Below are 115,343 nucleotides of genomic sequence, written 5' to 3' on the forward strand. Positions count from 1 at the left end.
GCAGAATGGCGGTGCTGCGGGAAGTGGTGTGGGTGTTGATCTCACCGTATCGGGTGGTACCTCGGCCGGTAATGACACCTTCGTCTTCGACAATGCGCTTGATAGTGAGGTCTACACCGGAACAGTGGCCAACTCGGATGTCGATTTTGCCGGTACATCAATCGGTGAAGGTGCAGCTACTGACAGCGCCATTCAGGTCTCTGAGATTGACCTAGTGATGGCCGATGGTGTCAACATTCAGTCAGATGGAGCGATTGGGGCTACTAGCGTCTTGAATGCAGCAGCTGATACAGCTGCAGCCCAGTCGACCTACGGTGCAGCAGATACCACCGCGGGTAACAATGTTGAGGCGCAGACCCTGACCATTAGTGGGCAGGCTGAGAGTTCAGTCGAGGTAGGTGCTAACGATAGTGCCAAGACGATTGCTACGTTGGTGAATGCAGTAGCAGACAGCACCGGTGTGTCGGCAACGGCTACGACTACTGCAACACTCTCTGCACTCGATACCGATGGCGTGGTCTCATTCAGTCTGAACGGCAGCAATGTCTCAGCGAATGTAACCACCACTGATCTGACCAACCTCTCTGATGCAATCAATGACAAGTCGGGTGCAACGGGTGTTATCGCCAAGCTGAGCCTCGATAAGGCAAGCATCACACTTGAGCACGATACGGGTGAGGATATGGCCATTAGCACTTTCGACAGCTCTGCAGCGGTTGATGGTGCGAGTGGTACCGAGGTATCGATGACACTCTCTGGCGGTACTGGAACCTCTGATGTAGTACTGCAGAACGGTGGCGTCAACGCCGGAACCCGCGACTCCACCGTGGTCGGTGGTGAGGTTGAGTTCAAGTCGACAGCCGGTTACTTCAGCGTTGAGTCAAATACTGCTGAGGGTTCAGGTGGTGTCTTCCAGGGTACTGCTGGTGATCTGAAGGCGAGTGCCAACGAGACTGTCAGCACCATCGATATCAGCTCGGTTGTTGGATCGAATGATGCGATCGACATTGTTGACGGTGCGCTGGCCAGGGTTGATGCGATCCGCGCTGATCTGGGTGCGGTGCAGAACCGCTTCGAGACCACCATCACCAACCTGCAGACTAGCTCTGAGAACCTCAGCGCTGCACGTAGCCGAATTCAGGATACTGACTTCGCTGCTGAAACCGCAGCCCTGACCCGTTCGCAGATCCTGCAGCAGGCAGGTGTAGCGATGCTGGCCCAGGCCAACTCGGTACCTCAGCTGGTTCTTTCCCTGCTGGGATAAGCTGAACAGACTCAGTTTGAGTCTACTAACGGGCGCCAGAGATGACTCTCATCTCTGGCGCTTTTTTATTGTCTGGAAGAATATAATTTTCTTACTTGATAGCCAGGTTGAGTCGACTATTATGTAATGCAATGAAAAGTAAGCAAAATAATAGGATTCTGGGATGTGAAATAAAGTAAAAAAAATCCTAAAGTTTTCTATAGATTGCCCGATATATACATTAAGGATGGGTACGTATTGGGTTTTTGTATCAGTAGTGGCTAATAGACTCGGTGCTGTATCTGATTATTAATAGTATGAGATGAAAGCAGTGTTTCTCCCTGTTGAATATAAGGTAAAATCAGGGGTGAAAACGGTAGGAACTATGGAGGTTACATCATGGCTGCGATGACAACACAATTGACTTCATTACCCCCATCAGTTCTGGGCGGTAAGATCGATCCGAGTCAGGAGCCCAGGGATTCTAAATCGGCCGATGCGATCGATCCGACGCAGGTGCCAGGTGTTCCATCACCCGAGTCGAGCGATGCAGAGCCGGCATCGATGGAAGAGTTGCAGGATGCGGTAACCCGCATAAACGACCACATGCAGGTGATTCGACGCAATCTGTCGTTCAATCTTGATGATGAGAGTGGCGAGACAGTGATCAAGGTGATCGACTCCGATACGGATGAGGTGATTCGTCAGCTTCCCACGGAAGAGGCGATGAAGCTCTCCAAGCAGCTCGAACAGGCCAGCGGCAGCTTAATATCTGCTGAGGCCTGAATGGGCACAATTCTTGCTCGTGTCTGTCTAATAGATAGACGCGTCAAAAAGCGAGGATAGATAGATGGCTACAATTTCATCACCCGGTATCGGCTCACAGCTCGATGTTAATGACATCGTATCAAAGGTTATGGCCGCCGAGCGGGCACCCGCCGAGAACCGTTTGAATCGCCAGGAGGCGACGCTTCAGGCGCAAATCTCATCTTTTGGCACTATCAAATCAGCACTATCTTCGTTCCAGAGTTCCCTAACCAAGCTGCAAACCTCTTCTACCTTCGAAGGTAAGGTTACTGATACCGGTCAGAGCACTGCATTTAGTGCCTCAGCCAGCTCCATTGCCGATCTCGGATCCTACGATGTTGAGGTATTACAGCTCGCACAGTCACACTCGCTGGTTACCGCGGAGGGCCAGTTTGATGAGCTCGATGACGTGGTGGGTGGTGGAACATTGACGTTTAGCTTCGGTACTACCGATTACGACCCCGCAACCGAGGTCGACCCTGAGAGTTATAACTCCTTTACGACCGAACTGGATAGGGCATCGCAGAGTGTTGAGATCGCTGCGGATAGCACGCTGGAAGAGGTGCGTGATCAGATCAATGAGGCGGAAATCGGAGTTACGGCCTCAATTATCGATGACGGTAATGGCTACCGGCTGAGTCTTAGCTCGGATAGCAGCGGCGAGAACAACAGCTTGCAGATCACTGTTGATGAGGAGACCGGTGACGGTGCCGATAACATCGATACCAGCGGCCTTTCGATGCTAGCTTTCAATCTGAGTGCCACCAATCTTGATCAGACCACTGCCGGTCAGGACGCGATGCTTGAGGTCAACGGACTGACGATCAGTCGTGAATCCAATAGCGTGACCAGTGCAATTCATGGCGTAACGCTCAATCTGCTGCAGACCTCAGAGAGCGGTTCTGAAAAGCTGAACGTTACTCAGAATAGTGAGACACCGGTTGATGCGGTCAAATCATTTGTTGAGTCCTACAACAGTGCACTGAGTTCGCTGAGTTCGTCGAGTGCCTTCGGCGGAAAGGATGGTAGTAGTGGTGTGCTGTTGGGTGACTCGGCGGTACGTAGCGCTGAACGCCAACTGCGTCAGATCCTCGGTGATGTGTTGACCGGGGTTGGCGGTGGTTACAACTCAATGGGTGATGTCGGTATCACGCTACAGCGTGATGGCACGATCGATCTCGATGAAACGGTCCTCAGTAGTGCGATTGAGGATGACGTCGTTAAGGTAGGTGATCTATTTACTACCTATGCGGACAAGATCGACGGTGTACTGGACGGTATGCTTGAAAGCAATGGTGGTTTGATTGAATCTCGGCTGACCGGGCTCAGTACACGTCTTGAAAATCTCAATGATGATCGTGCTTCGTTAACTAAACGTCTCTCAGCGCTTGAAACACGACTCTACCGTCAGTTTGGTGGGCTTGATACCTTGATGGCTCAGCTTCAGACGACCAGTGATTACCTAGCCCAGCAGCTCGAAAATCTTCCCAAGATTGGCGGCAGTAAATAGTAATACTGCCTGATTGGGTGCTGTTTTCAATGTTGTAACCAACTGTAATTGTTGGTTATATCCTGTTCAGAGCGGTGTTCTCTGGACCCCTACGAAAATAGCTGCCATATTCGATGGCAAGAGACTAAAGATCGAGATGATTGAGCCGATATGGTTTATAGATGCAACGAGTGATTGATCTATGACCCGGCATGAGAGGAACAACGATGACCTACTCTAAACCCACCAGCAAAATGCAGCAGTACACCCAGTATGATGTAAAAGCCGAGGTGCTAGAGGCTAGTCCTCACCGGCTGGTACAGATGCTAATTGAGGGTGCTCTGGATAAGGTTGCTGTTGCAAAAGGGCATATGGAACGCAATGACGTTGCAGGTAAGGGACAGTACATCAGCTGGGCGATCTCGATCATTGAAGGTCTTCGCGCAAGCATCGATAAGGAAGCGGGCGGCGAAATCGCCAACAATCTCGATGATCTCTATGACTACCTAGGTCGACGTCTTCTGCAGGCTAATCTGGATAACGATGTATCGATTCTGGATGAAGCCTCCTCGCTACTGCGCGAGATCAAATCTGCCTGGGATGCCATTCCGAGTGAAGTGAAGGGTGAGCGTGCCAAGATCACACCGAACTACGACTCCACGGAACCACCGACATCTACCTCAATCTCTATCGGCGTCTGAAGCTAGAGGTCTATGGACGGTTCAGACAACCCAAATCAGGGCTTCGAACAGCTGATTGCTCAGGTTGTTGATCTCTCAAATAGAATGTTTAAGGCCGCTGAGGCCGAGCAGTGGGATGAGCTCGTCGAACTCGAGGCAGAGCGGCGTCAGTCACTCCCGCAGCTATTCAATAATCCCCCTTCTGAACATACCTCCAAGCTCTCTGAAGCGGTACAGCTGATTATCGATCTCGATAAACGCACCATGGCACTGGGTGAGAAGGGACGTCACCTGATCGGCAATGAGCTACAGGGACTACGACAGGGTCAGCAGGCCACCAATGCCTATAACAAGGTGCAGGGCTAAAGGGAGAGTCGTCCGGCTATGAGTGAAGATAATAGTATCGGCGGCGTGGTTCATGAGCAGGTGATGCCGCTTGAGTGGCAGCAACACGATGCCTTTCCAGAAGATCTCGACATAATCCATCAACATGACGCCAACCTTACACTGCTGCACACCATCAATGTCATCGAGTCGAAACCGGTTGAAAATGATGATAGCGAGATGCAGTCCGATGTCGTTCGACTGGAGAACAAGGTCGATCTGGTGCTCGATCTGCTCTCATCTCTGATACGTCAAACTCGCCCCCTTCCTCCCAATGCCAAGGCTCGACTGGGTGGTGAGGGTATGGAGTGGGCCAGTGGCGAGGAGGCCCCGCTGCCTGCTGCTGGTAGCAAGCTGACGGTCTCTTTTCACCTCAATAAAATGATCCCCTCACCGATCGTCCTCTGGGGCGAAGTGGTTGATGTGGCCCTACACGATAGCGCACGCTGGGCAACTCTCCGATTTGGTCCGATGAGTCAGCAGTTTGAACAGGCCTGGGTAAAACTCATCTTCCGTCACCACCGCCGGGCGATCGCCATGGCTCGTGCAAATCGTTAATAGTTTTAACAAGTTACACTCAAATCTTTACATCCATCTACTAATTCACTGTTTTTCCTGAGTGATAGAAGTGTCCGTTTCTTGTCGCAAATGGCCGCGGCAAAAAAAGAGACGTAACTTCAATATTAGCGTCGGCTTTTTGACATAAAGGGTGTCGGGTGGTTTACTGCAAAAAACGCGAAAAGAAACGCTCTTCGTGAGGCCGATAACCACTTAAGGGTTTGAAAATGTCCGTAAAAAAGGTCCTTGTCATCGATGGTGATATGGAGCGTGCGACGAGCCTGCTCACGGTCTTGGAGTTTGTCGAATACGATGCCCAGCACACCACCGATTGTAATGAGTGGCAGGGTCTGATTCAGGAGCAGGGACCCTTTAATGCTGTGATTGTCGGTCGCTGCAGCTCGCTGAAGGGGATCGAGAAGGTGATTCGCGGCATTAAAAAGCATGATGAGTTTATGCCGTTGCTGATGATGGTGGCGAAGGGCGAGCCACTTCCGGTCACCGGCAAGCTAGCGCTGGAGATTCTCGGCCGGGTTGAGATGCCGGTTAAGTATGGTCAACTCAATGAGTTGCTTGGAAGCGCCCAGAACTACCGCGATACCCACGAGCGCAAGAGTCGTCGCCGTCCTACCGAGGTCTTCCGTAGTCTGGTGGGGGAGAGCGGTGAGGTGGTCAGCGTTCGTCGTCAAATTGAACAGGTCGCGGGTGCTGAAGCCACGGTACTGATTCTCGGCGAGTCGGGTACCGGTAAGGAGGTGGTGGCGCGAAATATTCACTACCTCTCTGAACGTGCCGATAAACCCTTTGTACCGATCAACTGTGGTGCTATTCCCGCTGAACTCCTCGAGAGTGAGCTGTTTGGCCACGAAAAGGGTGCCTTTACCGGGGCGATTAGTACCCGGCAGGGACGTTTCGAGCTGGCGGAGGGTGGCACTCTGTTCCTCGATGAGATCGGTGATATGAGTCTACCGATGCAGGTCAAGCTGCTGCGTGTGTTGCAGGAGCGTACCTTTGAACGGGTCGGTAGCAATAAGACCATCAGTGCTGATGTACGTATTGTTGCCGCCACCCATCGTCATCTTGAGCAACGTATTAGCGATGGAGATTTCCGCGAGGATCTTTTCTACCGCCTCAACGTCTTCCCCATTGAGATGCCGCCGCTGCGTGATCGTGTCAGCGATATAGGCCTACTGATCGATGAACTGATTGCCCGTGTTGAGCAGGAGAACCGCGGTACGGTTCGTCTGACCCCTCGAGCGATTGAGGCCCTCAAACAGTACGACTGGCCCGGTAATGTGCGTGAGTTGGCCAATCTGGTTGAACGCCTGGTAATTCTCTTCCCATCAGGGGTTGTTGATGCCCCCGATCTGCCCGCCAAGTTCCGTGGCAACATTGAAGATATTGAGATTCCAGCAGGTTTCCCGCTCTCATTTATCAATGATGTGCGTGAGGCGGATGCCGAGCTTCCCAGCGAGGCACACGTTGCTGAGCCAGCGGCTGAACCAGTTATCGTTGCTGAAGAGCCAGCTGAGGCCGAGGTCGAGGAGGTTGCCGAGAGCGCGGATGAGGGGAGTGCGTTGCCAACGGGGGGGCTCGATCTCAAGGAGCACCTCAGCAATATGGAGATTGCGATCATTAAGCAGGCGCTTGAAGAGACCGATAATGTTGTGGCCCACGCCGCCAAGCTGCTCAATATGCGTCGTACCACCCTGGTTGAGAAACTGCGCAAGTACGGTCTGCAACGCCAGGATTGATCGTCAAGAGATTGACGAGTGTTTTTCTTGTTGTCAGTAACATGTTGAATAATCAAAATAAATAAAAAAGGCATGCTTATTGCTTTGTCCTACTTGACGCCATTTGCGTCGAATAGAACAAGCGGTAGGAGAGCACATGCCAGGCCAACATAGCGAGCTGTTACAGAGAAGCCATCCCCCACTGGGTAACCTTGAGGGCGTGGTCACCGAGATCCCTGCGGATCGAGGCTCTCTTGAACGACGTATCGCAAAACTTACCCGAGAACTCGCCTTGGCACGTCGTGGTCATCAGCAGCAGATGGCTGAGAAGACGCATCAGCTCAACCGTCTTGAAGAGATTATTGAAGCGCTACCAGGTGGTGTGGTGGTGCTGGATGGTATTGGCAATATTCGCGCCTACAACCCGATTGTGGCCGAGATGTTTGGTCAGCCGCTACAGGGTATCGCCTGGCAGGAGGTACTGGCACGCAAGCAGCTGCCAGATCAGTCTGAGCAGGAGGGTGTGGCACTTCAGGGCGGTCGCCGTGTGGTCGTCTCAGTGCGACAGCTCACCTCTGAGCCGGGTGTGATTCTACTACTGCACGATGTCACCGAGAGCCATCAACTGGAGCAGACGGCTAACCGTCAGCAGCGACTCGCCGCGATGGGTGAGATGAGTGCCTCGATGGCACACCAGATCCGTACTCCACTTGCCTCGGCACTGCTCTATACCTCCCATCTAAAACGACCCGCACTCAAAGAGGATGGCAGAATTCGTATCGCCGATAAGATCCGTGCACGCATGATTGAGATGGAGCGCATGGTCAACGACATGCTCCGCTTCGCCCGTGGTGGTGACTCAACCGTTATTAATGAGATCGATCTAAACGCACTGCTCGATGCACTGCAGCAGACGCTTGATCCGCAGTTGGAACAGTCCGGTGCACAGCTGCATATAGAAAGGTGCGAACAAGCGGTTACTTTTTCCGGCAACTACGAGGCAATTCTCGGTATGTTGCTGAATCTGGCAACCAATGCGCTTCAGGTCGCCACCTCAACCCCTGTTCTGGATGTCGGGCTCACCGTCAGTGAACGATCAATCCGTTTTAGCGTGGCCGATAACGGTCCCGGTATCGCGGCTGAACAGCAGGCCCGAATCTTCGATCCCTTCTATACCACCCGTGCCGATGGCACCGGTCTCGGCCTTGCCGTGGCCCGTAGTGTGGTTGAGGCGCATCACGGAGAGATCCGTGTCGATTCAAAACCGGGAGAGGGTGCCTGTTTCACCATTACCCTGCCGCGATCGGCGGCACCGCAGATGTTGGCCAGCAGTAGTGATTTAGCGGGCCTAAGAGAGACAGTAGAGCAGGGGGCATTTCCCCCTGGGTTCGATAGTGGTGAGGTGAGGTCATGAGTAACTCGACGATTCTGGTGGTTGAAGACGACCGCTCTCTGCGTGAGGCGCTGGTCGATACGCTCGAGTTCTCGGGTTATCAGGTCGAAGCGGCACACGATGGATGTATGGCGCTGGAGATGATTGATAATGATGAGATCGCGATGGTTGTCAGCGATATCCAGATGCCGGAGATGGATGGCATGTCGCTGCTGCGCAAGGTTAAGGCGAAACGTCCCGATATGCCGGTGATCCTGATGACCGCCTACGGCACCATTGAGGATGCGGTCAGTGCGATGCGTGTCGGTGCGGCTGACTATCTGGTCAAACCATTTGAGGCCGATGCACTGGTAGAGATGGTGGCGCGCTTTGTTTCGATTGCCCATTGCGATGAGAGCAGTGGTGATTACATCGCCGAAGATTCACGTTCGCGTGACATGCTGGAGCTGGCTCGACGCGTGGCAGGTAGCGATGTCTCGGTGATGATCACCGGGAAGAGCGGTACTGGTAAGGAGGTGTTGGCGCGTTTTATCCACCACAACTCAAACAGTGCCAAGGGACCGTTTATAGCGATCAACTGCGCGGCGATACCTGAAAATATGCTTGAGGCGATGCTGTTTGGCTACGAGAAGGGGGCCTTCACCGGTGCCTATCGTGCTACACCCGGGAAGTTTGAAATGGCCCAGGGTGGCACGCTGCTGCTCGATGAGGTCTCCGAAATGCCACTGGCGTTGCAGGCAAAGCTGCTGCGTGTGCTGCAGGAGCGTGAGGTCGAGCGGGTCGGTGGACATCGGATTATTCCGCTGAACGTCAGAGTTCTGGCGACCTCGAATCGAAATCTACGTGAGGAGGTTGCTGCGGGTCGTTTCCGTGAGGATCTCTTCTACCGGCTCAACGTATTCCCTCTGCATCTGCATCCGTTGAGTCGTCGGCCCGACGACATCGTTCCATTAACGGAGCTGTTTGTACGCAAATATAGTCTCGACAGTGGCAATGTTCCGGCGCTGAGTTACGGTGCCAGGGCGCGGCTGACCGCTTACCCCTGGCCTGGCAACGTACGTGAACTGGAGAATGTGGTTCAGCGGGCGCTGATTATGACCATCGGCGGTGAGATTCAGGGTGAGGATCTGCACTTTGAGGTCGATAATGAACTGCCAGGGCAGGGCGAGGCGATTGCACAGATCTCAGGCAGTGAGCCTGAACCGGCCAGTAAGCTCAATGAGGATCTCAAGACCCGTGAGCAGCGGCTGATTGTTGACGCGCTACGCAACGGCAATGGTAATCGAACCCGTGCAGCCGAAGAGCTTGGTATCAGTCCACGTACCCTGCGTTATAAATTGGCTCGGCTACGAGAAGCGGGGGTAGAACTACCCGTGTAATACCCTACATAGTAAGGCGTGCAGGGCACGCCTACGGAGTAACAAGTCGCACAGCCCCTGGCATGCGGCGAGTCTCTCTGCACGTCTGTGTGGAGGCGATTATTCCCTCTCCTAATTTCGTCTTCCCTTCCGCTGGGTAGCGATACTCCTCTTCAATGACTCCATTCCAATAGTTGGTACGGAACCTGCATCTGTGTGATTAAGGTTCACTATGGCGATGAAATTCCGTCGCGGTTGAGATGGAGAGATTCAGATGAGTGATATGCAGGTTAATCAGCTAATGGCGCAGATGCGTGCACTGGCGGCACGCTCAAATATCGAAAATATTGCACCACCGACTACGGTCAATGAGACCAACAAGCCGGAGTTTGGTGATCTTCTCAAGAACTCAATTAACAAGGTTAACGATCTACAGCAGACGTCAGGTGCGCTGTCGACTGCATTCGAGACCGGCACCTCCGATGTCAATCTGGTCGATGTGATGATCGCCAAGGAGAAGGCGGGTATCGCCTTCCAGGCGATGACACAGGTCAGAAACAAGATGGTGTCTGCCTACGAAGAAGTTATGCGCATGGCGATCTAACTAGATCTCTACGGCGTTACTGGTATCTAAATTTAAAGTAAAAATAATTGGTGAGATGAGATATGGACTTAGTAGAGCAGGGTCAAGGTGTAGCAAAGGGGATGGGGCATCTTCCGGCGTGGCGTCAGATCGCAGTGATGATTGGCCTGGCGGCGAGTATCGCGCTCGGTGGTGTGGTGGTGCTCTGGTCGATGGAGCCGAACTATACGTTGCTCTATAGCTCACTGGCTGATAAAGATGCCAAGCAGGTAGTCGATGCACTGCAGGCACAGAACATTCCCTACAAGCTTGATCAATCCAGTGGAGCCCTGCTGGTTCCCTCATCGAAGGTCCATGAAGTGCGAATCAAACTCGCGGCCGATGGCCTGCCAAAGGGCAGCGGTATGGGTTTTGAAATGCTGGAGGAGGAGCAGGGCTTCGGTACCAGTAACTTTATCGAAAAGGCTCGCTTCCAACGGGCCCTCGAGGGTGAATTGGCCCGCTCCATCGCATCGATCAATAACGTGCGTACGGCACGTATCCATCTGGCGATGCCCAAGCAGAGTGTTTTTGTGCGTAAGCGCCAGAAGCCGAGTGCCTCGGTACTGGTCAACCTCTACTCGGGTCGTACCCTTGAAGAGGGTCAGGTCGCTTCTATCGTACATATGGTCGCATCGAGTGTGCCTAACCTGGAGTCGAGCCAGGTCACAGTGGTCGACCAGAACGGCAATCTACTCACCAAGAAGCGCCGTGGTGATGCGCTGGGCATCGACTCAGAGCAGTTCGACTACACCCGCCGCGTTGAAGATAGCTATGTCGGCCGCATTGAGAATCTGCTGGCACCCGTGCTCGGTGTAGGTGGTGTACGTGCCCAGGTGACCGCAGAACTCGATTTCACTGTCACAGAGAAGACCCAGGAGAGCTTTAATCCCGATCTGCCCGCGGTACGTAGTGAGCAGGTGATGGAGGATCGCAGCGCGATGGCAGCCGGTGCATCGGGTATCCCAGGCGCGCTGAGCAACCAGCCTCCGGGCGCAGGAACTACTAATCCTAATGCAGCTGCCGATGGTAGCGGCGGCTCACAGGGCAGCAGTTCACTGCGTACGACTCGCAACTATGAACTGGATAGAACCATTAGCCATACTAAAATGTCAGTAGGGTCTATTCGCAGACTGTCGGTGGCGGTGATTCTCGATAACAAGCGCGGTGTTGATGCAGCGGGAACTGCTTCCAATACGCCCTTCACCGCTGAAGAGGTCGCTCGTATCACCACTCTGGTCAAGGATGCCGTCGGCTTTAATCCACAGCGTGGCGATACCGTGAATGTGGTCAATACCCCCTTCTTGGTCGAGGCGGCGATTGAAGCGCTGCCAGAGGTGCCGATGCTGGAGCAGCCCTGGGTACAGGATCTGATTAAGCAGGGTGTCGGAGCGATTGCAGTACTGCTGCTGATCTTTGTGGTACTGAAACCGATGATGCGTAATTTGGTTGATAAGGGTGCTGAGATTGCCAAGGCACAGGCCGATGCGATGCGCCCAGCGCTGGCGGCGGGAATGGACGGTGATTTGTCGGGCGATCAGCTGAGTTTGACCGGTGGAGCACAGCCGCAGTTGGGTGGACCAAAGCTCAGTTATGACGAAAAGCTAGGCTCGGTGCGTGGTATGGTGACGCAAGACCCGAAACTAGTAGCTCAGGTAGTAAAAACCTGGGTAGGAGATGAAGATTAATGGCTGAAGCTGCGCCAAAACTGACTGGCACCGAGCGTGCTGCAATTCTACTGCTGACCCTGGGTGAGCAGGAGGCTGCCGAGGTACTGCGCCACATGGGCCCTAAAGAGGTTCAAAAGGTGGGTGCAGCGATGGCTGGCATGGCCAATGTGAGCCGTGACTCCGTCAGTACGGTGCTCGATGATTTTGTCGACACCATTGAGAATGAGACCGCACTGGGTGTCGGTTCAGAAGACTATATCCGCAAGGTTATGACCGAAGCGCTCGGTGAAGATAAGGCGGGCGGTCTGATTGACCGTATCTTGATGGGGCGTAACTCCAAGGGACTGGAGGCGCTGAAGTGGATGGATTCGCGTGCGGTGGGTGAGATCATCCGCCTTGAGCATCCGCAGATTATCGCCATTGTGCTCTCCTATCTCGACGCTGATCATGCCGCAGGCGTGCTGGCAACACTCCCCGAACGTGATCGTCCCGCCATCCTGATGCGCATCGCATCACTCGATGGTCTGCAGCCGAATGCGCTCAAGGAGCTTGATGAGATCCTTGAGAAGCAGTTTGCCGGTCAGACCAATGTGAAATCTTCGAGTGTCGGCGGTATCAAATCGGCAGCCGATATCCTCAACTTCCTCGATGGTAATGCCGAGCAGGCACTGCTCGATGAGGTGCGTGAGGTCGATCCCGATCTGAGCCAGCAGATTCAGGACAGCATGTTTGTCTTCGATAACCTGATAGATGTGGATGATCGTGGCATCCAGAGCCTGCTGCGCGAGGTCTCTTCCGAGTCGTTGATCCTGGCCCTGAAGGCGGCCGATGAGACGATGCGTGAGAAGTTCTTCAAGAATATGTCTAAACGTGCAGGCGAGATGCTGCGCGATGATCTGGAAGCGAAGGGCCCGGTCAAGCTGAGCGAGGTCGAACAGTCGCAGAAGGAGATTCTGGCCATTGCACGTCGTATGGCTGATGCCGGCGAACTGTCACTAGGCGGTGGTGGAGACGAGTATGTCTGATCAGGTGCTCAAGAAAGATGGAACGGCAGAGGGCTTTGAGCGCTGGGAACCGCCCGCTATGGCTGGGGCACACAAACCGAAGCCGAAGGTGGCAGTGAGAGCACCGGCACCGAAGAAAGCGGCTGCTGCACCGCCACCGGTGACCGCCGAGCAGATCGAACAGATTCAGAAACAGGCCCATGAGGAGGGTTTCGCGCAGGGGCAGAAGGAGGGACTGGCCGATGCACAGCGCCAGATTCGTGAGAAGACCTCCAAGCTCGACAAGATCATGGCCTCGTTTACTCGCCCCATGGCAGAGCAGGATGATGAGCTGGTAGAAGAGGTGGTAGAACTTGCCATGGTCGTTGCCAAGCAGCTGATTCGTCGTCAGCTCAAGCAGGATCCAGGTGAAGTGGTGGCGGTCGTACGTGAGGCGATGGCGGCACTGCCGGTCAGCACCAGCACGATTCGTCTGCAGCTCAACCCGGAAGACGCGGAGGTTATTCGAAATAACCTGCCGAGTGCCGAGGGTGAACGTGCCTGGAGCATCATTGAAGATGCTGCGCTGAGTCGTGGCGGATGCCGTATTACCACCGAGAACTCCACCATCGATTCGACTATGGAGACACGTATTGCAGCGGTTGTTGCCCAGTTGATGGGTGGTGAGCGTGATGAGGATCAGCGGGCGTAGCGCCAGTTGATTCAGGTGAATAATCGTGAACGATAACGTAACAGCACTCAATCGAAGCAAGAAGTGGCGCGGTAAGATTCGCGAACAGCGCGATCGTCTGCACGGACCGGCACCACTGACTGTCGAGGGCCGTCTGACGCGTATGGTCGGGCTAACTCTTGAGGCGGTCGGGTGTCAGGCACCGATCGGTGCGCGTTGTCTGGTTGAGAGCAGTAGTGGTGAGGATGTTGAGGCCGAGGTGGTCGGCTTTGCGGGCGAAAAACTCTATCTAATGCCCATCGGTGATGTGCGTGGTGTTGTTCCGAGTGCCAAGGTGATACCGACAGCCGATGTTTGCGAAGCGAAGGTGGGTGAGGGGTTGCTGGGGCGTGTTATCGACGGTGCCGGTACCCCACTTGATGGTAAGGGGCCGATCGACCACACCACTCATACCCCACTGACGGGAAAATCGATCAATCCACTCTCCAGACAACCGATTCACGAACCGCTCGATGTCGGTGTGCGTGCAATCAATTCAATGTTGACCGTTGGGCGGGGCCAGCGAATGGGGCTGTTTGCCGGCTCCGGTGTCGGTAAGAGTGTCTTGCTCGGCATGATGACTCGCTATACCAATGCCGATGTAATCGTCGTTGGATTGATCGGTGAGCGTGGCCGAGAGGTAAAGGAGTTTGTACAGAATATTCTCGGTGATGAGGGAATGGCGCGTTCAGTCGTCGTCGCCTCACCGGCCGATAACACCCCGCTGATGCGGCTACACGGTGCAATGTTGGCCACCAGCGTGGCTGAATATTTCCGTGATCAGGGCAAGCAGGTGTTGCTACTGATGGATTCACTGACCCGTTTTGCCCAGGCGCAGCGTGAGATCGCACTGGCGATTGGTGAACCACCGGCGACCAAGGGTTATCCACCCTCGGTCTTTGCCAAGCTGCCCCATCTGGTCGAGCGTGCCGGTAATGGTGAAGAGGGAGGAGGTTCGATCACCGCCTTCTATACGGTGCTGACCGAGGGCGATGATCATAACGATCCCATTGCCGATGCCGCGCGTGCCATTCTCGATGGTCATGTGGTGTTATCGCGTGCAATTGCTGAGACCGGTCACTATCCGGCGATCGATATCGAAGCGTCGATCAGCCGTGTAATGACTGAGATTATCGATCCAGAGCACCTTAATTCAGCGCGACGCTTCAAACAGATTCTCTCTACCTTCCGACAGAATCAGGACCTGATTAGTGTCGGCGCCTATCAGCGCGGTACAAATGAACAGATCGATCAGGCGATCGACTACAACCCGAGGCTACTGGCGTTCCTGCAACAAGATATCCGCCAGAGCCACCCGCTTCCTGAAAGTATTGAGGGGCTCAAATCACTCATGGCGCAATCGATGCAGGAGGTTAACGGCTAATGGTCCGCTCCAAACGCATGCGCCCAGTGGCTGATATTGCCGAAAATCGCGAACGCGAAGCGGCAAAACGGTTTGGTCAGAGCCAGAATGCGGTCAATGAGCAGAAACAAAGACTCGAAGAGCTGCTGCAGTATCGACTCGATTACCAGCAACAGTTTGATCAGCGTGCCGGTAGCGGTATGTCGGTTGCGATGATGCAGGATTTCAGGCGCTTTATTAATCAGCTAAACGATGCCATCAAGCATCAACAGCGTCAGATTGAGCAGTATCAGCGTAACTGTGATCTGAGTCGTTCGGAGTGGTTGTCCAAGCGCACTCACTCACAGGCGATCGACAAGGTAGTGGGGCGTTATCGGAAGCATGAACAGAGGCGGGAGAGTCAGCGAGAGCAGCATGAGAGCGATGAATTTGTTACGCAATCGTTCTCACGGCCAAAGGGTAAGGGGTAGTTCCCATTGCTGGCACGTAAATTGAATATATCCAAGAAAGATAAAACTCCAAGGTGACGACATGACACAGATGCAGACACTCCTATCATCCGATGTAGCCAAGGTGGCTGGTGGTTCAGCGCAACTGGGCGCTGGTGCCGAGGGTGGTAGTGCAGGCGCCGGTTTTGCAGCACTTCTAACCAATCAAATCGGTGAGGGAGTCACCGATCTAGAGGCGGTACTGACTATGGCGGAGGAGCTGCTGGTGGCCGAAGAGGTGACTCCGTTGGTGCTCCAGGAGGTAACGGCTTTGCCGCTTGAGGGGCAACCGCTGGATGAAGACGGCAATCCTTTGCCGCTCTTTCCGGCTATTGCGGCACTTGTTCCTTCCGTCGGTGAGGGTGAAGAGATTGTAATTGATGGTGAAAAGACGCTGCTTGATGCTGATGGGCGTGCAAACCGTGGTGATCGACTCAAAGGATTGTTGACAGAGCGTGCCGGAACGACACTTGTCAACGCTGATGCGGGTGCTGAATCTGGTAGCTCCGGCAAGGGTGAGAAGGAGGGTGCAGGCCCCATGCTCAAACTGGGTGAGCAGTTCATCAAACTCGATGACGGTGCACGACTCGATGAGCAGAGTTTCTCGCGTATGGTCCAGAGCATGACCGAGGCGGGTGCCAAGGGAGATGCTCTGAAGAGTGCCCATCTTGCTAAAGAGTCACTACAGACGCCCTTCAAAGGTGATATCGATGTCCCCTTTGGACGCAAGGGTTGGAGTGAGGGCGTTGGCGATAAGCTGACCTGGCTGGTCAATAACAAACAACAATCTGCTGAACTACGCCTCAATCCACCCCATCTCGGCACAATCGAGGTGAAGATCAATATGAATCAGGATCAGGCGAGCCTCTCCTTTGTGACTCAGCACGGTAATGTGAAAGAGGCGTTAGAGTCCGCACTACCACGTCTGAGAGAGATGTTTGAAGAGAATGGTGTGTCACTGGCCGATGTAGATGTCTCAGACCAGTCTGCTGCAGAACATGAAGAGGCCCTGGCCAGTGGTGAAGAGGGTGAGCATGATGATGCTCAGAATGCACAAGAGGATGGTGAGGCAGGGCTTGAGGGTGCCAATGGCAGCCAGACCGTTTCGATAGACGGAGTCGTCGACACCTATATCTAACTGCAGCCACTATTTAATTCCATACTAAAAACAACAAAAGGCCCGGGATATCGAGAGATATCCCGGGCCTTTTTGCCTATGCCAAATGGTGACAATTATTATTAAAGTTCGCCGAATTATTGCCGAAACTTGTGATAAGCGCACCTTGATGGTGCGTTTTACGAATGTAGAATATGCGTCCGAATTGCGCTATATCTGACACACAGTGTGTATGGTTTTTTTCGTAGAAACAGATAATAATATTATTCATAACTGATTGGAATTATTATGAAAATTAAGAATAAACTTACGCTTGGCGCCTCTCTTCTAGCACTGATTCCGGTGGTTGCGACCGCCCTAATCATTGAGACGATGGCGGTTAATACCGGGCGTGAAGCGTTGGAGCTCCAGGCCAGGAATCAACTGGTCTCGATCCGAGATATTAAAAAGACACAGATTGAGGACTATTTCGGCACCATTCGTAATCAGGTGGTGACCTTCTCCTCTAATCTTATGGTGGCTCATGCGATGGAGGAGTTTAAAGCGGCGTTCCACAGTTACGCCTCTGATGCGACCGATGCTGATAGTGAGCAGATGAAGCAGAAGCTCACTAACTACTACGGCAATGAGTTTGGAGCCGAGTATAAAAACCAGAATCCCGGTAGTTCGATCGATACTGGTGGTTTGATGAACCGGCTCGATGATGCAGGGCTCGCACTGCAATACCGTTACATTGCTGCCAACAGTCAGCCGTTAGGCAACAAAAATGGTTTGACCGATCCTCAGGACGGCACTCCTTATGGTGATGTGCACAAGCACTACCACGACACCTTTAATCAATATCTCGAGACCTTCGGTTATTACGATATCTTCCTGATCGATCCCGACACGGGACATGTGATCTACTCGGTATTCAAAGAGCTCGATTACGCTACATCTCTTAATGACGGTGCCTATGCCAATAGTGGATTGGCTGAGGCGTTCAAGGCGGCCAATCAGGGGAGTACGCCTGACCACGTTTCTCTAATCGATTTTTCCCCCTATACCCCTTCATACGAAGGCGCAGCCTCCTTTATCGCATCACCTATCTATCTCAAGGGTAAAAAGGTGGGCATCCTGGTGTTCCAGATGCCTGTCGATAACATCAACACGGTGATGACCAGCGGTGAAAAGTGGAGTGACATCGGGCTCGGTGCCTCGGGTGAGACCTACCTGGTGGGTGGTGACTACAAGATGCGCAGCATGAGCCGCTTTCTGATTGAGGATAAGAGCGGTTACCTGGATCTGCTCAAAGAGGTAGGTGTATCTCCAGGTCTGGTCGACACCATAGGCGCCAAGGGAACCAGTATCGGTCTGCAACCTATCGAGACCCAGGGTACGCGCGCCGCCATCGGTGGTGAACGTGGCTTTGCGATTTTCGATGACTATAGAAATGTGGCTGTGTTATCGGCCTATACACCTCTCGATATTCCTGGCCTGAGGTGGGCGATCATGAGTGAGATCGATGAGGCGGAGGCGTTTGCATCGGTCGATGAGATGGAGTCGACCATTATCTCGACTGTGATCCTGGTGACGCTGGTCGTTGTCGCTCTGGCGCTGGCAGTTGGTTATATGTTCGCCAATGCGATTACTCGTCCGATTCTCAAATTGAGCGGTACCATCGAAAAGATTGAGCGTGAGTCTGATCTGAGTCAGCGTGTCGATATTAACTCTAAGGATGAGTTGGGTCTGACGGCGGATGCGTTCAATAAGATGGTGAGCAAGTTCCAACACATTATTGAATCGGTGAATGGTTCCACCACTCAGCTCGCCTCGGCTGCTGAGGAGATGAATGCCGTTACCGAAGAGACCGAAACGGCGATTCGCCAGCAGCTCTCCGAGACCGAGCAGGTGGCCACAGCAATGAATGAGATGACCGCTACCGTTCAGGAGGTGGCACGCAATGCGACTTCGGCAGCGAGTTCTACTCAGGCGGCCAATGCTGAGTCGAGCAACGGACGTGCCGTTGTTACCGCCACGATGGATGCGATCGACTCACTGGCAGGTGAGGTAGAGAAGGCGGCCAACGTGATTCACAAGCTGGAGTCTGAGACCGAATCTATCGGTACCGTTCTGGATGTCATCAAGGGTATTGCGGAACAGACCAACCTGCTAGCACTGAACGCAGCCATTGAGGCTGCACGTGCGGGTGAGCAGGGTAGGGGGTTCGCGGTAGTTGCCGATGAGGTGCGAACGCTGGCCCAGCGAACTCAGGAGTCGACCCGTGAGATTGAAGATATGATCGAACGTCTGCAGTCAGGCGCGGGTGATGCGGTAGCTGTGATGGACGAGAGTCGCTCACAGGCAGAGTCGAGTGTGCAGACCGCTGCCAAGGCGGGCGAGTCACTACAGACCATTACTGCTGCTGTCGCTGAGGTGGCCGATATGAATACTCAGATCGCCAGTGCTGCTGAGGAGCAGAGTGCAGTTGCCGAGGAGATCAACAGAAATGTAGTCAATATCAATGAGGTGGCGGAGGCGACTGCCGCCGGGGCTCAGCAGACGGCATCTGCCAGCGGTGAGTTGGCAAGATTGGCTTCCAACCTGCAGAGCCTGGTAGCGCAATTCAAAGTCTGATTCTCAAGTCGTTTCTGCATAGTTTAAAAAAGGGTGCCTCTGGCACCCTTTTTTGTCTGTCGCTACCGCAGGATAGAGTCGAAATATTGACGCTTTACCCGCTTCTTATATCTGTGTTTATATCCCCCATATGATAGACTTTGTAACGCATTGATTAACAGTTGGTTATCACTGTGTTCAAAGTTGGCTTAACTCTTGCATTTAGTGTGAATAATGCAAATAACAACTTGATAATGAGGGCCGCAGCATGGCTGAAGAAGAAGATCTCGATCTCGATGTAGAGAGCACGGAGAAAAAGAGTTCAGGAATGAACATGAAGATGATGATCATCATCATGGCGGTCTTCCTGGTCGTTGTTATCGGTGTCGCGGTGGGGGCGGTGATGTTCCTCTCCGGAGGTGACAGTGGTGAAACACCTACTGAGATGACAGAAGGGGGGGCTGTTGAGCCCGATGCGCTACCTGAGGAGGCGGAGGTGATGCCCACGGGTGATGCCGTCTATGTGGCAATCGATCCGCCTTTCGTTGTCAACTTCGAAGACCAGACTCTGGTTCGCTATCTGCAGATCGGTGTCACTCTATTAACCAAGGATCCGGAGGGTGAGACCAAGATCAGAACCCATATGCCGATGCTCAAGAGTCGCATGCTACTGATGTACAGCGCCAAGACCTACGAAGATGTGCGTACGTTAGAGGGTAAGCAGAATCTTCAGTCTGAATCGCTGAAGATTGCCCAGGAAGTACTGAAACAGCAGACCGGTGGTTCGGTCGTTGAGTCGGTACTCTTCACCAGCTTTGTAATGCAGTAATCGACTATGGCCGGCGATCTTCTATCTCAAGACGAAATCGATGCCCTACTAGGGGGGATCGGTGGCGGTGATATTGAGACCGAAGCTGAGGAGGAGTTAGAAGAGGGCGCGACTAGGCCCTACGATTTCACCAGCCAGGATCGGATCGTGCGCGGGCGTATGCCCACGTTGGAGATGATCAACGAACGTTTTGCACGTCTGTTCCGAATCAGTCTCTTTAACCTGTTACGTCGTACCGCTGAAATCTCAGTCGGTGGTGTACAGATGCTCAAATTCAGCGAGTACGTCCACTCGCTGTTCGTCCCTACCAGTCTCAATCTGGTCAAGATGCAGCCGCTGCGCGGCACGGCGCTGTTTGTCGTCGATCCCAAGTTGGTCTTTATCATCGTCGATAATTTTTTTGGTGGTGATGGTCGCTACCATGCGCGTATCGAGGGTCGGGAATTCACCCCAACCGAGCTGCGTGTGGTGCAGATGATCCTGCAGCAGGCTTTTAAAGATCTGGCAGAGGGTTGGGCGCCAGTGCTGGATGTCAGCTTCGAATATATCAACTCAGAGGTGAATCCCCAGTTTGCCAATATCGTCAGCCCGACCGAAGTTGTCGTGGTCAACACCTTCCACGTCGAGCTGGATGGAGGTGGTGGTGATCTGCATGTGACCATGCCCTACTCAATGCTCGAACCGATGCGTGAGATTCTCGATGCCGGTCTGCAGAGTGATACCAGTGACACCGATGAGCGTTGGCTGATCGCGCTGCGAGAGGAGATGAAGCTGGCTGAGGTCGATGTCAGTGCCACTCTCACCGAGGTCGATCTGTCGCTGAAGGAAGTGATGAATTTTAAAGAGGGTGATGTGATTCCGATTGAGATGCCGGAAGTTATTAACATTAAGGCGGAAGAGGTTCCCGTTTTTAAGGGACATCTTGGTGAGAGTCAGGGCAATCTTGCTATTCAGGTAACAGAGCCGATCAGACGTGGATTGTCGGTTGCACAGGAGCTTCCTACGAAGCAGGAAATAATTAAGGGCGTGAAGTGATGAATGACGAGACTGAAGTGAGTGATGATGAGCTCGCGGCCCAATGGGCAGCTGCATTGGATGAGGGCGAAGAGGGCGCTGCTGAACCAGAACCGCAGGTAGAGCGTGCTGAATTCGATAACCTTAAACCGGCGGGCGGTGGTCTGGGTTCCGAGGATGAGAACCTTGAGGTCATCCTCGATATTCCCGTCACCATTGCGATGGAGATTGGTCGAACCAAGATTCCAATTCGCAATCTGCTACAGCTCAACCAGGGCTCGGTGGTGGAGCTTGATCGACTCGCAGGAGAACCGATGGATGTTCTGGTTAACGGCACCTTGATCGCTCATGGCGAAGTGGTGGTGGTCAACGAGAAGTTCGGTATCCGTCTTACCGATGTGATTAGCCCTGCAGAGCGCGTGAAGAAACTGAAATGATTCTGATTGATGCAGTACGAGGTCTACTTCATCGCATTGTAAGCGTGCCTCTGCTGCTGTTATTTGCCGCACCCCTCTATGCGTCTGAAGCACCCGTTGTATCTAAACCTGTCACTGAAACCGCCCGCACTACCTTAAATAACGATCCGGTCGCAGCCGGTAATCTGCTGCAGATGACCGTCGCACTAATGTTTGTCCTGGCCATGATCGTAGCCGCAGCCTGGATGATGCGACGTTTTGGCGGTTGGCACGCCTCACATGATGGCTCAATGCGAGTGGTTGGCGGCCTCTCGGTTGGTAATCGTGAACGGGTGGTGCTGATCGAAGTGGGAGAAGAGCAGCTCTTGCTTGGGGTAGCGCCGGGACGGGTTGAGATGCTGCACCGACTTGAAAAACCGATCGCTGCCAAAGAACGAGTTTCTGAAAACAGCTTCGCAGAGAAGTTGGGCGCGGCACTGCAGCAGGTGAAAAAGAGATGAAGCGCATCCTTCAATTAATCGCATTAATGAGCCTGTTTACCCCGTTGGCCGCTTTCGCAGAGAGTGGCTTTACTGCATTGACGGTCACCCCAACAGAGGGCGGTGGTCAGACCTACAGTGTGACTATTCAAGTGCTGGCGCTGATGACCGCGCTCACCTTCCTGCCCGCCGCACTGATGATGATGACCTCTTTTACACGCATCATTATTGTTCTGGCGATCCTGCGCCAGGCGCTCGGTACGATGAATACTCCCTCTAATCAGATTTTAATTGGTCTGACGCTCTTTTTGACCGTCTTCATTATGTGGCCGGTCTTTGAGCGTATTCACGACGAGGCACTACAGCCCTATCTGCAGGAGCAGATCACCCTGGAGCAGGGGGTGGAGAAGGCGAGCATTCCGTTGCGTGAATTTATGCTGCGCCAGACCCGCGAAGACGATATCGCACTCTTTACCCGCATCTCAGGCCGAGGTGATATTGAGACTCCGGAGGATGTGCCATTTTCGATTCTGGTTCCCTCATTTGTCACCAGTGAGCTTAAGACGGCTTTCCAGATAGGCTTTTTAATCTTTCTGCCGTTTCTGATTATTGACCTGGTGGTAGCGAGTGTCTTGATGTCGATGGGTATGATGATGCTCTCGCCAATGATCATCTCGATGCCGTTTAAGATCATGCTGTTTGTTCTGATTGATGGTTGGTCACTGATCACCGGTACGCTCGCTTCGAGTTTCTATGTGTAGCCTGGCACTGGAGAGTTGACGCAATGACACCCGATATCGTCGTCAATATTATTCAGGAGACATTGATTGTCACCGCACTGCTGGCTGCACCGCTGTTACTCTCTGCGCTCGCAATCGGTCTGCTGGTCAGTGTTTTTCAGGCTGCAACCTCGATTCAGGAGATGACGCTCAGCTTTATCCCAAAGCTGATTATTCTGGCGCTCGCCTTGATGATGGCCGGACCGTGGATGCTGAGGACCATCATGGGTTTTGCCACGGGTCTGATTCAACGCATCCCCGAGCTGATCGGTTAAGGCCATGAATCTGACCACGGCAGAGATCGGCGGATATATCGGCACCTTTATGTGGCCCTTCGTGCGTATCGGCGCCATGTTCACCATTGCTCCGATTTTCGGCTCGCAGATGTTACCGATGCGAGTCAAGCTACTAATCGCAGTAACGGTTACCCTGGTCCTCATTCCGGTGATCCCTGCGGTACCCAATCTCGATCCGCTCAGTCCGCAGGGGATCTTTACCCTGATGCAGCAGTTTCTGATCGGATTTTCGATGGGATTTGTGCTCCAGTTGGTAATGGGTGCCATCACCATGGGTGGTCACAGCGTCGCCATGGGAATGGGTCTCGGTTTTGCCTCGATGGTCGATCCGCAAAACGGTGTTCAGGTACCGGTACTCAGCCAGTATTTCCTGATTCTGACCACACTGTTATTCCTCTCCCTCAATGGTCACCTGATCATGATCGACGTGCTAGCGCAAAGCTTCCATATACTGCCGGTCGGTACTAGCGGACTACTCGCCGAAGGGGTGTGGGGTCTGGTGCAGTGGGGTGGTCAGATGTTTGCCGGTGCGGTGTTGATCGCAATGCCGGTGATGATCTCACTGATGGTGGTTAATATCGGTTTTGGTGTGATGATGCGCGCCGCACCACAGCTAAATATCTTCGCAGTCGGTTTCCCGATCACCATGCTGATCGGTTTTGTACTGATCATGGTGACCCTACCCACGGTTGCTGATCTTATCCAACGGCTCTTCGATGAGGCATTTAACTTTTTGCGGTTAATGCTGCAGGGAGGTACCTGACATGGCTCAGGATGAAGGTCAGGAACGCACTGAAGAGGCGACGCCCAAACGCCAACGCGAAGCGCGTGAAAAGGGCCAGATTCCTCGCTCCAGAGAGCTTGGTTCGATGACAATGCTGATGGTGGCGGCGACCGGGCTGCTGGTGATGGGCGAGGGGATGCTGAAAGAGCTGGTGGTGATCCTGCAGCAGGGATTTAGCATTGATCGCTCACTCGCCTTTGATAAGGTGGCAGCGGTCCAGTTCATGATCCGTCTGTTCTCAGAAGCGCTCTTTATGATGGCGCCATTCCTGTTACTGCTGACAGTAGCGGCGTTCCTGCCTCCGGTTGTAATGGGAGGCTGGTCGTTTAGCTGGAAGGCGGTGGCACCGAAGTGGAATAAGCTCGACCCAATCAAGGGACTCAAGCGTGTCTTTGGTCCTCGCGGTCTGATGGAGCTGATCAAGGCGGTGGCGAAATTCTCGGTGGTGGCGATGATCTCCGCCACTATCTTGTGGCAGTGGTCGGAGGAGTTCTTTGGACTCGCGGCAGAACCCCTGCAGCAGGGGTTGGCACATTCGGCCGAACTGGTGACCTGGTCATTTCTGGCGATGAGTGCGGCGCTAATACTCATCGCGCTGGTCGATGTTCCGTTCCAGCTCTGGGATCACTCCAAGCAGTTGAAGATGACCCGTCAGGAAGTTAAGGACGAGTATAAAGATACCGAAGGTAAGCCTGAGGTTAAGGCACGCGTACGCCAGATGCAGTATGAGATGTCACAGCGTCGCATGATGGATGAGGTGCCACAGGCGGATGTGGTTGTGACCAACCCGACCCACTTCGCCGTAGCACTTAAGTACGAACAGGATAAGGGTGGGGCCCCGAAGGTGGTGGCCAAGGGCGCCGACCTGATCGCAGCACAGATTAGAAATATTGCCACTGAGCACGATGTGCCAATCTTTGCTGCACCTCCATTGGCACGAGCGATCTTCTACAACACAGAGCTTGATCAGGAGATCCCGGCGGGGCTCTATGTCGCGGTGGCACAGGTACTTGCCTACGTCTATCAGGTGCGCATCATTCTTCGAGAGGGCGGTGTAAAACCTCCACCACCTGATGATCTGCCGGTACCCGATGAGTTTTTAAAGAGAGATCAAGAACAGGCCAATGGGCCTGAGCAGGGGAGAGAGTAGCAGTGGAAGCGAACCGTTCAATCGGTGCCACAATAGGTGAGATGATGCGTAACGGCATGGGTGCGCCGATCCTGCTCGTTATGCTGTTGGCGATGGTGGTTATTCCGCTGCCAACGATTCTGCTCGATATTTTCTTCACCTTTAATATTGCACTCTCCCTGATCGTGATGATGGTGGTGGTCTACGTTGCACGACCACTCGATTTCAGCCTTTTTCCTACGGTGCTATTGATCGCAACCCTGCTGCGTCTGGCTCTGAACGTCGCCTCAACGCGAATCATCCTGCTCGAGGGGCACAACGGTGGCGCTGCCGCGGGTAAGGTCATCGAATCGTTTGGTTCGTTTGTTATCGGTGGTAACTACGCTGTCGGCCTGGTGGTGTTCCTGATCCTGGTTGTTATCAACTTTGTGGTGGTCACCAAGGGTGCGGGACGTGTCTCTGAGGTAAGCGCTCGCTTCACCCTCGATGCGATGCCGGGTAAACAGATGGCGATTGACGCCGATCTCAATGCCGGAATTATTACCCAGGAGGAGGCGCGTGAACGTCGTGAAGATGTCTCCAACGAGGCAGACTTCTACGGCTCGATGGATGGTGCCAGTAAGTTCGTACGCGGTGATGCCATCGCTGGCATTCTGATTCTGGTAATCAACGTTATCGGTGGTCTTGGCATCGGTATCGTGCAGCACGATCTCGCCTTCGGTGTGGCAATGAACTACTACACTTTGCTGACCATCGGTGACGGACTGGTTGCGCAGATCCCCTCTCTGATGCTCTCAACCGCCACCGCTATCATTATCACCCGTGTTACTGCACGTCAGGATATGGGCGAGCAGGTGTTAGCGCAGCTGATGACACCCAAGGCACTGGGTGTCTCAGCCGGAGTAATGGGTGGCATTGGAATTGTGCCAGGTATGCCCAATTTCGCCTTCCTGACACTGGCTGCAGCGCTGGGTGGCGCCGCCTATTATATGTGGCAGCGTGATCAGGAGAAGCCGGCGACCGAGAGTGCTGAAGGCGGAGCGCCGGGTGCACCCGGCGTTCCGGTTCCTCCAGGAGGTGCTGCGCCGGCTGGTGGTGCGGCACCGGCAGAGGAGCAGGCCCCCAGCGAGCTGAGCTGGGATGACGTAGGTCCGGTCGACATGATCGGACTCGAGGTCGGCTATCGATTGATCCCGCTGGTCGATACCAATCAGGGTGGCCAGCTGATGCCACGTATCAAGGGTGTGCGTAAGAAGGTCTCGCAGGATCTCGGCTTTCTGGTCCACTCGGTCCATATCCGCGACAACCTCGATCTTGCCCCTAACTACTATCGCATCAGTCTGATGGGGGTGCCGGTGGGTGAGGCGGAGATCCATCCCGATCGAGAGATGGCAATCAACCCAGGACAGGTATTTGGATCGATTGAAGGGCTGCCGGGCAGAGACCCTGCCTTTGGTCTTGAAGCGGTCTGGGTTGAGCCGGGACTTCGCGATCAGGCGCAGACGATGGGTTACACGGTAGTCGATCCGAGTACCGTTATCGCCACCCACCTGAGTCAGATTTTGCAGGATCATGGGCATGAGCTACTCGGCCATGAAGAGGTACAGCAGCTACTCAATGGCCTCTCTAAAAATGCACCCAAGCTGGTTGAAGACCTCGTGCCCAGATTGTTGCAACTCGGCACTGTGCTGAAGGTTTTACAGAACCTGCTACGAGAGAAGGTGCCGATTCGTGATATCCGCACGATTGCCGAAACTCTGGCGCAATACGCTCCTACTTCGCAGGATGCCGATTTTCTGACGGGTATGGTTCGTGCTTCACTTGGTCGTTTAATTGTCCAACAAATCAATGGGATGGAGGCGGAGTTGCCAGTGATTACTCTGGATCCTGGTTTGGAACAGTTATTGCTACAGAGTCTACAAGCCGGGCCAGAAGGTGCCGGAATCGAACCGGGACTCGCCGAGCGGTTGCATCAATCGCTGATCGACGCAGTCCAGCGCCAGGAGATGGCAGGGCAGCCATCCATCATGCTGGTGGCCGGTACGGTCAGGGGGTGGTTATCACGCTTCCTGAGACCCTCGATTCCGAGTCTGCATGTATTGGCCTACAACGAAGTACCGGAAAATAAACAGATAAAAGTAGTAGCGACGGTTGGACAGGCACTCGAGGGTGGTGCCGGTTAGACCGGCACAACTCATAAGGGTGAGATGAGATGAAAATTAAACGTTTCTTTGCAGCAGACATGAAACAGGCGATTCGCATGGTGCGAGAGGATATCGGTCCCGATGCCGTGATTCTCTCCAATAAGAAGGTCCGTGGCGGAATCGAGATCATCGCATCGCTCGAGTATGAAGAGGTACTGGAGCAGAAAGAAGAGGCCTTTGTAGAGCGTGAAGCGACCATGGCCGCAAGCTCTAAACATGATATCGATGATTCAACCGCACTGGCGATGACCATCGAAGAGCGTGCTGCGATGTATGCAGCTCGGGAGGAGGCGGCTGTCGTTCCAACTGCAGCAGTTGAACCGAAATTGGAAGTCGAAGTGCCGGTGCTTCAGGCAAGAACAGAACGTAAGAGCGCACCGGTTGAGATCGAGTGGTCTCCCGATCCAGCGCTCTCAGGAATGCAGGAGGAGATCCAACGCCTGCGTGGCATGGTTGAGAATCAACTGACCGGGCTCGCATGGGGTGAGATGGGACGCAGCCAGCCGCAGCGTACCGAACTGATTCGTCGTCTCACAGGTATGGGGCTGCAGATCGATCTGGTCAGAGAGCTGGTTGATCATGTTGCCTCGATTTCTGACGTGGATCAGGCGTGGCGTCAACTGCTTCTACTGCTTGCAAAGACGCTACCTGTCTCCAGTGATGACGATTTTCTCGATCATGGTGGTGTGGTGGCGTTGGTCGGTTCGACCGGTGTTGGAAAGACCACCACCATTGCCAAACTGGCTGCACGTTATGCACTGCGACACGGCAGCAAAAACGTGGCGATGGTGACAACTGATAGTTATCGAATCGGTGCCCATGAGCAGCTACGTACCTATGGACAGATTTTGAGTGTACCGGTACATGTGGCCTCCGATGCCGATTCACTGAAAAAGGTATTGAAATCGCTCTCGAGCAAGAAGCTGGTGTTGATCGATACGGCCGGTATGAGTCAGCGTGACATCAGACTCTCCGAGCAGTTTGCCACTCTGCAGGGTGGTTCAGCACTGGTGCAGATCTATCTGGTGCTCTCAGCCACGGCACAGAAGGCGGTGGTACGAGAGACGGTTAAGGCGTATCAAGGGGTCGATCTGGATGGCTGTATCGTGACTAAAATTGATGAATCGGCCTCGCTCGGTGGTGTGATGTCTGCAGCCATTCAAAGCAATATGCCGTTGGCCTATGTCACTGATGGGCAACGTGTTCCAGAAGATATACACCCAGCGCGTGCACACACGTTGGTGAAGCGTGCGGTTGAATTCCAACGCGCACACGACGATATGATTGATGATGAAGAGTTGGCATTGGCATACGGTGGAAAATTGGTTCATGCTCATGCCAGATAGGGGGAGAGATCAAGCAGATGGACTACGTAAAATGAGTAGACCACGTCCAGTAAAGGTAATTGCAGTCACCGGAGGTAAGGGTGGTGTCGGTAAGACCAGTCTATCGGTCAATCTCGGCATCTCACTGGCCGAGAGTGGTCGTGAGGTCCTGCTGCTCGATGCCGACCTCGGTCTGGCCAATGTCGATGTACTGCTTGGGGTGCATGCACCCTATAACCTCTCTCATGTGATTAGTGGTGAGCGTACCCTTGAAGAGGTGATCGTTGAGGGGCCAGGTGGGATGAAAATTATCCCCGCCTCCTCGGGCACACAGAAGATGGCGGAACTGACCCCAGCGGAACATGCCGGTCTGATTCGTGCCTTCAGTGAGTTGAGCTTCAGTCCCGATGTCCTGTTGATCGACACAGCTGCCGGTATTTCGGATAACGTGATTAGCTTTACCCGTGCGGCACAGGAGGTGATGGTGGTGGTTTGTGATGAGCCCGCCTCTATAACTGATGCCTACGCGATCATGAAGGTGTTAAATCGTGACTACGATGTGTCACGCTTCCATGTGATGGCAAACATGACCCACTCGAGTCAGGAGGGGCGTGAGCTATTCGCCAAGATGACCATGGTGGCCGATCGCTTCCTTGATGTAACACTGAATTTTATCGGTGCAGTGCCCTACGATGATCACATTCGTAAAGCGGTGCGCTCTCAACGGCCAGTTGTATTGGCCTACCCTCGCAGCCGAGCTGCTCAGGCATTCAGGACGATAGCCCAAAAGGTGGATGGATGGCCGTCGGCCTCTGGGGCGAGCGGGCATCTGGAGTTTTTCTTCGAGCGTCTGATCCATTCAGGCCCGAGTGATGCGGAGTTGATGCCATGAATGCCCTGGCCTCTTACACAGAGACCCAGAAAGTGGGTCAAGACGATCTGGTGCTGCAACACGCATCACTGGTTAAAAGACTTGCCTATCATATGGCCGGTCGTATGCCGCCCAGTGTTCAGGTCGAGGATTTGATGCAGGCCGGAATGATTGGGCTGTTAGAGGCATCACGAAATTACGACCCGACCCAGGGTGCCAGTTTTGAGACCTACGCCAGTATTCGTGTACGTGGTTCGATGCTCGATGAGATTCGTAAATCGGACTGGACGCCACGTTCAGTTCACCGCAAGGCGCGGATGGTTGCTGATGCAGTGCATGAGGTTGAGAACCGCGAAGGGCGCGATGCCAAGGACTCCGAGGTTGCCGAGTTATTGGAGATCTCACTCGATGACTACTATCAGATCCTTAAAGACTCTAGCAGCGCTCGCATCTTCAGTGTCGAGGATGTACTAGAGACCGCAGAAGAGCAGCAGGGTAAGGGGAATCTGACCACGCCGGCCGGACCGCTCGAAGGTCTTGAGCGAGAGGGTTTCAAGCGTGCCTTGGCCGATACTATTTCAGGTCTGTCCGAACGCGAACGACTGGTTCTGGCACTCTATTACGATGAAGAGCTTAATCTTCGTGAGATCGGTGAGGTGCTGGGTGTTAGCGAGTCACGCGTGTGTCAAATACACAGTCAGGCGATGGCAAGATTGCGCGCCAGAATGACGGACTGGACTGCAGATAGAGATTAACGATTACGACTCCAGTGCATTATACTGCGTGGGAATCTATAGCTTTGAAAATGCTTATAAAAAGAGCAGGAGGTTGTTTTGGATAAGAACATGAAGATCCTGGTTGTGGATGATTTCTCCACAATGCGGCGCATCATTAAGAATCTGCTGCGTGAGCTGGGCTTCGAAAATGTGTCGGAAGCAGACGATGGCGCTACAGGCCTACCCATGCTGCAGTCTGGTGATTTCGACTTTCTGGTTACCGATTGGAATATGCCTGGGATGACAGGTATTGATCTGCTCAGGGCGGTGCGAGCCGATCCGAACCTCTCTTCTATGCCGGTATTGCTGGTAACGGCGGAGTCGAAGAAAGAGCAGATCATTGAGGCTGCGCAGGCTGGTGTAAATGGCTACATCGTTAAGCCGTTTACTGCCGGAACCCTCAAGGAGAAGATCGACAAGATCTTTGAACGCATTGATGCGGGCAGCTAGGGGGTCAAAACATGGAACTGACAGAAAGCGAAAAACAGCTGCGACTGGAAAATGCGCGCGCACTGCTCAAATCTCTTGAAGAGGATAACGAGCCCGAAGCAAATCGTCTGCTCGATGAAATGGTACAGATCCGAGATGTTGGACTCTTCCAGGAGATCGGAAAACTGACACGTGATCTGCACGACTCTCTCAATAGCTTTGGTTCCGATTCACGTATTCCTGAGCTAACCGAAAAAGATATCCCCGATGCCAAAGAGCGTCTCAACTACGTTATTACCAAGACTGAAGAGTCAGCTCACCGCACGCTTGATATGGTTGAGCAGGTGCTGCCTATGTGTGAGAGCCTCAGTAAACAGGCTTCAGACCTAGGTGGTCAGTGGCAGAAATTCCGTGCCAGAGAGATGGAGGCGCAGGAGTTTCGTGACCTCAGTGGTGAGATTGATACCTTTTTTACTCAAGTCCAGCAGAGTACAGCCGACATTCAGAGTAAGTTGACAGAAGTTCTGATGGCACAGGATTTCCAGGATATTACCGGTCAGATCATTCGCCGCGTAATAAGTCTTGTCCAGGAAGTAGAAGAGAATCTGGTTGAGATGGTTCGAATCTCTGGTAAGAAGATGGTGCCAGGCAGTACCTCAAGCGAAAAAACAACAAGTGAGTCTGGAAAGTTGGAAGGGCCTCAAGTACCTGGTCTGGAAACCGCCGATGTGGTGAGTGGCCAGGATGATGTGGATGACCTTCTCTCTAGCCTCGGATTCTGAGGACGTAAAAAAATGGCAATCGATGTTGATGACGATATTCTCCAGGACTTTCTGATCGAGGCGGGTGAAATCCTCGAACAGCTGGGTGAACAGCTCGTAGAGCTGGAGCAGCGTCCAAAAGATAACGATCTTCTCAATGCAGTATTTCGTGGCTTCCATACCGTAAAGGGTGGTGCCAGCTTCTTGAGCCTGGATGCTCTGGTCAATATTTGTCATCGCGCCGAAGATGTCTTCAACCAGCTCCGCAATGGTGAGCGCGATGTAGATGCCACCTTGATGGATATCTTCCTCACGGTTCTAGACAGACTCAATAGTATGTTTGATGAGGTTCGCTCCGGACAGGATCCAACGCCTGCCGAAGATGAGCTGATGGCCTCACTGGAAGCGTATCTGAACGGTACCGTAGATGCTGCCTCCGCTGCTGAGCCACCTGCAGCAGAACCTGAGCCCGAACCGGTTGCAGTTGCAGAAAGCGGTGCGGCGGATGATGGTGATATCACCGATGAAGAGTTTGAGGCACTGCTGGATACGCTACACGATGGTGCGGCACCGGGTGCTCCGGCAGCTTCTGAGGCTGCCCAAACAAGTGCGAGTGGCGGTTCGGAAGATATCAGTGAAGATGATTTTGAGGCGCTGCTTGATGAGTTACACGGTGGTAAGGCACCGGGTGCATCGGGTGCGGTAGAAGCCGAAAAACCGGCTGAACCGACGGCGGCTTCAGGTTCAGACGATATCAGTGAAGATGAGTTTGAGGCACTGCTCGATGAGCTTCACGGCGGCAAGGCCCCGGGCTCTTCGGGTGCTACTGAGCCTGCTAAAGCAGAGAAAAAAGAGACCCTCCCCCCCCAACCTCCCGCCAAGGCAGCGCAGCCAGCAGCACAGGATAAACCTGTACCTGCCGCCAAGGCACCAGCGAAGGCCGCTGCAGGCGGTGGACAACCAACCCAGGAAGCAACGGTTCGTGTCGATACCAAGCGTCTCGATGACATTATGAATCTGGTTGGCGAGCTGGTACTGGTACGTAATCGGCTCTCGACCCTCAAGGCCGCGATGGCCGATGAGGAGGCGAGCAAGGCCGTTGCTAACCTCGACCTGGTTACCGCAGACCTTCAGACAGCGGTGATGAAAACCCGCATGCAACCGATCAAGAAGGTCTTTGGTCGCTTCCCACGTGTTGTACGTGACCTTGCGCGTAGTCTTAAGAAAGAGGTCTCTCTAGAGCTGCGCGGTGAGGAGACCGACCTTGATAAGAATTTAGTTGAGGCGCTGGCCGATCCACTCGTGCATCTGGTGCGTAATGCGGTTGACCACGGTATTGAGGGGCCCGATGTTCGTGAATCAGCGGGTAAACCTCGTGGTGGTACCGTTATTCTCGCGGCAGACCAGGAGGGTGATCATATTCTGATCACTATCACCGATGATGGTGCTGGTATGGATGCCGACCTTCTGCGTCGCAAGGCGGTTGAGAAGGGGATGATGGATGAGGATAGTGCGAATCGTCTGAGTGACAACGAGGCTTATAACCTGATTTTTGCGGCGGGTTTCTCAACCAAGACCGAGATATCCGATGTCTCAGGTCGTGGTGTTGGCATGGATGTGGTCAAGACCCAGATTACCCAGCTCAATGGTAGTGCTGAGATCGATTCGACTCTCGGTAAAGGTTCCAAGATCAGCATCAAGGTACCGCTGACGCTCGCTATTATGCCGACCCTGATGGTCGTTCTGGGTAAACAGCCGTTTAGTCTGCCACTGGCCAGTGTTAACGAGATCTTCAATCTCGATCTTTCCAAGACCAATGTGGTTGATGGTCAACGAGTGGTGATGGTGCGCAATCAGGCACTGCCGCTTTACTACTTACGTGAATGGCTGGTACAGGACGGTTACGTTGATCAGGCACCAGACAATGCACATGTCGTTGTCGTCAATGTGGGTAGTCAGCGTGTCGGTTTCGTGGTGGATCAGCTGATTGGTCAAGAAGAGGTGGTTATCAAGCCACTCGGTCAGACACTGCATGGTGTGGCTGGCATGTCAGGTGCAACCATCACCGGTGATGGGCGTATTGCTCTGATTCTCGATGTACCCAGCTTGATGAAGGCCTACGGCGGAAAATATTGAACCCTGCGCCGTTCGGGGTGACAATCAAACCCCTTATTACGGTTTTAAGGTAGAGAGATAGATGGCAGTACGCGTACTGGTTGTGGACGACTCCGGTTTTTTCCGGCGCCGTGTCACAGAGATTCTCGATTCAGATCCCCAGATTGAGGTGGTCGGTGCTGCTGTGGATGGTAAAGATGCCATCGATAAGACGATGCAGCTCAAGCCCGATGTGATCACCATGGATATCGAGATGCCGGTCATGGATGGCATCACAGCAGTACGGCGTATTATGACAATGCGCCCAACTCCCGTGTTGATGTTCTCTTCACTCACCTACGATGGTGCCAAGGCGACACTCGATGCACTCGATGCCGGTGCGGTCGATTTTTTACCAAAACGCTTCGATGACATTTCTAAAGATCGCGAAGAGGCAAAGCGTAAACTTTGCGCACAGGTTCGCAGTGTCGCCAAGGGAAGTCGCCCAGCACCAACACCACCGCCTGTAAGCAGACCAACGGCAGCCGCGCGTACACCCATTTCAAGACCAGCGTCTGCGCCGCCACCCGCTGCCCCTTCAGCGCCTGTTAGGCGTGGCAGTTTCAAACTACTTGCTATCGGTACCTCCACGGGTGGACCGGTCGCGTTACAGAAGGTACTGACCGCACTGCCGGCTAACTACCCGATGCCGATTTTGCTGGTACAGCACATGCCTGGCACCTTTACTCCGGCTTTCGCGGCGCGTCTTGACCAGCTCTGCAACATCAAGGTGAAAGAGGCCGCAGATGGCGACATGCTGCAGCCTGGTGTCGCTTTATTGGCACCCGGTGGTAAACAGATGGTTATTGAGGGGCGAAGTGGTGCGGCGCGGGTGAAGATCACAGAGAGTGATGCTGGCCAGTTCTACAAACCCTGTGTCGATATCACCTTCAATTCTGTTGCCAAAATCTATCCAAATACGACCCTGGCGGTGATTCTGACCGGGATGGGTGCAGATGGTAGAGAGGGGTGTCGCACCCTTAAACAGGGCGGTTCCACGGTCTGGAGCCAGGATGAGGCGAGCTGCGTTGTCTACGGTATGCCGATGGCAGTAGCAGAGGCTCGCATCACAGATCGTGTCGTAACACTCGATCAGTTTGGCAGTGAACTTGCAGGTGTTGTTTAAGGATTTGATGCGAGTGACAGGTAATGAATGGTCTCAGCACCCAAAATGGGGTATCTATACTCAGTAGAGGCCGTTATTGCATAATTTTCAGGGTCGGTGCGCTTGACTCACTACGTGAGCGCATTCGACAGTGTTGAGGAGGGTAGCTATGAAGGTTTGGGCTATTGCTAACCAGAAGGGCGGTGTTGGCAAGACGACCACCACAGTCTCATTGGCTGGGCACCTCGCTGCGCGTGGTCACGAAACGCTGTTAATCGACCTCGATCCCCACGGTTCTCTGACCAGCTATTTTGGTTTCGATCCCGATAGTGTTGAGAATGGCGCCTATACCCTCTATCAGCGTCACGCTAGTCGTGTTCCTGCTGATCCGACCTCTTTGATCCATCCGACCCGTTTTCCTAAGCTGCAGATAATGCCGGCCAATATGGCGTTGGCAACACTTGATCGTCAATCGGGCAAACTGGGAGGTATGGGCCTGGTCGTGGCCGAGGCCGTGAAGAGTCTTGAAGGGCGCTTTGATTACGTGCTGCTCGACTGCCCGCCGATGTTAGGTGTGCTGATGGTCAACGCACTGGCGGCATGTGAGCGATTGATTATCCCAGTGCAGACAGAGTTCCTGGCGATCAAGGGACTTGAGCGCATGCTCAGTACCCTAAATATGATCAACAACAGCCGTCCACTACCGCTCGATTATACGATTGTTCCGACTCTGTTTGACCGACGTACGCGTGCCTCGATCGAAACCGTACGCCATCTGCAGGAACGCTTTGCCAGTCACCTATGGGATGAGGTGATCCCGGTTGATACCCGTTTCCGTGAGGCGAGCAGAGCGGGTGCTCCGCTGCCTATCATGCAGCCAAACGCGAGAGGCTCAATTGCCTATCACCACCTGCTTAACTATCTCCAGGCCTTCGACTCAATAGAACAGGTAGCTGCTCGATGAACAAAAAGTATTCAGGAAAAAATGAGTCGATTCTCGACGAGAGTTTGGCACTGGGGGACTATCTCGATGGTCTGCTGAGTGACACGCCTTCAACACCTGAACCTGTCGCCCGTTTGCGAGCCGTTGATGCGGAAAGCAAACTGAGCGTGCGACCAATCACAACCGAGACGCCACGTATATTACCGCGTGAAATCCCCGTGGCACCCCCTCCTGAGGTTAAGGAGACGATTGTTGAGGAGCCGGTAGTTGCCGAGCAGCTTGAGGCTGCCGCTGAAGAGAAGGCTGCAGAGCCGGAGTCTGAGGTTCCAGAGTGGGGTGATGAACCCTTCCAGTCGCTACTGTTTAGCGTTGCTGGATTAAAACTGGCGGTACCGCTTGCACGGCTCAACGGTGTGTTGAACTGGAGTGATGAGATCACCCCGATGCCAGGCCACTCTGAGCACTTTATGGGGCTGTTACCGCATCTCGATAAAAACGTGAAGATCGTTGATACGGCCGGTATTGTTGTACCCCCCGAGCGAATGAAAGATGGTGAGCGCCAATATGGCAACATCATTCTGATCGGCGAGGGTGAATGGGGACTTGCCTGTGATGATATCGATGAAGTCATTACACTGGGATCTGATGATGTACGTTGGCGTACCTCCAAGGGTAAACGCGCATGGTTGGCGGGTACCGTTATCGAGCAGATGTGTGCATTGCTCAATACCGATGCGCTTGCTGAGCAGCTGGGTACAGGTGGTTATCAGTAGTACATATTGATTCTTGGCACGGTTGATGCAAATAACGTAATAACAATATGCTTCGCGACAAATATCTGACGCGAGATGCAATAAGCTGAATAAGATAGACCTTAGAGGTTACTGAGATGAATGAAGTAGTGAAGGCAACCGGCAATGACCCCATCCTGCAGTGGGTGACCTTCCAGCTCGAACAAGAGACCTACGGCATTAACGTGATGCAGGTGCAGGAGGTGCTGCGTGTGACTGAAATCGCGCCTGTACCCGGTGCACCGAATTATGTGCTCGGTATTATCAATCTACGCGGAAATGTGGTGACGGTTATCGATACCCGTCGCCGTTTTGGACTGATGCCCGAGGAGATGGACGACTCGACACGTATCGTCATTATTGAATCGGATAAACAGGTGGTCGGTATTCTGGTCGACAGTGTTGCTGAGGTTGTGGAACTGGCGATGTCCGAGATCGAGACGGCGCCCAATGTCGGTAATGATGAGAGTTCAAAATATATCCAGGGTGTAGCCAGCCGTGAAGGCAAACTGCTCATTCTGGTAGACCTTAACAAGCTACTCGATGAGAGTGGTTCCGGCTGGTAGGTCTTCGCGTTATGTAGCGGGGTGTGCGCCATGAGTGAGATAAGAGACGTTATTCCAACATTTCCTCTCAATCCGGTTGATAAGAGCCGTGATCAGAAAGAGCGCAAGAAACGCCCCAAGCAGGAGAAACGACAGAAACCTGCCGATGACCAGCAGGATGATGGACGTCCCCACGTAGATGAGTATGTATAGGTAGCTGCCATGACTATTGCACTTTTCATTGTTTCACTTGCTGCGTTGGCGACAGCTGCCGTTGCTATCTACCAGCTTACCAGGGTGCGTCGGGAGCTCGATGCTTTCCGACAGACCCGAGTCGATCTCAATGCAACTCGTGATGATGTGAGTGCGCTCTGTAGTGGTGCGGTTGGTGTCGGCAATCGACTCAATAAACTGGAGCAACGTCTGCGTAGCCAGAATGAACGCCAGGATCAGCTTGATCTCAGAACTTCAGGTGAACGTCCCTACCTACAGGCTGGCAAACTGGTCCACAGTGGTGCCTCGATTGATGAGCTAATCAATACCTGTGGCCTAACCCGTGGTGAGGCAGAGTTGATCTTCATGATGAACAGTGCGGAAAGTGCTGGTAACGCATAGACCCTTCGTCCGCTCAGAATCGACCGTTGGTTGGTAAATATCCCTACCTGTTCCACTCTCTACCCGTAAGAAGACGCCACGCGTTTCGGTACGCAAACTGGTGCCTCGCCTTCTCTGGCAAGTCGCGAATAATATCCCGGAAGTTATCTACCTTCTCACGTAGGTGTCTCGTCAGTGGTGCGCGTCCACCGCCGTAGTCAGAGGCAAACACAAATCGTCTGTCGAACTCTTTAAAGATGGCGAGATACTCTGTGCGGACGCGTTTTTTTTGATTTCCCTCGCTGCCCATCCAAATTACCGTATCACCCTCAAGTAGACGGTTATTGTCTGGGCCGGCACATTGGTATTGACGGTTTGGATGACCGATGGCGAGATCAAAAAAGAGATTGGGGTAGCTGTTAAGCAGGTGACGCACATACCTTGGCGTAAAACGCCGCTGCTTTTCAGGGTGACGTAGTTGTCCAAAATGGGAAACGATAACCTTCGCCTTGGGGTATTGCCTTAACATCCTCTCTAGTTCAGTGAGTTCGCGATCTTCCGCTTCCAGGTGGATACTGAAGGGGATGCCGCGCTCGGCACTGAGCGCAAACAGGCGATGACCATTTGGGCTGCTTAGAGGTATGGCGTTGTCACGATCATTGCGTCCTCGGGAGCACTGGATGCTCGACATGTAGTGGCGAAAGTCGAGTTCGCCCATAACGCGATAGCGACCACTACGAACTTCGTGCTCTAACTGATCGATATAGTGTCTCTCGTCTTCCCCTTTCTGTTTAAGCCAGTTACTGTTCGTGCCGCCGTTGGTCGTTGGAATAAAATAGTCGGGGTGATCATTGACGAGTTCCAGAATGTAGTTACTCCAGCGATACCCCTTACTGCCATCCTTTGGCCGCTGATAGCCGTCCGCAGCCATTAAAGCGATACCAATCTCATCGAACACATCAAAAGCATCTGGGATGAATTGTTTTATCTGTTCAGATTTGAGACTGGTCTGCAGATCGATAAGCGGTAGTTTGTCTGTCTCAAGTAGCTTCTCGATTCTATCGGCCCAACGCTGTTCAAGTTGATCTTTACTGAAGTTGAGCTCAGTGGCAGCAATGTTAGCGCTGTGTGTGAGAAGTAGTAGTGCGAACAGTGATTTCATAGAACGATGGATAGTGAGGATACCCATTAATTTGTTACTCATCCTGCGAAGTTGTTCCGGTTTCAAGCGGTGGACGTTTGCCCGAAATGATATAGGCGAAAGAGATGACCTCGGCTACCGCGACATAGAGTTCACGTGGAATCTGATCCCCCAGTTCTATCTGAGCCAGTAACTGAACCAGGACCGGATTCTCCTGATAGGGGATTCCGTGTTTTTTCGCCAGTTCGAGAATCTCTCGGGCGAGATCACCTTCACCCTTTGCAGTGACCCGGGGCGCACCGACGCCGTCGTAGCGAAGTGCAATCGAGAGATCGTTGCCGGTTTGCTGCTCCTTCATGCCTTCTCATCCAGTATCGACTCGGCGGCAAGCAGGCCATTTTTAAAGGGGGGAGCACCGCTGTGAGTATCGAGTTTGTTAACAACCAGTCCAGCCTTGGTAAGGCGCTGTTCGAGTTCACCCATGTTGGCCTTAAAGAGTTCAGCGCTGTCGTGCTGTTCGGCCCAGAAGATTGTTGAGATGGAGCCGCCTGCGTAGGTCACCTTGATGTGCAGTGGTCCAATAGTGTCGAGATCGAACGCAAGCTTAACGGACCACTGTTTCTCAGCATTGCCATCACTGTTTTTCCCACGCTCCTCCTCGAATTTCATTTGCACCAGATCGATCCGCTCACCGTTGCGAAGTGGTAGCTCGATCAGCCATGCGGGGCGTGTTTCCGCCTCTGTGGCCTGATGAGGTGTAGAGGTAAGCTGGTTGAGCTGTATGCGAGCAAGGCTCCCCTCAACCTGCTTGAGAAGATCTGCAAGCATTCTCAATGTGTCCCCAAGGGGGAGTGACGGTGCAAAACGTGCGGGAGCCTGGGGGGCGCTACCGGGAAGAGTCAGTTCACTGCTGAGAGGGAGTTTGTCACTGCTAGGTGGCAACGATTTGCTGCTGCTGACGGTACGTAACAGATCGAGTAGTTGCAGCAGTGGTGCCTTGAAGTCGCTGTTTGGGGTGGGGCGATTGAGTCCCTGCAGTCCCTTGAGAAGATTGGCCTCAAAGAAATTTCCCGATGATTTTATTGCCTGCTCAAGCGCCCCTGGTTTACTGATATCACTAGATGAGCTGATCTGACTGACCAACCGCTGGGCAAGTTGTGTGATGGCACGTACCTCATCGCGACTGATGCCGGGCGGAGGTGTCGTGGCTGATGTTGTGACTGGCTGTCCCGGTAGGGTTGGTGTGAGGAGGGGCGTGCTACTGGAATTCACTTTGCTGGGAGTGATGGCCGTTGAAGCTGCAGTTAACAGCTGGGTGACAACCTTGGTCTGGGTAAGCTGGGTGAGATTGGCCAATAGTTCTGAGATGGGACGCTGTAGTGGCAGCAGGTTTTTTAACGCAATGCTCTGTGGTGATGGGGGCTGAATGTTATCAACAACACGCATCACGGGGGAGGGGGTGAGCCTTTCGACAACGAGTTGGAGCTGTTGTCCCGCCCGGATCGGCTGATCGCTTTTTGCTTCGACCGCAAGATTTCCAATCTGCAGCATCACACGTCCCTGCTGAGAACTCTCGCGTGCAACAGCGAGCAGTGATTCGCCTACCTTCCAATTGCTCAGTGCCGCCTTAAGCTCAGCGACATCGACTTTGATGGTAGTGATCTGCGGTTGTGTCGGTTTTACTTCCACGCCTGACCCTGACTCTCTATTGGCTCTAGCATACTCTATCGGTCAGGAATAGGGCTGCTTTAGGAGGGAGTGGCTATTCAATCAACTCGGTGGTGTAACGTTCGATCTCAATCTGATCTGACCAGTAGTCGGCCGGAAGACCTGCCTTGAGCTTGAGATGCTGCAGAAATTGCTCAGGATTCGGCAGTGACTCCCAGACTGAGGGGAGAAAGGTGCCACGCCGGTAACCCTCACTCAGTATCAGGCCGTCGATGCCGGGACGGATCTTCTCCAGCAGATCCTCTTCACCATTAAAAAGGAGTGGTTCCGAGGGAGTGAGGATAGAGATATGAATATCGAGTCGCTGAAACTCATTTTCATCAAGGGGTGGAAAGCGTGGGTCGGAGAAGGCTGCCGCGTAGGCGTTGCTTGCGACATCGACGGCAAGTGGGCGATGCGCCTCTAAGGTTCCGATACAGCCACGCAGTGTGCCGCCGAGCTCCAGGGTGACAAAGGTGGCACGCTGCCGTTGAAGTGGGTCGCTATAGTCGCTCGCATTTACATCAAGTGCCTTACCGTGAGTGAGCCCATGGCGGATAGAGTCGCGTGCTAGCTGACGCAGGTCGTCCTGCTCATGCCCTGTCAGTGATGTGACACTACTCAACGAGATAGGCTCCATATCCGACCACCTGGTCACGAGCACCCGCGGTGTCACCCGAATTTCGCAGATCGATGGTTCTAATTGTCATCTGATGTTTTTCTACAGCGGCTAGCAGGCCGAGAATACCATTTCGTCCACAGGCGCTCTCATAGTGAATGGCACGGCCGTCGAGCTGCTCTATGGCATTTGAGGTGGTGCGATCCATCTGTTGTGCGGTGAGGTAGTCGTGATAGTGACTCAAATCTGAACTGATCACGATCAGCGTCTCATCGCCACCCCAGAGCAGTTTCAGAACCTGTTCGACCTCTGTTGCTGCGCAGTCGCCAACAACCAGCGGAATCAGAGTGAAGTCATCAAGCAGACGCTGTAGGAAGGGGAGCTGGACCTCGAGGCTATGCTCAAGGGTATGCGCCTCATCGAGCCAGTGGAGTTGCGGTAGCTCAATGATCTTCTCCAGAGCCGCTTTATCAATGCTGACATCGCCGAGAGGGGTACGAAAGAAGTCGGCATGGCTAGCCGCCAGACCGTGAAAACCAACCCGATGTGCAGGTCCTAGCAGTACCACCCGTTTGATCTGATGGCGTGCCGCCGCGATTGCTGTATAGGCCGAGGCGGCGATAGGGCCGGAGTAGATAAAACCAGCGTGTGGCGCGATGATCGCCTTGGGCACGCGAGCTACTTCTGCCGCCTCGCTCAGATAGCCATCGACCATTGTGCGAAGCTCTGTTGGATCACTTGGATAGAACATGCCTGCCACGGCTGGTTGTCTAACAGTTGCCATTCCGGCTCCCTTTGTGGGACATCTATCTACTATCAATAGTGTGAGAGTGGATCGATATCAAGTCCGTAATTCTGTAAGGATATATCGACTATAGTCTGGTCAGATAAGTTGCGAATTGATAGTGAGGATGAGCGATGAGTAAGGGGTCAGAAACAATCACGCCCGAGACACCAACATTCCCGACCCGGTATTGGCACAAACTCGAGGATGGACGGGTGCAGTGTGATCTCTGTCCGCGTTACTGCAAGCTACGTGATGGCCAACGTGGGCTCTGTTTTGTAAGGGCCAATAGGTCTGATGAGATCGTGTTGACCAGCTATGGGCGATCTAGCGGCTTCTGTATCGATCCCATCGAGAAGAAGCCGCTTAACCACTTCCTTCCCGGAACCCCCGTTCTTTCGTTCGGTACGGCTGGTTGTAATCTCGCCTGCAAATTCTGCCAGAACTGGGATATGAGCAAATCACGCGAGATGGATACATTGATGGATCAGGCCTCGCCGGAAAAAATTGCACGGGTTGCCAGAGAGATGGGGTGTCGCAGTGTCGCCTACACCTATAACGATCCAGTCATCTTTATGGAGTATGCAATTGATATAGCCAGGGCGTGTAGAGCGCAGGGAATCAAGTCGGTCGCTGTTACCGCTGGTTATATCTGTGATGAACCACGACGTGAGTTTTTTAGTTATATGGATGCCGCTAACGTTGATCTGAAGGCGTTCAGTGATGAGTTCTATCTGAAGCTGTGTGGTGGCCAGCTCGATCCTGTTCTAGAGACCCTTAAATATCTGCGACATGAAACCGATGTCTGGACTGAAATTACTACCCTGTTGATTCCGGGCGAGAATGACTCCGAGAGCGAACTGGAGGCGATGAGTCGTTGGGTGGTCGACAATCTCGGGGCTGATACACCGTGGCACTTCAGTGCCTTTCATCCCGACTGGAAAATGATGGACCACCCACCCACGCCACCTGTAACGCTGAGTCGTGCACGTGAGATCGCGATGAGTGCCGGTCTGCACCATGTTTATACCGGCAATGTGCACGATGAGCGAGGTGGTAGCACCTACTGTCACCGTTGCGGTAAGCGCCTGATCGGACGTGACTGGTATGTACTGACTGAATGGAATCTGACCGCCGATGGACGCTGTTGTGACTGCAACAGCCCCTGCGTTGGTGTGTTTGAAAAACACCCCGGTGAATGGGGTGCAAAGCGACTCCCGATCAATATGGAATTACACCCATAAGCCACTGAAAAAACAGGGAAGAGATATTACCAATGGGGGGTGCAGGAAAGATCGACAAGTCGATAGAATTGTTTTTATGAAAATCGATGAGATAGAGATCGGTGCTTTCTACAGCAACGGTGATTTTGGCAAGCGTTGGATGGTGCGCCAGGTGCTGGCAATCGACTCATCACTCTGCGAGGTGAGTGGCGATGAGGAGCGTAGCGTCCAATTCAAGATATTGGTGGGTGAGAACCGTCGAAAATCGTTTGTCGTTTCCGATGAAGAGTTCGCAAACTGGGCTCGTTATGAGGTGGTGCGGAACGAAAATAGTTGGGAACGCGCTTCATAACTGGCGTAGTAAGTGGGACTTAAAAAAGGAAGATAGCGGTATTATTGGTGTCCTCCCTGTTACTACTGATCCAGACACTCTTTTGACTCTATTCAATTAAGCTGTACTTCTGTGTCGTCTTTTCAGAGTGCACTATTGACTATGTCTGCCCCTGCTGCCTTCGCTGGCGTCTGCTGCAGATGAGCGTACATCGGATCATATCGTTACAGTTATTCAACACTTCCACCTGCAGCACTCCTGGGGGTAAGCAAGCCACCACGCGGTTTTTCCATAGAAGCCGTGGAGAAGGTGGCTGCAGAGACGGGTCTAACGATTTCTCGCCTGGTGCTCGATAATCTTCCACAAATGGTTGCAGCGGTTGATGAGGGACGTGCCGAATTATTGCTGTTAATTAGGCTGATTAAAGAGGTTGCTCACTTCAACATATCCCAGTGAATGCTCTTCACTGGGATATGTTGATTGATGTTAAGTGGTTAGTGTTTGGTATTGATTGCTTCAATTATTTGTCCAAAACTGATGCCAGCATCATTGCTTGGAATGGTCTCGTGAATAATTGCTGGGCGCTGTTGTGATGCAAGTATCCTAACTACAGCTTCAGTTAATAGGTGGTTTTGGAATACACCGCCGGTGATCCCAACTGAGTCAAAGTCGTATTTTTCGGTAATAGCCTGAGTCTGGTCGCTGAGTGATTGTGCCATGGTGGCGTGAAAATCGGCGGCACGAATGGCTGAACTACGACTCTCATCGAGCAGAGTCAAAATAGTCGGCTCCCAATCTACTTCAATGACACCATCTGATCTCGTATGCTGCGGCAGGCTAATCGCTTTACCTTTCGACGCTGATATCGATTCCAGCCACATCGGTGCCTGACCATCGAAACTGGCCTGTTTCAGAGTTCGTGTAAAGGCGGCTGCAGCATCGAAGAGTCTGCCGACGGCGCTGCTGCGCGGGCTGTTAATACCTGTTTCCCATGCATGACGTAGCAGTGCGTTTTCGCGTGGATTGCCCGTCCACTCCCGGTCGCACTCCCAGCAGAGTGACTGGGCGCTACGCCACGGTTCATGGGCGACCTTTATGGCGCCTGGCAGGGAGAAGGGGCGGAAGGTGGCGACTCTCTTCCAATTGCCAGGTCTACCGAGTAGTGCCTCACCACCCCAGAGCGTGCCATCTTCGCCGTAGCCGATACCGTCCCAGGTGAATATGAGTGCTGTCCCCTCAAGCCGCTGCTCACCATAGAGGGAGGAGGCGTGGGCGTGGTGGTGGTAGACCTTTATCAGTTCCTTGTCTTTCTGGTCGCGTGCCCAACGACTGCTGAAGTAGTCGGGGTGGGCATCACAGACGATGATCTCAGCCTCGACGGCGTAGAGTCGCTGTAGATCCTCAATGGTGCGTTCAAACTGGTTGATTGTTCTCGGTGCATCGAGATTGCCGAGGTGCTGTGAGACTACGACACGATCTTCCCAGGCGAGTGCAACGGCCACCTTGTTGTGGGCACCAACAGCGAGGATCGGACGATCAAACCTGTAAGGTAGCTTTAGCTCGAGTGGGGAGTTGCCACGGCCGATGCGCATCGGCCGTGCTTTACCGGCTGAGATCTGAAAAATAGCGTCATCAACTGGGCGGCGAATGGGACGATCGTGGTGCAGGAAGGCATCAACAACATCATGAAGTCGAGCTTCAACATCGGCGGCCTCGGTCAGTACCGGCTCGCCGCTGATGTTGCCAGAGGTAAAGACGAGTGGTTTGCCAAACGATTCGGTAATGAGTGTATGTAGTGGACTGTAGGGCAACATTATGCCGAGTACGTTTAGACCCGGCGCTACACTTTCGGCGAGACCACTTTCACTCTTCGCGGACATCAGCACAATCGGACGTAGTGGATCGAGAACGAGCCCGGCTGCTACTTCACACGGTTCCGCGATGTTCTTAACCATCGCCAGACCATCTTCACCTGCTGCAGCGACCATCACCGCAAAGGGTTTATGTGGGCGATTTTTATTGTGCCGCAATCGGCGCACGGCCTGGTCATTGCTGGCGTCACAGACCAGGTGGTAACCACCAATCCCCTTAATGGCGATAATTAATCCCTGTCGTAAGCCCTCAATGGTTGCGCTAAGTGCCGCTTCATTATCGCGTAGGTCAAAACCCTCATGGTGACGAAAGTGGAGTTGAGGGCCACACTCGGGGCAGGCGAGCGGTTGGGCGTGAAAACGCCGATCGAGCGGGTCTTCATACTCAGCGCGACAGGCAGGGCAGAGCTCAAAACCGGCCATGCTGGTACTGATGCGATCATAGGGGAGGCGGTCGATAATCGTATAGCGCGGCCCACACTGGGTGCAGTTGATGAAGGGGTAGCGATAGCGCCGGTCGTCGGGATCGTTGAGCTCTTTGAGGCAGTCGGGACAGGCGTATTGATCGGGTGGTACGTGGATGAAGGCACTTTTGCCCTTTTCGCTATGGTGAATCTCAAAAGCATCGCACTGCTGTGTGGTGACACTCTCGCGGCTTCTGATCTCGGGTCGGGCGAGTGGTGGTGCCGATGGGATGAGGTCTGCTATGAAGGCCTCAATTCTTGTCTGCTCGCCCTCAATATGGATCTCAACCAGACCAGTGAGATTACAGACCCAGCCATTCAGGTCGTGTTGAGTGGCCAGTCGATAGATGTAGGGGCGAAAGCCGACGCCCTGAACGCGTCCGGTGATATGGAGTTTCTCGGCCCGCAGTTCGTCCATAACGCTCCTTAGCAGCTAATCCTCAGGTACTAGCACTACACCGGCCAGAGGTGGGAGAGTGAGCGCGATAGAGTGTTCTCGATTCATCCACGGTGTTGCCTCAGCTTCGATAGTGCCACTGTTGCCAATATCGCTACCGCCGTAGAAGTGCGAGTCGGAGTTGAACGCCTCACGCCAACGGCCGCCACACGGCAGTCCGATGCGATAGTTCTCGCGGGGTACTGGCGTGAAGTTGAGAATAATCACCGCCTCCTTACCACCACCGCTGCGCTGATAGGCAAGTACCGACTGCGAGGCGTCGTGACAGTCGACCCAGTCGAATCCGCTGTGGTCGAAGTCGTGGTGGTGCAGCGCCGGTAGCTCACGGTAGAGCCGGTTGAGATCTCCCACGCCCTGTTTCATACCATTGTGTAACGGTGAGTCGAGCAGCCACCAGTCGAGTGCTCGGTCGTGGTTCCACTCACCACCCTGTGCAAATTCACTACCCATGAAGAGTAGCTTCTTACCCGGATAGGTGAAGTAGTAGGTGTAGAGCAGGCGCAGATTGGCAAAACGCTGCCACTCATCGCCCGGCATCTTGCCGAGCATGGAGCCCTTACCGTGCACCACCTCATCGTGGGAGAAGGGGAGTACGAAGTTCTCGCTGAAGGCGTAGAGCAGGCCAAAGGTGAGACGCTCGTGGTGGAAGTGGCGGTGGATCGGATCCTTGCTCATGTAATCGAGCGAGTCGTGCATCCAGCCCATGTTCCACTTCATCGAGAAGCCGAGACCGCCGACCCAGGTGGGACGGGTGACCTGCGGCCATGAGGTCGACTCCTCGGCGATCATTAATGTACCGGGGTGCTCACCGTGGGTGACCTCGTTGAGTTCACGTAGGAAGTCGATCGCCTCAAGATTCTCGTTACCACCGTAGCGATTGGGCAGCCAGTCCCCCTCTTCGCGTGAATAGTCGAGATAGAGCATCGAGGCGACTGCATCAACACGTAGTCCGTCGATGTGGAACTCCTCCAGCCAGTAGACGGCGCTGGCGATGAGGAAGTTCTTCACCTCGTTACGACCGTAGTTGAAGATCAGTGTGCCCCAGTCGCGGTGTTCACCGAGGCGAGGGTCTTCGTGTTCGTAGAGTGCGGTACCATCGAAGTTGGCCAGGCCGTGCGCATCCTTAGGGAAGTGACCGGGTGCCCAGTCGAGCAGTACGCCAATACCGTGTTGGTGGCAGTAGTCGACGAAGTAGCGGAAGTCATCGGGAGTGCCGAAGCGACTGGTAGGGGCGTAGTAGCCGATGGTCTGATAGCCCCAGGAGCCGTCGAAGGGGTGTTCGGTAATCGGCAACAGTTCGATGTGGGTAAAACCGGTCTGTTCAACATAGTCGACCAGGCGATGGGCGAGTTCGCGGTAGTTGAGGAAGTTGCCCTCATCATCGAGCTGCCAGGAGCTTAGATGGACCTCGTAGGTCGACATCGGTTCATGTTGCCACTCGCGTTTGGCGCGTGTCTCAATCCAGCTCTCATCCCCCCACCCATATGATTCGTAGTCACGCACGATTGAGGCGGTTTCGGGACGCATTTCAAACTGCTGGCCGTAGGGGTCACTCTTGAGCAGGATCTCACCGCTATCGCGATTGCAGATCTCAAACTTGTAGTTGATGCCGGGCTGCAGGTCGGGGATGAAGAGTTCCCAGATTCCGCTACCGCCGCGTACCCGCATCGGATGGGTTCGCCCATCCCAGCTGTTGAAATCACCAACAATACTGACCCGCTCTGCAGCGGGAGCCCAGGTGCAGAAGCGCACACCATCAATGCCATCAGCGGTATGCGGGTGGGCACCAAGCATGCGGTAGGCGTGGCGGTGACGCCCCTCGCCAAACAGGTGCATGTCGAGATCACCGATCTGCGGGGGGAAACAGTAGGGGTCATGACGTGTGATCTGTTCGCCACGGCTGTCACACCAGCTCAGTTGATAGCGCTCGGGCAGGGCGGTGGTATCACCGCGCCACTCAAAGATGTCGCTGCCGGGGATTCGCGTCATCTCGGCACCGATATCGGTTAGCTCTACCGAGGCCACTGACGGAATATAAACGCGGACTACACTCTCTTTACCCGCTTTGTGGAGACCCAGCACGTTGAAGGGGTCGTGATGACGTGCGTCAAGGAGGCGTTGCAGTGATTCGCTGATACTTGCGGCGGCAGTAGGGATCGGTTCCATTAGTTTCCTGTTGTTTTTCCACGTTGGCACTATGTTTTATCCAACCGTAATGCAACTGATGTTAGCATACGGGCCAATCGAATCTGTCTATAAAAATCGGCCTGCACCGAGTCAGCTGGTGGCGGGCAAAAAGGAGTCTGGGGAATGGCCTCAAACAGTATGACACCCCGTTTCGTATCGCGTCTGACGCGCGATACGTTGGCACTAATTCTAGCGGGCGGACGTGGCTCGCGACTCAAGGAGCTGACCCGCTGGCGTGCCAAGCCTTCGGTCCACTTCGGCGGCAAATTCCGTATTGTCGATTTTCCGCTCTCTAACTGCGTCAACTCCGGCATTCGCTCGATCGGAGTATTGACCCAGTACAAAGCGCACTCACTGATTAAACATATCCAGCAGGGGTGGAGCTTCCTGCGAGGTGAGTTTGGTGAGTTTGTCGAGATGCTACCGGCGCAGCAGCGTATCAGTGAGACCGCCTGGTACTCCGGTACCGCCGATGCGATCTTCCAGAATCTCGACATTCTGCGCAGCCACGAACCGAGCTATGTACTGGTGCTGGCAGGCGACCACGTCTACAAGATGGACTACGGTCCGATGATCGCGCTGCATGTAGAGAGTGGCGCCGATATGACGGTAGGCTGTCTTGAAGTCGATCTTGAACAGGCGAAGGAGTTTGGCGTGATGAGCGTCGATGCCAATAACAAGGTCATCGAGTTCAGCGAGAAACCCGATAGTCCCGCGCCGATTCCAGGGCGCGATGATGTGGCGCTCGCCTCAATGGGCATCTATGTGTTTAACAGTGGCTTCCTCTACGAGCAGTTGATTCAGGATGCCAATAAAAATGATTCGAGCCACGACTTTGGCAAGGATGTAATCCCCTCAGTCATCGAGCAGCACAAGGTAATGGCATATCCGTTCCGTGATCCGCAGACCGGTCAGCAGGCCTACTGGCGTGATGTCGGTACGGTGGATGCCTTCTGGAAGGCCAATCTGGAGCTGATCGGTGTTACCCCTGAGCTGAATCTCTACGACTCACAGTGGCCAATCTGGACTTATCAGGAGCAGCTACCACCGGCCAAGTTTGTCTTCGATGATGATGGACGACGTGGCATGGCGGTTGATTCGATGGTCTCGGGTGGTTGCATTATCTCGGGCGCTACGGTGCGACACTCACTGCTCTTCTCGCATGTCACAGTGAATGACTTTGCCGAGGTCTACGACTCAGTGGTGCTACCTGATGTGGTGATCGGTGAACGCTGTCGTATTCGCAAGGCGGTACTCGACAAGGGGTGTTCGGTGCCGCCCGGTATGGTGATTGGTGAGGATCCAGAGGAAGATGCCAAGCGTTTCTACGTCAGCGAAAAGGGCGTGGTGCTGGTAACCCCCGACATGCTGGGTCAGGACCGACACCATGTCCAGTAGTGTGCCGCTGAAGGTTGTACTCTGCTGGCATATGCACCAGCCCAACTATCTCGATCGGGAGAGTGGTAACTACCAACTGCCGTGGACCTATCTGCACGCGATCAAAGATTACGTCGATATGGCGGCGATCATCGAGATGACCGAGGGCGCGCGCGCCGTGGTCAACTTCGCACCTACTCTGCTGGAACAGATCGAGGACTACGCCGCGCAGATCAAGTCCTACCTGAAGTCTGGAACCCCATTACGTGACCCACTGCTCGCAGCGCTGGTCAGTACCGCGCTACCGAGCGGTGAAGAGGAGCGGGTAACGCTGATCAAGGCGTGTCTACGTGCCAATCCCGAACGGCTGATCGACCCCTATCCTCACTTCAAAATACTCGCCGATCTGGCTCACTGTCTTGATGATACGCCCCACGCCGTACCCTATATCAGCGGTCAGTATCTAACCGATCTGTTGGTCTGGTACCACCTCGCCTGGCTCGGCGAAACGGTGCGCCGCAGCGATAAACGAGTAAAAGTGTTGATGGATCGTGAGCGCGGCTATAGTCACCAGGAACGCCTACAGCTGTTGGAGATCATCGGTGAGCTGATTGAGGGCGTGATCCCACGCTACCGTGCATTGGCCGAGGCGGGGAAGATCGAGCTATCAGTCACCCCCTATGCGCACCCCATCATTCCGCTACTGCTCGATATCAATTCAACCCACGATGCGATGCCTGCGGCCCATCTACCGGTCTGCAGCAGTTATCCCGGTGGAGAGCAGCGCGTGCAGTGGCACCTGCGCGAGGGTGTCGAGGTCTTTAAACGCTGTTTTGGCCACGAACCGGCGGGCTGTTGGCCCTCTGAGGGGGCGGTTAGCAGCGCCACACTCGAACAGATTGCAAAGGCTGGCTTCAAATGGGCCGCCACGGGTGAAAATGTATTGAGTAATAGTCTGCAGAAATCGGGGATTGAGCCCGGTGCCTGCCACCATCACCCTTTCAATGTGGCTGAGAGCGATATCGCCTGCTTCTTCCGTGATGACGGACTCTCCGACATGATCGGTTTCACCTATGCCGACTGGCACGGTGACGATGCGGTTAACAACATGGTTCACCATCTGGAGAACATCGCCGAGGCGTGTAAGGAGAATGAGAACCGGGTCGTCTCGATCATCCTCGATGGTGAGAACGCCTGGGAGTACTACCCAGAAAATGGCTACCATTTCCTTACCGCACTCTATGCGAAGTTGGCCGAACACGAATCGCTTGAGCTGACTACCTTCAGTGATGTACTGGCGAGTGGTGTTAAATCGGAACCACTACCCCAAATGGTGGCCGGTAGCTGGGTCTACGGCAGCTTCTCCACCTGGATCGGTGAGGCGGATAAAAATCGAGGCTGGGATCTGCTCTGTGATGCCAAAAAGGCCTTTGATGAGGCGGTCTCGTCGGGCCGATTGGCTGGCGATGAACTCTATCAGGCCGAGCGACAGATGGCGGTCTGTGAGGGTTCCGACTGGTTCTGGTGGTTTGGTGACTACAATCCGGCCGATTCGGTCCGAGATTTTGACCGCCTGTTCCGATTGCAGCTTGCTGAGCTCTACCGCATCGTCGGTGCTACTGCGCCTGAACAGCTGACGCAGGTGATCTCTCACGGTACCGGACAGCCCGCTACGGGTGGCGTGATGCGCCGTGGTAGCGAGCACTGATGAGCATCACGACTCAGTCTGGAGAGCAGGGTGCGCTGCGCTCACGACAGGCGGGGGTGCTGCTCCACCCTACATCGCTACCAGGTGCATGGGACTGCGGTGATCTGGGCAGTGAGGCATTCAACTTCGTCAATTTCCTCGCCGCTGCTGGACAGAAGGTGTGGCAGATCCTACCGCTGGGTCCGACCCACAACGATCTCTCTCCCTATCAGAGCCTCTCCGCCTATGCAGGCAATCCTGAGCTGATCAGTATTGAAAAGCTGGTTGAGTGGGGCTGGCTCGCCGCAGAGCAGATAAAGAAACCGGGTAAACAGAAGAAACCACCGCTGATAGCCAAGGCCTTTGCGGCGATCATGCACGCTGAGCATGGCGAGGTGCGCAACGAGTTTGAGGTGTTTGTCGCAAACAATAGTGAGTGGCTGGAGGACTATGCCCTCTATCGTCTGCTTAAAAATAATCATCAGGGCAAGGGTTGGTTCGATTGGCCAACGCCACTACGTGACCGGTCAGAATCGGCGCTCAAAGAGGTTCGCCACAACAACGCCGAGGCGTTGGCAGAGATTCGCTTCGAACAGTTTCTCTTTCAGCGTCAATGGTTTGAGCTGAAACACTATGCCAACGAGAGGGGCATTAGCATCTTTGGTGATGTGCCGATCTTTGTCGCCTACGACAGCGCCGATGTCTGGGCCCATCGCGACGGCTTCGCACTCGATGCCGATGGTCGGCCGACGGTGGTTGCCGGGGTGCCGCCCGACTACTTCTCCGAGACGGGGCAGCGCTGGGGTAATCCTCATTACGACTGGGCACAGATGGAGCAGGATGGATTCTCCTGGTGGCTGGAGCGGATGCGTTATCAGCTTAAACTCTTCGATCTGATTCGTATCGATCACTTCCGTGGCTTTGAGGCCTACTGGGAAGTGCCCGCTGATGAGGAGACCGCGATCAACGGTCGTTGGGTCAAAGCGCCTGGTGACCAGCTTTTTGATCGACTGCACGAAGAGTTCGATCCACTGCCGGTGATTGCCGAGGATCTCGGTATCATTACCGAGGAGGTTGAGGCGCTGAGACTTAAGTATGGGCTGCCGGGAATGAAGATCCTGCAGTTTGCCTTTGATAGTGGCGCTGACAATCCCTATCTGCCACACAATCTACAGCGCAACAGCGTTGTCTACACTGGTACCCACGACAACAACACCACGCTAGGCTGGTTCGATGAGCTTTCACCCGAACTGCAGGCACATATCGGTTACTATCTTGCAGATCAGAGCGAGTCGATGCCGTGGCTACTGATTCGCGCGGCACTTGCCTCCGTTTCACGGCTGGCTATTGTGCCAATGCAGGATCTGATGGCGCTCGATGCGTCCCAAAGGATGAATACGCCCGGTACCACCGAAGGGAACTGGGGCTGGCGATTCCAGTGGTCTGAGCTCAAAGAGGGGACCGCTGAGCGACTCAACGAGCTAGTGATTCGCTACGGTCGTTGATTATCTACCCCAACAGAGGGTCGCTTTTCGGATTGAGTCTATCGGTGGCTAGGGATAAGCTTTGCAGCATTGATGCAACATTTTGCGGCTGCGCGCGGTCCTATCGATATGGCCAGTCTCAATAATAACTTCGGGCAGCTCGTTAACTGCATCTGCTATCTGCCTGAAAAGACACGGCCATTTCTGAAATCAGACTCAAGAATTGTGCGTCATGGCCGATCTCTCTATCGCAGCGATACGTTTTTTGTTCACTCTCAGGACTGATTCATGGATTTAGCGACGCTAATTGGATTATTGGGTGCCTTCGGCATCATCACCGCCGCCATTATCCTCGGCGGCAGCGCACTGCTCTTCATCAATATTCCCTCCCTGTTGATCGTGGGCGGTGGATCGCTGTTGGTCGTACTGATGAAGTTTCCCCTGGGCCATTTCCTGGCGGCCTTCAAGATTGCGCTGAAGGCCTTTCTGCATAAATCGGAAAGCGCCAAGGATCTGGTTGAGCAGGGTGTGCAACTGGCTGAGGTGGCACGTAAAGAGGGCCTACTGGGACTGGAGAGCCAGGAGGTGACCAATCCATTCCTCAATAAGGGGGTACAGCTCTGCGTCGATGGTCATGAACCCGAGTTTGTCCGCGCGATGCTGATCACCGATATCAACCGCACCATCGAACGCCATGAAAAGGGGCAGGCGATCTTCAAGGCACTTGGCGATGTGGCACCCGCGATGGGCATGATCGGTACCCTGATCGGTCTGGTACAGATGCTGGCCAACATGGATGACCCGAAGAAGATCGGCCCGGCGATGGCAGTTGCGCTACTCACTACCCTCTACGGCGCTATTATCGCTACCGCCTTTGCACTACCAATCGCCGACAAGCTGGCTCATCGCAGTGATGAGGAGAAACTAAACAAGACACTGATCCTGGAGGCGATTCAGGGTATCCAGGAGGGGATGAACCCTCGCGTCATGCGCGATCTGCTCATGACCTATCTACCAGGAAGTGCTCGCACCTCCGCCGACGACGAGGCCGCCTGATCGCACCGGGTGCGTCTGGCGAATTAACGCGTGGAAGGGGAAGAGTGCAAAAAATGCGAAGCGGGGATGCCAGGCTGGGTCATGACCTTTGCCGACTTGATGTCACTGCTGATGTGCTTCTTCGTACTGCTGCTCTCCTTCTCAGAGATGGACGTCAACTACTACAAACAGGTGGCCGGTTCGATGAAGGACGCCTTTGGTGTCCAGCGCCAGATCTCATCCAAGGAGACGCCGCGTGGTGTTAGTGTCATCGCCCGTGAGTTCAGTCCGGGACGCCCCGACCCTACCCCGCTGAAAGTCGTTCAACAGCACACCACTAACCAGATGAAGCACTACCTCGATCTCGACAAGGGACAGACATCGCAGGATAAAAAGAGCGTCATTACTCCAATCAAGTCAGCCTCAATGCAGGGTGTCAGTCGCCAGAGTGAGCAGAAGAAATCGGGTAAGTCTGATGGACGCAAGGAGAGCATTGCAGACAAGATTCGCGCTGCACTCGAGAAAGAGACCAAGGCGGGTGCGGTCGATTTCGAGAAGGAGAGTGATCGCATCATTATCCGTCTCAATGAGAAGGTCTCGTTCCGTCCCGGTAGTGCCTTCCTGAAAAGGCAGGCAATTCCCATTCTCGAAAAGCTCGGTAATGTGCTGCGTGAGGCGACCGGACGCATCATTGTGGCGGGTCACACCGACGATATTCAGATTGATACCGCGCAGTTCCGATCCAACTGGGAGCTCTCTTCATCACGCGCAGCGACGGTTGTGGGTGAGCTCAACTGGACCTCACATATCGTCCCCGAGCGTCTAATGATCGAGGGGCATGGATACACTCGCCCCCTGGTACCCAATATCAATGCTGAGAATCGCCAGAAGAACCGCCGTGTAGAGATCACGCTGCTGCAGAACCCTGATGATGCCGCTGTCGATGAGAATGAGATGGTCGATGACAGCGCACTCTCAGAGGTCAGCGAGAAGAAGGCAGAGCTTGTGGGGGACCAGCGTCGTGGTCTGAAAAAAGGACGTAGCGATAGCGTGGTAGAGAAGACGACCTCTTTTGAAAAGGGGGATCGCAAGGCACGTGCTGAGGCAGAACTAGCGGCTGAGTCCGAGGCGAAGGCCAAGGCCGAGGCTGCTGCGAAAGCTAAAGCAGAGGCAGAACTGCAGGCCAAGGAGGCAGCACGGCTTGAGGCACAGAGACTCGCCGATGAGGCGGCGATCAGAGCAGGTCGCAAGCCAGCACCGATAGCGCCTCAGCCAGACAAAACAGATGCGGAGGGGCCTGCGCCAGCCACACCGGAGCGACCCACACCTTCAGGTGTAAGCCTGGATCCGACGGGTGGCCTTGAAGAGTCTGCAATCGAGGGCTCATTTGATGGTGCTATTATTGAGTTACCCAGCCTGGGAATTGAGCGACCGCTGGTGCTACCGCCCTCGGAGTAGGAGTAACGGATTCGATATGCAGGATAGTGAAAACAAGAGCAGCGCCGACCGCAGGGAATTCTTCAGGCTTAACGACAGTGTTGCCATCGATTTCCGTCAGCTCCAGAGCGATGAGCTGGAGACGGTCAGGGCGCGTATCCACTCCGATCAACCCGACCGCTTCTCAGTGGCGGCAAAATTCGCGACCTCCAGCAGAACAATGGATATGCAGCTGAGAACGATCAGTAAAAGTTCTCCAACGATTGCTGCCTTCCTCAAAGAGGTCGATAAGAAGATGAACATCCTGGCGGGACTGATGGCGGTCGAGGAGTTGACCGGAATCGACTGCCCATCACGACCGGTCAATTTGAGTGCCGGTGGAGTCGCCTTCTTCTCGGCGAATCCCTTCAATCGTGATGACATGTTGGAGGTGCGACTGGTGCTTTTCCCAACCCAGATTGGTATTCGTTTTATCGGTCGAGTCGTCAGTTCGACGACCGACCTGAAGGATGAGGGGGAGCAGCCCTATTACATCTCGGTTGAGATGGATACTATTCGTGATAGTGATCGGGATCTGCTAGTTAAACATCTGCTGCACAAGCAGACCGTTGAGCTGCACGAGCAGCGTTTTCCTGACGAAGTCTAGTTGTTACTGCTCTACAGCCGGGGTGATCTGATTCGCCTTGATGTAGCTGGGTAGTATCTCATCGAGACATTGATTGACCGCTTCCAGTACCGCTTTCTCCCGTGCATAGCCAAACTTGTGACAGGCCGTTTCGGTACTGACAAAACCGTAGCGTTCAACCTTGGTGCCGAAATAGACGTTGACCAGAAAGGCACTGCTATCGGCTTTGTTGAACATCTTGCCATCGACAATGATGTTGAGGTCGACCTCTTTGTTATCGGCCGATGCGAAGCCAGCCACGGGTGTAATATTCCACGCACGTAACCGTTTGTAGACGATTTTCTCTAGCGCCTCTTTTACAAGGGTGACGTTATTTGAGTCGACAAACACCTTGAGTGAGTCTGGTGTGCTGTTCATCAGGTAGGTCTCACGTCCCGCCTCTGCACCACCTGTAATGAGCAGTAATATCAGTAGTTGCCACCCTATCTTTTTCATCGATCTTTCGTTTCCTTATCCACCTCTGTCGAGGGGGATTGATTAATGTCGATTAACACCATTTCTAGTATAGAAATCGGCACCATTTGGTCGATCTTTACCTGATAGTTTTAAAACGTTATCCGCGTTGACATGCCAGGGGGGCGGCGTAGCTTTTGACTAAGACTCCGGCAACCTCTGTCAGTTCACTTTTCGCCATATTTGCGGGGTAGAGCGTGACGGCGGTTCCCTAACAAAGATAAAAAAGAGGCTCATCCATGCTGCTCTCCAGCGCCGCACCTGTCTGTGTGCAGCGAAACTCGGCAATGCTCTTCAGTACGCTGTTGTTTACGCTCATATTCTCAACCCCCATCTCCGCGGCCTCGATCGATAGCAAGGACTATGAGGCGGGTGCTGTAATCATCAAGACGGTCCCGATCAAGCCAGCCAAGAGCTCTGATAAAAAGAAATCATCGACAAAAGCGGACAAGGGATCGCAGCAGTGAGAGTGATCGCACTGTTCATATCGTTACTGCTGCTGCCGCTCCTCGCGGGGGCAGGTGAGTTTGAAACGCTTCTGCAGATGGTGGAGAAGCGTGATCAACGTGGTGCCGAGGCTTGGCTGAGCAGAAGCACTCGTGAGAGCGGTGACCCTCTGGAAACGCTCTCCGGTCGTGCGGTTGAGGATAGTCTTGAACAACAAACTACTCAGCTCTTTGCGGATGAAGCCGTCATCGAAGCACTGACATTCGCCTGGGTGAAGAGCGGTAATGAGTCGACTCGTCAGGATCTGCTTAAACGTCTGGCTAGTAGCACCAAGTCCCGCTCAACGATAGAGCAAGCGGTAGCCAAACAGCGTCGTCAGGCACCGCAAGCCGATATCAGGTTCATTCAACTCTTCACTGCTGGTATCGGTCGTGATGGAGAGTTAGCCAAGGCCTCCAATCAGTTTCCCCTTACCACCTCAACGATCCACCTTCGGTATGAATATGAACACGGCATTCCCGGAGAGAAGCTGACCGCCAAATGGTATCGCCTCGATACCGCATCAAAGAAACCATTTGCCTCTGCATCGGCAAAACTACAAAAACGTAGCGACAAGGGGCAATTCTCGTTCACACCCGATAAAGCCGGCTGGCGACAGGGGCTCTACCGAGTTGTCATTGAGGGGCGGGGCAGATCACTCACCGAGGTCGATTTTGTCATCGGCTTACCACAACCAGCTAAATTGCCTGAGCAGCTCATTACTCCCTTGCCTGTACAGGTTGAAGTGGCATCGATCGATTTTAGTGTTGAAGAGAATGCACCAAAACTGGTCGAGGTGGAGGCGGCACCACGTCCTCGTGTGGCCACCAGTCGACCTCCACAGGAGGTGGGCGTTGCACCCGAGGTGAAACGTCCCAAGGTCTCTGCTGCGACTACAACGCCTAAAAAGAGTGTGAAGTCACCCCCCGTGCCGGCGATTAAAATAGTTGATGCCTACCTCGCCAAAAAACTTGGCAAGAAGGGGCCGAAGGGTAAGAGCAAGAAGTTCTCAAATGCGTGGCGCAGGCTGGTGTTATGGGCCAAGATCGATGCCCCGCAGGGGGGGGGAAATCATTGCCCACTGGTATCTGCCCGGACGTAAGGGAGCGGTGAAACGCACCACGCTGAAGTTGAAATCGGGGCGCTCTGAAGTGGCATTCTGGCTCAAACTGAAAACGGCTGAGGAGACGCTGCCAGTCGGTAAGGCGTGGGTCGATCTCTCAGTGGGTAAAAAACGGCTCAAGCGGGTGAAATTCAAGATCCGTCAGGCGGGACTGTTTGAATCGCTCGGCGATACGCTGGAGCAGGCGGGTGATGAACTGGAGTCTTTGATTGAGGAGATGGATAAGTGATGAGTCATCTATCTCGACTACTGCTGTGCGTACCAATGCTGGCGCTATTTGCATCAAGCCCCACATTGGCAAAGGAGGATTTCTTCCGCGACTGCATTATCCAGGATGTCGATGAGACAGGCATGGTGCGGGTTTTCAATCGAAAACCGGAACTGATCGAGTATCGTGAGGCGGTGGTGGTTGCCGTTTCCGAGGGTACAACACCGGAGGTGGTGGTGCGATGCGATATCGGTGCGGTCCATGAGTATTTCGGTAAACTGCCTGAGGGAAAACATTACGATATACGCATGAGTGCCACCGGCCAGCTGAGTCGTGATGTGGGAGGATTGAGTAGGAAAAAGGCAGTAATCCCGGTCAAAAGCGGTATGAATGAGGTGACCGTCACCTTTCAGGATGCCAACTTCCCGCAGGTTGGTTCCTTCTCCAAGCGCCTCTCCTTCTACGCCTTTGTCTACGATATTGAGCCGGCAGGGCGTCTACAGTCACCGATCAAGGATCCCAAGCAGAATTTTATCGCCTTTATGACCGATCGGCAGGGCAATATCTATGGACAGCTCAGCCACGACAGGAAGAAGGTGCTGGCTCGCTTCTCGCCCAGTGGACGGCTCTCGGCGAAGTACGATCTGGGCAAGGACGATCCAAAACATGGTTCTCGTGGCTATCCTCGCCCGCTCTTTGTTGATAGTCAGGGCCATCTCTACGCCATCTGGCTCGGCAATATTATCGAGTACAACAAGAGCGGAGCGTTTATCCAGTCGCACGGTACTTTTGGGTTCAGTGATCGTTTTCGAAGCGCATCCGACCTGGATGCCGATGCCAAACCGGAGATGGATCGCGATCAACCCCCCGTCTGGCAGGAGATCAACAAGTGGATCTACCACAACCCGCCCATCGTGATCCGTGACTGGGTCTACTTCATCGCCGAGGCGCGGCCACCCAAGGGTGTATCGGGCAGCCGACTGGTAGTAGCGAGGTTCTCCCCTACAGAGAGCAAACTCGAGATCGTGGCGCAGGTGGCTGGTGTCGGTAGTGACTATACCCATGCAGAGGGGATGGTTCAGGCTTCCGACGGCACACTGCACGTGAAGGTAACCGGAAAGAACTGGCTCAAGGCCGTTATCAGTGTTGCACCGGGTGATGGCAAGGTTACGCTGCTCAGAAAGCTGCCTGCCGGTAACAAACTGACTTCAATGGATGACAAGACGCTCGCCAGTGGTACCCGACGATCGTTATTGGCTGGGGATCGGCGTGGTTACTACTTCCACGCGAAACGGGTACTGCGTGACTTCAGTTATGTCGCCTCGCTGGGCCTCGAATCGCAGCATTTCCGTTACAGTCGCCCCAGGGCGGGCCGTAAACTCAAAGAGATCGATCTGCTGACGGGAAAGGCGATTACAAGTTCACGTGACAAGGCCTGGTCGAAAAATTTCTGGTTCCACCGCGGTTCGATCTACGTCAGCTACATGGATATGCGTATTGCGCGCTTCTCACTGCGCGGTGGCGGTGGAGGTGCACCAGCACCGGAGACGATCCATGTCAAAAAACAGGAGCTATCACCAAGCTTTGAGCTGGTGCGTAGCGGTGCCACGTTTGAGCAGGGTATCGTGCTCGACGGTGCGACGGCTGTCTCAATGGAAGTGCGTTTCAGCGATGGCGAGGGTGAAGCGGTTGTCGGAGAGAGGGTCGATCTCTCGTTCTGGGAGCGGTTGCCGCAAAAGGGTGAGCTGCGTTTCCCCAATGGTCAGGTTACTGATGGTGAGGGTCGTATGCTGGTGGAGTATCTTCCACCACGAATAACACAGGAGGTGATGCAGGCGGGCAAGTGGGCGCCACAGGTGCGCTTTACCGCACGTGCCAAGCTCAAGAAGCAAGAGCTTGTGGTGCAGGTGAAGGCGGGTCTGCTCGGCCTTGCCGAGCTTGAACTGCAGCTTGAACGTAATGGCTACGCCCCACAACAATCGATTCCCATCGCGCTGGCCGATATCAACAATGGCGTTGTGAAGGGGCAGGTGGTCTATCCCGTCGGGAAGGGCGTATACGGGACAGTGGTGATGCCGGAGGTGCTGCCGATCAATGGTCTCTTTATTCGCCTTGTCGATAAAGAGAAACGGGTGTTGGTGGAGGCGCAGAGTAACGCGGATGGTCAGTTTGAACTGATCTATGGTGATCCTGCCAAGAGTGTTGGTCCTGCCGAGTTTGTGCTCTCCGAACCGCTCAAAGTGAGCGCATACGACAAGGATACCGATTACTTCGTCACCAATGCCCGTGCCGCGGTACGTGAGATGGAGAAAAAACACTACGGCTATCAGGCTGGTGCGATCAGACAGCTACTCTCTACCTACTTCCCGATGAAGATTGCAGCGGCCGCCAATAATGCGGAGGTGGAGCTGCATCGCAATCAGTTGGTCCGCGTCGGCCTGCTGATGGCAGCCCTGCGAGAAGGTGATGATCTTGCCAACCATGCGGCCGAACAGTTCGCCGATTCGCTGGTTAACGTGATGGATGGCCTCGCCAACCTGGCCAATATTGATCTGTTCGATGATAAAAAACTCAAGATTGATGAGATGTCTAAGTCGGCCGGCTTCAAGGCGGGGAACTTTGCATTGATGGGTGGCAAGGCGATTAAGGGTCGTGTTGCACAGTTCGTGATGGCACAGCTGAAGAAGAACTTCGTGTCGGTGATGCGTGGCACCGTCGCCCACCATAAACATGTTGCCTGGTACTGGTTGAAGAAGATCCTGATGAAGGGTGTTGTCGATATCGCCGGAAAACCGTGGAAGGGTCAGCTTGTGACCGGCTTGATGGGTGAGGATCGCAAGCAGGCACAAACTGCGATCACGGCAGCGGCAAATGCATGGGGCAACGGAAAGATATCCGAAAGTGGTGGTTCGAATCTGTTGATCAGGAATCGCTACGCAGAGATTGCTGAATTCAAACGTCAGGTGACCAACCAACAGCTCGACCTTGAACTCTACAAGGCCGATATCGATCTGGGTTTTGATGTGATCGGTCAGGGACTGGTGGTGATCGCCACGATCAAGGGCGGTGCCGTTGCGGGTGAACGTGTTGCAGAAGGGGTCAAGATGGTCGATAAGGGGTTCAAGGTGATTACTACCGGTGCCGAGGCCTATACCGGCTTCCAGTGGTTGCGTGACTACGACAATGCACGAGCCTCGATTGCACAGTTCACCCGTGCGGTGGTTGGGCCTTAGTTTTACGGTTCAACCCATCAGATTTCATACGGGACCATGAGATTAAATATTACCAAGGTGGTGCTCTGCTTGAGCGCATTGCCTCTGTTGTTCACAACATGTAGTGCGTTGGCAGAAATGCTCAGTTATAAGTCGATGCCGATCTCCTGGCGCAGCTCCTATGAGGTGATCCCACTACCGGCTGGCGATGAGATGGGGGTGGTCGGGTTCCACTACGACCTGATGCCGTTCAAATCACTGCCCAGCAGCTACCTCGGATTTGGTGGCTACGGTGGTGCCGTGGGTGAGGAGGGGGGCTTCTTTACCATGGGCGCGACGCTCGGCAATCGCTTTGAATTAAGCCGTCGACTCAAGCTCGATCTCGGTTATCACTTTGGTGGCGGCGGCGGTTCCGGACTGACCTTTCCTGGTGGTGGCATGATCACCCGAGCGCACGCCATGCTTGAGTTTCAACTGGGTGGTCCCTACTGGCGTATGGGTGTGGCCCACACCGATTTTCCCAACACCACAGCAAATGAGTCGTCAGATACACATCTGGTCGCAGGGCTGCGACTCGACTCGTTCAGTTGGCGACAGATCTTCGATAACAGTGAATCGGTCACTCCCTATCAGGGTGAGCTGGAACGCTATCGCATCATGCCGAGCCTGATGCACTACGCGACCGATGATGATCACCCAATGCACCGTAGTGGTATCTACACCGGTGGTGCAGGGGAGAATACCGACTTCAATCTGCTCGGTATCCAGTTTGATCACCAGTTCTCGCATTTTTTCTATAACAGCGTTGAGCTCTACGGTGCCGGGGGCGGCGGCTCAGATGGTTATGCCTCCATCTCCGCAGGACTCGGTGCCAGGGTTCCGTTGTTTGCTGGGCTCAATTGGGAGAGTAAGGCACTGCTGGGATTGGCTGGCGATGGTCGTATCGATACTGGTGGTGGATTGACGGTACACCTGATGACGGGGCTAAGTCTCGAACTCTCCGAACACTGGTACGTGAAAGCGATGGCAGGTCGCATGGCTGCACTCGAGGGTGAAATTAAGGCGGATGCCTATGAGATCGGAATTGGTTGACAGGCGGCAATACCAGTAACTGCAGCAGAATATGCAGCACTATTTGATGCTGATCAGTTCAGTCGAATCGACTGGCGTGCGGCCTTGACGCAAAAAACCTATCTACCGGACGATCACTCTCTCAACGATGAGGGAGCTGCCTATGACGATGCGCTGCATCTCATCGGGCTTGAATTGAGTATGCCGGTTAGCCAGTCGCTAAGATTACGTGGTAGTACACAGTGGGCCTATGGCGGAAATGTTGGCTCATTTGCAGAGGGGCTGTTTGGTGTTGTTTACGAGTCCGACTATAAGCTGCTTGATCGTATTGGATTGAGTGCGGGTTACGATGTCGGTGTCAGTGGAGGAGGGGATATGGATGTCGATGATGGATTTATCCATCAGGCCCAGCTAGGTCTCATCGTTCAGCTGAACGAATCACTCTCCCTGGCATTCATGGGTGGCAAGATGATGAGCTTTGGTGGTGCATTTAAAGCTGATCTATTACAGCTTCAGCTGAACTGGGATCGTACATCACTGGTTCAATAATGTTTTAGAATGGGAATGATAATCTTTTACTTTATTATTTAATAAATAACCTTGTTTTAATGACAGAATCGATCGATTGCTGTATTTTTACCTCCATCCAAAAAACCTTATATTTTATGGGTTTTGAAGATATTCGATAACCGGCAACGAAATTGGTTTATTGATGAGCTGTTTTGTAGTTTTTTGAATGCAACGAATCACTGCCTCTCTGATCTACTAATTCGGTAGTCGATTCGCTTTAAATAAGGAACATTGAAGTGAATAACACGACGAACCCTGCGTCTAGTGGTTGCGCTCGCTCAGCATATTCTCGAATTAATCATCCCAATACCTCTTCTATTCGATACCTGCTGTTAACAGCGGTTGTGCTGTTTCTGCTGCTTTTTAGTGTTTCTGCATCAGCGGCTGTTCCACCCACACCTGCGAGTAACGTAGGTGACACCGTTCTCAATCCAGTGACCGGACTCGATACCACCGTTGTCGAACTGATTCCTGCCAGCTCCGGCGAGATTCAGTATGTGGTGACCAGTGATGGTGGTTTTCTTCTGACCAAGACAACAGTTGGAGAAACCGTTCAGGAGATTGGCGGCAGTAATATCTACACGATTGTTTCTACGGGTACGAACGGTGCGGGTCATGTTGTTAGCGTCTTCTTAAAACTCGATCCGGCTGATGTCGATGAGGTCGCAACGTCTAAGGACGTGTACACCAGCTATGTCGTCGACGGTGGCGGTGGCGGCGGAGCGGGTGCTGGGGAGTTTGTTGCGCCGGTGGCCACCTCGGGTGTCATCGATGAGGTTTCAACCGGCAGAGACGGTGATGATGGTGGTAACGCCTACGGCATTGAGATCTGTTTTTTTGGCTGCTTCACGATCGGTAAGGCGGGTTCGGATGGTGACGATGGAGCGACCGGTCCGGCCATCAATCGCGTCGTGGAGACGACGCATGGCACGATCAATTCCACATCTGCGGAGACCCCCGGAATTACTGTTGCCAGCGTCGGTGGTGATGGTGGTGACGGTGGTGACGCCTATGGTGTCTTTGATGGTTATTCAGGTGGCAATGCCGGCAATGGCGGAAGCGTTTCGCTGACAAATAAGACCGACGTGTCAACCACGGCCGATCATGCTGAGGGAATCTTTGCCTATAGCCAGAGTGGCATCGCGGGTGATGGTGGTAACGGCTATATCTTCGCTGGTGGTGGTTCAGGTGGTGAGGCGCGTGATGGCGGTAGTGTAAATATCCGTAATGAGGCCGATATCAATACCTTTGGCGAGGGTTCACACGGAATCTACGGCCTGAGTGTTGGTGGTGCCGCGGGAAGTGGTGGTGATAGTTGGGGCATCGTCGGGGCTGGTGGTAGTGGTGCCGATGGCGGTAATGGTGGTTCGGTAACGATTACCAACCTCGGTACGGTTCACACGCGTGGCGAGGGTGCACACGGCGTCTTTGGTCAGAGCATCGGTGGCACTGGTGGTGACGGTGGTGATGCAGGCGGCATCGTCGCTTTTGGTGGTGATGCCACGACCGGTGGAACCGGTGGTGCAGTTTCTATAACAAATACCTCAACGGCGAAGATCTATACCGATGGGGATTACTCAGTCGGTGTGTTTGCTCAGAGCATCGGTGGCGGCGGTGGTGATGGTGGTGGTGCGGGTGGTATCGCTTCATTCGGTGCCTCGGCCGGAACGGGTGATAACGCCGGTAGTGTCGAGATAACCAATGATGCCGGTAGCCTGGTGACAACCCTGGGTATTAGTGCACACGCGGTTCAGGCACAGAGCATCGGTGGTGGTGGCGGTTCGGCCAATGCCGGTGGTGGATTGGTCTCACTGGGCGGTAGTGGAAGCTCCGGTGGTAACGGTGCGGCCGTGACCGTCACCAACAGCGGTGTGCTCTCAATCGCAGGCGTCGATGCACGCGGCATCTTTGCGCAGAGTATCGGCGGCGGCGGTGGCTCGGGCGGTGGTTCGGGTGGTCTGGTTGCGCTGGGTGGTGGCGGTTCCAGTGGTGGTAATGGTGGCACGGTGACGGTGACCAACACCGCAACGGGTTCGATCACCACTGAAGGGAGTGGTGCCGATGCCATCTTTGCCCAGAGTATCGGTGGTGGTGGTGGTAGTGGTGGGTCATCGGGTGGACTGGTTGCACTGGGTGGCGGCAGCACTGCCGGTGGCACGGGCGGTGTGGTCTCGGTGAGCAATAGTGGTTCATTGAGTACTGAAGGTGACTTGGCGCGTGGCATCTTTGCCCAGAGCATCGGCGGTGGTGGTGGTGCCGGTGGTAGTTCAGGTGGACTGGTGGCGATCGGTGGCTCCGGTGGTTCAACCAGCAACGCCAATGCGGTCACCATCGATAATGATGGATCGATCTCAACCCTCGGCAATAAATCGACCGCAATTTTCGCCCAGAGTATTGGTGGTGGCGGTGGTGATGGTGGTAGCAGCGGCGGCCTGATCACGATTGGTGGTAGTGGTGGTTCGGGTGGTGATGCCGACCATGTCACGGTGAGTCACGGTGGCATCATCTCAACGGCGGGCAACGACGCCTTTGGCATCGTTGCTCAAGCAATCGGTGGCGGTGGCGGTAACGGTGGATCGAGCTACTCCGGTTCCGTTATCGGTGGACTGGCAATCGGTGGTTCAGGTGCCTCGGGTGGTGACGGTGCCGAGGTTACCGTCACCATGGATAGCTTTGACTCAGGCGGTAGTCAGATTCCCTCAATTTTGACCACACTCGGCGACCGTTCAGTGGGTGTGTTGGCACAGAGTGTTGGTGGTGGCGGTGGTAATGGCGGCACCACGGTTCAGGCAACCGTTGGTACCTTCGCAGCGGTCTCAGTCGCACTGGGTGGTGATGGCGGTAGTGGTGGTGATGGCGGTCGAGTTGAACTCGATGGTACCGGCGGAGCAGTCACCACCAGTGGTGATAGTGCGACGGGTGTATTGCTGCAGAGTGTTGGTGGCGGTGGTGGTAATGCAGGGCTGACCGTCTCATCGGCGACTCAGTTAGGTGTCTCGGGTGGTTCCGTGTCGGTGGCGCTGGGTGGAGAGGGTGGTAGTGGTGGTGACGGCGGCATAGTCGATGTTGATAGCACCCTGAATATCAACACCTCAGGAGATCTCTCTCACGGTTTTGTTGCACAGAGCGTCGGTGGTGGCGGTGGCAATGGTGGAACCACGGTCTCTGCCTCTGCCAGCCTTGCGGCGGCGGGTAGTGGTGCTGTCTCAGTTGCGGTCGGTGGTGATGCGGGTACCGGGGGTGTCGGTGGCAACGTCGATGTAACGCTTGATGGGCAGTCACACACCCGTGGCGATCAGTCTGATGCGATAGTGATTCAGAGTGTCGGTGGCAGTGGCGGCAACGGTGGTATGACCGTAAGCGGTGCGGCAGCGGGTGCCGGTGCGGGTAGTGGTGCGGTTGCGGCCGGGGTTGGAGGTAGTGCCGGTGATGGCGATAGCGGTGGCACGGTCAATGCGCAGCTCACGGTCGATATTCAGACCGAGGGTGACGGTTCGGATGGTGCGGTTATTCAGTCGGTCGGCGGCAGTGGCGGTAACGCTGGCCTGACCATCTCTGCCGGAGCGGCAGGTGCCGGTGTCGGCAGTGGTTCGGTCTCCGTGGGTGTGGGTGGTTCGGGTGGCACGGGTGGTGATGGCAATAGTGTTACTGCCGACTACAGTGGCGACCTCTCAACCTCAGGTTCTAACGCTACCGGCATTTTGGTACAGAGCGTCGGCGGTGGTGGCGGTAACGGCGGCGGTTCAATTACCGTCACGCTGTCGGGTTCTGGCTCTGGTAGTGGTGCCGTATCGGTAGGGCTGGGTGGTAGCGGTGGTGCGGCCGGTGACGGTGGCAGCGTCAATGTCAGCGTCAATGTCAGCGGCGTTGATGATGATGGTAACGGTATCTCTACCAGTGGCAGTAACTCGAACGCCTTTGTTGCGCAGAGTGTTGGTGGTGGCGGTGGTAACGGTGGTTATTCAATCACCGCCAGTGGTGCAGCTGCTGGTACTGGTAGTGGCGCGGTGAGTGTCGGACTGGGTGGCAGTGGCAGTGGCGGCGGTGACGGTGGTGAGGTCAACGCACTCGATATCCTGGCCGATCTCTCCACCTATGGAGACGATTCGGTAGCGGTGCTGGTACAGAGCGTCGGTGGCGGTAGTGGTGGTTACAACATCTCCGGCAGCTCTGCATTCTCAGGTACCGGCAGTGGTGCCGTATCGGTAGGGCTTGGTGGCCAGGGATCATCCGGCGGTGCAGGAGGTGATGTCTCGGTAGTGACTGAGGGTACGCTCTATACCGAGGGCGATCGCTCCGCAGCGCTGATCGCACAGAGCATCGGTGGTGGCGGCGGTAGCGGAGGTTACAACATCTCTGGTAGTGCGGCGGCCGCCGGTGTCGGCAGTGGTTCGGTCAGCGTTGGTCTGGGTGGCTCAGGTGGCTCGGGTAGTTCGGCCGGAACTGTCGATGTAACCACCAGTGGGAATATCCATACCCTCGGCGAGATGTCCGTCGGCCTGCTGGCACAGTCGGTCGGTGGTGGTGGTGGTGGTGGTGGTGGTGGTGGTGGTGGCGGTGGCGGTAGTGGTGGCTACAACATCTCCGGTTCGGGCTCTGGTGCGGGTACCGGTAGTGGCACCGTCAGTGTCGGTCTGGGAGGTAGCGGTGGATCGGGGGGTGATGGTTCAACGGTGACCGTCAGCGTGACTAATGATGTCACCACTGAGGGTGACAACTCTGGTGCCGTGATCGCGCAGAGCATCGGCGGTGGTGGCGGTAACGGTGGTTATGACATCTCAGCCGGACTCTCGGGCGCGGCAACCGGTAGCGGCAGTGTCGCCGTCTCAATTGGTGGTTCGGGTGGAACGGGTGGAGTGGGCGGTATCGTCGATACCAGCGTCACCGGCACTATCGCGACTTCAGGTGATAACTCCGTTGCGGTGCTCTCACAGTCAGTGGGTGGCGGAGGCGGTAATGGTGGTCTCTCTGTAAGCGGCACTATCTCTGGTACGAGTACCGGTAGTGGATCGGTATCGGTAGGTCTGGGCGGCAGCGGTGGTAGTGGTGGTGCATCAAATAGTGTGACCTCAACGGTTGAGGGTAGCGTGACGACTCAGGGTAATAGCGCCTCGGGCGTGGTTGCGCAGAGTATCGGTGGTGGCGGTGGTAACGGCGGTATGTCGGTGGCTGGTGCGCTCTCCGGAGCAAGCAGCGGCAGTGGTGCCATCACGGTTGGTATCGGCGGCTCGGGCGGCTCGGGTGGGCTCTCGGGTGATCTGCTCAGTAGTGTGACCGGATATGTTCAAACCGGAGGTGATGATGCCATGGGCGTGCTGGTGCAGAGCATCGGCGGTGGTGGCGGTAGCGGTGGTAATACTGTCTCCGCTTCGATATCAGCGGTCAGTACCGGTAGCGGTGCGGTTGCTGTAGGTATCGGTGGTTTTGGTGGCGGTGGTGGTCAGGCGGGTGCTGTTGATAGCACTGTGACCGGCGGTGTTGTCACCAGCGGTGATCGTGCAAGCGCAATCCTGGCGCAGAGTGTTGGTGGCGGTGGTGGTGCCGGTGGTAATAGCGTCACAGGTGCGGCGTCGTTCAGCAAGAGTAATGGTGGCGTGGTCGGCGTCGGCGTCGGTATCGGTGGATTTGGTGGTGATGGTGGTAATGCCGGCAGTGTCATCAGCCGTGTTACGGCAACCGAGGCGCGGCCCGTTATCGCAACTGCGGGTGATGATGCCAGTGCCGTAGTGGCACAGAGCATCGGTGGCGGTGGTGGTAATGGTGGCACCAATATCTCAGGCACGGCCAATATAACGGGTAATAGCGGTGCCTCAATCGCCGTCGGTATCGGTGGTTTTGGTGGTGGTGGTGGCGATGCTGGTGATGTCACCCTCGACAGTAGTGGTGTAGTGAATACCAGTGGTGCCAATTCACACGGGGTGATGGCGCAGTCGCTCGGTGGCGGTGGTGGTAACGGCGGTACCAATATCAGTGGCGCACTCTCGCTCAGTAATACTGGAACCGGTGGTTCGGCTGCGATCGGTATCGGCGGCTTCGGCGCGGGTGGTGGTGATGCGGGCAGTGTTGATCTCGACTTTGATGGAACCGTCTCGGCACTAGCGCGAGAACTGGTGGCAGAGTCGATCGATCCCGAGACCGAAGAGGTTATCCCTGCGCATTACGTCACCAAAGCGGCTGGCGGCTCACACGGTGTCGTCGCGCAGAGTATCGGTGGTGGTGGAGGTAACGGTGCGATCAACATCAGCGGTGGTGTCTCCTACAGCAAGGGTGGTGATGGCCACGCACTGGTGGTCGGTGTTGGTGGCTTTGGTGGTGATGGTGGATCGGGAGGTGGTGTCGACCTGACGGTGACTGGTGGTGAAACGATCGACTCCTTTGGTGATGAACACTCGGCACTGCTGGCACAGAGCGTTGGTGGCGGTGGCGGTAATGGTGGCATCAATATCAGTGGAGGGATGACCTCAGATGCACCGATCGTCTTTGGTCTGGGTGGTCTGGGTGGTCTGGGTGGCGATGGTGGCACGGGTGGTGACGTGACGCTCGATGCCGTGGCTGATACCTCATCCTGGGGGCGTGGCTCTTCAGCGATTGTCGCCCAGAGTATCGGCGGTGGCGGTGGTAACGGTGCGCTTAATATCAGCGGATCGATGTCGATCAGCAAGGAGAGTACAACACCTGCCGTGACAGTTGGCATCGGCGGTTTTGGCGGTATTGGTGCGGTGAGTGGCGATGTCCTGATTGGGCATGAGGGCACGGTAGTCACCGAGGGTGACTGGGCTCACGGTCTGTTCGCCCAGAGTATCGCTGGTGGCGGTGGTAATGGTGGCATTAATGTCGCCGCAGGTGGCGCTTTGGCCGATTCGGCCAACTCTGGAGATACGAGTGATTTCACCCTGGTTGCCGGTCTCGGCGGGCATGGTGGTGATGGCGCAGATGCCGGTCTTGTAACAGTAGTGACAACCGGTGCAATTACTACCGTGGGTGAGTATGCCCGGGGTATCTACGCCCAGAGTCTCGGTGGTGGTGGCGGTACCGGTGGAATTAACATTAGCGCCAATGTTGCGCAGAAGAGTTCCCCGATTAGCATCGGTGTCGGTGGCTTTGGTGCCGGTGGTGGTGACGCTAATGCCGTTGATGTAAGACGTGGTACAGCTGAGAGTGATGCTGGTCTTATCTCAACCAACGGTAAGGGCAGTATCGGTATTGAGGCCTCCAGTATCGGCGGTGGCGGTGGTGATGCCGGTATCAACCTGATGCTCTCAGCAACCTTTGCCGATGGCAGTGGCGGGGGAGCCCCCGATCTGGACCCTGCGCCTGATAGTGGCTCCACTCGCACCCATCCGACCTATCCCGGTATCGATGAGAGCGTCTTCTCAAACTTCGACAGCGTGATCGACGAGCTAAACAGACGCAACGGTCACACCGATCCAGATCCCGATCCCGATCCCGATACGCCTGATTCAGCCGATAAACCCGCCTATGCGATACAGCTGGCAATCGGCGGTGCCGGTGGCGAGGCGGGTCATGGAGAGCGTGTCGATGTCGATAACTACGGCAATATTCTGACCCAGGCCGATTTTAGTCAGGGTGTGCTGGCACAGAGCATCGGCGGTGGTGGCGGTAACGCCAATTTCAATCTGGCGCTGGCCTATGCGGATAAGAGTGAGGAGAACCTCGGTCTCAACGTCGCCATCGGTGGAGCCACGGGAGATGGTGGTAACGGCGAGGAGGTTACGGTCGATCACGTCGGCATCATCGAGACCTACGGTGTCGGTTCGACCGGCATCCTGGCGCAGAGCATCGGTGGTGGCGGTGGCAACACCGGTATGGATATCGCCTATTCGAAACAGAGTGGCGGTAAGGTCGGCATCTCGATCGGTCGCATGGGTGGTACAGGTGGTTTTGGCTCTGATGTGGCAGTTAGCTCAGACGGTACGGTCCATACCTTTGGTGATGATGCCTTTGGCATCCTCGCACAGAGTGTCGGTAACGGTGGTGGCAATAGTTCATCGACCAGTGTCTCGGGCAGTCTACCGAAATCGTCCGACGCACCGATTCACGGCTTCGGTGTCGCTATCGGCCTTGAGGGTGGTGTTGGTGGTGCAGCGGGTCGCGTCGATGTTGATGCCTCAGGTGCTGTTGTGACTGAAGGCGATGGTTCGCACGCAGTTTTTGCTCAGAGTGTTGGTGGTGGCGGTGGTAACGGTGGTAATGCGACTGGTGCGACATTCAAGTCGACCAAGGCAGCACTCTCGCTCGGTGGTGAGGGCGGCGAGGGCGGCATCGGTGGGGTGATCTCGATTGTTAGTGAGGCGGGTGTACAGACCAGCGGTGAAGCGGCGATCGGTATTCTGGGTCAGAGTATCGGCGGTGGTGGCGGTACCGGTGGCATGGGCCGTGCGGGTGGTCCCCAGCCGCAGGCCAATAGTCTCTACATTACCATGGGTGGAGCGGGTGGTACCGGCGCATCGAGCAGTGAGGTGACGGTTGATAACAACGGTATCGTGGTGACCGATGGCACCCTCTCACACGGCATCCTGGCACAGAGTCTTGGTGGTGGTGGTGGTATAGCCGGAATCACCGCAAATCTGCTGACGGCCACCGCAGATAAGGCAGATAGTACCCAGTACTCGCTCTCATTGGCGATGGGTGGAGATGGTGGCGATGGCGCAGTCTCTGGTGCTGTTGAGGTGACCAATAGTGGCGCGATCCAGACCATCGATGATCAATCGGTGGCGATCTTTGCTCAGAGCATCGGTGGCGGTGGCGGTGGTGGTAATGCGAGCCATGTCATTAGCAGTGTTCGTACGGCTAACGGCACCAGTGATCAAAACTCGAACAAGATCGGTTTGACGATTGGTGGCAGCGGTGGCACGGGTGCTGCTGCCGGTCGTGTTGATGTCTCTAATCTGGTCGAAGAGGGTGAGGAGAACTCCGGGCTGATAATCACGGCGGGTGATGGTTCGCACGGCATTATGGCGATGAGTGTTGGAGGAGGTGGCGGTAACGGTAGTACCACAACAACCTTTAGCCACACCTCTGGCACATCGGCATCGGCAATCAACCGTTCGCTCAGTTTCAGCATGGGTGGTGCAGGTGGTACAGGTGGCATCGGCACCGATGTCGGTGTGATAAACGAAGGGGGTATATTCACCTCGGGTGCAGCGGCGCATGGCATCGTGGCGCAGAGCATCGGCGGTGGCGGTGGCAATGGCGGCTCAGCAACCTCGATTAATACGGTGCTGGGGGCTGTTAAAGAGCAGAGCAATGAGATCGCTTTCGCCATCGGCGGTAGCGGTGGTGACGGTAATGCTGCTGGAAGTGTCTCGGTCGATAACAGTGGCTCGATCGAGGTCACCGGTGAGGGCTCCTACGGTATCTTTGCGCAGAGTGTGGGGGGCGGCGGCGGTAGTGGTGCCTATGCAACGGCCAGCTCCGGTTTCAATCAGGAACAGATGCTGCTTGATGGTGCGATCGGAGGCTGGGGCGGTGATGGTGCTGACAGTGGCGATATCACCATTGATCACACCGGTTCGATCGTCGTTGATGGTGATAATGGCTACGGTATCTTTGCCCAGACGGTTAGCGGTGGTGGCGGCTCTGCCGGTATCGCCATCTCCCGTTCACTCTGGACGGCTGCAGACTATGTGCTGCCTCTGCTGCTGGGTAGTAAAGATGGCAGTAACGGCGTTGCGGGTAGTGTCACGGTTAACTCATCCGGCACTATCGCCGTTACGGGCGATAACAGTCAGGCGATCTTTGCCCAGTCGGTCAACGGCGGCGGTGGTGATGTTGAACTGTTCCTCGATCTAAGCCAGAACGCTGCTGAGCATGGTGACGATAGCGTCGTGCTTGATCCCAACGACGGTTTTGTCGATGAGGTGATAGCCTTTATCACCACTCCCATTACCCTGGGTACCGAGTGGGTGGAGGATGCGATTGGCAGCGCCATTGAGGCGAGTCATGTCGGTGATCTGATCTCCTGGGGTGAGAACGCCTCGGCCAGCATTACGCAATCGATCGGTGGTGGTGGCGGAAGTGGCACCATCGAATTGGGTGCTGATGGTGATGCTCAGGCCAATGTGACGATTAATCTCGGTAGCAGTAACTCCAGTAACAGTGGCGGTGGCAATGTCTCTGCCACCAGAACAGGTAACGTCTACACGCTCGGTGATCTCTCCGATGGCATCAATGTGCAAAGCATTGGAGGAGGAGGTGGGCAGGTCTCAGTGGTCGCCAATCTGCCCGCAACGACTACGACAGCAGCACCAGCGCGCGCAAAACGTTACAAGGCACAGGGCGCAGCGCCGGCAGCAGCACCTGTCTACAACACCATCACACTCGGTGGCGACGGCAGTGTAGGTGATCATGGAGGTGTGATCGACCTGACCTACAGCGGTGATGTTGTGACGGCCGGTATTCGCTCGCCAGCTATTGTGCTGCAGAGCATCGGTGCAGGTGGTGGTGACATCCGTTCCACTGGAGTGGAAGATCTGGAGGTTGTCTTTGGTGCCACGGGTAGTTCGGTCGGAAATGGCGGCGCTATCACACTGGTCAATAGTGGTGTAATCGGGACCGAGGGTGAGCTTTCACACGGCATTGTTCTGCAATCGATTGGCGGCGGTGGCGGCCTGGTGCTGACTGACCAGGATGAGGCCGACATCGTCTATCGGTTCAACAGCGATAACAGTGGCAATGGTGGCGATATTACCTTCACCCAAACGGGTGAGATCAATGTCTCGGGTGATCGCTCTATCGCGGTTGTGGCTCAGAGTCTCGGCGGTGGTGGCGGGATGGTCGATCGTCTCTATGCCGGCAGCGCTGGTGGTAGTGGTATGGCCGGTGCAATCTCGCTCGATCTCACCGGCAATGTAATTGCCAGTGGTAGTGAAGGTGTGGCGATCTTTGCCCAGTCTGAGGCAAACGACGGTAACGGTAATATCGAAATCACCCTGGCAGCCGAGTCGCTGCTCTATGCCGGTGAGGATGGCGCGGGTGTCTGGCTCTCCGGAGGTGCTACCAATCGGGTAACGAACTACGGTTCGATGATGACCTTCGATGAGCTGGCAGCTTCTACGTTGCTTGGCTCAACGGGTGATGACCGAATCGATAACTACGGACTCATCTACGGTCAGTTCGATCTGGGTGGTGGTGCAAACAGCTTCAATAACCATGAGGATGCGATCTTTGTCTCAGGGCCAACCCTTTCGCTGGGTGGTTGGGAGAACCTGATGCTCAATGATGGTCTGCTCTATATCGGTGATACTGGATTGGCACAGCCGACCACGCTGAGTGGCAGCTTCACCCAGTCTGCAACGGGAATCACCTATGCGGAACTCGATTTTGGTACCGATTTGATCGACAACATCGCGATGAGTGGTGCAGCCGATCTGGCGGGTGAGATCGATGTGAGGCTGCTTAACCCACAGCTGGTGCCGAGTGGAGTGTTCCAGAAGGATATCTTTACCGGTGAAGAGGGCGTGACAGACAGCGGTATGTTCCTGACTACCGCGCCATCGATGGTCATCACCTATGAGGTGAACTACCCAACGGCCAATAGTGCGGTGCTCGACTATGAGGTCGACTTCTCGCCAAGCGGCATGAGCGACAATCTCAATGAGGTAGGCGACTACTTTAACCGGGTACAGGCGGCGGGCAGCACTGAGGCACTGGCCGATACCGTGGTCAATCTGCTCTATACCGATAACATGGAAACCTACCGCAATACCCTCTCGCAGATGTCGCCAGACTTCTACGGTGCACAGCAGGTGGGACTGATTAGTGGTAGCCAGGAGTTTGGCCAGCGCATGATGAGCTGCAAACAGACGGATGGCGCCTATCGCTTCAATCGTGAAGGGAGCTGCAGCTGGGGTGTGGTTGAGAAGGGCGAGGCGGTACACAGCGCCTACGGTGACTACAAGCAGATCGATCACACCAGCCAACGTGTTGCCGTGGGTGCACAGCAGCGACTGGAGAATGAGTGGTCGGTCGGTGTTGGCTTCTCAAACGAAGGCATTCACTCCAAGGGCTTCAACGGTCAGTGGGTCTCTGAAGGGGTGTCACGACATCTTGGTCTGGCACTGAAGCGCAGTTATGGCCCGACCAAGCTGGCCGCCGCACTCTCCTACGGCTGGAACAGCAGCGATACTGAGCGTACCGGTGTGGTAGTCGATCCCTTTGCCACCGTGGTAGAGCGTGAGACCGATGCCCTGGGTGCGTTACTGCGCCTCTCCTACGACTTTGAGAGTGAGCGCAGCTACTTCAGGCCCCAATTCGATATTGGTCTGACCCGTGTTACATCTGAGACCGCCAATGAGACAGGGGCGGGTCCGCTTAGTCTGACCTTCTATGAGCACGATGAGACGCTCGGTTGGGTGAGGCCAGCGGTCGATTTCGGTCACGAGGTGGAGTTTAACTCGGGCGACAGACTACGCCTGTCGGCCAATCTGGGGGCGCAGTTCTATATCGATGAGCCAACCACATCGGTCTGGGCGGGTCTAGAGGGGGCGCCAGATGGAATTGATCCGATGATTGTGGCGATTAATCTGGGTGATACCACCTACCACAGCTCACTGAGCCTCGACTATCTGACGCGCGAAAACTACACCGTACAGCTTCAGTACGGCATGATTCGGTCGGATCGAATCGATGCCAGACGTGGCATGATCAAGCTGAGTCTGCCTTTCTAGATTCAGTGAACAGGGAATTAAAAAGGTGGCGACGGGTGTCGCCACAAAAATGCTCGGAGATACGAGCTACTAACTCTAGGCATGACCTCCAGGGATTGGAGGTCTATCGATCTTGAAGCGGGCCGATTGGCGTACTACGAATGAATCGCTGTTCTAACAATTGGGCTGAATTTTAACGGAAGCCCGGTCTCAAACGGGTCCGAGAAATGAGTTCTGCTGCCGGCGGTGATTAAAGGTTTGGTTCAGTTGGTGTATTGTTGGTTCTTAGACTTGTTCAAAACATGAATGTTGCCTCTGGAATACAGGGAGAAATACCGGGGGCGGTAGAGTAGTCGCTGATCATGAACGAAAACATAATTCTTAAACATCTCAATCTGCTGCTGGTAGATGACAATCGCCACATCCATGCAGAGCTGAACGCGCTCTTCTCCACCATCTTTAAATCGATCTCACTCGCCTACGATGCCGAATCGGCATTGGAGATGTTTGCTACTGATTCATTCGATGTCGTCATTACTGATATTGAGATGCCCGGTATTGATGGTCTGTCATTGATTGAGAAAATCCGCGCCAGAAATTGTGAGATTCCGGTCATCGTGCTCAGTGCCTATACCGATAAAGAGTATCTGTTTCGGGCGGCCAATCTACAGATTGATGGCTATATCACTAAGCCCCTCAGTTTTAAGAAGCTTGAGCCGGTATTAAAACGCGTTGCCGCCCGTTTGGAGCGACTCATAAAAGAGATCGCAATCTCCGATGAGATCACCTACCAACCACTTTTCAAACTGCTCTTCGTCGATGGCGAAGAGGTTAGCCTCGGTGGTAAAGAGTGCCAGCTGCTTGAGCTGTTGTTGTCCAATACCCATCGAGTTATAGGCAAGCCGGAGATCAGTAAAACTATCTGGCCGAATGAGCTGGTGACCGAGTCTGCATTGAAGAACCTGCTCGGTGAGTTGAGGAAGAAGCTGAAGTACAGTGTCATCTGTAACCATCCAGGTCGAGGCTGGGTGTTGATGACCAAGTCGGCGTGAAATCTATCGGCTTCACAGCTCGTTCACTCGTAGCACTGCTCTCTTTACTGATAGTCACCCCTCTAACAGCTGCTGACAGTGTCAGGCTTCAGCTCAAGTGGACACACCAGTTTCAATTCGCCGGTTATTACGCGGCCGAGGCGCTCGGCTACTACCGTGATGCCAATCTGGAGGTCGAAATTATAGAGGGGAGTCCCGATATAAATACGGCCGAGGTGGTCCTCAAGGGGGATGCCGAATATGGAGTTGGGAGCAGCAGTCTGCTTCTGCTGCGTGAAGCGGGGAAACCGCTTGTGGTGCTCGGGGTTCTCTTTCAACACTCCCCATATGTGCTTATCTCACGGCGTGATAGCGCTTTGCAGAGCCTTCACGATCTGGTCAATAAACGTTTAATGATCGAACCTCTGGCCGATGAATTGATCGCCTATCTTAAAATTGAAGGCCTTGATCGAGGTCTGGCAGACATTCGAGAAGGTGAACACAATCTCGAAAGTTTTATTGCCGGTGAGGTTGATGCCATCTCCGCCTATGTCACTAGCGAACCCTATGCGCTCAGACAAAGAGGGGTGGATATTAATATCTATTCACCTCGTTCTGCCGGTATCGACTTTTATGGCGATAACTTTTTCACTACCGATGATGAGTTGTTGAACCATCCAGATCGCGCTGCGCGTTTTCGTAACGCCAGCCTCAAGGGATGGCGTTACGCAATGGACCACCCAGAAGAGATTATTGATCTGATTCTGAATGAGTACTCAAGCACGAGGAGCAGGGAGGAGCTGGTCTACGAGATGGAGTCGATGCAGAAACTCATCCACCCCGAGCTGATTGAACTCGGTTATATGCTGGATGGTCGCTGGCAACATATTGCTGAAACCTATGCCACGCTTGGAATGTTGGGTGGTGAAGTGGATCTGGATGGTTTTCTCTACAGAGAAAATGGCGGCCAGGATTATCAGCTCGCCTACAGGGTGGCGGCGGTCGCTTTCTCGGTTCTTCTGGTGACCATTATATTGAGTCTGAGATTTTCATCACTCAATAAAAAACTACTACGACTGCTTCACGTAAAGTCGAAATTTGCCAATATCGGTGAATCGGTCAATCACATCTCACACCAGTGGAAACAGCCGCTTAATGATCTGGGGCTGCAGGTAATGCTGCTTGAGCAGACGTTGTTCAATGAACCTATCTCTGAAGATAGTAAAAAAATCGTGAGAAGGGCGACAGCGAAGAGCCACGATCTCCTCGAGTTTATGGCCGGTACGGTCGATGTGTTTAGCGGTTTGATGAAAATGGGTGGAGAGAGCATCGACTTCTATCCAGATTCTATCGTGCGCAAGGCGCTGAGTTTCGTAAGTGATGCCTTCGAACTCGACGGCATTGTGATTACGTCAAGTTTTGATGATGGTGTGCAGCTTAACGGCAATCCTGCTGAGTTTGCCCATGCCGTGCTGGTGATTCTCAATAATGCCCGCGACGTATTTATCGAACGCGGCACCGACTCTCCACGGATCGCTGTGAGATCACGAATGACGGCCAATGGTCACTATCGGCTCGTGATCTCCGATAACGGTGGTGGTATTACCGTTAAACCTGTCGAACGGGTCTTCGATCTGGGGGTGAGTGACAAGAAGAATGATGAGTCTGGTGTGGGACTATATATCGCTAAAAAGCTTATTGAAGAGGGTTTTGGTGGAAAGGTAATAGCCAGCAATAGTCAGGATCAGGATGGTGCGCTCTTCAGTGTCACTATTCCTGGACATGTTCAGTCGGTCTAGTTATCGAACGTGCAGTGCGCTGTTAACGTAAGGATTGCGTGCTACTCTTCGGTGCTGATAGTTGCTAACGCTGCCGGGATATGTCGCGTCACTCCCCAAAATTCTCATTCAAAAATATAAGGTTAAGGCTAAAGGCCTTACTTATCCCAGATAGTCTCTATCTGAAACATCAGTATAAAAAGACCTTCAGCAAAGTGGCGCAATTAAACCCGCCTGAAACTATCAATGAGTTTATCTTGCAGAGGAAACTCTACGATAGAAATCCCCGCTATACAGAGTGCTCCGATAAGTATCGGGTTAGAAGCTGGGTTGAAAAAGTCGCCGGAGAGGATTGTTTGGTACCGCTGCTAGCAGTGTCCGACGATGTTGATGAGATCAATTATGCGTCGTTGCCGGAACCATTTGTGATTAAAGTTAATCACGGCTGTGGCCAGAATATGATCGTGCGCGAAAAATCGGAAGTTGATTGGTTGTCAGCCAAACGACAATTAAAGGGTTGGATGCGTAATAGTCACTATCTCAATACCCGTGAGTGGCAGTATAAAAACATTCAACCGATGGTCGTGGTTGAGGCCCTTTTGAGTGAGGGTGGAGAGCTACCCAAAGACTATAAATTACACTGTTTTAATGGTGTTGTTCGATACATCGCGGTTGTGCACGATCGTGAACACAAGGCGTCAGTTTCGTTCTATGACCCGCAGTGGAACTATCTTTTCATTGAATGGGGTCGCTATGAGATGGGTCCGAAAGAGAAGAGACCGGAGACTCTGGATGAGATGGTTGGTCTGGCGCAAAAGCTTTCACAAGAGTTCGACTATGTGAGAGTCGATCTCTATAGCGTTGCTGGCCAGGTCTATTTCGGAGAGTTAACCTTCACACCGCTAAATGGATTGAGCAAATTCAATCCTGAAAAATATGATCGGATTTTCGCTCAGGCATTGGAAAGTAGCGGAAGCTCTGTTTGATTGCCGATAGCAAGGGCGCGGTGATTCGGGTCTGACAACCTGAGGGTGTTCAGGATAATGTCTCTTTCAGAGTGACCGATATAACGTTTTCCCCAGCTGTGCCCGTTCTCCGTCGCTTCTACATCTAACGCCTGTTGGACAGATTCGACCGATCCCCACGACAACAGCTGCTCGCACAGCTCACTCAGCATCTCGAGCATGATCTCCTGGTTGGCACTTCGGATCTCAGCGTAGTTCGTGAGCGGTGATAGCTCTCGCTTTCGAGTGCGAATGACCCTGCCGTTATCGATCACATCGGCGGCATTTTGCCAAAGTCGTGGGGGTTGCTGAAGATAATGCAGTGTGCCGCCGTGCTCCGGATGGCCCTCTATCAATGGTATGTGGTCGTGACCAACACCGCGGATGGTCGGCAACGCGGGATGTAGATTGAGCGGGAGTCCGAGAAAGGGAAAATCATCATGTTCGAAGATGAAGTCATTATAGAAGGATATGGTTATGTCCCAGTGCTTCTGACGTAGTGCTTGGTGAAGTGGTGCTTTGGGTGTGCCTTTGTTCCAGATTAAATGCTCTGCATTGGGAAAATAGGTTAAGAAGCGTTGCCAGCCTCGGTGACTACCGAGCTGTGGGTCGCCAAAAAAGAGGATGTTTCTGGAGTGTTGGTCGATCTTAGAATGCATTGCATGTTGGTTGCTGTTATGCGTCGATTCACGCTGGTGAGACATGGGTCTAGCCCCGTAACGTCGAAGATATATACCCTGATCGAGAGGGAGTTAGCCCCTCTTTTCTATCCGCTAATAATCGGGTCCATGAGTAGACAGAGAGATATGGTGACGAGGGGCGGACTCTCAAAAGTTCATCTGTAAGTCGATGAAACCATAGATTATCAACGGCGTTGGGGGAAGTCCACGATGGCAATAGAGTCGATATGAAAGCCTCTTTAGCTATAGGCAAGTAGTAGCGACAGATTAGTTCTGAGTTCATTGGTCAGTACACCACCCGTGCCGGTCATCTTCTCGAGTTCCCCGAGTGTGACCCAGCAGCTGTTCTCATGTTTCAGGAGAACAGTCTGTGCTTCTCCTACGGCAATGCCATATCGACATCTGTTCTGGTAGAAGCGTCCCCCCTCATCGGTCTGTTCCAGAGAACATATCAAGTCTGCATTCAATAGAGCTAAACTGAGCTCGTTAGGTGTGTATTTATGCCCCCCCTTACCAGACTGCATTGAGGGGCCAAACTCTACCCTGTTATTAAAACCAGGTTCCGGATATGCGGTGATGGAGACCATGGCGGTGCCATCGATTAATGCGATGTAGAGCAGGCACTCTTCAATTTCGTTGCGCATTAGTAGTGGTTGTTGCCAATGGGTGACCTCGCGGCTAGGGATCTGCACATCGAAATAGTTAACGACAGACTCTCCTTGCTCTGTCTCAATGCCCAATTCTGAAAGAGTGTGATGCTCCATCGCTTCAAGCCCCTTAGGTGAGTAACTGGATCTGTGGGTGCTATTAAAGGTCTTGAGTAGGTTGAATGCCTTCTCGATTCGGTTGCTGTCTACTGTCTGGTAAGAGCGAGCGAGAGCGTGGTTAAGCGATGAGGGGAGTAGTGGATTACTAAACGGCTGTGCACGATCTTTAAAGAGTAGATCCCAACAGCTAGTTGCAATGACAGATCGCGCATCTGTATTAATTGAGTAACTCTCACGGAGAGCCGCTTTAATCTGGCTCGTTGATAGCCATTCATGATTGGACGACCGATAGCTGTGCTCTGAGAGCTCCTGTTCTGAGAGCAGTACCTTTTCGTTACGATTGAACTTGTTGAGGAACTTAGAGCCTTGTTCAGATGCGGAAACGGCTGCTAACTTATCTTTGCCAGTAAAATATTCGAGAAAGGGAGTCGACTTTCCTTTATGAACCTGTTCATAATTGGAGCGAGTCGCCTGGACAGTTGGCGATAGTTGAGAAATTGGAGCGTTGCCTGGCTCCTCCTTGTGTTGAACCAACCAATACAGTTCGCCGCTCTCCTCTTTTAGAAGGTAGCCGAGTAAACCTATTTCGGGTTGATCAATCATGACGTGCTCTTCATTGCCGTCTTGAATGCAGGCTATGGAGAAAAATCTACCGGTGTCGTGTCTAATGACACCTCGGTCTAGTTGCCAATTATCACAATCAGAAAAATTAATACGTCGGGTTAAGTTGGTCATCGTCTGTTTATTATTGTTTTGATTACACGATTAATTCTCTCAGCGTTAGGAAATGCGCTCATCTTCTCTCCCGTTCTCCTTGATAAGGTTCTAAGAGCATTTCTTTGCTCTTTACCTGGGCGAAGTGTCTGTTTGCTTGGGAATAGCCTGATTCCCGATGCTAACCATAGCTTGTGATGCACCAATAGTAACTTATCGAATAGCGATACATTTAGGTGTCTGCCCATGTGCCGTCTTACCCTGTTTCCGCTCAATTCACTCTTTATCAAGTCCTCGTCAATCGAATTCCTGATGATCTCTACCGGAGTGTTATAAAAGAAATCGAATAGGCTGCTTAGGCTGTGGTCGTATTCATAGAGACCGCTTTCGGTAGTCGGTTTTTTTGTGCGTAAATCAAATTTTAGCGATGTCACTTTTTTCCCAAAGCTGAGTTTCGTCCCTTTTTGAAGTGCACGCTGAAGCCACTCCATAACTGGTGTGTAGTTGGTGGTGTCAGGTGGACTAAAATGCCCAATGAATTTTGCTGTCGCGGTCTCGATGACCCATGCGCTGACTGGTTCGTACAAGCTGTTAGGGCCGTGCAGGCATCGCCATATAGCCTCTGGGTGATTGAGTTCTGAAAATGTCCAGCGACCAAGAGTGAGAGCATCTTTGTCGTCATCGAAGGCGTGTGAAAATGCCGTTTTTCCTAGATAAAACTGACTCTCCTCATCGTGTAGGGTCTTTAAAGCTGTTTCGAGATGGTCAGAAAGCCAGATGTCATCATGATTCATAAAAGCGATGAAGGCACTTTCGGCGAGTGAAATGCCAATGGAGTTGGGTCCGTACTGATTGCCAAAGCGCTGAGGAAGATTGATCCACTCAACACGCTTGTCTTTAATGTTTAACTTGGTCTTGAATTCGGCAGGGCAGTGGTCACAGATAATGAGGGTCTGCCAGTTGCGGTGTGTTTGCTGGTAGATGCTCTCAAGCGCCAAGCTGAGTGCCATTGGACGGCCATAGGCGGAGATAATTATGGTGACACAGTCATCTGGACTCATCGTGCACTCAATAGGGTTGAGAGGTGCTGCTATGAGGCACTGCCAGCGAGTAGATGAAGCCTTGTCTCGACTCTCTCGTGTAGAGCGCCAAGCGTCTTGTGTGATGACGCTATAGTTATTTGGTGCCGAGGGACGGACTCGAACCGTCAAGGTGTTTCCACCGGCGGATTTTGAATCCGCTGCGTATACCAATTTCGCCACCCCGGCAGCGGCGACCTAGTATACGGAAATGTTCTGTTTCGGCAACTGGTGACTCGCAAGCCCTGGGTGAAGTTGTTAACATCGCGCGCCTATGAAACGCACCGACTTCCATTATGACCTCCCCGATGAGCTGATTGCGCAGCGTCCGCTTCCTGAGCGTAGCGCTAGCCGTCTGTTGGTGCTCGACGGTGAGAGAGGTAGTACTCAGGATCTGCAGTTTGAGTCGGTGGTCGATCTACTTCAGACTGAAGATTTGCTGATTTTCAACAATACTCGAGTCATTCCAGCTCGCCTCTATGGGCAGAAAGAGAGTGGCGGCAAGGTTGAGGTGTTGATTGAGCGGGTGGTTGATGAGCACCATGCGCTGGCCCATATACGATCCAGTAAATCACCCAGGCCGGGCTCTCGTCTGCGCCTGGAGAATGCCTTTGATGTAGAGGTGACAGGTCGCCAGGATGCGTTGTTTGAGCTGCGTGTCGATTCAGAGAAGCCGCTGCTTGAGTTGCTAGATCGTCACGGTCACATCCCGCTGCCTCCCTATATAGAACGTGCTGCGGAGCAGGATGACCTATCGCGCTACCAGACAGTCTACGCCGAACGTCCTGGTGCGGTTGCAGCGCCTACGGCGGGTCTGCATTTTGATGATGAACTGCTTAAACGTATCGATGCAAAGGGAATTGAGCGCGCCTTTACCACCCTGCATGTCGGAGCCGGAACCTTCCAGCCGGTGCGTGCTGATAAGCTCGAAGATCACCTGATGCATTCAGAGCATATTGAGGTCTCTGCAGCACTGGTTGAACGGATCGAAGCCGCCCGACAGCGCGGTGGTCGCATCGTGGCGGTTGGTACCACCGTGGTGCGTGCACTCGAATCGGCCGCGCAATCGGGCAAGCTTGAACCCTACAGCGGTGAGACATCTATCTTTATCTATCCTGGCTACCGATTCCGTGTCATCGATGCATTGATTACCAACTTCCACCTGCCGGAATCGACGCTTTTAATGTTGATCTCTGCCTTCTCCGGTTATGAGAATGTAATGGCCTCCTATAGACACGCCGTTAAACAGGGCTATCGCTTCTTCAGTTATGGTGATGCGATGTTTTGTACCCCAAGTAATAAGACCGAAGAGGTGTGTCGATGAAGTTCGAAAAACTGGGAAGTGATGGTCAGGCGCGCCGCGGTCGTCTCGAGTTCCCACGTGGTAGCGTAGAGACACCTGCCTTCATGCCGGTCGGCACCTACGGTACGGTCAAATCGATGACTCCTGAGGAGATTGAGGCAATCGGCGCCGAGATCATCCTTGGTAACACCTTCCACCTGATGCTGCGTCCCGGTACCGATGTGATCAAGGCGCACGGTGATCTGCACGATTTTATGCAGTGGAAGGGGCCGATTCTGACCGACTCTGGCGGCTTCCAGGTATTCAGCCTGGGTGCGATGCGCAAGATCAAGGAGGAGGGTGTCACCTTTAAATCACCGGTCGACGGTAGCAAGGTCTTCATGGGGCCGGAGGAGTCGATGGCGGTGCAGCGTGAGCTTGGCTCTGACATCGTGATGATCTTTGATGAGTGCACCCCCTATCCGGCTACTGAGCGCGAGGCGCGTAGCTCAATGGAGCTCTCGCTGCGCTGGGCCAAGCGCTCAAAGATTGCTCATAGTGACAACCCAAACGCGCTGTTCGGTATCGTGCAGGGGGGTATGTATGCCGACCTGCGCAGGGAGTCGCTTGAGGGGTTAGTCGAGATCGGTTTCGATGGTTACGCCATCGGTGGCCTCTCGGTTGGTGAGCCGAAAGAGGAGATGCTTGCCACGCTTGAGGCGATCACCCCTGATATGCCGGAGGATCGCCCTCGCTACCTGATGGGGGTCGGTAAGCCGGAGGATATCGTCGAGGCGGTGCGTCGTGGTGTCGATATGTTCGACTGTGTCATGCCGACTCGCAATGCCCGTAATGGTCACCTCTTCACCCGCGAGGGTGTCATACGAATTCGCAACAGCGGCTATCGCTTCGATACGCGTCCGCTTGATGAACAGTGCAGTTGTTACACCTGCCAGAACTACAGTCGCGCCTACCTCAAACACCTCGATAAGTGTGGTGAGATGTTGGGGCCGCGACTGGCCACTATTCACAACCTCCACTACTACCAGGATCTGATGCGTGGATTGCGTAAAGCGATCGAGGAACAGCGCCTGGAGCAGTGGGTCGAAGCGTTCTACAAGGCGCGGTCGCAAAAGGCGCCGGGTGTGTCATAATACGTGCGTTTTGTGCGGTTGTGCCGCCACTGATTTATTAAATAACTAACTGATTATTCAGGAGTAACTATGAGTTTCTTTATCTCTGACGCAATGGCCGAAGCGGCGCCAGCAGCACAGGCGGGCGATTCCCTCATGGGAATCCTTCCGCTGGTTCTGATCTTTGTCGTTTTCTACTTCCTGCTGATTCGTCCGCAGTCGAAGCGTGCCAAGGAGCACAAGGCGATGGTTGAGGCCCTCACCAAGGGTGATGAGGTCGTAACCAATGGTGGCGTGCTAGGCAAGATCACCGAGGTTGGCGATACCTTTGCCAAGATCGAGATAGCGAAGGGTATTGAGGTACATGTTCAGCGTGGTGCAGTCGGTACGCTGATGCCCAAGGGAACAATCAAAAATCTTTAACACGGACTCTGGGGCCAAGCTCTCAACATGATGAACCGTTATCCAATCTGGAAATATCTGATCCTTATCGCCGTAGTGCTGGTCGGTGGGCTCTACGCACTCCCTAATCTCTATGGTGAGGACCCTGCCATTCAGGTCTCTGCCCGTTCAGGTGATATCGACCTGGCTGGCCAGGAACTGGTGGTACAGGCACTCAAGGGAGCCGGCATCGAAATGATGTCGAGCCGCCTGGAGGGGAATCGACTGCTGATTCGCTTTGCCAATACCGATATTCAGCTGAAGGCGGCTGAGGTGGTGCGTGAGCGCATGGGTGGGAACTACATTACTGCGCTCAACCTCGCACCCGCGACGCCTGACTGGCTGCGTGCGGTCGATGCAGAACCGATGTATCTCGGTCTCGATCTACGAGGTGGTGTCCACTTCCTGATGGAGGTCGACATGGAGGCCGCAGTCAATCAGGCGCTTGAGGGATATGTCGGTGAGCTTCGTACCCTGCTGCGCGGTGAAAAGATTGGTTATCTGACCATTCAGAAGGAACCGGATAACCTCAAGATCAAGTACCGAAATGAAGAGGAGCGCGAGAAGTCACTTTCGATCATTAAAAGTACGTTTGAAGGTCTTGATCAGGCTGAGTTGGATAGCGATAAAGGTGTTTTCCTACGACTCTCGCTCAAAGAGCAGAAGATTCGTGATATTCGCAAGCAGGCGCTGAAGCAGAATATCACCACGCTGCGAAATCGCGTCAACGAACTGGGTGTGGCCGAGCCGGTCATTCAGCAGCAGGGTGAAGAGCGCATCGTGGTTCAGCTACCGGGTGTGCAGGATACGACGCGTGCCAAGGAGATCCTTGGTGCCACCGCAACCCTCGAATTCCGCCTGGTTGAAGAGGGTAGTGACGCCTATGAGGCGAAGCGCACCGGTCGTATCCCCGCCGGAGCGCGTCTCTACTCAGAGCGTAACGGCAACCCAATTCTGCTCAAACGCCGTGTGATGCTTACCGGTGACTACATTACCGATGCGGCATCGGGTATCGAACAGCAGTCGGGTAGCCCGGCCGTCTATATCACCCTCGATGGCAAAGGCGCTGGACGCTTCAGTGAGGCGACCAAGGATAATATTGGCAAGCTGATGGCAGTGGTCTTCATCGAGAGCCGCTCCGAATCGAAGAAGATCAATGGCGAGACCGTCAAGAAGAAAGTACGTGATGCCAAGGTCATCAACGTGGCGCGTATTCGAGATCAGCTCAGCAAACGCTTTCAGATCACCGGTCTCGATAGCACCACAGAGGCACGCGATCTAGCGCTACTGCTGCGCGCTGGTGCACTGGCAGCCCCAATTGAGATCGTTGAAGAGCGTACCGTTGGACCAAGCCTTGGTAAGGACAATATCGACCAGGGCTTCGCCTCGGTGGTCATTGGTTTTGCCATGGTTCTGGTGCTGATGCTCTTCTATTACAGGGCCTTTGGCATGGTAGCCAACATGGCACTGACGTTGAATCTGGTGCTGATCGTTGCGGTTCTGTCGATGTTGCAGGCGACCCTGACCCTGCCGGGTATCGCCGGTATCGTACTGACCGTAGGTATGGCGGTTGATGCCAACGTGCTGATCTTCGAACGTATCCGTGAGGAGCTGCGGCTCGGTAACTCGCCGCAGGCGAGTATCCACTCTGGTTATGCCAAGGCGCTTTCTACCATCGCCGATGCCAACATCACCACGCTGATTGCTGCGATCGTGTTGTTTAGCTTTGGTACCGGCCCGATCAAGGGCTTCGCGGTCACGCTGTCGATCGGTATCGTTACCTCGATGTTCACTGCGATCTTCGGCACCCGTGCGGTGATCAATCTGATGTACGGTGGCCGCCGCGTCGAGAAGCTCTCGATCTAGTCCGGCATTGAATCTCTTACAGGAGTAAACATAAGCATGGCCAAGAAGCCTTTTGCTATCGACTTTATGAGCAAACGCAAGTTCGCCGTGGTGATCTCGGCGACGCTCATTCTGGTTGCGATCTTTTCACTTGCGACGCGTGGTCTTAACTTCGGTATCGATTTTACCGGCGGTACCCTGATTGAAGTGGCCTATCCCGAGTCGGTCGACCTCAAGTCGGTTCGTAGCACACTCGCCGAGGCGGGCTTTAAGGATGCCACCGCTCAGCACTTCGGTACCTCAAAGGATTTGCTAATACGCATCGCTGCCAGTGACACCGAAGGGAGTTCAGAGATCAGCAACCGCGTTCTCGAAAGACTCGATAAGGAGGCGGGCGTAAAGCTTGATATGCGTCGCGTCGAGTTTGTCGGCCCACAGGTTGGCGATGAGCTGACGGAGCAGGGCGGTCTGGCGATGTTGTTTGCCCTGATCGGTATCCTGATCTACGTAGCGCTGCGCTTTGAGTATCGCTTCGCCTTCGGTTCTGTATTTGCCCTGGTGCACGATGTAATGATCACCCTTGGCATCTTCTCATTACTGGGTATTGAATTCGATCTCACCGTATTGGCGGCAATTCTCGCCGTTATTGGTTATTCGCTCAATGACACCATTGTGGTCTTCGACCGCGTACGTGAGAACTTTCGAAGAATTCGTAAGGGTGAGCCGGTCGATGTGGTTAACACATCAATCAACGAAACGCTGGCTCGTACATTGATGACCTCTCTGACCACCATGCTGGTACTGCTGGCGCTCTTCTTCCTCGGTGGCGAGGTGATCCACTCCTTCGCCCTGGCGCTGATCATCGGTGTGGTCGTTGGTACCTACTCGTCGATCTACATCGCCAGTGCATCGGTGCTGATGCTCGGTGTCAGTAAAGAGGATCTGATGCAGGTAAAGAAAGAGGGTGTGGAACTCGACGATCTGCCTTAGCAGGTCTGTTAGCTTGATGGCACAGGGAGGTGCCGAACAGATTGTTTGTTATCGAGGTGGTCGTAGGTAGGTGATAGGAGCGTAGCTGCTGCGTTGATTGCTAGCCTGAACTGACTCGTTCGAATCAGTCTTTACCGTGCCCTTCAGGCCCTGCACGTCATGGGTTCTGTGATTATGACTATCCCACTGTTCAGGTGGAGTGATCGACAGAACCTCAAAGCCCTGCGTATTGGCCTCAAAGCCGACCATGGTTGAGAAGTCCTCAAGCCCATCCAGCACGTCACGCATCATCGTCTCCAGCGCCATGTCACTGAATTTGATTTGATAGGCAGATCTTGAAGCCATTGATGTTTCCTGGACGCTCTCAATAATGAAGTAATTCACACTCCCCTATATTGTCGTCATGGCGGCAGAAAACTTGAGCCTTAATTCCCGCTTTATCTTTGTAGGTATTCGCCACGATGAGGGTCGATGTTGCGCAGCAGTGCGCTGTAGACCTTGGGGGTTCCGGCAACGATATTGCCGCTCTCCAGATAGGTTTTTCCACCGCTGAAATCACCAACTAGACCGCCTGCCTCCTGGATTAGCAGTGCTCCTGCAGCCATGTCCCAGTTGTTGAGACCGATCTCCCAGAAACCATCAAGACGACCTGCTGCCACGTAGGCGAGGTCGAGTGCGGCGGAGCCGGGGCGGCGCATGTCAGCAACCTGACCCGATAGCGCTTTGAACATCGCAAGGTAGTTATCGAGGTGCTGTGGGTGACGGAATGGGAACCCGGTGCCGATCAGAGAACCCTCCAGGCTACGACGAGGTGTAACGCGAATACGACGATTATTCAGCTGCGCCCCTTTGCCACGGCTGGCAGAGAAGATCTCCTGGCGCATAGGGTCAAATACCACGGCCTGCTCGATCTTGTCGTTGTAGCGCAGTGCGATAGAGACGGCGAACTGTGGGAAGCCGTGCAGGTAATTGGTGGTGCCATCGAGGGGGTCGATAATCCACTGATACTCATTACCCTCAGTAAGACCAGACTCCTCAGCAAGGATCGAGTGTTCTGGATAGGCCTTGCGCAGAACCTTGATGATCTCCTCTTCAGTCTGACGATCGACCTCAGTGACAAAGTCGTTGCGCTGCTTATTCTCAATCGAGAGATCGTCGATGCGATCGATATAGCGAAGAATGGTGTTGCCACCAGCGCGAGCCGCGTTAACAGCGATATTGAGCATCGGATGCATGAAAGATTTCCACTTAGGGTAGTTCGGAGCGGCGCCAAGCATACCAAAGAACCGGGGGCGGTGTTAGAGTGTTTGCCCGAAAAAAAACGCGTGAAAAGAGGGGCGTAAGTGCAGATGGAGTCGGTTCGCATAGTACTGGTCAATACCTCCCATCCCGGAAATATCGGAGCGGCGGCACGGGCAATGAAGAATATGGGGTTGGCCCAACTCTATCTGGTGTCGCCCGAGAGCTATCCCCATGCTGAGGCAACGGCGCGTGCGTCAGGGGCTGATAATTTGCTTGCAGATGCCGTTGTCTGTCGCTCACTTGAAGAGGCATTGGTCGGAACCAATCTGGTAGTTGGGCTGAGTGCGCGCCCTCGTAATCTTAGCTGTGAGCAGCTCTCGCTGCGTGAATCTGCGGCAAAAACAGTCGAGATTGCTACCAGTGGGCAGACGGCCTTCGTTTTTGGTCGTGAACGGACCGGGCTGCTGAACGAGGAGCTCGACCTCTGTCACTACCTGGTCCATATCCCCACCAATCCCGATTTCAGCTCACTTAATGTCGCTGCTGCTGTTCAGGTGGTGAGTTATGAGCTGCGCATGGCCTTTCTCGAGGCTGTGGATAATCAGGGTAGTGAGGTTGAGCTGCCGAGCTATGCCGATTCAGACGCGGTAGAACGCCTCTATGCGCATCTCGAAAACATCATGATAAAGACCGAATTTCTCAATCCAGATAATCCTCGATTGCTGATGCGTCGAGTACGCAGGCTCTTCAATAGAGCTCGGTTAGAGCAGGACGAGGTGCAGATTCTGCGCGGTCTCCTCACCTCGATAGAGAAAAAACTCTAGCTGCGTCCCTAGAAACTATGCGGTTAATAACCATGAAACCTAGTGGAGTATAGGGATTTGGTGTACTATACCCAACATAGCAGCTCAGGAATGGACGAGTGCCTTTCTCGCGAGTCTGCATATTGGCTGGTTTGAAGTCTATTTTGGTGGTTCTAGGTAGCTGAATGTTCTCTCGTATTAGCGAAGATATCCGATGCATATTTGAACGCGATCCAGCTGCGCGCAATATCTTTGAAATACTGACCACCTATCCCGGTCTCCACGCCATCATTTTTCATCGCATTAGTCACGGTCTATGGAATCTTGGCCTGAAGTGGTTGGCGCGTTTCCTCTCCGGCGTTGCGCGTTGGTTCACCGGTATCGAGATCCATCCCGGCGCACAGATCGGACAACGTTTCTTTATTGACCACGGTATGGGCGTCGTAATCGGTGAGACTGCAGAAATCGGTAACGACTGCACCCTCTACCACGGCGTTACACTAGGCGGAACCAGCTGGCAGAAGGGTAAGCGCCACCCGACCCTGGGTAATAACGTGGTTGTAGGTGCAGGTGCAAAGATTCTTGGTCCCATTGAGATTGGTGATGGGGCCCGTATCGGTTCAAACGCGGTAGCGCTTAAGGCGGTCCCAGCCGATGCCACGGTCGTTGGTGTTCCGGGACGCATCGTGACGAAGAAAGAAGCAATCATTAAGGATGAAAAGCGTCAGGCCATAGCCGAGAAGATGGGCTTCGATGCCTACGGTATGCCACACGACATGCCTGATCCGGTCGCTCATGCGATCAACTGTATGCTCGATCATATGCATGCGATGGATGACCGTCTTGAAGGGATGTGTAAATCGATGAAGAGCCTGGGTGCAGAGCTCTCTGAGATGGATTTGCCCGAGATCGACTCGTGTGAAATAAGCAGCGCTGCTGAACGATCAGAAGGGGATGATGGTGAGGCTCCAATCGAGAAGATAGACGAGAGTAAAATAGTTGACTAAAACTCTCGGGTATGGTCTTCTACATATAGATATAAGTAACTAAAGGAAGGATATTGCAATGAGGCTGACTACTAAAGGTCGTTATGCGGTGACGGCAATGCTCGATCTGGCCCTCCATTATAAAGATGGCCCGATCACGCTCGCCGATATCTCATCTCGGCAGGGTATTTCACTCTCCTATCTGGAGCAGCTCTTCTCACGCCTGCGTAAGAATGGCCTGGTAGATAGTACTCGTGGACCGGGTGGCGGTTATCGACTCAGCCGTCCTGCGGCAGAGATCGCTGTAGCATCGGTTATCAGTGCGGTTGATGAAACGGTTGATACCACCAAGTGTGGTGGTCTGGGTAACTGTAAGGACAATGAGCCTTGCCTGACCCACGATCTCTGGACCGATCTGAGTAACCAGATTCACGACTTCCTGAGCAACATCTCTCTTGGGCAGCTGGTTGAGCGTTGTAATAACAGCTCTGAGACTGCTGATCAGGGCGAGCAGCGAGTCGCATTTAACGGTTGAGCGGGGCGACTTCGGTCGCAGTTGGAGTAGCTGATGACACTCTATCTGGACCATAACGCAACCACGCCGCTCGATGAGCGGGTGCTTGAAGCGATGCTCCCCTACCTACGGGGGAGTTGTGGCAACCCGTCGAGCCGTCACCTTCAAGGACGGTTGGCTCGAAGTGCAATCGATCAGGCGCGCGAGCAGGTAGCTGCACTGGTTAATGCCCATCCGGGGCAGGTGATCTTCACCTCCGGTGGGACCGAGGCGAATAACCTCGCGTTCAAGGGTATGGCGGAGAGATGCTCGCCGGGCAGGATTGCAGTCAGCGCAGTCGAGCATCCCTCGGTGCTGGAACCGGCTGAGCGGTTAGCGCGGCACGACTGGCAGATCGACAGCATCGGTGTTGATAGTGATGGTCGGCTCAGATTGGAAGCGCTAGAACGTCTATTGCATCAGGCCGATCTGAAACTGATCTCGATCATGTTGGCTAACAACGAGACCGGTACAATTCAGGATCTCAATTCCATCAAGGAGACGATGGCGGAGTGCGGCGCACTACTGCATAGCGATGCTGTGCAAGCAGTGGGCAAGATGGAGGTCGATTTCCGTCGACTGGGCGTTGATTTGATGACGCTCTCATCGCACAAGATCTACGGTCCCAAAGGGGCGGGTGCGTTGATCGCCGATCGCTCAGTGGGGCTTGAGGCACAGATGGATGGCGGTGGCCAGGAACGAGGGCTGCGCGCCGGCACAGAGAATGTGGCTGCAATTGTCGGTTTCGGCCGAGCAGCAGAGCTGGCTCTCAGTGAGCTTCAGGCCAACAGCACTCACATGCTGGAGCTGAGAAACTATCTGGAGTCGAAGCTGGCTGAGATGAGTGGAGTTGTCTGCTTTGCTCAGCAGGCGGAGCGACTACCCAATACGCTCTTCATGAGCGTGGCTGGGGTCGATGGCGAGATGCTGCTGATGCAGATGGATCGTCACGATACAGCGATTTCGAGTGGTTCGGCCTGCGCCAGTGGTAAGACCGAACCGAGCCATGTACTGGTGGCAATGGGGGTTGATAAGGGACTTGCGCGTGGCGCAGTTCGTATCAGCCTCGGAAAGAATAGTAGTCGTGAGGATGTCGATAGTTTCTGTCGGCTCCTGGCGAAGGTAACGGACGAGATGGCACAGATGGGCGCGATGATGGCCAACGGCTAATGCGCAGTGCTAACGATTAAACGAGCTATTGCAAGGTGAAGTGATGAGCGAATTGAAACTGCCTATCTATCTGGATTACAGCGCAACCACGCCGGTCGACCCGCGTGTTGCTGATTTAATGTGTAGCTACCTAAAGCCCGACGGCATCTTTGGTAACCCCGCATCGCGCTCTCACACATTCGGCTGGAAGGCTGATGAGGGGGTGACCAAGGCGCGTGCTGATGTGGCAGCGCTGATCAATGCCAATCCGAAGGAGATCGTCTGGACCTCGGGTGCAACCGAGTCAAATAACCTCGCGATCAAAGGCGTGGCCAACTTCTACAAAAAGAAGGGCAACCACATCATTACCTGCAAGACCGAACATAAGGCGGTACTCGATACCTGTCGTCAGCTTGAGCGTGAAGGGTGTGAAATCACCTATCTCGATCCAGAGGAGAATGGTCTGGTCGATCTTGAGAAGCTCAAGGCGGCCATGCGTGATGAAACCATTCTGGTCTCACTGATGCATGTTAATAACGAGATCGGCGTTATCCAGGATATCGAGGCGATCGGTGAACTGACCCGTGAGCGTGGGATCATCTTCCACGTCGATGCCGCGCAGAGCGCTGGCAAGGTGCCGATCGATATGGAGAAGCTCAAGGTCGACCTGATGTCCTTCTCTGCACACAAAATCTACGGACCCAAGGGTATCGGTGCGCTCTATGTGCGTCGTAAACCACGCATCCGTCTTGAGGCTCAGATTCACGGTGGTGGCCATGAGCGTGGCATGCGCTCTGGCACCCTGGCGACACACCAGATCGTCGGCATGGGTGAGGCGTTCCGTATCGCCAAGGAAGAGATGGCCTCTGAGAATGAGCGCCTGATGACGCTGCGTAATCGACTCTGGGACGGCTTCAAAGATATGGAAGAGGTCTACCTCAACGGTGATGAGACGCATCGTATTGCCGGCAATCTGAATGTCAGTTTCAACTTCGTTGAGGGTGAGTCACTGATGATGGCGCTGAAGGATCTCGCCGTCTCATCCGGTTCGGCCTGCACCTCCGCAAGCCTCGAGCCCTCCTATGTGCTGCGCGCACTGGGGCGTAATGATGAACTGGCACACAGCTCGATTCGTTTCACGCTGGGTCGCTTTACCACCAGTGAAGATGTTGAGTACACCATCGATCTGGTTCGCGAGCAGGTGAACAAGCTGCGCGAACTCTCTCCACTGTGGGAGATGTTCAAAGATGGTGTCGATCTTTCAAAAGTACAGTGGGCTGCCCACTAGGGCGCCCGGTTTAGAGGAGAATAGTCATGTCTTATAGCGAAAAGGTTTTGGATCACTACGAGAACCCCCGCAACGTCGGCTCCTTCGAGAAGGATGACAGTGATGTTGGTACCGGTATGGTCGGAGCGCCTGCCTGTGGTGATGTTATGAAGCTGCAGATCAAGGTCAATGAGGAGGGGGTGATCGAAGATGCCCGCTTTAAGACCTACGGTTGCGGTTCAGCCATTGCGTCAAGCTCGCTACTGACCGAGTGGGTCAAGGGTAAGACCCTCGATCAGGCCAAAGAGATAAAGAACACCGATATTGCTGAAGAGCTGGCACTGCCCCCCGTTAAGGTTCACTGCTCGGTCCTGGCTGAAGATGCAATCAAGGCAGCGATTGACGACTACATGGTTAAGCAGGACGATTAGTCTGTTAAATCGACTGGTTGGAACAAACTGGTAGAGGTGGATGTAAGACGATGGGTATTACGGTGACAGAGGCCGCTGCAGAGCGGGTACGCAAATTTCTCGATAATCGCGGTTCGGGCGAAGGTGTTCGACTCGGAGTGAAGACCTCCGGCTGTTCGGGAATGGCCTACGTACTAGAGTTTGTCGATTCGATTGAGGAAGAGGATAGCGTCTTTGAGCAGCACGGTATCAAGGTCATCATCGATCCGAAGAGTCTCGTCTACCTGGAAGGAACCGAGCTTGACTACGGTAAGGAGGGGTTGAATGAAGGCTTCCAGTTCAACAATCCCAATGTCAAAGACAGCTGCGGCTGTGGTGAGAGCTTTACCGTCTAACCCGCGGAGAAGGCTGCGCCATGGATCTCGCACAAAACTACTTCGAACTCTTCGGGCTACCGATCAGCTTCGACCTCGATAGCACCGCACTCTCAGCCCGCTACCGCGAGCTGCAGAACGCGGCTCACCCCGACCGTTTCGCCACTGGCTCCGATCAGGAACGGCTGCTATCAATGCAGCAGGCAACACTGATCAATGAGGCCTTTGAGGCGCTCAAACGCCCAATGAGTCGCGCAGAATATCTCCTCGGTCTCTCTGGTGTTGAGCTGGAGGATGAGAGCAATACCGTCATGGATCCGATGTTCCTGATGGAGCAGATGGAGCTGCGTGAACGGCTCGCCGAGGTGCGCGCCAGCAGCGACCCAATGGGGGAGGTGGGCGAGATTCTGACTCACCTGAACAAGCAAGTCGCTGAGATGAGCAGTGAGATCAGTGGTCGTTTTGCCTCTGGTGGAGAGCATGATCTGCTGGTGATTCGCGACACGCTGCGCAAGATGCAGTTTCTACGTCGTCTTGAGGACGAGACTGGGGCACTCGAGGCCGATCTCGAGGATGAGCTCTACTGAGATCCTCGCTTGTCGGTTATGATACGCCGCGCAAATAATCTACTGGAAACAATATGGCACTGTTGCAAATTGCAGAACCGGGCGAGTCAACGGCCCCCCACCAACACCGGTTAGCGGTAGGCATCGATCTGGGTACCACCAACTCGCTGGTGGCCTCGGTACGTAGTGGTGAGGCGGTCACCCTGACCGATGAGCAGGATCACGCCATTCTTCCTTCTGTAGTTCGCTATCTTGGCGAGGGCGAGATCGTTGTCGGTGAGACAGCGCGTGCCGCAGCCAGTACCGACCCGATGAATACCATCTCATCGATCAAACGTTATCTTGGACGGCCGCTTGCAGATGCCTGTCGTCACTGTACCCATCTTCCCTATGATTTTATTGAGGTCGATTCGACCGTACCGAGAATCCGCACCGTTGGTGGTGATGTGACACCAGTAGAGGTCTCGGCAGAAATTCTTAAACAGCTCAAAAAACGCGCCATCGATTCGCTCGGTGGTGACCTTACTGGCGTGGTGATCACTGTGCCGGCCTATTTTGATGATGCACAGCGCCAGGCGACCAAGGATGCGGCACAGATCGCCGGTTTGAATGTACTGCGTCTGCTCAATGAGCCGACTGCCGCCGCTGTTGCCTATGGACTCGACCAGAGTGGTGATGGCGTTATTGCCGTCTACGATCTGGGTGGCGGAACCTTCGATATTTCGATACTACGTCTCAATCGAGGTGTCTTTGAGGTGCTCTCAACCGGTGGCGATACCGCACTCGGTGGTGACGATCTCGATCATGCGATTGCCGAGTGGATTCGCGATATGGCGGAGATTGAGGTAGGTGAAGATCGTTCACTCTCACGTCGTATGCTCAATGCTGCCTGTGCCGCCAAGGAGCAGCTAACCGACCGGGATACGGCTGAGATTGATGTCGAGCTGAAGGATGGTAAACATTGGCAGGGTACGCTCACCGTCGAACTATTTAATTCACTGGTTGATCCACTGATTAAGAAAACCCTCAGCACCTGCCGTAGAACGGTGCGTGATGCCGGTATCGCCTTTGATGAGATCGTCGAGGTGGTGATGGTCGGTGGTTCGACCCGTGTGCCGCGTGTACGCGAGCAGGTGGGAGAGTTGTTTGGCCGCGAACCGCATGTCGACATCGATCCCGATCAGGTAGTCGCCATCGGTGCGGCGCTGCAGGCTGATGTGCTGGCTGGTAACAAACCCAACGATGAGATGTTGCTGCTCGACGTCATTCCACTCTCGCTCGGTATTGAGATGATGGGTGGGCTGGTCGAGAAGATTATTCCTCGTAACACCACCATCCCTGTAGCCCGTGCTCAGGAGTTCACCACCTACAAAGATGGTCAGACGGCAATGGCAGTGCATGTACTACAGGGTGAACGCGAACTGGTGGTCGACAACCGTTCGTTGGCCCGTTTTGAGCTGCGCGGTATCCCACCTGTGGCAGCCGGTGCGGCACGCATTCGCGTTACCTTCCAGGTAGATGCCGATGGACTACTGAGTGTCTCGGCACAGGAGCAGGTCAGTGGGGTTGAGTCGAGCGTGCAGGTCAAACCCTCCTATGGCCTGAGCGATAACGAAGTCGCGCAGATGTTGAAAGACTCCTACGATCACGCCAGTGACGATATGGAGGCGCGTAAACTACGTGAGCAGCAGGTCGAGGCGGGCCGTGTGGTTGAGGCGCTGCAGGCTGCGCTGGCAAAGGATGGTGACCAGTTACTCAACAGCGAGGAGCGTGCCGTAATCGATGCATCTCTTGCTGAGCTGATCAGTCTGACCGAAGAGAGCAGTGACCAGCGTAAGATCAAACGTTCGATCGAGTCGCTGGAGAAGAGCTGCTCTGAGTATGTCGAGCGCCGCATGAATAGTAATATTCAGAAGGCGATGGCCGGACACAGTGTCGATGAGTTTGAAGCGGGCAGTTAGTGCCTGGCTGAATTGAAAGGATTAGGAAGAAGATCATGCCGCAACTGATGTTTTTACCCCATGAAGAGCTCTGCCCCGATGGTGCTGCCTTTGAAGCGGAATCGGGCATTACGATCTGTGATGCGGCACTTGCTAATGGCATTGATATCGAGCACGCCTGTGAAAAGTCATGCGCCTGCACCACCTGTCACGTCCATATTCGCGAAGGTGGTGATCTCAATGAGGCGACCGATGATGAGGATGACCTGCTCGATAAGGCGTGGGGACTCGATCCTGACTCGCGCCTCAGCTGTCAGACGGTGATTGGTAGTGAAGATCTGGTCATCGAAATTCCCAAATACACCATCAACATGGTCTCAGAGACACACTAAAGGCCGGTTGGCAATTAACAAGGTGAGAGTATGAGTCTGAAATGGCTGGATGTTCTGGAGATCGCGATTCAACTTGATGAGAAGCATCCCGATGTCGATCCGAAGACGGTCCGTTTTGTCGACCTGCATAACTGGGTTGTTGATCTCGAAGAGTTCGATGACGATCACGATCACGGTGGTGAGAAGGTACTCGAAGCGATCCAGATGACATGGATAGAAGAGCGAGATTGACCCTCTTCCGTGCCTTGAAATGGTGACGCCTCCGTGTTGACGGTGATTGCCTGAAATGACGCGTAAGAGTAGAATATATAAGGTGATTTTTAGTAAACCCGCGTTTTCGCGGGTTTACGCTATTTAGGGCGACCAGAAATGAGTCGTATCCCAGTCGTCGATACCCTGAGAAGTCTTTAAAGCCAGTTGAACAGCGAAACCAAAATTAACCTCCTCGACTTCGACCTTCAGGGTATGAGGGAGTACTTCGCCGCGCTAGGTGAGAAGCCTTTTCGTGCTACCCAGGTGATGAAGTGGATCTACCACTTCGGTATCACCGACTTCGATGAGATGAGCAACCTGAGTAAGGTGCTGCGTGAGCGACTTAAGGTGGAGGCCGAAGTGCGTCTGCCAGAGATCGCCTCCGACCATCTCTCTCAGGATCACTCTCGCAAATGGCTGTTCCGTCTCGAAGATGGAAACTGCATCGAAACCGTCTTTATTCCCGTGGATGGGCGTGGAACCCTGTGTGTCTCCTCTCAGGTCGGGTGTAGCCTCAACTGCAGCTTCTGCTCCACGGCGCAGCAGGGTTTTAACCGCAACCTCACCACTGGCGAGATCATCGGTCAGGTGCTCGCCGCCAGCATCGCCATCGGCATCTCGGAAAATCGCGGTGAACGCGCCATCACCAATGTGGTGTTGATGGGAATGGGTGAGCCGCTGCTTAACGTCGATAACGTCGTCCCTGCAATGCGCCTGATGATGGAAGACAATGCCTTTGGCCTCTCCAAACGTCGTGTCACCCTCAGTACTTCGGGGCTAGTGCCAGCAATGGATCAGCTGAGCGAGACCATTGATGTCAGTCTTGCCGTCTCGCTGCACGCCACCAATGATGAGCTGCGTGATGAGCTGGTACCGATCAACAAGAAGTATCCGATTGCAGAATTGATGGAAGCGTGCCGCCGTTATGCGGTTGGAGCGCCACACGGAAAGATTACGATGGAGTACGTAATGATCGATGGAGTGAATGACTCGGAGGCAGAGGCGCGTGAGCTGGCAAAGTTGCTCAAGGATGTCCCCTCCAAGGTTAATCTGATTCCCTTCAACCCCTTTCCAGGTAGTGACTACCGTAGCTCTTCAGATCGGACGGTAAGACGTTTCCAGGAGATCCTGATCGATGCCGGTCACATTACCGTGACACGCAGAACCCGCGGTGACGATATCGATGCCGCCTGTGGACAGCTGGCGGGTCGGGTGCAGGATCGTACCCGCCGTACGCAGAAGCTGAAGCTGGAGCGTTCGGCATGAGCAGAGTCGCAGTGGTTCTGGTAATGGTGAGTGCACTATTGGTTGGTTGTGCTTCTGATTCAAGCAAGAGCGAGGCGCCGGAGCAGGGGCGTGACCAGCAGGTTGCACAGCTCAATCTGCAGCTTGGTATTAACTACATGCGCAGTGGTGACAATGGTCAGGCAATGGAGAAACTGCAGCGCTCACTGGCACATGATCAGAGTAACGCTGTGACCCACTCGACCATCGCGCTGCTCTATAGCCGCCTGCGTGATAACCCTAAGGCAGAACACCACTATCAGCGCTCGATCGCGTTGAATCCAGATGATGCGATGACTCGTGCCAATTTCGGTAGTTTCCTCTGCAGCCGTGGGAGTTATCGTAAAGCGGTCGAGCAGTATCAGCGCGCCTGGAGCAATCCAGCCAACCGCCAACCTGAGGTTGCTTATGCCTCTGCTGGTATCTGTCTCAGCAGTAGTGGCGATAAAGTGCGAGCAGAGCAGTACCTGCGTAAGGCACTTGAGATCAATAAACGCTATCCGCTGGCGCTGATGCAGATGGCAGAGCTGACCTTCAAGAGCAAGAAATATTTGAGTGCGCGCGCTTATCTACAGCGCCTCGGTGCACCGGCACAGCTCGGTGAGCGTGCGCTCTATATCGGATTCCATGCTGAAAACAGTCTTGGCGATAAAGAAATGGCCCGCAGATACCGGGGGGAGCTCTTCAAGCGATACCCTGGGTCAGAAGAGGCCAGAAAACTGCAGGGGGAGGATGATGAGTACAGAAGAGGGGTTGGAGAAAGATAACGCGACAGCAGGTGGTGCCGATGTAGGGCGTCAGCTGCAACAGGCACGCGAAGCACAGGAGATGAGCATCGCGGATGCCGCAAGCCACCTACGACTTACGCGTGATGTGGTCGAGGCGCTTGAAGCGGGTAGCTGTGAGGTGTTGCCTGCACCGGCCTTTGTTCGAGGTTATCTACGCAGTTACGCACGACTGCTGTCGATCGACGAGGAGCGGATTGTAACGGCCTATAACGCCACCTGTGGCGAGGCGCCCGAGCTCTCGTTTCACAAGGCGGGTGCGGAGCAGCTACTGCGCTGGAAAAGATATGCGACCTTCGCGGTAGTCGGTATCGTGGTGGTGTTACTGGCAATAGTCGGTAGCAACATGCTTGAGGGTGAAGAGAACGATGAGGTGACGGCAAAGGTTGAAGAGGAGCCTGTGTCGCAGCTTAGCGAGACCTTTCAACCGGTGGCGATGATCATTGAACAGGCTGAGGCGGCTGAGGTTGAGCCTGTCGAACCGATAGTCGCTGAGAAAGCCCTGGTTGTTGAGGCTCCTGAAGTTGCTGAACCAGAGCCAGTCGCCCCGGCCGTTAGTGAGCCTGTGGTTGTAGCCGCATTGATTGAGAGTCCACCGGTTGTTACCGAAAAGGTGGCAGAGGTGATTGCGCCAGCGCCTACAGGGGCAGTGCTCAAGCTCAGCTTCAGCGGAGATAGCTGGGTGGTTGTGCATGATGCCTCCGGCAAGCGACGCATGTATGACATGGGCACCTCGAAACGTGCAAGAGAGATTAACGGCCCGGCACCGTTCAGGGTTTTCCTTGGAAAGGCCGACGTGGTTGCAGTAGAGATTGATGGGGAGTCATTTGATCACCGCCCCTTTATTGAAGGTGATCTGGCACGTTTTGAAGTGGGCAGTTAACTGTACTGGTAAGTAATGCATACAGAGAATTCAATACAGCGTCGTGTTTCACGACAGATCAGCGTCGGCTCGGTAAAGGTGGGTGGCGATGCACCGATCTCGGTGCAGAGCATGACCAACACCGAGACCTGTGATGTCGATGCGACCGTCGGTCAGGTCGAGGCACTCGATCGTGCCGGTGCCGATATGGCGCGAATCTCTATTCCAAGCATGGAAGCCGCCGAGGCGTTTGGTGAAATTCGTAAACGAATCGAGCTACCGCTGATCGCCGATATCCACTTCGACCACAAGATCGCGCTGCGCGTGGCCGAGCTGGGTGTCGACTGTCTACGTATCAATCCGGGCAACATCGGTAAGGAGGATCGCGTACGTGCAGTCGTCGACTCGGCGCGCGATCACAATATCCCGATTCGCATCGGTGTGAACGCCGGTTCGCTAGAGAAGGATATCCAGAAGAAGTATGGCGAGCCGACCCCGGCGGCACTGGTCGAGTCGGCGATGCGCCATATCGACTACCTGAACCGTTTCGATTTCCCCGATTTTAAGGTCAGCATTAAGGCCTCCGATGTCTTTACCACCGTCACCGCCTATCGGGAACTGGCCAGCCAGATCGAGCAGCCGCTGCATCTCGGTATTACCGAGGCGGGTGGTCTGCGCGCCGGTAGCGTCAAGTCGGCGATCGGTCTCGGTATGCTGCTCAGTGAAGGCATTGGCGATACGCTGCGTGTTTCGCTGGCGGCCGATCCGGTTGAGGAGATCAAGGTCGGTTTCGACATCCTCAAGAGCCTGCGTATTCGCAACAAGGGGATCAACCTGATCGCCTGTCCCTCCTGCTCACGTCAGGAGTTCGATGTGATCAGTACGGTCAACGAACTGGAGTCACGCCTAGAGGATGTTCTCGAGCCGATGGATGTGGCAGTGATCGGTTGCGTGGTCAATGGTCCGGGTGAGGCGCGCGAGGCACAGATCGGAGTTACCGGTGGTGAGCCCAATCTGCTCTATATTGGCGGCAAGCCCGACCACAAGGTGGGCAACGAACAGCTGGTCGATGAGCTGGAGCAGAGCATTCGCGACGAGATCGCACGACGTAACGCAGAGACAGAATAGTTTAATCCGTCGGGAACCTGAGCGGCCGTTATCGGTCTCTTCTGGGGTAACCGGCTGCATCAGTAGAAAAAGGTAAAAAGTGGCAAAAAGTATTCAGGCAATTCGCGGCATGCACGACATCCTGCCGGATCAAACCCCGTTGTGGCAGCATCTGGAGCGTAGCGTGGCGAGCGTATTACGCGGTTACGGTTATGAAGAGATCCGTATGCCGCTGGTCGAGAAGACCGATCTGTTCAAGCGCTCTATCGGTGAGGTGACCGATATCGTCGAGAAGGAGATGTACACCTTCGAAGATCGCAACGGCGACAGTCTGACGCTTCGTCCTGAGGGTACCGCCAGCTGTGTGCGTGCCGGTATCGAACACGGTCTGCTCTATAACCAGATCCGTCGTCTCTGGTACACCGGCCCGATGTTCCGACACGAACGCCCACAGAAGGGGCGCTATCGTCAGTTCCAGCAGATCGGCGTTGAAGCGTTTGGTATGAACGGCCCCGATATCGATGCAGAGCTGATTTTTATTACTGCACGGCTGTGGAAGGTGCTCGGTCTCGACGATGTTGAACTGCAGATCAACTCACTTGGCACCAACGAGGCGCGTAACGCCTACCGAACAGTTCTGATCGACTACCTCACCACCCATGAAGCGCTGCTCGATGAGGAGAGCAAACGCCGTCTGCACTCCAATCCACTGCGTATTCTCGATAGTAAGAATCCCGAGATGCAGGCGATGATTGAGGAGGCACCGAAGCTGCAGGAGCACCTCGATGAGGAGTCACGTGAGCACTTCGAACAGCTGCTGGCGCTACTCGATGCTGCGGGAATTCCATACCGCATCAACACCCGTCTGGTGCGGGGTCTCGACTACTACAGCAAGACTGTTTTTGAATGGGTAACGCAGAGCCTGGGTGCACAGGGCACCATCTGTGCTGGCGGTCGTTACGATGGACTGGTCGAGCAGCTCGGCGGCAAGCCGACACAGGCGGCCGGTTTTGCGATGGGCGTTGAGCGTCTGGTCGCGATGCTCGAGGAGCAGCAGAATCTCGAGGTGAGCGGTGCCCCCGATGGCTACATGATCATGGTCGGTGAGCAGTCACAGCGGGCGGGGCTGGTGATGGCAGAGACACTACGCGATGAATTACCAAACCTCTCACTGCTCTGTAATAGCGGTGGTGGAAGTTTTAAAAGTCAGTTCAAACGCGCCGATAAAAGCGGCGCCCAATTCGCCCTGATTCTGGGTGACGATGAGCTGGCAAGGGGTGAGATCGGCGTCAAACCACTACGCGGTAATGGCGAGCAGCAGACCGTTGCGCACAACGATCTGGCACAACATATTTCAAATTTGATAAACCTATAACTGGGAACGGAGAGTCACTGTGGAAGGCTACGTAAGCGAAGAGCAGCAGGTAGAGGCGATCAAGAAGTGGTGGAAAGAGAACGGCGTGGCAGTTGTCAGCGGCGTGGTGCTCGGACTCGGTATTCTCTTTGGTGGTCGCGCCTGGTTTGACTATAAACAGGTCCAGGCCGAGAACTCATCAATGACCTACAGCCTGATGCTTCAGGCGGTAGAGGTTGGTAAACAGGATGAAGCGGTACAGCTCGGCACCGCACTGCTGGCCGATGGTAACAGCGGTGAGTATGCCGCGATGGCCTCGCTGATGCTGGCGCGTATCGAGGTTGAGCGCGGAGCACTGGAGAAGGCGCAGGCCCACTTGCAGTGGGTTAACGATAACGCCTCACTCACCGGACTCAGCTCAGTGGCAACCCTGCGCTTGGCACGACTGCTCTATATGCAGGGCGACAGCGACGCTGCGCTGGCCAAGCTTGAAACCGTACCCTCTGAGGGTTTCGCCTCGGCCTACTCTGAGCTGAAGGGTGATATCTACGCTGCCAAGGGTGAAGCAGATAAGGCGCGAGCAGCGTACTCCATCGCACTGGCGACCAATGGTACTAGCTCCTTCCTGCAGATGAAGCATGATGATCTCGCCGCAGGAGATGCGAAATGAGTAAGTTCCGATTCGCACCCCTGTTGCTGAGCGTTCTGCTGCTGCAGGGCTGCGGCAGTATGTTTCTGGGTGAAGACAACACCGCACCTGCTGCAGAACTGACCGATTTTGATACCACCGTTAAGGTCGATGAAATCTGGGAACGCAGTGCCGGTTCCGGTAGTCGTGGTGATCGTGCCAACCTGGTTGTGGCACTGAGTGGTGAGCGTGTCTACGCAGCAGAGTTCGATGGTGACGTGATGGCGTTTGACGCCAACAATGGTGATCGAGTCTGGATCCACGATACCGATAGCACCATCGGTGGTGGCGTCGGTGTAGGAGAGGGGTTGGTGCTGGTTGGCACGAGCGATGCCGAGGTGGTAGCACTCTCAGTCGAGAACGGTGATGAACTGTGGCGCTCCAAGGTGAGCAGCGAGGTTCTCTCGGTACCGCGCGCAGCCGAAGGCGTGGTTGTTACCCAGACCATCGACGGCAAGATGTTTGGCCTCGATGCCAAAGATGGTAAGCGTCTCTGGATCTACGATCGTACTGTACCGACCCTGACCCTGCGTGGTACCAGCTCACCGGTACTCGCACCCGGTCTGGTGATCAGTGGCTTTGCCAGCGGCAAGCTGACCGCCATTAGCCTCAAGGACGGCAAGCCACTCTGGGAGCGTCGTATCAGCGTACCGAGCGGTCGTTCAGAGCTGGAACGCATGGTCGATATCGATGCCGATCCACTGGTAATGGGCAACGAGATCTACGTCTCCACCTATCAAGGTCGTGTCGCTGCGGTCGATCTGCTCAGCGGAAAGCTGCGCTGGGTGCGTGAGCTACCCTCTCGCGCCGGTCTCGGTGGTGACTATGGTCAGATCTATGTGACCGATGACAGTGGCCACGTCTGGGCACTGGAGCGGGCCAACGGTCGTTCCATCTGGAAGCAGGACAAGTTGACCAACCGCTCGGTCAGTACCCCAGCGGTGGTCGGTAACTACGTCGTGGTCGGTGATTACGAGGGTTACCTGCACTGGATGGATCGTACCGATGGTCACCTGGTCGCACGCACCCGTGTCGGTAGCAGTGGTATCTCTGCAGCGCCGATTGTTGAAAATGAGATGTTGTTTGTACTCGGCCGTGGTGGCGATCTCGCTGCCTACAAGATTGCCGAGTAGTCGTCCTTCGGAATTAAGTAGAACCCCATGCTCCCTGTAATCGCACTGGTCGGCCGCCCCAATGTGGGCAAGTCGACCCTGTTTAATTTCCTCACCCGTACACGTAATGCACTGGTCGCCGATATGCCTGGTGTCACCCGTGATCGTCTCTATGGTGCCGGTCGTGTTGGCGAGCGTCCCTATCTGGTCGTCGATACCGGCGGTCTAAGCGGTAATGCCGAGGGTGTTGATGCGCTGATGGAGCAGCAGGCAATGCAGGCGATTGATGAGGCCGATGCAGTGCTGTTTCTGGTCGATGCTCGAGATGGCATGACCTCGGCCGATCAGGCCATTGCCAATATGCTGCGTCGCTGTAACAAACCAATCTACCTGGCGCTCAACAAGAGTGAAGGTCTGAATATCGATGTCGTCTCGGCCGAATTCTTTGCACTCGGTATCGGAGAGCCTCTGCCCGTTGCATCGGCGCACGGAAGCGGCGTTGCCGATCTGATCGAGATGGTATTTGACGCCTTGCCACCCGAGGAGGAGGGCGACAGTGCCGAGCAGAAGGGGATACGCATCGCCGTAGTTGGACGCCCCAACGTCGGTAAGTCGACGCTGGTCAATCGTATTCTCGGCGAGGAGCGGGTACTCGCCTACGACATGCCCGGCACCACCCGCGACTCGATATTCATCCCCTTCGAGCGTGACGATGAGCGGTATGTCCTGATCGATACCGCCGGTGTGCGCCGTAAGGCGAAGGTGAAGGAGACAATAGAGAAGTTCAGTGCCATCAAGGCGCTGCAGGCGATCAACGAGGCCAACGTCGTCATCCTGGTGCTCGACGCCCACGAAGAGATCAGCGATCAGGACGCCTGGCTCGCCGGACATGCGGTCGATAGTGGCCGCGCGATGGTGGTGGCGGTTAATAAGTGGGACGGTCTTGCGTCGGATGAGCGTGACTGGATCAAGCGTGAACTTGAACGCAAATTAATGTTCCTCGATTTTGCAGACACCCACTTTATCTCAGCACTGCACGGCAGTGGCGTCGGTAACCTGTTCGACTCCATTCAGGACGCCTACGAGTCGGCGACCCGTAAGTTAAACACCCCGGATCTGACTCGTATCCTCGAAGATGCCGTCTCCGCCCACCAGCCACCACTGGTGAAGGGACGTCGTATCAAACTGCGTTACGCACACCAGGGCGGTCAGAATCCACCATTGATCGTTGTTCATGGCAACCAGACTGCGGCAGTTCCGGATAGCTATCAACGCTACCTGATGAACAAATTCCGCAAGATTCTTAAGTTGAAAGGCACACCGATTAGGGTCGACTTCAAGTCGGGTGAAAACCCCTTCAAGGATAAGAAGAAACCACCAAGAGAAAAATTTGGTAAGAAGAATAAACGGATAGAGAAGTATAGAAAGAAGTAGGATTGTTGTTTGATGAAAAAGGGGCTCTTTGAGCCCCTTTTTTTTACGTTGAATATTCAATGGGGCGGCGTCAAGCCTCCTAACGTGGGTGGGTAACTACAAAGTAACTTACAGGCTTGACGCCGACCACGACACCACAGTGGGCTGATCGGTATGGGTGGTGATAATGGAAAGATCGTCGCAGCAGGCGGTGCGCTGCCGATGTTGATAAGCATTTTTAATGTCTGTGTGGATGAGCTGTTGCTAGGTGCACCGATTAGTGGAAGTAAGGCAAGTCAGGGTGTAGCAATTTGTACAGGAAAGGTGCCAGAGCCAATCTTATTATTCACAGTAGTCGGCTAGGTTCCAATCCCGGTGACGATGTTCATCACTAATCAGACTGGATAGCATCTAAGGTGATAAGAATTCGGATTGGCAATCATTTGTAGCCCGGATGGAGCAAAGCGTAATCCGGGAGGGAAAAGTCCCGGATTTCGTTTCACTACATCCGGGCTGCTTGCTCGGAAGTCCTTGATTCAGTATCTGATTCTACTAAGTAACGGTTAGTTTCGCTGCTCCTAAAAAGGCAAATAGTGAAAAACCAACGATGATTGAGATTGTTTGAAATGCTGAGATGGCGATTCCCTTTATATATGTTGTGCCCATGATCATCGAGTACCCTGCTGCAGAAAGAAAAATACTTAATATTCCGCCAAATTCGGTTAGCTCCTCGCCAGCTTGCATAAAGGCGCTTGCGAGTATCATCGCGAGAAAGCACCAGCCGAACCCCGTGCGTTCTGCTTCAAAATAATTACCAGCTACCTTTATTGGTACAAGTAGGATGAGTAGTAATAATCCTAAGGCTGTGAAAGTTCCCATAATATTCCCTATTAATATCTGATTTCGAATAGGTGTTCTTGTGTTATTGATTTTTCATTTTTCAATAAAAATGAGCCAAATAGATAGCCAATTACTGCGCCGCTTATGTGGGCGACAAAGTTGGTGTTGGAGTTATTGTCTCCCGAATATAGTTCAGCAATATCCCATCCAATATATATCAGTGCGAGTATCCATGCCGGTATCGATATGGTTTTCAAAATAAATACAATCGCTGACCGCCATGGATAGCGAAGCGAAGGCGGTTAGTCCGCGATAGTCGACGCCGTCTGCCTATTCGTAGTTGAGAGCGAGAGCGAACGACGCGAGGCGCCGCAGGCATAAACGGTCGCGTGAAGTTTTTGCTGTTTGCTTGGGCTTGGATGCCCAAAACAAACTCTCGCAAAAATAGCGACTCCCCTAGAAAAGTATGCATTTGATTCGGACTGTTGGCATTAGAAATGCGAATAGTCCAATCATGCCCATGACTACACCAGATAGTCCTATTGTTGGTAAAGCGTTGCTGTCGTGAATAGTGGATATTGAGTATGAAAGGTTTGTCCCAATGCATAATGTTAGAACTGAAAATAGATATTTTTTCCATCCGACAATGATTTCAATGCTTGCGGCAAATGCGTAGAAAAATATTAGGTTACCAATTAAGTGGTAAATATTACCGTGGGCAAATGATGCTGAAATCATGTTGAGCACATGATACGTACTTGGTGAGTATTGAATTCTTGATGTTAGTGTCAATGGCGTTGTGTTTGTGAATGCTGAGTACTCGTTTACTAGTGCGTTTCTAATCTGTTCGATGTCAATTGTGTTATCTGTGTTATTGGCTGTTTTTACTATTTTATTGATGTGTTCTGACTTGTTCTGAGCACGATGTATGCTTAACAGTACATTTGCGCAGTTGTTTGTTGAGTTGTTTCCTGAAATTAGCTTTATGCTTTCGTCAAAGTTTTTATTCTCTACATGAGTGCAGAAGTCTAAAGTGTTGGTGTGAAGAAGTTCTTCACTAGAAACTTGGTTTCCGTATATGAATATACAGATAATGGATAGTAGTATCGTTAATAGAGGGATGTGGTTGAGTGAAAGATCTACTCTATAAGGAAAGAAAAACATTGTCTGAACGGCTTGGTTCTACGTCCTGTACGCGCAATATTTGTGTGGGAGTATATGTTTGTGCGAATAGTTATCGTAGGTCGAAGATTCGAGTTCTGCTGTATCCATATTTGTTGTGTTCATTCCTTTGATATTGTTGATGGTGTTTAAGTTACCTAGCTCTACGAGTATTGGCAAGTCATCGGTTGAGGTATGAAGTATACGATGACAGATCTTGTGTGTTGCCACTAGCCTTTTGCCTAAAGCTTTATTTGTGATAAAAAAACACCCCAATAAAGGGGTGTCTTGGTTACTGCTTTTTGATCAGGCTGTTATCAACCTTCGGCCTCTTCGCCGTGATCGTGACCACCTGGTCCGTGGATGTGGCCGTGGTCGAGCTCTTCCTGGCTGGCTTCGCGGACTTCTACGATCTTCACATCGAAGCTGAGGGTCTCACCGGCGAGGGGGTGGTTGGCGTCTACCTGGATTGACTCATCGGTGGTGCTGATGACGGTGACGATCTGTACGCCTTGCTCGTTCTGGGTGTGGAACTGCATGCCGACGGTGATCTCGTCTGCGTTCTCGAAACGATCACGAGGGATGTCCTGAATCGCCTGATCGTCACGCTCGCCGTAGCCCTCTTCGGGTGAGACGGTGACCTTCATCTCGTGGTCGACGCTCTTGCCTTCCATCTCTTTCTCCAGACCGGGGATGATGCTGCCGGTGCCGTGGATGTAGGCGAGGGGCTCACGACCCTCGGATGAGTCGATGACGTTACCTTCCTTGTCGGTAAGGGTGTACTCGAAGCTGACGACCATATTGTTGGCGATTTGCATGTAGTGATCCGTAAATAGTGATTAAAGAAAGTCGAACAGCATACGCTGATATTGGAGGTAAGCCAAACCGCCAGCCCCCGCCACTACTGGCTTAGCGCCATTTAGCGGTGCTGTTTGACTGGCTTAGTCGGTAAGAAACAGCGCCGGGTCGATGCGGTTGTTGTTGAGGCTGACGCTCCAGTGTAAATGGGGGCCGGTTACACGGCCGGTCTTGCCGACGGCACCGATCAGATCACCTTCACCGAGCCACTGGCCCGCTTTGACGTCGATACGTGAGAGGTGGCAGTAGAGGGTGACCAGCCCTTGACCGTGGTCGATCAGTACGGTGTTGCCATTGAAGAAGTAGTTACCGGTGAGTACTACTTCACCTGCGCCGGGCGCCTTGATCGGTGTGCCTTCGGGCGCTGCGATATCCATACCGCTATGGGGATTGCGCGGTTCACCGTTGAAGAAGCGGCGCAGGCCGAAGCTGCTGCTGCGCGGCCCATCGACCGGGGCTGCGAAGTTGAGCGGAATCTGATCCTGATCGAGCCAGTGGGTGAAGGCGGCCTTCATCAGCTTCGACTCTTTCCAGATGCGGTCGAGATCCTTCTGGTTGGGATTGACGTGGCGCTTGTTCTTCACCGTCAGGTGCTGGCTGCGATACTCCTTGTGGGAGACATCGAAGCTTTTGCTGCCGCCGCCCTTGATGGTGACCTTGTGTTGACCGAGTTTGGCCGAAAGAGGAATACCGACTACAGCCATCCAGCGTCCCTCAGACTCGACCACCATGGTGCGACGCTTGGCATAGCTCACATAGGGCTTGGCGCTGGTGGCCGCAGCTATATCGATCAGTGCCACACCGCCGGGTACCGACAGTGACTTGGGCAGAGAGGCAGCACTGAGCAGGGTGGTAAAGCTGAGTGTGACAATAAATAGTAGGGCTCTAATCATCGTTGCACTCCTCGACGGTGCATATCAGGTTTCCTTTAGACAGCCTCGTCTCCACACGTTCACCCGGTTGTAGCTCTGCGGCCTGACGAATGATCTGCTGATCATCCTGGCGACGCACGATGGCGTAGCCACGATCGAGGGTGGCAAGTGGGCTGACGGTATCGAGCGCTCGGGCGGCAGCAGTGAACTGCTGGCGTTGCTGCTCGAGTCGGCGCTGCATGGTGGTGTGGAGTCGGCTACGGGTAGTGCTGAGCCGGTTACTCAGCGTTTCGATGCGGTGGTGTGGCCGATAACGCTGCAGGTGTGCGTTGAGTGTATCGAGTCGAGCGTGGCGACTGCGTAGTTGAGCGCGGACGGTATTGCTCAAACGCATCGATAGCTCATCGAGTCGCTGGTACTGGCCGCGTAGCTGTTGTCCCGGATGGAGGCGCTGTAGACGACTGGCGAGCCAGTTGATGCGTTGTGAACGCTCCCCGACCTGACTCTGATGGCGTGCGGTGATGCGACGCTGCAGCATGGCAATACGGGTTTCAATCTCGTCCCGGTCGGGGGAGAGCAGTTCGGCGGCGGCCGAGGGGGTCGGGGCGCGTACATCGGCGACGAAGTCGGCGATGGTGAAGTCGATCTCATGGCCAACGGCGCTGACGATCGGGATTGAGCTGTCGAAAATGGCGCGTGCTACGACCTCTTCATTGAAGGCCCAGAGATCCTCGAGCGAGCCGCCACCGCGACCGACGATCAACACGTCGCACTCGTAGCGATCAACGGCAGTGTCGATCGCATCGGCGATCTGCTCCGCGGCGCCCTCACCCTGAACCGCGACCGGATAGATGGTGATCGGGATCGCCGGGAAGCGGCGTTTTAGCACCGAGATGATGTCGCGTACTGCCGCGCCGGTAGGGGAGGTGATGACTCCAATCCGTTTCGGCAGGGTGGGCAGGGGGATCTTGCTCGTTTCATCAAAGAGCCCCTCAGCGGCGAGTTTGCGTTTCAGTGCCTCGAACTCGCGTTGCAGCGCACCGGCTCCCGCCTCCTGCATTGATTCGGCAACCAGCTGGAACTCACCGCGTGCCTCGTAGAGCCCAGCACGGGCGCGGATCTGCACCTGCATACCGTTTTCCGGCTTGAAGCGGACCATCTGACGACGGTTACGAAACATCGCACAGCGGACCTGCGAGTTTGCATCCTTGAGGGTGAAGTAGATGTGGCCCGAGGCGGGTTGGGCGAGGTTGGAGATCTCCCCCTCGACCCAGAGCATCGGCAGGCTCCCCTCGAGCAGCATGCGCACCTCGCGGGTGAGGCGCGAGACGGTGTAGATCTCCCGTTCGCCGCGCTGGGGGGCTGAATTTGGCACTGTTGGACGCATTCGGTCGATCATACCCGAGCTGCTTCGGCTGGGCGAATAGGGGCGCTTTTCGATGAAACGGGCTGGAATCTCTCTGAGAAAGGTCTAAATCAGGTTTACCGAACAGCAGCCAGTCACTATAATGCCATCCCTTATATTCACCGCTTTATAAGGAGTCAGGAAACCATGCGCATCGCCCAGGAAGCCCTCACATTCGACGACGTTCTACTGGTTCCCGCACACTCCAATGTGCTGCCCAAAGATGTTGATCTCAGCACCAAGCTGACCCGCGGTATCAATCTTAATATTCCGATCCTCTCGGCGGCGATGGACACCGTCACCGAACACCGTCTTGCCATCGCCCTGGCCCAGGAGGGTGGCATCGGCATCATCCACAAGAACATGACCGCTGATGAACAGGCGCGTCAGGTACGGATGGTGAAGAAGTTCGAGAGTGGTGTGATCAAGGATCCGATTACCGTAGCACCCACCCTGAGCATCGGTGAGCTGATCGAGCTGACCCGCGCAGAGAAGATCTCCGGTGTGCCTGTCGTCGATGGCGAGGACCTGGTCGGTATCGTTACTAGTCGTGATATGCGTTTCGAGACCCACTTCGACGAGCCGGTCTCCACCATCATGACCCCTAAGGATCAACTGGTTACTGTTAAAGAGGGTGCCAACAAAGAAGATGTACAGAAGCTGCTGCATGAGCACCGCATTGAGAAGGTGCTGGTTGTGGATGATGGATTCCACCTGCGCGGCATGATTACCGTTAAGGACATTCAGAAGGCGACCGACAAGCCCAACGCCTGTAAGGATGAGAACGGCAGCCTGCGTGTTGGCGCGGCGGTTGGTGTCGGTGCCGGTACCGATGAGCGTATCGAAGCGCTCTACAACGCCGGTGTTGACGTGGTGGTTGTCGATACCGCTCACGGCCACTCGCAGGGTGTACTCGATCGTGTTGCATGGGTGAAGAAAAACTTCCCAAGTCTGCAGGTGATTGGCGGCAACATTGCCACTGGTGCGGCAGCTAAGGCGCTGGTCGAGGCGGGTGCCGATGCGGTTAAGGTTGGTATCGGTCCCGGTTCGATCTGTACCACCCGTATCGTTGCCGGTGTCGGTGTACCGCAGATTTCAGCTATTGATAACGTTGCCCAGGCGCTTGAAGGTACGGGTGTCCCGTTGATCGCCGATGGCGGTATTCGCTTCTCGGGTGATATGGCTAAGGCGGTTGTCGCCGGCGGTTACACCATCATGGTTGGCTCAATGCTGGCTGGTACCGAAGAGGCGCCGGGCGAGGTTGAGCTGTTCCAGGGGCGCTCCTACAAGTCCTACCGAGGTATGGGTTCTCTCGGAGCGATGGGTGGCTCGCAGGGTTCGTCAGATCGTTACTTCCAGGAGAGTACCGAGGCAGATAAGCTGGTACCCGAGGGTATCGAGGGTCGTGTCCCGTTCAAGGGATCGATGCAGCCGGTTATCCATCAGCTGCTTGGCGGCCTGCGTTCATCGATGGGTTACATGGGCTGTGCCACCATTGAGGAGATGCGTACCAAACCTGAATTTGTACGAATCACCAATTCGGGTCTCTCAGAGTCTCACGTCCATGACGTACAGATCACAAAGGAAGCGCCTAACTATCGCGTTTAGCGACGTCACTAGTTTGGGAATAGAAACGGCCCCTCGGGGCCGTTTTTTATTGTGTGGAGTTTGTATGCGTCCGTTTAATCGGTTTGCTTAATGGCAATCTTTTCCGGATTGGCCAGTAGCTCTGAAACTGCTTCGGGCGGCAGTGGACGAGAGAAGAGATAACCCTGCAGGCGTTCACAACCGAGATCTCGTAGCTGTTTGAGGTGTGCCTCGGTCTCGACCCCCTCGGCAATTACCTCCATACCAAAGTTGTGTGCGATGGCGACGATGGTCTCCACCATGTCGATATGCTCACTGCCCTGATCGAGATTGAGCACAAAGGAGCGGTCGATCTTGAGCGCCTCAAAGGGGAAGCTGTGCAGATAGCTGAGTGATGAGTAACCGGTGCCGAAATCATCGATATAGAAGCGATATCCACGGTCACGGAACTTGGTCAGCAGATTGTTATTGGCGGTGGTGTCGGCCATCAGGGTGCTTTCGGTTATCTCCAGTCTCAGGCAGCTTGGATCGAAGCCGACACCCAACAAGATCGTCTCAATGCAGTTAAACAGATCGGCCTGAAGAAGCTGTTTGCCGGAGAGATTGACGCTGATGTAGAGGTCTTTGAATTTCGGGTGTGCTTCGCGCCACTGTTTGGTGTGTTTACAGGCCTGATGCAGTACCCACATACCCAGTTCGTTGATCAGCCCTGTCTCCTCAGCCACTGGTATGAACTCAACCGGTGAGACCATGCTGCCATCACTGCGTTGCCAACGTGCCAGTGCTTCGAAGCCCTCGATCTCTCCGGTGGCTGCGGCGACAATGGGTTGATAGTGGACCGAGAGCTCCTGGTTCTCGAAGGCGCGGCGCAGGTCGGTCTCCATGGTGAGGCGGGAGAGGGCAGAGGTGTGCATCGCCTCATCGAAGAAGACGGTCTGAATGCTGCTCTCCGATTTGGCACGATACATCGCGGTGTCGGCGTCTCGAAGGATCTCCTCTGGTTCTTTATAGTCGCTGTTGCCAAAGGCGATACCGATACTACAGGGGGCAAAGATCTCGTGACCAATCAGATCGATGGGATTGCGCAGTTCGGAGTGGATGCGACTGGTGACACGTGAGATATCGAGTTCCGATTCAGGACCTTCGATTAGCATGGTGAACTCATCGCCACCGAGGCGTGCAACGGTGTCAGTTGGTCGGCTACAGCTCTCAAGGCGTTTGGCTACCTTGACCAAAAGTTTGTCACCGAAGCTATGACCCAGGCTGTCGTTGATCACCTTAAAACGATCGAGATCGAGAAACAGTACGGCAAATTTGTAGTCTTGATTGCGTTCATGGCGAGCCATCGCCTGCGCAAGGCGATCCATGAAGAGTAACCGATTGGGTAGCCCCGTCAGGTCGTCGTGGTAGGCGTTGTGCAGCAGGCTCTGTTCGGCCTCATTACGTTGAATCATGCCTCCGATGGTGTGGCTGATGGTTGAGAGCAGCTGGATCTCCTCCTCACTTCGCTGATGGTCGTGATCGAGGTAGAGGGTGAGTATGCCGAGCAGTCGGTCACTACTCTTGATCGGCAGGCAGTAGTGACCATGCTGTTCTGAGCCGGAGTCGATCCGGTGATGG

101 protein-coding genes and 1 tRNA gene (1 of these 102 running past the window's edge) are annotated in these 115,343 nt (G+C 54.2%); 82 read left to right on the plus strand and 20 right to left on the minus strand.

Annotation, left to right across the window (positions count from 1 at the left end; all coding sequences use genetic code 11):
- The 38 genes from BOW52_RS17840 to BOW52_RS00785 all read left to right on the plus strand — a co-directional run.
- Positions 1–1,264 (plus strand): flagellin (locus tag BOW52_RS17840; RefSeq protein ID WP_330359754.1); only part of this gene is annotated, 1,264 nt, incomplete at its 5' end.
- A 378-nt stretch (positions 1,265–1,642) separates the two neighbouring features.
- Positions 1,643–2,029 (plus strand): flagellar protein FlaG, encoded by a 387-nt coding sequence (locus tag BOW52_RS00610; RefSeq protein WP_078482142.1) that lies wholly within the window; start codon positions 1,643–1,645, stop codon positions 2,027–2,029.
- Between the two features lie 64 nt (positions 2,030–2,093).
- A complete protein-coding gene (fliD, locus tag BOW52_RS00615; protein ID WP_078482143.1) occupies positions 2,094–3,560 on the plus strand; it encodes a flagellar filament capping protein FliD in 1,467 nt (488 codons plus the stop codon).
- Positions 3,561–3,766: 206 nt separating this feature from the next.
- The gene (fliS, locus tag BOW52_RS00620) at positions 3,767–4,240 is read left to right on the plus strand and encodes a flagellar export chaperone FliS (protein ID WP_078482144.1); all 474 of its coding nucleotides are present in this window, start codon (positions 3,767–3,769) and stop codon (positions 4,238–4,240) included.
- Positions 4,241–4,252: 12 nt separating this feature from the next.
- Positions 4,253–4,585, plus strand: coding sequence for a flagellar protein FliT (locus BOW52_RS00625; RefSeq protein WP_078482145.1), 333 nt, complete (start codon positions 4,253–4,255; stop codon positions 4,583–4,585).
- Between the two features lie 18 nt (positions 4,586–4,603).
- The gene (locus BOW52_RS00630; protein WP_078482146.1) at positions 4,604–5,161 is read left to right on the plus strand and encodes a PilZ domain-containing protein; all 558 of its coding nucleotides are present in this window, start codon (positions 4,604–4,606) and stop codon (positions 5,159–5,161) included.
- A 227-nt stretch (positions 5,162–5,388) separates the two neighbouring features.
- Positions 5,389–6,915, plus strand: coding sequence for a sigma-54 dependent transcriptional regulator (locus BOW52_RS00635; protein ID WP_078482147.1), 1,527 nt, complete (start codon positions 5,389–5,391; stop codon positions 6,913–6,915).
- 136 nt (positions 6,916–7,051) lie between these two features.
- Positions 7,052–8,308, plus strand: a complete 1,257-nt coding sequence (locus tag BOW52_RS00640) for a sensor histidine kinase (protein ID WP_078482148.1) — start codon at positions 7,052–7,054, stop codon at positions 8,306–8,308.
- The gene (locus BOW52_RS00645) at positions 8,305–9,666 is read left to right on the plus strand and encodes a sigma-54-dependent transcriptional regulator (protein WP_078482149.1); all 1,362 of its coding nucleotides are present in this window, start codon (positions 8,305–8,307) and stop codon (positions 9,664–9,666) included. The genes BOW52_RS00640 and BOW52_RS00645 overlap by 4 nt, the downstream gene beginning before the upstream one ends.
- A 253-nt stretch (positions 9,667–9,919) precedes the next feature.
- Positions 9,920–10,249 (plus strand): flagellar hook-basal body complex protein FliE, encoded by a 330-nt coding sequence (fliE, locus tag BOW52_RS00650; protein WP_078482150.1) that lies wholly within the window; start codon positions 9,920–9,922, stop codon positions 10,247–10,249.
- A gap of 62 nt (positions 10,250–10,311) precedes the next feature.
- Positions 10,312–11,955, plus strand: coding sequence for a flagellar basal-body MS-ring/collar protein FliF (gene fliF / locus BOW52_RS00655; RefSeq protein WP_078482151.1), 1,644 nt, complete (start codon positions 10,312–10,314; stop codon positions 11,953–11,955).
- Positions 11,955–12,962 (plus strand): flagellar motor switch protein FliG, encoded by a 1,008-nt coding sequence (fliG, locus tag BOW52_RS00660; RefSeq protein ID WP_078482152.1) that lies wholly within the window; start codon positions 11,955–11,957, stop codon positions 12,960–12,962. The genes fliF and fliG overlap by 1 nt, the downstream gene beginning before the upstream one ends.
- A complete protein-coding gene (locus BOW52_RS00665) occupies positions 12,955–13,632 on the plus strand; it encodes a flagellar assembly protein FliH (protein WP_078482153.1) in 678 nt (225 codons plus the stop codon). Before fliG ends, BOW52_RS00665 begins: the two co-directional genes overlap by 8 nt.
- 25 nt (positions 13,633–13,657) lie before the next feature.
- The gene (fliI, locus tag BOW52_RS00670; protein ID WP_078482154.1) at positions 13,658–15,034 is read left to right on the plus strand and encodes a flagellar protein export ATPase FliI; all 1,377 of its coding nucleotides are present in this window, start codon (positions 13,658–13,660) and stop codon (positions 15,032–15,034) included.
- Complete coding sequence (gene fliJ / locus BOW52_RS00675; RefSeq protein ID WP_078482155.1) at positions 15,034–15,483, plus strand: flagellar export protein FliJ; 450 nt, start codon at positions 15,034–15,036, stop codon at positions 15,481–15,483. The genes fliI and fliJ overlap by 1 nt, the downstream gene beginning before the upstream one ends.
- A 70-nt stretch (positions 15,484–15,553) precedes the next feature.
- Entirely contained in the window at positions 15,554–16,639 is a 1,086-nt protein-coding gene (locus BOW52_RS00680; RefSeq protein ID WP_172840042.1) for a flagellar hook-length control protein FliK, read from the plus strand.
- A 267-nt stretch (positions 16,640–16,906) separates the two neighbouring features.
- Positions 16,907–19,234 (plus strand): methyl-accepting chemotaxis protein, encoded by a 2,328-nt coding sequence (locus tag BOW52_RS00685; RefSeq protein ID WP_078482157.1) that lies wholly within the window; start codon positions 16,907–16,909, stop codon positions 19,232–19,234.
- A 247-nt stretch (positions 19,235–19,481) separates the two neighbouring features.
- A complete protein-coding gene (locus tag BOW52_RS00690) occupies positions 19,482–20,042 on the plus strand; it encodes a flagellar basal body-associated FliL family protein (protein WP_078482158.1) in 561 nt (186 codons plus the stop codon).
- 6 nt (positions 20,043–20,048) lie between these two features.
- Positions 20,049–21,077: a flagellar motor switch protein FliM gene (gene fliM, locus BOW52_RS00695; RefSeq protein ID WP_078482159.1), complete on the plus strand. Its 1,029-nt coding sequence runs from the start codon at positions 20,049–20,051 to the stop codon at positions 21,075–21,077.
- On the plus strand, positions 21,077–21,493 hold the full coding sequence (fliN, locus tag BOW52_RS00700) for a flagellar motor switch protein FliN (protein WP_078482160.1): 417 nt from the start codon (positions 21,077–21,079) through the stop codon (positions 21,491–21,493). The genes fliM and fliN overlap by 1 nt, the downstream gene beginning before the upstream one ends.
- Positions 21,490–21,972, plus strand: a complete 483-nt coding sequence (gene fliO / locus BOW52_RS00705; protein ID WP_078482161.1) for a flagellar biosynthetic protein FliO — start codon at positions 21,490–21,492, stop codon at positions 21,970–21,972. Before fliN ends, fliO begins: the two co-directional genes overlap by 4 nt.
- Positions 21,969–22,712 carry a flagellar type III secretion system pore protein FliP gene (gene fliP, locus BOW52_RS00710; RefSeq protein ID WP_078482162.1) on the plus strand — a complete coding sequence of 248 codons (744 nt, stop codon included), beginning with the start codon at positions 21,969–21,971 and terminating at the stop codon, positions 22,710–22,712. The genes fliO and fliP overlap by 4 nt, the downstream gene beginning before the upstream one ends.
- 23 nt (positions 22,713–22,735) lie before the next feature.
- Entirely contained in the window at positions 22,736–23,005 is a 270-nt protein-coding gene (fliQ, locus tag BOW52_RS00715) for a flagellar biosynthesis protein FliQ (RefSeq protein WP_078482163.1), read from the plus strand.
- Positions 23,006–23,009: 4 nt separating this feature from the next.
- Positions 23,010–23,789, plus strand: a complete 780-nt coding sequence (gene fliR / locus BOW52_RS00720) for a flagellar biosynthetic protein FliR (protein ID WP_078482164.1) — start codon at positions 23,010–23,012, stop codon at positions 23,787–23,789.
- 1 nt (position 23,790) lies between these two features.
- Complete coding sequence (gene flhB, locus BOW52_RS00725; protein WP_078482165.1) at positions 23,791–24,960, plus strand: flagellar biosynthesis protein FlhB; 1,170 nt, start codon at positions 23,791–23,793, stop codon at positions 24,958–24,960.
- A gap of 41 nt (positions 24,961–25,001) precedes the next feature.
- A complete protein-coding gene (gene flhA / locus BOW52_RS00730; protein ID WP_078482263.1) occupies positions 25,002–27,122 on the plus strand; it encodes a flagellar biosynthesis protein FlhA in 2,121 nt (706 codons plus the stop codon).
- 29 nt (positions 27,123–27,151) lie between these two features.
- A complete protein-coding gene (flhF, locus tag BOW52_RS00735) occupies positions 27,152–28,489 on the plus strand; it encodes a flagellar biosynthesis protein FlhF (RefSeq protein ID WP_078482166.1) in 1,338 nt (445 codons plus the stop codon).
- The gene (locus BOW52_RS00740; protein ID WP_078482264.1) at positions 28,479–29,360 is read left to right on the plus strand and encodes a MinD/ParA family protein; all 882 of its coding nucleotides are present in this window, start codon (positions 28,479–28,481) and stop codon (positions 29,358–29,360) included. The genes flhF and BOW52_RS00740 overlap by 11 nt, the downstream gene beginning before the upstream one ends.
- Positions 29,357–30,094 (plus strand): RNA polymerase sigma factor FliA, encoded by a 738-nt coding sequence (locus BOW52_RS00745; protein WP_078482167.1) that lies wholly within the window; start codon positions 29,357–29,359, stop codon positions 30,092–30,094. Before BOW52_RS00740 ends, BOW52_RS00745 begins: the two co-directional genes overlap by 4 nt.
- 90 nt (positions 30,095–30,184) lie before the next feature.
- Positions 30,185–30,565 (plus strand): chemotaxis response regulator CheY, encoded by a 381-nt coding sequence (gene cheY / locus BOW52_RS00750; RefSeq protein WP_078482168.1) that lies wholly within the window; start codon positions 30,185–30,187, stop codon positions 30,563–30,565.
- 17 nt (positions 30,566–30,582) lie between these two features.
- Positions 30,583–31,326: a protein phosphatase CheZ gene (locus BOW52_RS00755; RefSeq protein WP_078482265.1), complete on the plus strand. Its 744-nt coding sequence runs from the start codon at positions 30,583–30,585 to the stop codon at positions 31,324–31,326.
- Positions 31,327–31,338: 12 nt separating this feature from the next.
- Positions 31,339–33,441, plus strand: coding sequence for a chemotaxis protein CheA (locus tag BOW52_RS00760; RefSeq protein WP_078482169.1), 2,103 nt, complete (start codon positions 31,339–31,341; stop codon positions 33,439–33,441).
- A gap of 61 nt (positions 33,442–33,502) precedes the next feature.
- On the plus strand, positions 33,503–34,585 hold the full coding sequence (locus BOW52_RS00765; RefSeq protein ID WP_078482170.1) for a protein-glutamate methylesterase/protein-glutamine glutaminase: 1,083 nt from the start codon (positions 33,503–33,505) through the stop codon (positions 34,583–34,585).
- A 148-nt stretch (positions 34,586–34,733) separates the two neighbouring features.
- The gene (locus BOW52_RS00770) at positions 34,734–35,528 is read left to right on the plus strand and encodes a ParA family protein (protein WP_078482171.1); all 795 of its coding nucleotides are present in this window, start codon (positions 34,734–34,736) and stop codon (positions 35,526–35,528) included.
- Positions 35,525–36,280 carry a chemotaxis protein CheW gene (locus tag BOW52_RS00775; RefSeq protein WP_078482172.1) on the plus strand — a complete coding sequence of 252 codons (756 nt, stop codon included), beginning with the start codon at positions 35,525–35,527 and terminating at the stop codon, positions 36,278–36,280. The genes BOW52_RS00770 and BOW52_RS00775 overlap by 4 nt, the downstream gene beginning before the upstream one ends.
- Before the next feature lie 116 nt (positions 36,281–36,396).
- Positions 36,397–36,864 (plus strand): chemotaxis protein CheW, encoded by a 468-nt coding sequence (locus tag BOW52_RS00780; RefSeq protein ID WP_078482173.1) that lies wholly within the window; start codon positions 36,397–36,399, stop codon positions 36,862–36,864.
- Between the two features lie 30 nt (positions 36,865–36,894).
- Positions 36,895–37,056 (plus strand): hypothetical protein, encoded by a 162-nt coding sequence (locus BOW52_RS16885; RefSeq protein WP_172840044.1) that lies wholly within the window; start codon positions 36,895–36,897, stop codon positions 37,054–37,056.
- 9 nt (positions 37,057–37,065) lie between these two features.
- Entirely contained in the window at positions 37,066–37,458 is a 393-nt protein-coding gene (locus BOW52_RS00785) for a DUF2802 domain-containing protein (RefSeq protein WP_078482174.1), read from the plus strand.
- Between the two features lie 43 nt (positions 37,459–37,501).
- Here the strand turns inward: BOW52_RS00785 and BOW52_RS00790 are convergent, their stop codons facing one another.
- The 5 genes from BOW52_RS00790 to amrB all read right to left on the minus strand — a co-directional run bounded on the left by BOW52_RS00790 (position 37,502) and on the right by amrB (position 41,688).
- Positions 37,502–38,641, minus strand: coding sequence for an amidohydrolase family protein (locus tag BOW52_RS00790; protein WP_078482175.1), 1,140 nt, complete (start codon positions 38,639–38,641; stop codon positions 37,502–37,504).
- The gene (locus BOW52_RS00795) at positions 38,634–38,936 is read right to left on the minus strand and encodes an EscU/YscU/HrcU family type III secretion system export apparatus switch protein (RefSeq protein WP_078482176.1); all 303 of its coding nucleotides are present in this window, start codon (positions 38,934–38,936) and stop codon (positions 38,634–38,636) included. Before BOW52_RS00795 ends, BOW52_RS00790 begins: the two co-directional genes overlap by 8 nt.
- Entirely contained in the window at positions 38,933–40,267 is a 1,335-nt protein-coding gene (gene fliK / locus BOW52_RS00800; RefSeq protein WP_078482177.1) for a flagellar hook-length control protein FliK, read from the minus strand. The genes BOW52_RS00795 and fliK overlap by 4 nt, the downstream gene beginning before the upstream one ends.
- Before the next feature lie 73 nt (positions 40,268–40,340).
- Positions 40,341–40,925, minus strand: coding sequence for an AmmeMemoRadiSam system protein A (gene amrA, locus BOW52_RS00805; protein WP_078482178.1), 585 nt, complete (start codon positions 40,923–40,925; stop codon positions 40,341–40,343).
- Complete coding sequence (amrB, locus tag BOW52_RS00810) at positions 40,903–41,688, minus strand: AmmeMemoRadiSam system protein B (RefSeq protein ID WP_078482179.1); 786 nt, start codon at positions 41,686–41,688, stop codon at positions 40,903–40,905. The genes amrA and amrB overlap by 23 nt, the downstream gene beginning before the upstream one ends.
- Positions 41,689–41,822: 134 nt before the next feature.
- Here amrB and amrS point away from each other — a divergent pair, with 134 nt between their 5' ends.
- From amrS to BOW52_RS16890, 3 genes are all read left to right on the plus strand, one after another.
- Positions 41,823–42,932, plus strand: coding sequence for an AmmeMemoRadiSam system radical SAM enzyme (gene amrS / locus BOW52_RS00815; RefSeq protein WP_078482180.1), 1,110 nt, complete (start codon positions 41,823–41,825; stop codon positions 42,930–42,932).
- 76 nt (positions 42,933–43,008) lie between these two features.
- On the plus strand, positions 43,009–43,263 hold the full coding sequence (locus BOW52_RS00820; protein ID WP_078482181.1) for a hypothetical protein: 255 nt from the start codon (positions 43,009–43,011) through the stop codon (positions 43,261–43,263).
- Between the two features lie 288 nt (positions 43,264–43,551).
- Positions 43,552–43,698: a hypothetical protein gene (locus tag BOW52_RS16890; RefSeq protein ID WP_172840045.1), complete on the plus strand. Its 147-nt coding sequence runs from the start codon at positions 43,552–43,554 to the stop codon at positions 43,696–43,698.
- 38 nt (positions 43,699–43,736) lie between these two features.
- Here BOW52_RS16890 and hypF read toward each other — a convergent pair whose 3' ends face one another.
- Positions 43,737–45,995, minus strand: a complete 2,259-nt coding sequence (hypF, locus tag BOW52_RS00825) for a carbamoyltransferase HypF (RefSeq protein WP_078482182.1) — start codon at positions 45,993–45,995, stop codon at positions 43,737–43,739.
- Positions 45,996–46,010: 15 nt separating this feature from the next.
- Complete coding sequence (gene glgB, locus BOW52_RS00830; protein ID WP_078482183.1) at positions 46,011–48,200, minus strand: 1,4-alpha-glucan branching protein GlgB; 2,190 nt, start codon at positions 48,198–48,200, stop codon at positions 46,011–46,013.
- Positions 48,201–48,344: 144 nt separating this feature from the next.
- Between glgB and glgC the strand changes: the two genes are divergently transcribed.
- The 6 genes from glgC to BOW52_RS00860 all read left to right on the plus strand — a co-directional run bounded on the left by glgC (position 48,345) and on the right by BOW52_RS00860 (position 55,887).
- On the plus strand, positions 48,345–49,619 hold the full coding sequence (gene glgC, locus BOW52_RS00835; RefSeq protein ID WP_078482184.1) for a glucose-1-phosphate adenylyltransferase: 1,275 nt from the start codon (positions 48,345–48,347) through the stop codon (positions 49,617–49,619).
- Positions 49,609–51,306, plus strand: a complete 1,698-nt coding sequence (locus BOW52_RS00840) for a glycoside hydrolase family 57 protein (RefSeq protein ID WP_236725593.1) — start codon at positions 49,609–49,611, stop codon at positions 51,304–51,306. Before glgC ends, BOW52_RS00840 begins: the two co-directional genes overlap by 11 nt.
- Complete coding sequence (malQ, locus tag BOW52_RS00845; RefSeq protein ID WP_078482185.1) at positions 51,306–52,790, plus strand: 4-alpha-glucanotransferase; 1,485 nt, start codon at positions 51,306–51,308, stop codon at positions 52,788–52,790. The genes BOW52_RS00840 and malQ overlap by 1 nt, the downstream gene beginning before the upstream one ends.
- Before the next feature lie 267 nt (positions 52,791–53,057).
- Entirely contained in the window at positions 53,058–53,825 is a 768-nt protein-coding gene (gene pomA, locus BOW52_RS00850) for a flagellar motor protein PomA (protein WP_078482186.1), read from the plus strand.
- A gap of 30 nt (positions 53,826–53,855) precedes the next feature.
- Positions 53,856–55,262, plus strand: coding sequence for a MotB family protein (locus BOW52_RS17190; RefSeq protein ID WP_269087621.1), 1,407 nt, complete (start codon positions 53,856–53,858; stop codon positions 55,260–55,262).
- A gap of 16 nt (positions 55,263–55,278) precedes the next feature.
- Positions 55,279–55,887 carry a PilZ domain-containing protein gene (locus BOW52_RS00860; protein ID WP_172840046.1) on the plus strand — a complete coding sequence of 203 codons (609 nt, stop codon included), beginning with the start codon at positions 55,279–55,281 and terminating at the stop codon, positions 55,885–55,887.
- A 3-nt stretch (positions 55,888–55,890) separates the two neighbouring features.
- Here BOW52_RS00860 and BOW52_RS00865 read toward each other — a convergent pair whose 3' ends face one another.
- Positions 55,891–56,361: a hypothetical protein gene (locus tag BOW52_RS00865; protein ID WP_078482189.1), complete on the minus strand. Its 471-nt coding sequence runs from the start codon at positions 56,359–56,361 to the stop codon at positions 55,891–55,893.
- A 257-nt stretch (positions 56,362–56,618) separates the two neighbouring features.
- Between BOW52_RS00865 and BOW52_RS00870 the strand changes: the two genes are divergently transcribed.
- From BOW52_RS00870 to BOW52_RS00915, 10 genes are all read left to right on the plus strand, one after another.
- Positions 56,619–56,846, plus strand: a complete 228-nt coding sequence (locus BOW52_RS00870; protein WP_078482190.1) for a hypothetical protein — start codon at positions 56,619–56,621, stop codon at positions 56,844–56,846.
- Positions 56,843–57,967, plus strand: a complete 1,125-nt coding sequence (locus BOW52_RS00875; protein ID WP_135621902.1) for a hypothetical protein — start codon at positions 56,843–56,845, stop codon at positions 57,965–57,967. Before BOW52_RS00870 ends, BOW52_RS00875 begins: the two co-directional genes overlap by 4 nt.
- Before the next feature lie 7 nt (positions 57,968–57,974).
- Positions 57,975–58,217: a hypothetical protein gene (locus tag BOW52_RS00880; RefSeq protein ID WP_078482192.1), complete on the plus strand. Its 243-nt coding sequence runs from the start codon at positions 57,975–57,977 to the stop codon at positions 58,215–58,217.
- Complete coding sequence (locus BOW52_RS00885) at positions 58,217–61,429, plus strand: NHL repeat-containing protein (RefSeq protein WP_078482193.1); 3,213 nt, start codon at positions 58,217–58,219, stop codon at positions 61,427–61,429. Before BOW52_RS00880 ends, BOW52_RS00885 begins: the two co-directional genes overlap by 1 nt.
- Before the next feature lie 117 nt (positions 61,430–61,546).
- A complete protein-coding gene (locus tag BOW52_RS00890; RefSeq protein WP_078482194.1) occupies positions 61,547–62,500 on the plus strand; it encodes a hypothetical protein in 954 nt (317 codons plus the stop codon).
- Positions 62,501–62,584: 84 nt separating this feature from the next.
- Positions 62,585–63,028, plus strand: coding sequence for a hypothetical protein (locus BOW52_RS00895; protein WP_078482195.1), 444 nt, complete (start codon positions 62,585–62,587; stop codon positions 63,026–63,028).
- Between the two features lie 365 nt (positions 63,029–63,393).
- Positions 63,394–75,738 (plus strand): autotransporter outer membrane beta-barrel domain-containing protein, encoded by a 12,345-nt coding sequence (locus tag BOW52_RS16900; RefSeq protein ID WP_078482196.1) that lies wholly within the window; start codon positions 63,394–63,396, stop codon positions 75,736–75,738.
- A 341-nt stretch (positions 75,739–76,079) separates the two neighbouring features.
- Positions 76,080–76,769: a response regulator transcription factor gene (locus BOW52_RS00905; RefSeq protein WP_078482197.1), complete on the plus strand. Its 690-nt coding sequence runs from the start codon at positions 76,080–76,082 to the stop codon at positions 76,767–76,769.
- Entirely contained in the window at positions 76,766–78,547 is a 1,782-nt protein-coding gene (locus tag BOW52_RS00910; RefSeq protein ID WP_078482198.1) for an ABC transporter substrate-binding protein, read from the plus strand. The genes BOW52_RS00905 and BOW52_RS00910 overlap by 4 nt, the downstream gene beginning before the upstream one ends.
- An 80-nt stretch (positions 78,548–78,627) precedes the next feature.
- Complete coding sequence (locus tag BOW52_RS00915) at positions 78,628–79,512, plus strand: ATP-grasp fold amidoligase family protein (protein WP_078482199.1); 885 nt, start codon at positions 78,628–78,630, stop codon at positions 79,510–79,512.
- Here the strand turns inward: BOW52_RS00915 and BOW52_RS00920 are convergent.
- From BOW52_RS00920 to BOW52_RS00935, 4 genes are all read right to left on the minus strand, one after another.
- Positions 79,479–80,234: a hypothetical protein gene (locus BOW52_RS00920; protein WP_135621906.1), complete on the minus strand. Its 756-nt coding sequence runs from the start codon at positions 80,232–80,234 to the stop codon at positions 79,479–79,481. The two genes, BOW52_RS00915 and BOW52_RS00920, sit on opposite strands and share 34 nt — an antisense overlap.
- Positions 80,235–80,449: 215 nt before the next feature.
- On the minus strand, positions 80,450–81,712 hold the full coding sequence (locus BOW52_RS00925; protein ID WP_078482201.1) for an NDP-hexose 2,3-dehydratase family protein: 1,263 nt from the start codon (positions 81,710–81,712) through the stop codon (positions 80,450–80,452).
- On the minus strand, positions 81,709–82,752 hold the full coding sequence (locus BOW52_RS00930; RefSeq protein ID WP_078482202.1) for a glycosyltransferase family 2 protein: 1,044 nt from the start codon (positions 82,750–82,752) through the stop codon (positions 81,709–81,711). The genes BOW52_RS00925 and BOW52_RS00930 overlap by 4 nt, the downstream gene beginning before the upstream one ends.
- 120 nt (positions 82,753–82,872) lie before the next feature.
- Positions 82,873–82,959, minus strand: a tRNA-Leu gene (locus BOW52_RS00935).
- 85 nt (positions 82,960–83,044) lie between these two features.
- Between BOW52_RS00935 and queA the strand changes: the two genes are divergently transcribed.
- From queA to secF, 5 genes are all read left to right on the plus strand, one after another.
- Entirely contained in the window at positions 83,045–84,094 is a 1,050-nt protein-coding gene (gene queA / locus BOW52_RS00940) for a tRNA preQ1(34) S-adenosylmethionine ribosyltransferase-isomerase QueA (protein WP_078482203.1), read from the plus strand.
- The gene (tgt, locus tag BOW52_RS00945; protein ID WP_078482204.1) at positions 84,091–85,206 is read left to right on the plus strand and encodes a tRNA guanosine(34) transglycosylase Tgt; all 1,116 of its coding nucleotides are present in this window, start codon (positions 84,091–84,093) and stop codon (positions 85,204–85,206) included. The genes queA and tgt overlap by 4 nt, the downstream gene beginning before the upstream one ends.
- A gap of 69 nt (positions 85,207–85,275) precedes the next feature.
- A complete protein-coding gene (gene yajC, locus BOW52_RS00950; protein WP_078482205.1) occupies positions 85,276–85,608 on the plus strand; it encodes a preprotein translocase subunit YajC in 333 nt (110 codons plus the stop codon).
- Positions 85,609–85,638: 30 nt separating this feature from the next.
- Positions 85,639–87,492, plus strand: coding sequence for a protein translocase subunit SecD (secD, locus tag BOW52_RS00955; protein ID WP_078482267.1), 1,854 nt, complete (start codon positions 85,639–85,641; stop codon positions 87,490–87,492).
- Between the two features lie 30 nt (positions 87,493–87,522).
- The gene (secF, locus tag BOW52_RS00960) at positions 87,523–88,461 is read left to right on the plus strand and encodes a protein translocase subunit SecF (protein WP_078482206.1); all 939 of its coding nucleotides are present in this window, start codon (positions 87,523–87,525) and stop codon (positions 88,459–88,461) included.
- 48 nt (positions 88,462–88,509) lie between these two features.
- Here secF and BOW52_RS00965 read toward each other — a convergent pair whose 3' ends face one another.
- Together BOW52_RS00965 and suhB are read right to left on the minus strand one after the other, a co-directional pair.
- On the minus strand, positions 88,510–88,806 hold the full coding sequence (locus BOW52_RS00965) for a hypothetical protein (protein WP_078482207.1): 297 nt from the start codon (positions 88,804–88,806) through the stop codon (positions 88,510–88,512).
- A gap of 92 nt (positions 88,807–88,898) precedes the next feature.
- Positions 88,899–89,696 carry an inositol-1-monophosphatase gene (suhB, locus tag BOW52_RS00970; RefSeq protein WP_078482208.1) on the minus strand — a complete coding sequence of 266 codons (798 nt, stop codon included), beginning with the start codon at positions 89,694–89,696 and terminating at the stop codon, positions 88,899–88,901.
- A gap of 114 nt (positions 89,697–89,810) precedes the next feature.
- Here suhB and BOW52_RS00975 point away from each other — a divergent pair, with 114 nt between their 5' ends.
- The 19 genes from BOW52_RS00975 (at position 89,811) to der (ending at position 107,021) form a co-directional block, all read left to right on the plus strand.
- Positions 89,811–90,527 (plus strand): RNA methyltransferase, encoded by a 717-nt coding sequence (locus BOW52_RS00975; protein ID WP_078482209.1) that lies wholly within the window; start codon positions 89,811–89,813, stop codon positions 90,525–90,527.
- 164 nt (positions 90,528–90,691) lie between these two features.
- On the plus strand, positions 90,692–91,513 hold the full coding sequence (cysE, locus tag BOW52_RS00980; RefSeq protein ID WP_078482210.1) for a serine O-acetyltransferase: 822 nt from the start codon (positions 90,692–90,694) through the stop codon (positions 91,511–91,513).
- Between the two features lie 58 nt (positions 91,514–91,571).
- Positions 91,572–92,027 carry a Fe-S cluster assembly transcriptional regulator IscR gene (iscR, locus tag BOW52_RS00985; protein WP_078482211.1) on the plus strand — a complete coding sequence of 152 codons (456 nt, stop codon included), beginning with the start codon at positions 91,572–91,574 and terminating at the stop codon, positions 92,025–92,027.
- A 33-nt stretch (positions 92,028–92,060) separates the two neighbouring features.
- Positions 92,061–93,215, plus strand: coding sequence for a cysteine desulfurase family protein (locus BOW52_RS00990; protein ID WP_078482212.1), 1,155 nt, complete (start codon positions 92,061–92,063; stop codon positions 93,213–93,215).
- Between the two features lie 43 nt (positions 93,216–93,258).
- Entirely contained in the window at positions 93,259–94,482 is a 1,224-nt protein-coding gene (locus BOW52_RS00995) for an IscS subfamily cysteine desulfurase (protein ID WP_078482213.1), read from the plus strand.
- Positions 94,483–94,508: 26 nt separating this feature from the next.
- Positions 94,509–94,892: a Fe-S cluster assembly scaffold IscU gene (gene iscU, locus BOW52_RS01000; protein ID WP_078482214.1), complete on the plus strand. Its 384-nt coding sequence runs from the start codon at positions 94,509–94,511 to the stop codon at positions 94,890–94,892.
- A gap of 50 nt (positions 94,893–94,942) precedes the next feature.
- The gene (gene iscA / locus BOW52_RS01005; RefSeq protein WP_078482215.1) at positions 94,943–95,266 is read left to right on the plus strand and encodes an iron-sulfur cluster assembly protein IscA; all 324 of its coding nucleotides are present in this window, start codon (positions 94,943–94,945) and stop codon (positions 95,264–95,266) included.
- Between the two features lie 20 nt (positions 95,267–95,286).
- Entirely contained in the window at positions 95,287–95,832 is a 546-nt protein-coding gene (gene hscB / locus BOW52_RS01010; protein WP_078482216.1) for a Fe-S protein assembly co-chaperone HscB, read from the plus strand.
- Positions 95,833–95,885: 53 nt separating this feature from the next.
- Complete coding sequence (gene hscA, locus BOW52_RS01015; RefSeq protein WP_078482217.1) at positions 95,886–97,772, plus strand: Fe-S protein assembly chaperone HscA; 1,887 nt, start codon at positions 95,886–95,888, stop codon at positions 97,770–97,772.
- A gap of 35 nt (positions 97,773–97,807) precedes the next feature.
- Positions 97,808–98,143 carry an ISC system 2Fe-2S type ferredoxin gene (gene fdx, locus BOW52_RS01020; protein ID WP_078482218.1) on the plus strand — a complete coding sequence of 112 codons (336 nt, stop codon included), beginning with the start codon at positions 97,808–97,810 and terminating at the stop codon, positions 98,141–98,143.
- Positions 98,144–98,173: 30 nt separating this feature from the next.
- Positions 98,174–98,374, plus strand: a complete 201-nt coding sequence (gene iscX / locus BOW52_RS01025) for a Fe-S cluster assembly protein IscX (protein ID WP_078482219.1) — start codon at positions 98,174–98,176, stop codon at positions 98,372–98,374.
- A gap of 186 nt (positions 98,375–98,560) precedes the next feature.
- The gene (gene rlmN / locus BOW52_RS01030) at positions 98,561–99,661 is read left to right on the plus strand and encodes a 23S rRNA (adenine(2503)-C(2))-methyltransferase RlmN (RefSeq protein WP_078482220.1); all 1,101 of its coding nucleotides are present in this window, start codon (positions 98,561–98,563) and stop codon (positions 99,659–99,661) included.
- Positions 99,658–100,446: a type IV pilus biogenesis/stability protein PilW gene (gene pilW / locus BOW52_RS01035; RefSeq protein WP_078482221.1), complete on the plus strand. Its 789-nt coding sequence runs from the start codon at positions 99,658–99,660 to the stop codon at positions 100,444–100,446. Before rlmN ends, pilW begins: the two co-directional genes overlap by 4 nt.
- Positions 100,412–101,347 carry a RodZ domain-containing protein gene (locus BOW52_RS01040; protein ID WP_172840048.1) on the plus strand — a complete coding sequence of 312 codons (936 nt, stop codon included), beginning with the start codon at positions 100,412–100,414 and terminating at the stop codon, positions 101,345–101,347. Before pilW ends, BOW52_RS01040 begins: the two co-directional genes overlap by 35 nt.
- A 15-nt stretch (positions 101,348–101,362) precedes the next feature.
- Positions 101,363–102,454: a flavodoxin-dependent (E)-4-hydroxy-3-methylbut-2-enyl-diphosphate synthase gene (gene ispG, locus BOW52_RS01045; RefSeq protein WP_078482223.1), complete on the plus strand. Its 1,092-nt coding sequence runs from the start codon at positions 101,363–101,365 to the stop codon at positions 102,452–102,454.
- A 79-nt stretch (positions 102,455–102,533) separates the two neighbouring features.
- On the plus strand, positions 102,534–103,808 hold the full coding sequence (hisS, locus tag BOW52_RS01050) for a histidine--tRNA ligase (protein WP_078482224.1): 1,275 nt from the start codon (positions 102,534–102,536) through the stop codon (positions 103,806–103,808).
- A gap of 19 nt (positions 103,809–103,827) precedes the next feature.
- Positions 103,828–104,457 (plus strand): YfgM family protein, encoded by a 630-nt coding sequence (locus BOW52_RS01055; RefSeq protein WP_078482225.1) that lies wholly within the window; start codon positions 103,828–103,830, stop codon positions 104,455–104,457.
- Complete coding sequence (bamB, locus tag BOW52_RS01060; protein WP_078482226.1) at positions 104,454–105,608, plus strand: outer membrane protein assembly factor BamB; 1,155 nt, start codon at positions 104,454–104,456, stop codon at positions 105,606–105,608. The genes BOW52_RS01055 and bamB overlap by 4 nt, the downstream gene beginning before the upstream one ends.
- A gap of 27 nt (positions 105,609–105,635) precedes the next feature.
- Positions 105,636–107,021 (plus strand): ribosome biogenesis GTPase Der, encoded by a 1,386-nt coding sequence (der, locus tag BOW52_RS01065; protein WP_078482227.1) that lies wholly within the window; start codon positions 105,636–105,638, stop codon positions 107,019–107,021.
- A 531-nt stretch (positions 107,022–107,552) separates the two neighbouring features.
- Here the strand turns inward: der and BOW52_RS01070 are convergent.
- From BOW52_RS01070 to xseA, 5 genes are all read right to left on the minus strand, one after another.
- Positions 107,553–107,879 (minus strand): hypothetical protein, encoded by a 327-nt coding sequence (locus BOW52_RS01070; protein WP_078482228.1) that lies wholly within the window; start codon positions 107,877–107,879, stop codon positions 107,553–107,555.
- A 417-nt stretch (positions 107,880–108,296) separates the two neighbouring features.
- Positions 108,297–109,004: a rhomboid family intramembrane serine protease gene (locus BOW52_RS17960; RefSeq protein ID WP_078482229.1), complete on the minus strand. Its 708-nt coding sequence runs from the start codon at positions 109,002–109,004 to the stop codon at positions 108,297–108,299.
- A 314-nt stretch (positions 109,005–109,318) separates the two neighbouring features.
- The gene (locus BOW52_RS01085; RefSeq protein WP_078482230.1) at positions 109,319–109,819 is read right to left on the minus strand and encodes an FKBP-type peptidyl-prolyl cis-trans isomerase; all 501 of its coding nucleotides are present in this window, start codon (positions 109,817–109,819) and stop codon (positions 109,319–109,321) included.
- A 123-nt stretch (positions 109,820–109,942) separates the two neighbouring features.
- A complete protein-coding gene (locus BOW52_RS01090) occupies positions 109,943–110,752 on the minus strand; it encodes a M23 family metallopeptidase (RefSeq protein WP_078482231.1) in 810 nt (269 codons plus the stop codon).
- The gene (xseA, locus tag BOW52_RS01095; RefSeq protein WP_236725594.1) at positions 110,745–112,130 is read right to left on the minus strand and encodes an exodeoxyribonuclease VII large subunit; all 1,386 of its coding nucleotides are present in this window, start codon (positions 112,128–112,130) and stop codon (positions 110,745–110,747) included. The genes BOW52_RS01090 and xseA overlap by 8 nt, the downstream gene beginning before the upstream one ends.
- Before the next feature lie 153 nt (positions 112,131–112,283).
- Here xseA and guaB point away from each other — a divergent pair, with 153 nt between their 5' ends.
- Positions 112,284–113,744, plus strand: a complete 1,461-nt coding sequence (gene guaB, locus BOW52_RS01100; protein WP_078482232.1) for an IMP dehydrogenase — start codon at positions 112,284–112,286, stop codon at positions 113,742–113,744.
- A 74-nt stretch (positions 113,745–113,818) separates the two neighbouring features.
- Here the strand turns inward: guaB and BOW52_RS01105 are convergent, their stop codons facing one another.
- Positions 113,819–115,343: the 3' portion of an EAL domain-containing protein gene (locus tag BOW52_RS01105; protein WP_078482233.1), read on the minus strand. Its footprint extends 1,442 nt past the window's final position; 1,525 of the gene's 2,967 nt are visible here — the last part of the coding sequence; its start codon lies beyond the right edge, outside the window; it ends in the stop codon at positions 113,819–113,821.

The organism is Solemya pervernicosa gill symbiont, assembly GCF_002020875.1.
Lineage (GTDB): Bacteria > Pseudomonadota > Gammaproteobacteria.

Excerpts from the sequence above, each read along its gene's own strand:
- BOW52_RS00640 (WP_078482148.1), top strand. The coding sequence starts at position 7,052 with ATGCCAGGCCAACATAGCGAGCTGTTACAGAGAAGCCATCCCCCACTG.
- fliP (WP_078482162.1), top strand. The coding sequence starts at position 21,969 with ATGAAGCGCATCCTTCAATTAATCGCATTAATGAGCCTGTTTACCCCG.
- BOW52_RS00990 (WP_078482212.1), top strand. The coding sequence starts at position 92,061 with ATGACACTCTATCTGGACCATAACGCAACCACGCCGCTCGATGAGCGG.
- fliS (WP_078482144.1), top strand. The coding sequence starts at position 3,767 with ATGACCTACTCTAAACCCACCAGCAAAATGCAGCAGTACACCCAGTAT.
- xseA (WP_236725594.1), bottom strand. The coding sequence starts at position 112,130 with ATGATCGACCGAATGCGTCCAACAGTGCCAAATTCAGCCCCCCAGCGC.
- pilW (WP_078482221.1), top strand. The coding sequence starts at position 99,658 with ATGAGCAGAGTCGCAGTGGTTCTGGTAATGGTGAGTGCACTATTGGTT.
- BOW52_RS00630 (WP_078482146.1), top strand. The coding sequence starts at position 4,604 with ATGAGTGAAGATAATAGTATCGGCGGCGTGGTTCATGAGCAGGTGATG.
- hypF (WP_078482182.1), bottom strand. The coding sequence starts at position 45,995 with ATGGACGAACTGCGGGCCGAGAAACTCCATATCACCGGACGCGTTCAG.
- der (WP_078482227.1), top strand. The coding sequence starts at position 105,636 with ATGCTCCCTGTAATCGCACTGGTCGGCCGCCCCAATGTGGGCAAGTCG.
- BOW52_RS00995 (WP_078482213.1), top strand. The coding sequence starts at position 93,259 with ATGAGCGAATTGAAACTGCCTATCTATCTGGATTACAGCGCAACCACG.
- fliJ (WP_078482155.1), top strand. The coding sequence starts at position 15,034 with ATGGTCCGCTCCAAACGCATGCGCCCAGTGGCTGATATTGCCGAAAAT.
- ispG (WP_078482223.1), top strand. The coding sequence starts at position 101,363 with ATGCATACAGAGAATTCAATACAGCGTCGTGTTTCACGACAGATCAGC.
- BOW52_RS00690 (WP_078482158.1), top strand. The coding sequence starts at position 19,482 with ATGGCTGAAGAAGAAGATCTCGATCTCGATGTAGAGAGCACGGAGAAA.
- glgB (WP_078482183.1), bottom strand. The coding sequence starts at position 48,200 with ATGGAACCGATCCCTACTGCCGCCGCAAGTATCAGCGAATCACTGCAA.
- BOW52_RS00645 (WP_078482149.1), top strand. The coding sequence starts at position 8,305 with ATGAGTAACTCGACGATTCTGGTGGTTGAAGACGACCGCTCTCTGCGT.
- glgC (WP_078482184.1), top strand. The coding sequence starts at position 48,345 with ATGGCCTCAAACAGTATGACACCCCGTTTCGTATCGCGTCTGACGCGC.
- amrB (WP_078482179.1), bottom strand. The coding sequence starts at position 41,688 with ATGGCAACTGTTAGACAACCAGCCGTGGCAGGCATGTTCTATCCAAGT.
- BOW52_RS16885 (WP_172840044.1), top strand. The coding sequence starts at position 36,895 with ATGAGTGAGATAAGAGACGTTATTCCAACATTTCCTCTCAATCCGGTT.
- bamB (WP_078482226.1), top strand. The coding sequence starts at position 104,454 with ATGAGTAAGTTCCGATTCGCACCCCTGTTGCTGAGCGTTCTGCTGCTG.
- BOW52_RS00760 (WP_078482169.1), top strand. The coding sequence starts at position 31,339 with ATGGCAATCGATGTTGATGACGATATTCTCCAGGACTTTCTGATCGAG.
- cysE (WP_078482210.1), top strand. The coding sequence starts at position 90,692 with ATGTTCTCTCGTATTAGCGAAGATATCCGATGCATATTTGAACGCGAT.
- BOW52_RS00925 (WP_078482201.1), bottom strand. The coding sequence starts at position 81,712 with ATGACCAACTTAACCCGACGTATTAATTTTTCTGATTGTGATAATTGG.
- BOW52_RS00740 (WP_078482264.1), top strand. The coding sequence starts at position 28,479 with ATGCCAGATAGGGGGAGAGATCAAGCAGATGGACTACGTAAAATGAGT.
- malQ (WP_078482185.1), top strand. The coding sequence starts at position 51,306 with ATGAGCATCACGACTCAGTCTGGAGAGCAGGGTGCGCTGCGCTCACGA.
- flhA (WP_078482263.1), top strand. The coding sequence starts at position 25,002 with ATGATGCGTAACGGCATGGGTGCGCCGATCCTGCTCGTTATGCTGTTG.
- amrS (WP_078482180.1), top strand. The coding sequence starts at position 41,823 with ATGAGTAAGGGGTCAGAAACAATCACGCCCGAGACACCAACATTCCCG.
- fliQ (WP_078482163.1), top strand. The coding sequence starts at position 22,736 with ATGACACCCGATATCGTCGTCAATATTATTCAGGAGACATTGATTGTC.
- BOW52_RS00785 (WP_078482174.1), top strand. The coding sequence starts at position 37,066 with ATGACTATTGCACTTTTCATTGTTTCACTTGCTGCGTTGGCGACAGCT.
- fdx (WP_078482218.1), top strand. The coding sequence starts at position 97,808 with ATGCCGCAACTGATGTTTTTACCCCATGAAGAGCTCTGCCCCGATGGT.
- BOW52_RS00890 (WP_078482194.1), top strand. The coding sequence starts at position 61,547 with ATGCTCAGTTATAAGTCGATGCCGATCTCCTGGCGCAGCTCCTATGAG.
- BOW52_RS00920 (WP_135621906.1), bottom strand. The coding sequence starts at position 80,234 with ATGTCTCACCAGCGTGAATCGACGCATAACAGCAACCAACATGCAATG.
- BOW52_RS17960 (WP_078482229.1), bottom strand. The coding sequence starts at position 109,004 with ATGTTTTTCTTTCCTTATAGAGTAGATCTTTCACTCAACCACATCCCT.
- yajC (WP_078482205.1), top strand. The coding sequence starts at position 85,276 with ATGAGTTTCTTTATCTCTGACGCAATGGCCGAAGCGGCGCCAGCAGCA.
- BOW52_RS00860 (WP_172840046.1), top strand. The coding sequence starts at position 55,279 with ATGCAGGATAGTGAAAACAAGAGCAGCGCCGACCGCAGGGAATTCTTC.
- BOW52_RS00930 (WP_078482202.1), bottom strand. The coding sequence starts at position 82,752 with ATGAGTCCAGATGACTGTGTCACCATAATTATCTCCGCCTATGGCCGT.
- BOW52_RS00685 (WP_078482157.1), top strand. The coding sequence starts at position 16,907 with ATGAAAATTAAGAATAAACTTACGCTTGGCGCCTCTCTTCTAGCACTG.
- flhB (WP_078482165.1), top strand. The coding sequence starts at position 23,791 with ATGGCTCAGGATGAAGGTCAGGAACGCACTGAAGAGGCGACGCCCAAA.
- fliR (WP_078482164.1), top strand. The coding sequence starts at position 23,010 with ATGAATCTGACCACGGCAGAGATCGGCGGATATATCGGCACCTTTATG.
- tgt (WP_078482204.1), top strand. The coding sequence starts at position 84,091 with ATGAAGTTCGAAAAACTGGGAAGTGATGGTCAGGCGCGCCGCGGTCGT.
- suhB (WP_078482208.1), bottom strand. The coding sequence starts at position 89,696 with ATGCATCCGATGCTCAATATCGCTGTTAACGCGGCTCGCGCTGGTGGC.
- BOW52_RS00965 (WP_078482207.1), bottom strand. The coding sequence starts at position 88,806 with ATGGCTTCAAGATCTGCCTATCAAATCAAATTCAGTGACATGGCGCTG.
- BOW52_RS00915 (WP_078482199.1), top strand. The coding sequence starts at position 78,628 with ATGTCGCGTCACTCCCCAAAATTCTCATTCAAAAATATAAGGTTAAGG.
- BOW52_RS00625 (WP_078482145.1), top strand. The coding sequence starts at position 4,253 with ATGGACGGTTCAGACAACCCAAATCAGGGCTTCGAACAGCTGATTGCT.
- iscR (WP_078482211.1), top strand. The coding sequence starts at position 91,572 with ATGAGGCTGACTACTAAAGGTCGTTATGCGGTGACGGCAATGCTCGAT.
- BOW52_RS00780 (WP_078482173.1), top strand. The coding sequence starts at position 36,397 with ATGAATGAAGTAGTGAAGGCAACCGGCAATGACCCCATCCTGCAGTGG.
- flhF (WP_078482166.1), top strand. The coding sequence starts at position 27,152 with ATGAAAATTAAACGTTTCTTTGCAGCAGACATGAAACAGGCGATTCGC.
- BOW52_RS00790 (WP_078482175.1), bottom strand. The coding sequence starts at position 38,641 with ATGAGTAACAAATTAATGGGTATCCTCACTATCCATCGTTCTATGAAA.
- BOW52_RS00765 (WP_078482170.1), top strand. The coding sequence starts at position 33,503 with ATGGCAGTACGCGTACTGGTTGTGGACGACTCCGGTTTTTTCCGGCGC.
- fliD (WP_078482143.1), top strand. The coding sequence starts at position 2,094 with ATGGCTACAATTTCATCACCCGGTATCGGCTCACAGCTCGATGTTAAT.
- BOW52_RS00610 (WP_078482142.1), top strand. The coding sequence starts at position 1,643 with ATGGCTGCGATGACAACACAATTGACTTCATTACCCCCATCAGTTCTG.
- hscA (WP_078482217.1), top strand. The coding sequence starts at position 95,886 with ATGGCACTGTTGCAAATTGCAGAACCGGGCGAGTCAACGGCCCCCCAC.
- fliO (WP_078482161.1), top strand. The coding sequence starts at position 21,490 with ATGATTCTGATTGATGCAGTACGAGGTCTACTTCATCGCATTGTAAGC.
- BOW52_RS00865 (WP_078482189.1), bottom strand. The coding sequence starts at position 56,361 with ATGAAAAAGATAGGGTGGCAACTACTGATATTACTGCTCATTACAGGT.
- BOW52_RS00885 (WP_078482193.1), top strand. The coding sequence starts at position 58,217 with ATGAGTCATCTATCTCGACTACTGCTGTGCGTACCAATGCTGGCGCTA.
- BOW52_RS01040 (WP_172840048.1), top strand. The coding sequence starts at position 100,412 with ATGATGAGTACAGAAGAGGGGTTGGAGAAAGATAACGCGACAGCAGGT.
- BOW52_RS00745 (WP_078482167.1), top strand. The coding sequence starts at position 29,357 with ATGAATGCCCTGGCCTCTTACACAGAGACCCAGAAAGTGGGTCAAGAC.
- BOW52_RS01070 (WP_078482228.1), bottom strand. The coding sequence starts at position 107,879 with ATGGGAACTTTCACAGCCTTAGGATTATTACTACTCATCCTACTTGTA.
- BOW52_RS00905 (WP_078482197.1), top strand. The coding sequence starts at position 76,080 with ATGAACGAAAACATAATTCTTAAACATCTCAATCTGCTGCTGGTAGAT.
- BOW52_RS01090 (WP_078482231.1), bottom strand. The coding sequence starts at position 110,752 with ATGATTAGAGCCCTACTATTTATTGTCACACTCAGCTTTACCACCCTG.
- amrA (WP_078482178.1), bottom strand. The coding sequence starts at position 40,925 with ATGGAGCCTATCTCGTTGAGTAGTGTCACATCACTGACAGGGCATGAG.
- BOW52_RS00795 (WP_078482176.1), bottom strand. The coding sequence starts at position 38,936 with ATGAAGGAGCAGCAAACCGGCAACGATCTCTCGATTGCACTTCGCTAC.
- BOW52_RS00775 (WP_078482172.1), top strand. The coding sequence starts at position 35,525 with ATGAACAAAAAGTATTCAGGAAAAAATGAGTCGATTCTCGACGAGAGT.
- BOW52_RS01085 (WP_078482230.1), bottom strand. The coding sequence starts at position 109,819 with ATGCAAATCGCCAACAATATGGTCGTCAGCTTCGAGTACACCCTTACC.
- fliN (WP_078482160.1), top strand. The coding sequence starts at position 21,077 with ATGAATGACGAGACTGAAGTGAGTGATGATGAGCTCGCGGCCCAATGG.
- secD (WP_078482267.1), top strand. The coding sequence starts at position 85,639 with ATGAACCGTTATCCAATCTGGAAATATCTGATCCTTATCGCCGTAGTG.
- fliE (WP_078482150.1), top strand. The coding sequence starts at position 9,920 with ATGAGTGATATGCAGGTTAATCAGCTAATGGCGCAGATGCGTGCACTG.
- BOW52_RS00840 (WP_236725593.1), top strand. The coding sequence starts at position 49,609 with ATGTCCAGTAGTGTGCCGCTGAAGGTTGTACTCTGCTGGCATATGCAC.
- BOW52_RS00635 (WP_078482147.1), top strand. The coding sequence starts at position 5,389 with ATGTCCGTAAAAAAGGTCCTTGTCATCGATGGTGATATGGAGCGTGCG.
- BOW52_RS00870 (WP_078482190.1), top strand. The coding sequence starts at position 56,619 with ATGCTGCTCTCCAGCGCCGCACCTGTCTGTGTGCAGCGAAACTCGGCA.
- iscU (WP_078482214.1), top strand. The coding sequence starts at position 94,509 with ATGTCTTATAGCGAAAAGGTTTTGGATCACTACGAGAACCCCCGCAAC.
- BOW52_RS00770 (WP_078482171.1), top strand. The coding sequence starts at position 34,734 with ATGAAGGTTTGGGCTATTGCTAACCAGAAGGGCGGTGTTGGCAAGACG.
- pomA (WP_078482186.1), top strand. The coding sequence starts at position 53,058 with ATGGATTTAGCGACGCTAATTGGATTATTGGGTGCCTTCGGCATCATC.
- fliF (WP_078482151.1), top strand. The coding sequence starts at position 10,312 with ATGGACTTAGTAGAGCAGGGTCAAGGTGTAGCAAAGGGGATGGGGCAT.
- cheY (WP_078482168.1), top strand. The coding sequence starts at position 30,185 with ATGAAGATCCTGGTTGTGGATGATTTCTCCACAATGCGGCGCATCATT.
- iscA (WP_078482215.1), top strand. The coding sequence starts at position 94,943 with ATGGGTATTACGGTGACAGAGGCCGCTGCAGAGCGGGTACGCAAATTT.
- BOW52_RS00680 (WP_172840042.1), top strand. The coding sequence starts at position 15,554 with ATGCAGACACTCCTATCATCCGATGTAGCCAAGGTGGCTGGTGGTTCA.
- BOW52_RS00820 (WP_078482181.1), top strand. The coding sequence starts at position 43,009 with ATGAAAATCGATGAGATAGAGATCGGTGCTTTCTACAGCAACGGTGAT.
- fliG (WP_078482152.1), top strand. The coding sequence starts at position 11,955 with ATGGCTGAAGCTGCGCCAAAACTGACTGGCACCGAGCGTGCTGCAATT.
- BOW52_RS00665 (WP_078482153.1), top strand. The coding sequence starts at position 12,955 with ATGTCTGATCAGGTGCTCAAGAAAGATGGAACGGCAGAGGGCTTTGAG.
- fliM (WP_078482159.1), top strand. The coding sequence starts at position 20,049 with ATGGCCGGCGATCTTCTATCTCAAGACGAAATCGATGCCCTACTAGGG.
- BOW52_RS00975 (WP_078482209.1), top strand. The coding sequence starts at position 89,811 with ATGGAGTCGGTTCGCATAGTACTGGTCAATACCTCCCATCCCGGAAAT.
- hscB (WP_078482216.1), top strand. The coding sequence starts at position 95,287 with ATGGATCTCGCACAAAACTACTTCGAACTCTTCGGGCTACCGATCAGC.
- guaB (WP_078482232.1), top strand. The coding sequence starts at position 112,284 with ATGCGCATCGCCCAGGAAGCCCTCACATTCGACGACGTTCTACTGGTT.
- iscX (WP_078482219.1), top strand. The coding sequence starts at position 98,174 with ATGAGTCTGAAATGGCTGGATGTTCTGGAGATCGCGATTCAACTTGAT.
- queA (WP_078482203.1), top strand. The coding sequence starts at position 83,045 with ATGAAACGCACCGACTTCCATTATGACCTCCCCGATGAGCTGATTGCG.